Source organism: Agrobacterium sp. NPDC090283, from assembly GCF_044769685.1.
In the GTDB taxonomy this organism is placed as follows: domain Bacteria; phylum Pseudomonadota; class Alphaproteobacteria; order Rhizobiales; family Rhizobiaceae; genus Agrobacterium.
This window is the reverse complement of record NZ_JBIVYG010000004.1, coordinates 1-115,343: the sequence shown is the minus strand read 5'-3', so window position 1 is coordinate 115,343 and position 115,343 is coordinate 1. Positions and strand designations below refer to the sequence as shown.

Below are 115,343 nucleotides of genomic sequence, written 5' to 3'. Positions count from 1 at the left end.
GCGCTCACCACCACCCAGCTTCATGCCCTGACGACGGAACAGGCGGAGGCTTTGACCTCATCTCAGGTGCGCGCCCTCAATGCCACGCAAATCGCCGCCCTGAGCGCGGAAGATATAGCGACATTCTCAACCGCCGATATCGCGGCGATCACGAGCAAGGCCATGCCGGGCCTGAGCACGGAGGTGATCGCAGGGCTGACCCCGGATCAGATCGCGGCGCTGAACACGAGCGCCGTTGCGAGCCTGACAACCGACCAGATCGCGGTCCTGAGCCCGGATCAGGCCGAAGCCCTGTCGCCGGCGCAGATCAAAGTGCTGAGCTCGATGCAACTCGCTGCTCTCGGCACAGACGATATAGCGCCATTCTCGACCGCCGACATCGCGGCGATTACCGTCAAGGCCATGCCGGGCCTCAGCACCGAGGCAATCGCTGCGTTTAGCCCGGATCGGATCGCCGCCCTCAGCGCAAGCACGATTGCCGGTCTGACGATCGACCAGATCGAAACCCTGAGCACCGCCCAGATCGCCGCATTAACGACGGCCCAGATTGCCGCACTCAAGACGACGCACATCGCCGCCTTGAGCACCAGCCAGGTCGAAGCCCTCTCGCCGGAACAGGTGAGGTCGCTGAGCGCGGCACAATTCGTGGCCCTGAGCGCGGAGGACATCGCGACATTCTCAACCGCTGATATCGCGGAGATCACGAGCAAAGCCTTGCCCCGTCTGGGCACGGAGACGATCAACACGCTCACCAAAGAGCAGATCGCCGCATTGACGACGGCCCAGATGAACGCCCTCGGTGTGGCGCAATTCCAGGCCTTGAGCGCCGCTCAGATCGAGGCCCTGTCAACCGCTCAGATTGCTGCCCTCAGCACCGGCGTGGTCGCAAACCTGATAGCCGACCAGATCGAAGCCTTCAGCACGCAGCAGGTCGAGGCCCTGTCCTCGGCACAGGTGAAGTTGCTGAGTTCGACACAGCTTGCGGCCCTGAGCGCGGAGGACATAGCAACATTCTCCACCGCCGATATTGCGGCGATCACGGGTAAAGCCATGTCCGGCCTGAGCGCGGACGCAATCGCGGCGCTGACCACCGCCCAGATCGCCGCCCTGACCACCAGCGCCATTGCCGGCCTGACGGCCGATCAGATCGAGGCTTTAAGCACCGAGCAGGTCGAAGCCCTGTCCCCGGCGCAGGTGAAATCCCTGAGTGCAACGCAGCTCGCAGCCCTTGGAATCGAGGATCTGGCAACATTTTCGACCGCCGATATCGCAGCGATCACGAATAAAGCCATGGCGGGCTTGAACACGGATGTTATCGCAGCCTTGACCACGGCTCAGATCGGCGCCCTGACCACCAGTGCGGTTGCCGGCCTGACTTCCGATCAGATCGAAGCCCTGAGCGGCAATCAGGTCAGCCTTCTGTCCACCGCGCAGATCAAGGCGTTGAGCGCGGCACAGGTTGCCGCCCTGGGCACCGATGTGGCCGCCCTGTCCACCAGCCAAACCGCCATGTTGAGCACATCGGGCATCAAGGGTCTGACCACCGATCAGGTTGCAGCCCTGAGCGTCGATCAATTCGCGGCCCTGACCACGGCCCAGATCGCGGCTTTCGGCTCGGGACAGATTGCGGCATTGAGCACGGACAATATAGCATCGCTTTCCGTGGCCCAGCTTGCGGCAATGAGCACCTCCGGCATACTGGGACTTTCGACCGGCCAGATCGCCACCCTCAGCACCGATCAGGTTTCCAGGCTGTCGACCAAACAGATGGCGCGGTTGAGCTCGGCACAAATCGCCACCTTGGGCACAGACGACATAGCGGCTCTTTCAACACTCCAGATCGCTTCCCTGAGCGCCGCGGGCATTGCGGGACTAAGTTCGCAGCAACTGGCGACCCTCAGCACCAGCCAGGCCGAAGCCCTGACGAGTGCGCAGATCGTCAATCTCGGTTCCACGCAGATTTCGCAGCTGGGGACGGACGATTTAGCGAAATTCACGACCAAGGACATCGCCGCAATCAGTTCGGGCGCGATCCCTGGACTGTCGACAGAGACCATCGCCTCCCTGACGACAGCCCAGATTGCCGCGCTGAATATACAGAGCATCGGTGCCTTGAGCACCGCGCAGATCGCCGCCTTGAGCATCGCCCAGGTCGAAGCCTTGACCACCGCCCAGGTGAGCGCTCTCAGCTCCAAACAGATAGCGGCCTTGAGCGCGGACGACATTGCGACATTCTCCACCAAGGACATCGCCGCGATCAGCTCAAGTGCGATCGCGGGATTGTCCGCACAGACCATCGCCTCCCTGACGACAGCTCAGATTGCCGCACTGAGTACGGCAGGCATTGGGGCGCTGAGCACCGGGCAGGTTGCCGCGTTGAGTACAGCGCAGGTCGAGGCCTTGACCAGCGCCCAGGTCGGCGCCCTCGGCTCGGCACAGGTCGCGGCCTTGGGTTCGGACGATATCGCAACATTCTCGACCAAGGACATTGCCGCACTCGGTGCGAATGCCATCCCGGGCTTGTCCACACAAACCATAGCGTCGCTGACGACAGCGCAGATCGCAGCGCTGAGTACGGCGGGCATTGGGGCACTGAGCACCGGGCAGGTCGCCGCCTTGTCTGGCGATCAGGTGGATGTCCTGACCAATAGCCAGATCGCTGCGCTCACGTCCAAACAGGTTGCGGCTCTCAGTGTGGCTGACATTGCCTCGCTTTCGGCAAGCCAGATAGCCGCCCTCAGCACGGGGGGCATAACGGGCCTGACCACCGACCAGATCGCGGCCCTCGACACCACTCAGGTCGAGGCTTTGACCGATACCCAGGTCGGTGCTCTAAGCTCGAAACAGATTGCGGTCCTGAGTACGGACGATATCGCAACGTTTTCGACCAAGGACATCGCTGCGATCAGTTCCAATGCCATCCCCGGCCTGTCAACGGAAACCATAGCGTCGATGAGCTCGGCTCAGATCGCAGCGTTGAGTTCGTCCGGCATTGGTGGGCTGAACACCGGACAGGTTGCCGTCCTGACCAGCGATCAGGTGGACGCCCTGATCAGTATCCAGGTGGGTGCCCTCACCTCCAAACAGGTTGCGGCTCTCAGCGTGGCCAGTATCGCCTCGCTTTCGGCAAGCCAGATAGCCGCCCTCAGCACAGCGGGCATAGCGGGCCTGACCACCGATCAGATCGCGGCCCTTAACACCGCTCAGGTTGAAGCCTTCACCAGTGCCCAGATCGGTGCTCTCAGCGCAAAACAGATTGCAGCCCTCAATACCGGTGGCCTTGATACATTCACCGCCGCCGAGCTTGCCGCCATCAGCTCGAGTGCGATCTCGGGCCTGTCGACCGCAGCAATCGCGTCGCTGACGACAGCCCAGATCGCCGCCCTGGGCACGGCGGCGCTACCCGGTCTGACCACCGACCAGATCGCGGCCCTCGGCACCGGTCAGATCGAGGCTTTCACCAGCGCCCAGATCGCCGCCCTCACCTCCAGGCAGGTTGCGGTTCTCAGCGTAGCCGGCATCGCGTCGCTCTCCGCAGCCCAGATCGCCGCCCTCAGCACTGTGGGTGCGGCGGGCCTTACCACCGATCAGATCACGTCCCTCAACACCGCTCAGGTCGAGGCTTTCACCAGCGCTCAGATCGGAGCTCTCGGTTCGAAACAGATTGCGGCCCTCGGCGCCGATGATCTCGATACGTTCACCGCCGCCGAGCTGGCTGCCATCAACTCGAACGCGGTCTCTGGCCTGTCGACAGCAACGATCGCTTCGTTGACGACAGCGCAGATCGCCGCCTTGGGTGCAGCCGCAGTACCGGGCCTCACCACTGACCAGATCGCGGCGCTCGGCACCGGTCAGATGAATGCGCTGACCAATGCCCAGATCGGCGCCCTCACCTCCAAACAGGTTGCAGCCCTGGATACGGCCGACATCGCCGCCCTTTCCGTAAGCCAGATAGCGGCCCTGGATGCCAAGGCGGTTGCAGGCCTCGGCAGCGCGCAGGCCAGCGCCCTGAACACGGAACAGGTCCAGGCATTATCCACCCGTCAGATAGCATCGTTGAGTTCGGATGCGCTTAAGGGCCTGTCTGCGGAGATGCTGGAAACCTTCTCGACGGAGGAACTCGCTGCGATTGGCTCAAGCGCGATAAGGGGACTGTCCACGGAGTTTATCGCCGCTCTTTCCACAGCCGAGGTTGCAGCCCTGAGTACGGCTGGCGTCGCCGGATTGACCAGCGACCAGATCAATGCCCTTGGCCAGGACCAGATCGAAACGCTCTCCACCAGCCAGATCGCCGCACTCAGTTCGGCCGGACTTGCGGGGTTGACGAAGGAGGATCTGGAAACATTCTCGACCGGGGAACTCGCTGCCATCAGTTCGACGGCGATCAAGGGACTGTCCACCACCGTCGTGGCATCCCTGTCTTCTCAGGAGATCGCGGCTTTGACGACAAGCCAGGTGGCCTCGCTGAGCTACGGCCAGGTGGCGGCAATGGGCTCTGCACAGATCGGAGCGCTGTCACTATCGCAGGTCAGCGTCCTTACCTCGATACAGGCAGCCGCGCTTGGCGGCGACGACCTTACAACATTCTCCAACGAGCAAATCCTCAGCTTGAGTTCGAGCGCGATCTCGGGATTGAGCACCGGTACGCTCGCTGCCTTGACGACATCCCAGGCTGCGGCTTTCACGCCAGGTCAGGTCGCCGCCATGACATCGGCGCAGGTCACGGCCTTGAATAGCGCCAAGACCACCAACAGCTCTGTCCAGGATATCGCCTCCATCATCTCAACCACCGAGCAGACGGCTTCGACCCAGAACAATGCAGGTGAGACCACCGCATCGGTGGACACTTCAAGTGAGACACAAGAGGCATCCGACGTCGCGGCAACCATCTTGTCCTACCTGGACGTCTAAGTTTCGCTGGTGAGTGGATCGGAAAACCGGTCACGCCCGAACCGGCTTGACGACCATGCCGGCACGTAGAGGGATGGAAATTCCGGTCTCGTATTGCCCGAAAGCAGAACACCGTGATCAGGGTCCAAAACCCCGATCCCGGTGCCAATGTCTCAAGCGATGCTTTCAGCGCCTCAGTCGAGGAAGGCGTAGCAGGGCGAGGATCAAAACTCCTCCCAATTATCCGACGCGGTATTCAACGCGGCATTGCCGGCGAACGCAGCCTTGATCCTGCCGCCCAGAGCGCGGGCGGGAGAAACCGCCGGCCTGTCGGCGGGTGACGCCGAACGCACGGGTGCAGCGGCCTCGCTGAAGGCGCCTTCGGACAGTTTGAACTGGGCGATCAGCCGGTTGAGCGAAGACGCCTCGCGGGCGAGCCCGTGGCTGGCGGCAGTGCTTTCTTCCACCATCGCGGCGTTCTTCTGGGTGTCCTGGTCCATCTGGTTCACGGCCGTATTGATCTGCTGGAGACCGGAGGATTGCTCCTGTGCCGATTCCGCGATGGCGGCAACGTGCCGGTTGATTTCCTGCACCTCCGTCACGATAAGCTCCAGCGCCTTGCCGGTTTCACCAACCAGCTGCACGCCCTGCTGAACCTGACCGTTGGATGTGGTGATCAGGTTCTTGATCTCCTTGGCGGCACCGGCGGAGCGCTGCGCCAGTTCGCGAACCTCCTGCGCGACGACGGCAAAACCCTTGCCCGCCTCACCCGCACGGGCTGCTTCCACGCCTGCATTCAGCGCCAGAAGGTTCGTCTGGAACGCGATCTCGTCAATCACGCCGATAATGTTGGAAATCTCATTGGCGGATGTCGCGATCTGTTCCATTGCGGCGACGGCCTGCTGCACCACCTCTCCGGACTTTTCAGCGCCGACTTTTGCGCGGCCGACGAGGTGGCCCGCTTCCTGCGCCCGTTTCGTGGCGTCTTTTACCGTCGTGGTGATCTCTTCCAGCGCAGCCGCAGTCTCTTCAACGGCCGCCGCCTGCTGCTCCGTGCGCCGCGCCAGATCGTCTGCCGCAGATCTGATCTCATTGGCTCCGGCGTCGATGCCGCGCGCATTCTGCGCCACCTGGCTCAAGGTCGACTGCAACTGTTCCGCAGCCCGGTTGAAATCACCACGGATACCGTCAAGGCTGGAGACGAATGGCTGAACGATCCGGTAAGTAACGTCACCCTGGGCGATCTTCGAAAGGGCCGTGGCAAGATTGTCGACGGCAAACTGTACGTCCGCAGCTTCCCTCGCCTTCTGTTTCTCGCGCTCGATCCGGTCCTTTTCCGACGTCGACCGGTTGGCCTCCGTTTCATTCTCAAGCCGTAGGCGCTCGATTGCGCTTTCACGAAATGCCTGAACCGTGGCGGCCATCTGGCCAACCTCATCCCTGCGATCCATTCCGGCAATTTCGGTGGCCGTATCACCGGCCGCCAGCGATTCCATGCGCGCGCGAAGCCGCGCAATCGGAGTGGTGATACCTCGGGAGGAAATAAGCAGGCCAAGGGCGATCACAGCCAGAGAAACGAGCGCGAGCGTAATCAGGCCCATCCAGATCGTCGTATTGGTGCTGGCTGTCAGGCGTTCTCTCCCCTCATTCATCACCTGGATAAGCTGCTCATTGCCGGCGCTGATCTTCGGCGAGACTTCGGCGATTTTTCGAAGCACGTTCAGCGCCATCTGTTGCGCTTCGGCACGTTGCCCTGCCTGCATGAGGGCGATGACCTGATTGCCGATCTCTTCGACTTCGACAACACCCTTGAGGATATCGCGGGCGGCATCCGTGCGCGCCGGCACCAGCTCCATGATCTTGTTCTGACGTTCCTCGAGTTGCTTCCGGTCGGCTCGGAAGGTTTTGACGGCGGCTTCGAAATCGCCACTGGCCGGGTCGTTAAGGCTGGCGCGAAGCATCTGCATGCCGAGCGCATTGAGGTTCCCGCTGGTTCTGGCGTTCAGAACCGCAGCAAGGGCTTCATGGGCGATGAAATCACTATAGACGTTGTCGGTGTTTTTATATTGCAGGCTGACGTAGCTTATTCCGGAAAGCGACATCAGGCTCATCAGCGAGATGACAAAAACGACCTTCGTTTTTATCTTGGTATTGTTCAGGAAAGACATGAATGGCCCCAAGGCAAGCATTCTCCAGCCCCCCTTGCGGGAGGCCAGGGAAAATATGATGAAACATCGCGGGTAGCTGTTGCCCCTCCTCATAGGGCGACAAGCGGCGCCTTTTTCCAGCCGCCGTCAGGCAGCTCGAGGTGGCTCCGCTTGTTCTACCGGCTCCGCCGATGAAACCTTGGAACCTGCGTATTTTAGATTTCACAAAATCACTAAATGAAGTGTTACCCGGGATATGCAAGTGCTGACAATTTGCTGCACCGCGACGTCTTGGGCGGCTTCGCCTTCGTGCAGACAGGTCGCCTGCTCAGGCCGGCATTCACGCAATCTGAGAAAGCTGTCCCAGACGTTCCACGAATGTCTTCAATAGACGATCAAGACGAGAAGACTCAGCCGGAGCAGGTTGAGTAAAGCTGGCATGCGACGCTCAAAAGGGTGCTGCATTGGCAGAGATTGCGGCACCGCTTCAACCATTCCCGTTTGCGCAAGCCGAGTGAACGTGGGCAAAAAGAAACCCTCCGCGAGGAGAGTTTCTGATTGGCGGCATATCGAAATATGCAACGCTCCCGACCAACAAAAATGATGGCGTCAGAGAGAGCTTTGCCGAACGACGGTGATTTTGCCTAGTTCCACCAGCGGCGTAACGTCAAGCCGTTGCCCCTCGCCCGACACATCGAGACTGTATCGAAAGATTTTTACGAACGGCTGGTCGTCCTCTTCATGGATTTTCTCCGTCCCGACATAGGGACCGGCAGGAATGGGAATGCCCGAAGCCTCACAATCCTCGAGAGCGCGAAAACGTACAGGTGCACCTTCCATTTGTTCCTCCATAGGTTCAATCAAATGAAAACCAATGCAGCGGGTACTGCCGGAAAATAATGCGTTGAAATGAATCGTGAGGCAATCGGCGAAATCTGACGGGGGAGAAACATACCTCAGCGGATTGAAATAGCTGCCGCAAAACGAGGGTAAGGCATGCCATTGCTTTTGATCTCTTTGGCGAATGGCGGGTTGAGATGGCGTCCGGCAACAGGTATCAGGTGCCCAGTTTTCCAGCCGGACCTTCCGCAAGCAACAAGGCGTATCCCGACATGATCCCGGACTTCCTCGTCACCCATTCCGGTGGCTTCCATGCCGACGAACTTCTGTCCAGCGTCGTACTCACCCGGCTGTTCCCGCAGGCGCGTCTCATCCGCAGCAGGGCGCCCGAATGGATCACCCCCGGCGAAGACCGCATCATCTATGATGTGGGCGGCGTCTACGATGCGGCAAAAGGCGCCTTTGACCACCACCAGCGCGGCGCACCGTTGCGGGAGGACGGCCAGCCATACAGTTCGTTCGGCCTGATCTGGAAGCACTTCGGCCGTGACTATCTCGTCGCCTTCGGGGTACCGGAAGATCATATCGAAGTCGTCCATGCTGCTTTCGATACCAGCTTTGTGCTGCCGGTCGACCTGGTCGACAATGGTGCGCTCAGCCCGTCCATCGCCGGCCCGCTTGCCGGGCTGACCCTGCCTGTCTTGCTGGAAACGCTGAAACCTGTTTTCGACGAGACCGATCCCGAAGCGGACAATCGCAGTTTCCATGCGGCGCTGGCCGTTGCCCGCAGCTTCGTCGAAGCAAAGATCGCCAACAGCGCCGCAAAATTGCGGGCCGAAGCGCTGGTGAAGCAGGCTATCGTCGATGCCGGCGAAGGGCATATTCTGGAACTGCCGATGGGCATGCCGTTTCGGCCCGCCATCGTGAAGTCGGGCGCCGACCATCTGCTCTTTGTCGTTCACCCGCGCAACAACGACTGGTGCCTGACCGGTATCCGCCGCGCGGATGAGGGCTTTGAGCTGCGTGCGGACCTGCCGGCGGCCTGGGCCGGCCTGACGGACAAGGATCTGGAGGCGGTGTGTGGCGTCGAAGGCGCGAGCTTCTGCCATAACGGCCGGTTTGTCGCGGCGGCGAGAACCCGCGATGCCGCACTGGCCATGGCGGCTTTGGCGGTAAAGGAGGCGCTCTCCTCGGCAGGGAGGTGATGTCGGCAAAGCCGTGACCTCGCAGCTGATCCTGCCCATTGTTCCCCCGCCTGATGCATTCCGGCCAACCTCAGGGTGGCTTCCGGCATAGAATGGCGATGTTATCCTGCCCCGGCTACAACGAATGCCGGCTGGTGGCAGCGCGATCTCTCCCGAAATCGCTGATTTCGGGAACTGATTTTCTATAAAATTAGTAGATATAGAATGACCGGTCTTCCTTTGCACCGTGGGCAGGCTTTACGATCCGCTTCAGAATAATTTTGAACCGCGTCTACCACCGTCCTCAATTGCCGCCCGCACAGACCGCCAACTAGCCGACGCCCTCCGGAACATCCGCGGCGTAAAAAAAAGACGAGAAACAACAGATGCCACGTTACGTTATCATCGGCGCCGGTGCGGTGGGCGCAAGCCTTGCAGCACAGTTTGCACTTTCCGGCATTGACTATGCGCTTTTCGGACGAGGCGCGCAGATCAGTCATATCAGGCAACATGGCCTTACCTTTCAGCGCCCTTCGGAGACGCGGCAAATCGATCTCAGGGTTTTCGACCTGGCGGATCTTCCTGAATTGACGCGGGATGATATCCTCCTACTCACGGTGAAAGCTCAGGATGCCGTCAGCGCACTTGCCTTCTGGTCCTGGCAGAGTGTCTCGAACACGACGACGCCGGCTGCGACAAACCTTCCCATCGTGACTTTTCAAAATGGACTAGCTACCGAAGCAAATGCGCTGAGAACATTTTCCAGGGTTTATGGTGCAAGCATTCTGACACCGGCGCGGTTCACGGAAACCGGCAAGGTAGTGGTCGGTGGCGAGCCGCAATTGGGCATCGTGACCGTGGGGCGTTTTCCGCGCGGACAGGATGACGTGACCACGCAGGTCACGGCAGACCTGAACAGGGCGGGATATCTGGCCGAGGCGAGCGACGATATCCGCCGGTGGAAATCAGCGAAGCTCCTCCACAACGTTCGCAATGCCCTGGAACTTTTCGACGGGCCGGCGGATCTGAACGACAGGATCAGTGCGGCTTTGGTGGATGAGGCCCGCCATGTGCTGGATGCAGCGGGTTATACGCTTGCCTCACCCTCAGAGCGAACCGTCGACATCTCGAACTGGCACGTTGCGCCAAACAGCGGCATTCACCCGGGCCAGCAATCGACATGGCAAAGCTTCAAACGCGGTGCATCGAGCGAAGTGGATTTCCTCAACGGCGAAATCGTTTTGCTGGGCCGGCTTCACGGCGTTCCGACGCCTTATAACGAAGCCGTTCAAACGCTTGCCGGAAAACTGGCGCATCAGGGCGGGTTTTCAAAGCCGCTGCCACTGGATGCGATCACGTCTCTCCTCGCCACCCCGGACCGGGCGGCACATGCCAATCCTGCCGCCCCTTCATGACCGCAACCCGTGGCAGCTCGATTTATGAAACGACAGTGTGAAAAGATAGAATGAGAGAAGCCATATCAGACCATATTCTCACCGCCGCCGGCACGCTCTTCTATCGCGAAGGCATCCGGGCCGTTGGCATAGATCGGATCATCGAAGAGGCGAATGTTGCAAAGGCGACGCTCTATCGACATTTCCCGTCGAAGGATCATCTCGTTGCGGCCTATCTGGAAGCGCGTCATGAGCGGGTGATCTATTCGCTTCAAAAGGTACTGGATGCGGATATGGCTCCGAAGGAGCATCTCCGGACGATCTTCGATCAGCTCCACGAAAAGGCCGACAGCCCGGATTTTCGCGGCTGCGCCTTCGCTCTTGCGGTCGCGGAACATGGCGAATCCGAGCGCGTCGTGTTCGTCGCACGCGCCCATAAGGCGAAGGTCAGGGATGTGTTTGCCGCTGTCCTCGCAAGGGCCGGCAGCACAGTGGAGATTGCCGCCGCCCATCTTTCGCTTCTCTACGAAGGAGCCCTGGCGACCGTCGCCGTCGGACGGGATCCCAAAGCGGTGCTGATTGCGCGTGACTGTGCTCTCTCCGTCTTCGATACGGCCACTTCCACCAATCAATCCAACTGAAAGCAGCAGACGATGACAAAGACGATCGATTATTTTTTCAGTATCGGCTCTCCCTGGGCCTTTATCGGTCTTGAGCCGTTTGCTGCGCTGGCGAAAGAACAGGGTGCCACGATCCGCCCCCATGTCATTCCGCTGATCGAGGAAAATGGCGGCATTTATTCACGAAACCGGCCGGAGGCCAGACGTGCCTACTGGATCAGGGACTTGAAGCGCTGGGCGGCATTACGCGGAAAAGTGCTCAATTTCGACAATCGCGCCGCTCTCTCGGATCCCGCACCGGCCGGCCTGATGGTTGCCGCGGCGATCGAAGCGGGCGAGGACTGGCTGAAGCTGGCAGTTGCGCTTCAGGAGGCCTTCTGGGTTCGCGGTGAAGACATCGGCAAGGCGGACGTCCGGCGGGCAATTGCGACAGCCGCCGGCTTTGATGCTGCAGCCCTCGATGAGCATGGCCAAAGCGATGCAGTTGCGGCGTTGCAAAAGGCCAGCTTCGAAGCGGCCAGGACAGCCGGTGTGTTCGGGGTGCCGACCTATCGCTATCAGGATGAACTCTACTGGGGGCAGGACAGCCTTCCGTTCCTCGAGCGTCATCTCAGGGGCGAAAAGCTCGCCGCCTGATATCGCCGCCAGACGGCGGAGACAGTTCCGGCGTTTTGCCGGGCGGGGCGCTTCACCTTCAATGTTTGAAATCTGTGGCAGCATTCTGCTGCCAGGTTCCCGTGGAATCTTTTTATGCCTGACCTGTCACCTCCTCTCCTCCAATCCCTGCGGGATCTCCTCGGGGAACGTCTTTCAACGTCACTGACACTGCGCGAGCAGCATGGGCGCGGCGAAGCGCATCATGCTGCCGTGTTTCCCGATGCGGTCGCTTTCGCCGAAACCACGTCCGAAGTGTCCGAGATCGTTCGACTATGTGCGGCGGAAGGCGTGCCCGTCATCGCTTTCGGCGCCGGCACATCGCTTGAGGGGCATTTGACGGCTCTGAATGGCGGGGTCTCGATCGACCTGTCTCGCATGTCGAAGATCGTCCGTATCAGCAGTGATGATCTGGATTGCACGGTTGAGGCCGGCGTAACGCGGGAGCAGTTGAACACATATCTGCGCGACATGGGATTGTTCTTTCCCATCGATCCCGGCGCAAATGCCTCGATTGGCGGCATGGCCGCAACCCGCGCTTCCGGCACCAATGCCGTCCGCTATGGAACGATGCGGGAAAACGTGCTCGGGCTGACCGTGGTACTGCCGACCGGCCAGATCATCAGAACCGGCGGCCGCGCCAGAAAATCTTCCGCCGGATATGACCTGACGCGGCTGTTCGTGGGCTCGGAAGGAACACTGGGGATCATCACCGAAATAACGCTTCGTCTCTACGGAATTCCGGAAACCATCTCGGCGGCGCTCTGCTCTTTCGAGAGCGTCGAACAGGCGGTGGCGGCTGCCATTCAGGTCGTGCAGCTTGGCATCCCCGTCGCTCGCATGGAGCTGATGGACCGTGGCCTGATCAGGGCCGTCAACGCCTATTCCGGGCTGGACCTGAAGATCGAGGACACATTGGCTTTCGAGTTTCATGGCTCGCCCGCCGGCGTTCAGGAGCAGGTCGATATGGTATCCGCCATCGTGGAAGACCATGGCGGCAGGGATTTCGAGTGGGCCAATGCGCCCGAAGAACGCAATCGTCTCTGGAAAGCGAGGCATAACGCGTTTTATGCCGTCGTATCGCAGAGACCAAACGCCAAAGGCTGGTCATCGGATGTCTGTGTTCCGGTCTCGCAGCTCAGCAATTGCATATTGAAGACACGCGAACTTCTGAAAGATTGCAGCGTACCGGCGGCTATCCTCGGCCATGTCGGCGACGGCAATTATCATGTCGTCTTCGCAGTCGATCCCGACAATGCGGAAGAACTCGGCGAAGTGGCGGCCATCAACAAGAAGATGGTGCGATACGCGCTGTCTGTCGGCGGCACTTCGACCGGCGAACACGGCGTCGGCACCGGAAAGATCGCTTATCTGCGCGAGGAACATGGTGACGCGGTCGATCTGATGGCGCTCATCAAACATGCGGTCGATCCCGCCGGCATCATGAATCCGGGGAAAATCCTGCCGAACTAGAATTGCCACTTTGCAGTCGATGATCGTGAGGCCATGCGATGAATTCCTTCAAAACGCACAGTTCCCACTGGGGGGCATTCTCCGGGCGGCTTGCAAATGGGCGACTGGAGATAGCGCCCCATCCCGGTGACCCGTATCCCTCACCGCTGCTGGGCAATCTTCCGGCAATTGCCGACAGCCTCGTTCGCATCAGACGGCCTGCCGTCCGGCGGGGCTGGCTTGACCGCGAGACCGACCACGCGCAGCGACGCGGCGCTGACGAGTACGTCGAGGTCAGCTGGGCCGAAGCGACGAAGCTGGTCGCGGATGAACTTGGACGAGTCTATGGCGATCATGGCCCGAGCGCCGTGTTCGGCGGCTCATACGGCTGGTCGAGTGCCGGCCGGTTTCATCATGCGCAAAGCCAGATTCACCGCTTTTTGAATGTCCTTGGCGGATATGTCCGGTCCGTCAATACTTACAGTTCCGGTGCGGCCATGGTGATAATCCCCCATGTGCTTGGACCGTATGACAGCTTCGACCGCAAGAGCGTGACCTGGGATGCGATCGAACGCAGCAGCGAGCTGGTGCTTGCCTTCGGCGGGATGGCGATCAAGAACGCCGATGTCCATGGTGGAGGGATCAGCACGCACACCGTCCGGCAGAAACTGGCCGGCGCGAGGGCTCGCGGCGCGCATTTCACATTTATCAGCCCGCTGGCAGACGATTTTCCCAGTGATGTGAATGCCGAGTGGCTTTCCATAACTCCCGGCACGGACGTGGCGATGATGCTCGGGCTTGCGCACGTCCTCGTCACGGAAGGGCTGCACGACCGGACGTTTCTGGAGCGTTATACGGTTGGATATGACCGGTTCGAAAACTATCTTCTTGGCAGGGAGGACGGACAGCACAAAAGCCCGGAATGGGCGGCCACGATCTGTAACATCGCCCCGGAGACGATCCGCAAGCTGGCGCGCAGGATGGCCAGTTCGAGAACCCTGATCACGGTCAGCCATTCACTGCAGCGGGCTGACTATGGCGAGCAGCCGGTGTGGATGGGCATTGTCCTTGCCGCCATGCTCGGCCAGATCGGACTGGATGGCGGCGGATTTTCCTACTCCCTCGGCGCGCTGGGCAATATCGGCAAGAACCTTCTCGCCGTTCCCTTGCCAACGCTGCAGCAGTTCAAAAACCCCGTGCCGGACTATATTCCCTGCGCGCGCATCGCCGATATGTTGCTCAATCCCGGCGACGAGTTTCATTACAACGGCCACACGCTTCGCTATCCCGACATCCGGCTCGTCTATTGGGCAGGCGGCAATCCATTCCATCATCATCAGGATATCAACCGGTTGCGGGCCGCTTTCCGGCGCCCCGAAACGGTCATCGTCCACGAATCGGCCTGGACCTCGACTGCGCGACATGCCGATATCGTGCTGCCCGCCACGACCACGCTTGAGCGTGACGACATCGGCGCTGCCGATCGCGATCCCCTGATGATCGCCATGAAGCGGCTGATCGCCCCCGTCGGCGAGGCACGCGACGATTATGAGATATTCGCCGGGATTGCGCGCGAACTTGGCCGGTTCGAGGCCTTTACCGAAAACCGCAGCAGCGGCGAATGGCTCGCCTTCCTGTGCGAAACGACCCGTCAGGCGCTTGCGGCGGGCGACCACGATGCGCCGGACTTTGAAACCTTCTGGGAACGGGGGGAACTGCTTCTTCCCGTCAAGCCCGACAACGGTGGCCCGGCGCGCGCTTTCCTTCGGGACCCCGGGACGAAGCCGCTGCCGACGCCGTCAGGAAAGATCGAAATCTTTTCAGAGACTGTCGAGGGCTTCGGTTACGATGACTGCAAAGGTCATCCACGCTGGTATCCGCCAAGAATGGAGACACCGGATGACGCGCGCCTCCATCCCCTTTATCTCGTCTGCAATCAGCCATATCAACGTCTGCACAGCCAGCTGGACTATGGCGATTTCAGCCGTTCGACCAAGATCAGGGACCGGGAGCCTGTCCGTATCCATCCGGCCGACGCTGCGGCCCGTGGAATATCTGACGGCGACATCGTCAGGCTTTTTAATGCGCGCGGCAGCTGTCTCGCCGGCGCCATCATCAGTGAAGACGTCATGCCGGGCGTGATGCAGCTTGCCACCGGCGCATGGTTCGAACCACAGGATTCTGCGGCGGACAATGCCATCTGCATCCATGGCAATCCCAATATCCTGACCCGCGACATCGGTACTTCGAAACTGTCACAGGGTTCGACCGGCCAGATCGCCAAGGTGGAGATTGAGCTTTTCACCGGCGACTTACCGCCGGTCAGGATTTTCGAAGCCATGACATTTGCGCCGCGTGACACAGTATCTTCGGCACCGGGCCATCTGCAATCAACGGCGCGAGACGGCTATTTAAAGGCGTCTGAAACACCAATCCAAACAGTCGGCAAAATGGCGATAAAATAATTCACTAAATCGATAGAAAAAGAATAACCAGTCTTTCTCCCTCACGCCCGGCTGCTAGTTTATGGGCAAGATAAACACCGCAACGAGGGACCGCGTCATGACTGGAATATGTAGAAGCGGGCGCGCTCTTCAGCCAAGCGAACTCCCAGGAGCCGCTCGCTAACCCTCGCGACGCCCAACCCCAACCACCCAATAAACTCAAGCATTCTCCCGCTCGGCTGAAAAGCCGACGCGGCAACGGTTCGACATGCCTCATGCCAATGAAGGCAGCCGCATGTGCGTCCGCAGGGGATGCCGAAATTGCAACGAAAAAACTTTGAATTTTTCAGGATCATATCATGACAAGACGTTCTTTCTCATTCTCCCTGTCGCGTCGCCGGCTGCTTTTCACGGCCTCGCTTGCGGTTTCGGCCTCGCTGTTTTTATCGACAGCAGCACCTCTGACGGCAATTGCTGCGGACACGCCGCACGATGGCGGTGACATCACATTTCTGATCGATTCGCTGGGCGACACCTGGATTCCCAACAACAGTGCCATCTCCAGTTTCCAGGGCCACATATGGGGTCATGTGACGGACAAGCTGCTTTACGTCGATGCCGAAGGCAAGGTCAGCCCATGGATTGCAGAACGTTGGGAGCAGAACGACACCGCAACGGAATTCACGCTTCACCTCAAAAGCGGCGTGACTTTCTCCGATGGCGAACCGCTTGATGCCAAGGCCGTCGTTGCCAATCTCGACATCTGGTACGCCGGCCGCAAGAGCGAGGGGATCAATCCGATCGGCCTCTTCCCCAAGACCTACGATCACGCCGAAGCGGTCGATGCCACGACGGTCAAGGTATTCTTCAAGAAGCCCACGCTCGGTTTCATTCCAACCCTTGGCTATCACGGCTCCATCCTAATCTCTCCCAAGAGCATCGCCCAGCCCGCCGGCCAGCAGGCTGACCTCAGCAAGACCGCCGGCAGCGGACCTTATGTGGTGGAGTCCTGGAAAGAGGGCGACCATGTCACTCTGGTCAAGCGCAAGGACTATAATTGGGGTCCCGCCGCAGTCGGCCACACCGGCCCCGCCTATCTCGATACCATCACCTACAAGCTGGTTTCGGAGCCATCCCTCCGCGTCGCTTCCGTTCAGTCCGGTCAGGCTGATGTCGCTTACAATGCCTCGCCCCAGGAGCTGAAATCGCTCAAGGAGGAAGGCTTCACCGTCGCGACCCCGCGTTATCTCGGCTTTGTCAACGGCTGGGCGGTCAACACCAAACTTCAACCCTATGATGACGTGAAGGTGCGTCAGGCACTCCAGGCAGGCATCAACCGCCAGGAGATCATCGACACCGTCTATACGCAGGACTGGAAGCTTGCGACCTCGTTCATCCAGAGCAACGTGCCGGGCGCTACGGATCACAGCGATCTTCTCGCCTATAGCCCCGACAAGGCGGAGAAGCTTCTGGACGAAGCCGGATGGGTCAAGGGCGCGGACGGCGTTCGGGTGAAGGATGGCAAGCCGCTGGAGTTGACGATCCACTCCAACCCTTATCTCGCCACCTCGAAATCCGTCGATGAGCTTATTGCCCAGCAGCTTGGCAAACTAGGATGGAAGGTCAATATCAGGGCTTATGATGTCGTGACCTACGGCGAAAAAGTCAAATTCGGTGGCGCCGCCGTTCCCACATATGAAGTCACCCGCAGCTTCATCGACGCCGGCACGGTCGCCAGCATCCTGACCAATGCCAATAATGGCGAGAACTGGTTTGCGCTGGATGAGCGCGATGCAACGCTCAACGATCTGCGCGACAAGATCGCTGGCGCGGGTTCCGTCGAAGACCGAAAGCCTCTTCTGGACAGCCTGCAGAAATACCTGCTGGAACAGGGCTATTTCATACCGCGCACGCAAATCGTTCAGCGCATTTACGTGCAGTCGCCGAAGCTGAAGGGCGAAGTCTATAACGGTGTCGCTTATGCCAGCTATTACACAGCGTTCATTGCCGAATGAGGCCAGCACCCACCGAGTAACGTCAAGGAGGTGACGGCATGAGCAATGCCTACCTAACCTACGCCGCAAAGCGGCTCGGCCAGGCGATCGTCGTCATCCTTCTGGCCTATGTCTTCACCTTCGTGGTCGTCAGCGTTTTGCCCGGCGACCCGATCACCAGCGTTCTGCGCAACCCGCAGAACGGCTTTACGGAACAGGAGATCGCCGAAATCATTGCTGCACAGGGGCTGGACAGGCCGATCATCGTGCAGCTCTGGCACTCCCTGTCGGCATTCCTGACGGGCGATCTCGGCATTTCCATGCGCTCCAATCGACCCGTCGCGACCCTGATCGCCGAGGTACTGCCATCGACGCTGGTTTTGGCCTCCGCCGGGCTGACGGTCGCCTTGATCCTCGCCTTCGCCGTTGCCTATGGCACGCAGGTCGTACCGAAACGATATGGGCAGGGATTGCTGCGGGCCTTCCCCTCGCTGTTCCTGTCGACACCCAATTTCGTCATCGGCCTGTTTCTGATCCATCTCTTCGGTTTTCAGCTCAGGCTGTTCCGGGTCATCGAGCCCGACAGCTTCTGGGCAACGCTGTTTGCCGCGATCACCATCGGCATACCTTTTTCCGCACAGATCGCGGAAGTCCTGATCGCCAATCTCGATCATGAAGCGGAGCAGGATTACGCGGCGGTCGCGCGCAGCCGCGGCATCGGGCCGAAACGGCTTTTCACGACACATCTGCTCAAGCCCGCTTCGTTGCCGGTCGTAACCGTCACCGCCCTGACCGTGGGCGAACTTCTGGGCAATTCGCTGATCACGGAAACGGTGTTCGGCCGTACCGGTATCGGCAGTCTCGTACAGCGCTCCGTCAGCACGCAGGACTTACCCGTCCTGCAGGCCATCGTCTCGCTGGGAGCCGTGGTGTTCGTCGTCGTCAACCTCATCGCCGACCTTCTTTATCCGCTGCTCGATCCGCGGGTAAAAATTATCGTTGGCCGAAAACGCCGCCTGGCAACCATCGACGACACGCCACCTGGCCTTGAAACGGGGGCCAAACCATGAGCCTTATCTCCAGCCCGATCTCCGGCAGCAATCCGTTCGAGAAGCTGAAAGCTCTCAACATCACCGCAACGGTTGCCCTTTCCCTCCTCGTCATCGCCATTGTCGTCGCCTGGTCGATCGCGCCGCAACTGTTCACCAGCCAGAGCCCGATCAACGGCGTTCCGGCCGACAAGCTTCTTACGCCAAGCTTTGCGCACTGGTTCGGCACCGATCATCTCGGGCGCGATCTCTATACACGGGTGGTTTATGGCACAGCCTCATCCGTATCGAGCGCCCTGGTCGCTGTCGTGATCGGCGTCTTGATCGGCGGGGTGATCGGTTTGCTCGCCGGATTTTTCGGTGGCTGGGTGGATATCGTCTTTGCGCGTTTTGTCGATGTGCTGCTCTCCATCCCGAAGTTCCTGCTCGCGGTCATCATCGTCACGGCCATCGGCTTCGAAACGATCAATGCGGCGATTGCGACGGGCATATCGGCGATTGCCTTCTTCGCCCGCGTGGCGCGCTCCGAGGTCATCAAGACCCGTCAGGCGACCTTCGTGGAGGCGTCCTTTCTGCTGGGGGGCTCACGCCGCTACATCGTTTTGAGACACGTCCTTCCAAACGCATCGCGCTCGATGCTGCCACTGGCCGTGCTGCAATTCGGCGAGTCCATTCTGGTGATCGCCAGCCTCGCCTTCCTCGGCTACGGCGACCCTCCGCCTTCTTCCGACTGGGGTCTGCTGATTTCAATCGGCAAGGACTACCTCAAATGGCCCTGGATCGTTTATGCGCCCGCGTTCGTTACGATCGTGACCGTCCTCTCTGTCAACAGGATCAGCCGATGGCTTCGCAAATCGCACTGAAAACAGCGCCAATCCTTCCCGAGATCGTGGCAGCGTCTCCACAACACGCGACGCCCCTCCTCGCGGTCGAAAATCTTGCCGTTGCCTACGGGCGGCAGGAGGTCGTCCATAATGTCGGCTTCGAAATCGGGCGCGGCGAAAGCCTTGCCCTCATCGGAGAATCCGGTTCTGGAAAATCGACAATCGCGAAAGCCGTGCTGAGGCTTCTTCCCAACGGTGCGAACGCCACGGGCCAGGTCGTTTTCGACAGGCAGAACATTCTCGCATTGCCGGAGCGCCGCTTCAGGCCGTTTCGCGGCCGTGAAATCGGCTTCGTGCCGCAGGATCCCGGCAACTCTCTCAATCCCGTGAGAACAATCGGTTCGCAGGCACTGGAGGCCGCAGCGCTGACGGAAGAGACCAATCCTGCGATCCGCAAGACACTTATCCTCGACACATTCGCCAAGGTGGGTCTCGACAATCCGCAACGGGTCTACGATTCCTATCCACACCAGCTCTCTGGCGGGATGCTGCAGCGCGTGCTGATCGCGCTCGCAATATTGCCACGCCCTGCACTGCTGGTGGCGGACGAGCCGACTTCGGCACTCGACGTCACGATCCAGAAGCGCATTCTCGATCTCCTCTCCCGCCTTCGCGACGAGCTGAACATCAGCCTGCTTCTCATTACCCACGATCTCGCAATAGCGGCAGAAAGGGCAAACAATCTCGTCGTTCTGAAGAATGGCGTCGTGCAGGAAGCAGGCAGGACATCGGCCGTTTTTTCCTCCCCTTCCTCACCCTATGCCAAAAAGCTCCATGGCGACGTGCCCGCGCTCAACCCGGAGCGTTATGCCAAGTTTCGTGATCCGGGGTTCAGCCTTCTCGAAAGCGACAAATCGCCAAAGATCGCCGTCAGCGGCGTCACCAAGCGCTTCACCGTCGATGGTAAAACCCTGACGGCGGTGGACGATATTTCCTTTACGGTTCCGGCAGGCACGACCCATGCCCTTGTCGGCGAATCCGGTTCGGGCAAGACCACGACAATCCGTCTGCTGCTGGGGCTCGAAGAGCCGGAAAGCGGTACGATCACGGTTGCCGACGAGACCGTCACAAGCAAAAGCCGAACTTCTCTGCGGTCGGTATGGCGACATCTTCAACTGGTTTACCAGAACCCGTTTACATCACTCGATCCGACGTGGAAGGTGGGGCAGCTTGTGCGTGAACCGCTCGACCGGTTCGAGATCGGGACGCCGAAAGAGCGCTCCGAGCGGGTACGGGAAGCGCTCGCGAATGTCGGCTTGAGCGAGCACCTCTTGGAGCGCAAACCGTCGGCCCTGTCCGGCGGGCAGCGTCAGCGTGTGGCAATCGCCCGTTCGCTGGTCCTCAAACCGGATGTGATCGTGCTGGACGAACCCACATCCGCTCTCGATGTCAGCGTTCAGGCGGATATCGTCGAGGTTCTGCTGTCGCTGCAGGCGAAGCTCGGCCTGACCTATGTTTTCGTTTCGCATGATCTGGCTCTCGTCCGGCAACTTGCGCATAGCGTTTCGGTGATGCAGCGGGGACGCATTGTCGAGCATGGAGCCGTCACCGAGATTTTCGGCAATCCGCGACACGAATATACCGCGTCGCTGCTGAACTCCATCCCGTCGGGCATTGCCGGGACGGTTCGCGTTCCCGCGGTCCGGCACGCTCTGCGCAAGGAGCAACTCGCATGAATATTGCAGCAGCTTCCCGCGACCTTCCCGCGTTGTTTCGGCCGAAGCAGCGGCTTGGCTTCAATACGCGGGTGTCGTTCAACGACGATGACGGTCCGGCACAGGGGCTGCGGCAGGGCATAGAATTGTTCAGGCAGGCGGAAAGGCTGGGTTATCAGTCAGGCTGGGCCTATCAGCGCCACTTCGATCACTACCTTTCTTCCCCGTTACCCTTCTTTGCGGCAGTCGGCCAGCATACGCGGCACATCACCCTTGGCTCCGCCGTCATCCCGATGCGTTATCAGGATCCGATCCTTTTAGCCGAAGCGGCGGGAACGACCGACCTTTTGATCGACGGCCGGCTTGAACTTGCCATTTCGACCGGAGCCAACGGTGCGTTCGATGCCGTTTTCGGAACCGTCGATACCGATGCCCGGACAGAGGCAAAGCGACGCCAATCGCGTTTCCTCGCCGCCATTGCCGGCGATGTTCTGCACATCGTTACGGGGCAGGACACGGGCGCGCCTGCGGGAGCCGAGTTACGGGTAACGCCACATAGCCCCACCCTGCGCAGCCGTATCCGGCAAGGCTCCGCCAGCCTCGATTCAGCGATCCAGGCTGCGGAACTTGGTATCGGCCTGATTTCAGGAACCGTGCTTCACGATCAGGCCGAAGGCGAGACTTTCGGTCAATATCAGGCGCGGATCATCGACGCCTATCGCACCCACTGGCTGCGCATCTGGAAAACGCCGCCGCCGCCGGTCGCCGTTACAGCTTCCGTTCTGGTCGGCACCACCCCGGAGCTGCGGGAGAAATACGCGGCCTACGATCTTGAGCGCCGCACGGCGGGAATTGCCGCCTCACGCCCGAAGGGTGCGCTGGCTCCCGCCGGCCAGCCGGTTGGCGCGCTGATTTCTCCTGTCTTTCAAGGGACGCCGGATGCGGTCATAGAGGCCGTGTTGAGCGACCCGGGACTGGCAGCCGCAGATGAACTCGTCCTGTTTCTGCCTCCCGCTTTCGGACTGTCCGAAAACATAAGATTGCTCACCGATCTTGCGACGACGGTTGCCCCCTCTCTGGGGTGGAGACCTACTCCGCATCACGACGAGCCGGAACAAGCGGCAATGCAGGGTTCTAGACCACCAGCATAGTCAGGCAATATTTTCTACATTTTCCATAGAAATAGAAAGACCTGTCTTCCTCATATGCCATGCCGGCTTTAGCTTTTACCCGACACCAAGAAACACCAAGGAGCTCCCATGGCTGCGGAATTCATCAGCGTCAGCTTTCCCAACGCGTCCAATGATCTGAACCCCATCCCGGATGCTCCGGTCGATCCGCTTTTCCTCGAACGTTATGCGCGTGCGCTGGACGATTACGGGTTCAACTACACGCTCATTCCCTATTCCTCCTCCTCATTCGATCCCTTCACTTTGGGCGCGACGGTGCTTGCGCATACGAAGCACATCAAGATCATCGTCGCGCTCCGGCCCAACACCGTTTATCCGACGGTTGCGGCCAAATCCCTCGCCACGCTCGACCAGTTGAGCGGCGGTCGTGTCGTTGTCCACTTCATCGCGGGCGGCAGCGACGAGGAGCAGGCGCGCGAGGGAGATTTCCTGAACAAGGAAGAGCGTTACGAACGCCAGGAAGAATATATCCGCATTCTCCGCCTTGCCTGGAGTTCGACCGAACCCTTCGACTTTGACGGCAAATATTACCAGTTCAAGCAGTTTCGCAGCGCGGTGCGTCCCACCAACGGCCTGATCCCGATTTCGCTCGGCGGCTCCTCGGATGCCGCCTATCGTATCGGCGGCTCACTGTGCGACATTTTCGGCCTCTGGGGTGAACCGCTGGCTGAAACCAAACAGCAGATCGACCGTATCTATGCCGAGGCCGCAAAGGCAGGCCGAACCGATCGTCCGCGCATCTGGGTTACCTTCCGGCCGATCGTGGCTGAAACGGACGAACTGGCCTGGGATAAGGCGCACAGGGTTCTCGACCGTCTGAACGAGAACCGCCAGAAGGGTCTTTCTCGCGCGCCGGTCAACGCAACGCCCCCCGCCAATATCGGCTCCCAGCGCCTGCTCGATATCGCCAAACGCGGCGATGTCCATGACCGCGCCCTCTGGTATCCGACCGTCACCGCCACCAATGCAAGCGGCGCAACAACCGCTCTGGTCGGGTCACCGCGCACAATCGCCGACTCCATTCTCGACTATATCGATCTCGGCGCCGATCTGATTTCGATCCGTGGATACGACAATTATAACGATGCCGTCGACTACGGACGATATATCCTGCCCCTCGTTCGCGAGGGTATTCGCGAACGCGAAGAGGCAAAGAAGAAGGCAGCCGCCTGATCACGGCAGTCCGGCTACGCCATCGGACCGACCCCACCTCTTCTTTCAAGACCGGGATCATCCACGCCCGTAACGGATGATCCCGCCCGCCGACCTTCAGAAAGCCACTATCCGCATGTCCCATGATCCCATCGCACTTGACGCCGCCGTGCGCGCCGTTTCCGAAGCCGCATCGGATGCGGATCAGACCGGTCAGTTTCCCTGGACCGGTATTCGCGCCGTTCATCAGGCTGGACTTCTCGAGAGCACCGTGGCCACGCGTTACGGCGGCCCGGGGGGAACCTTGAGCACCGCGGCCCATATTCTGGCGTCGCTGGGACGCGGCGATCCCTCTGTGGCGCTCATCAGCGCGATGACGATTTTCACCCATCTGGGACAGGCGACAAAGGACCATTGGCCCGACGGGCTTTACAGGGACCTTCTTTCCAGGGCCAAACACCAGCCACTGCTGCTGAACGCCGCCCGTGTGGAGCCCGAGCTGGGCTCGCCGGCCCGTGGCGGATTGCCGGCCACGCGTGCGCACCGGACGGCGAATGGCTGGTCGATCACGGGCCGCAAGCGCTTCGTAACGGGCGCGCACGGCCTCACGCACTTCCTCGTCTGGGCGCACACCGACGAGGCTCAGGCGCGGGTCGGCACCTTCGTCGTGCCCAACGGCCTGCCCGGCATCAAGATCATAGAGAACTGGAAGAGCCTCGGAATGCGGGCGACGGGTTCGCACGACGTCGAATATACCGAGGTTGAAATCCCGGCAGAAAATGTGCTTGAGCTCGTTGACCCCTCCGTTGCCCAGCAGGATAATCGCGGTCACGCGGCGATGACCCTTGCGCTGACTGCAATTTATCTGGGCGCGGCCGAGGCCGCTCAGGAAGCGTTCATTCGTTTCGCGCATGAACGTGTGCCTGCCAATCTGGGCCATCCCATTGCGCGGACAGAACGTTTTGTCACGCTTTCGGGTGAGATCGACCTTCTGGTTTCCGGCGCCCGGCAGATCATCTTTGGCGCGCTCGCAAACCATATCGGCGATGCCGAACACCTGATAAGGGCCCGGCTTCTCGCCGGCAGGCAAATCCGGGAAGCCGTCCAGATAGCCGTTCGCGGCATCGGCAATCCCGGCCTCAACGCCGATCTCGGCCTTGAGCGGCATTTCCGGGATATCCAGTCGGTTCTTGTCCATGCGCCCCAGGAGGACACCTCCATCGCCATTCTCGGACGTGCCGCATTCGAGCGCTGGAAAACGGGCGAGAACGAGCGATCGGCGCATCCGGCCGGCCTGTCAATCCTGAAGACGGCTTGAGGTGCGTTGGCGCCGCGTTTCCCCAATATCACTCGAAAGAACGTTCAATGAGCAACAATCTGATCGTCGGTTTCTCCGGCAACACATCGCGCCCATCAAGCACGAAACGCTTTGTCGAAGGCATCAGCGAAGCGCTGGCCGGACAACTGGGCCTGCGGCACCAGGTTTTCGACATTGAGGACATAGGGGCATCCCTGAGTTCTGCACGATCCGTAGCCGATCTGGACAAGAACGCGCGGCGGGTTGTTCAGACGATCATCGAGGCCGAAGCTCTGGTGATCGGCTCACCGACCTACAAGGGAAGTTATACGGGCCTCTTTAAACATGTAATCGATCTTCTCGACCCCGCCGACCTCAGAGGTAAACCGATCATCCTGACGGCAACGGGTGGCGGAGACCGGCATTCGCTTGTGGTGGAGCATCAGCTCAGACCGCTATTTGCGTTTTTCGAAGCCTTCGTCACACCGACCGCAATCTACACCTCTGGCCGGGATTACATAGAAGGGCAGCTTTCTCCCGTTATAGACGCGCGGGTAAATCAGGCAATCACAGAAGCCGCCCTGCTCGTCAAAGCTCGTTCTGGAAGCGTAACAATCGCCGCAGAATAATTGGATAAGGGACGCCTTTGCCGCGCCACCGTTGCAACACCGGTCACGGCGAACAGCAGGCTGCGCTTCATTCCCCGGTCGTCTCAATGGGCCAGACTTATTTGAAACTCGATTATTTCAGCGGGGCAAGCTGACTAGCTTTGTGCCAGGTGATTTTGCGCAAAAAATAGCTCCGGGGGTACCCAGAGCTATTTGATATCATTCATGTCCGGTTTCTAGACCGAGCCTCAAGGGCTGATAGCGCCGCCTCACGATTTGCCGTTCGTACCTAAGCGGTGCGCGTCCCGGCCAACTCACCCGAGAGTGAAAACGCCGGAAGCTGCAGATTGGCGCGGAAGTCGTCGCCCACATAATCCGCATCGATTATGGCGCGGCGGCGCAGTTCCGGCAGAAGTCCGTTGACCAGCAGGTCTTCCTGCTCGGGATTGCCAAATCCGTGAAGGGAGAGCACATCGAGAATTCCCGCCCGATAGCGTTCTTCAATCGCGTCGGCGAGTTTTTCAGGTGTACCCGCCACCGACCAGTGCCCCGTTTCCTGGGCCTGAATAATAAGCTCCCGCAATGACAGACCCTGTTTGGCATAGCGGCGGAAAACTTCCACCCGGCCGCGTCGGCGGTTGATGCTTGTCACATCGGGCAGCAGCGTATCCGGCAGAGGCTGATCGAGCGGCAACCCGGACAGGTCGATGTCGCCGCCCAGCATATCTGCGAGTTTGAGGCGACCTTGCTCATAGTCGATGCGCTCGTGTTTCTCCTTCAGCCGGCGCGCGACATCCGCATCCGACTCGCCGATGACCGAATGGAAGGAATTCATGATGAAAGGCAGGCCGCCGGCACGGCCGAAAGCCGTTGCGCGGCGACGCAGTTCTGTCGCGAAGGTGACGGCATCTTCGAAACGCGGCTGCGACGTGTAGACAACCTCGGCGTAACGGGCGCCAACGGTAACCCCCGCTTCCGACTGGCCGGCCTGAAACAGCACGGCTCGGCCCTGTGGCAGCGGCGGTACATTGAGGGGTCCCTGCACGCTGAAATATCGTCCCTTATAGTCGATCGGGTGGAATTTGGCGGGATCCACAGCAACGGCACCGGAGGCTTTGCGCTGGGCCGCATCCCGCTCATTGGCATCATAGAGGCCGTTGACGATTTCGATGAACTCGGCCGCCCGTTCATAGCGTTCCTCCGGGCTCGGCAGTTGCTCACCGAAATTCTCCTCGCCGACCGAAGAGGTAACCGCGTTCCAACCGGCCCGGCCGCCGCTGAGATGGTCCAGCGTGCCGATCTGGCGCGCAAGATTAAAGGGATGGTGGAACGTGGTGGAGATGGTCGCAATCAAACCGATCCGCGACGTCGCCTGACTGAGCGCCGACAAGGTCACGATCGGTTCCTGAATGCCGGCCGTGCCAGCCAGTCCGGCGGGATCGATATGGAGAAGGTCGGCGGTGAACAGCCCGGTGATTTTCTCGGCTTCGGCCTTTTTCGCCAGCTCAACGGCGCGTTTGATACCGGTCGTTGCAGTGGGGTCGTTCGATGCCGCAATCACGCTGCTGGCACCGGTGAGCGTTTTCAGGCGTCGGGGGCGGGTAAGCGCCATGATCGTTTCCTCTTCAATGCTACGTCGTGTTTCTTGCCGGCTGTTGGACAGCCGGCGGAGTTATGCAAGCGCGGGAACGGCATCGATCAGTTTTCGCGTGTAGCCGTGCCGGGGAGCGGAGAATACTTCGCCAACCTCGCCGCTTTCGACAATCCTGCCGTCCTTCATCACCAGCACCCGGTCCGTCAGGTGACGCACGACGCCGAGATCATGGGAGATGAACAGCAGCGACGTGCCGGAGGCCGCCTGGAGTTCCGCGAGAAGATCGAGAACCTGAGCCTGGACGGAAACGTCGAGCGCGCTCACCGGCTCGTCGGCGACCAGAAGGCGCGGGCGCGGGGCGAACGCTCTGGCAATGGCCACACGCTGGCGCTGGCCACCGGAAAGCTCGCGGGGATAACGGGTGAGAAAGTCGCCGCCCAGCCGGACGGCTTCGAGAACCTCCAGCACACGATCCCGGCGCTCGGCACCGCGAAGGCCAGTGACATCGAGGCTCTCGCCAACGATCTTTTCGACCGTATAACGCGGATCAAACGAACTGAAGGCATCCTGGGCAATCAGCTGCATGCTGCTGCGACGGGATTTGCGCAGGCTCTCGGCAATATTGCTCCATGGCTGCCCCTCGATAAAAACCTCGCCATGTTCGGGTTCAACAAGCCCCAGAACCATTTTGGCCACGGTGGTTTTTCCGGAACCGGATTCGCCCACGATACCGAGCGCTTCCCCTGCAGAAAGATCGAAGGATACATCGTTGACGACAGGCGCATTTTCCGGCCCGCCATAGTGCTTGACGAGATTGTGCACGGAAAGCACATGCTTGCCCGGATGAACGGTCCGGGGCGGCAGCGGCACACGTTGCGAAATGGGCGTTTCGCCGCCGTCAACCGGGAGCGGCACCGCTGCCGAAAGCCGATAGCCCTTCGATCCGGCCGATGGCACGGCATCGAGGAGTTGGCGCGTATAGGGGTGTTTCGGCTGGCGCAGCAACTCTTGCGTTGCCCCCTCCTCGACGATACGACCTTCATTCATCACGAGAACCCGGTCGGCAAGGCGCGAAACCACCGCCAGATCATGGCTGATCAACAGCAGGGTGTGCCCGGCTTTCCGGCGTTCGGCCAGGAGGTCGAGTATCTGCTTCTGCACTGTCGCATCGAGCGCGGTGGTCGGCTCATCGGCTATCAGCAGCGACGGGTTTCTGGCGATCGCCGTTGCGATCAGGGCGCGTTGCCGCAATCCGCCCGAGAGCTGATGCGGATATTGACGCAACCGACGGACGGGATCGGGAATGCCGACCGATTGCAACAGCGCGTGACTGTCGAAATTAACCGGAACGCGGGCAAACAATGTCCGGCGACCTGCAGCATCCGAAAGCTGCTGCGAAATACGGCGCAACGGATCGAGCGAGACCAGCGCATCCTGCAGGACGAAGCCAATCTTCCGCCCGCGAAGACGTCGCCAGTCGCCTTCGCGATGGCCAAGCACATTTTCCCCTGCTATCTCGAATCTGTCCGCGGTCACCCTGGCGGTATTTCCGGCAAGCCCGATCAAGGAGCGGGCCGTGACCGATTTTCCCGAACCGGATTCCCCGACAAGCGCGACAGTCTCGCCGCGGTGAATGGTGAGATCGATCCCGTGCACAACGGTATTCTCACCATCCCCGCGCGGAAAACCGATCTTCAGATTGCGCACTTCCACCAGCGGCGTCATGCCTGTCTCCTGCCTTCAAATGCGAGCTGCCAGCGTTTTCCAAGAATGCTGATGGCGATGACGGTGAGCGTGATGGCGAGGCCCGGCCAGATGCCGATCCACCACGCCACACGCAGATAATTGCGCGCCTCCGCCAGCATTGCGCCCCATTCGGGTGTCGGCGGCTGCGGCCCCATGCCCAGAAAGCTGAGTCCCGCCGCCTGAATGATGGTCGAGCCGAGGCCGATCGTCGCCAGGATGGGAACCTGCGCTATCGCGTGTGGCAGAACGTGCCGGGCGACCAGGGTGAAGCGGCTGAGGCCAAAGGTTTTCGCCTGCTCAACATAACCGCTTCTCGCAATGACGAAGGTCTGCGCGCGCACGACCCGGGCAAAACGCGGGACGGAGGCAACGCCGAGCGCGAAGATCAGATTGACGGTTCCCGGCCCGGTAAAGGAGATCAGCACCAGCGCCAGCAGCAGATCCGGAAACGACGATACGACATCGAGAAATCGCGATATGAGTTCGTCGACCGCACCGCGTGCCAGACCGGCGACAAGCCCGAGAAGCGAACCGGCCAGCGCGGCGATGGCGATGGCGCTGACCCCGATCAGGATCGAATAGCGTGCGCCATAGACCACCCGCGAAAAGACATCGCGGCCCAGATGATCCGTCCCGAACCAATGTTCTATCGAAGGCGGCAGTTGCGCCTGCAACGGGTCCGCCAGCAAGGGATCGGCGGCAGTCACAAAATGCGGCCAGATGGTCGCCGTCGCCACAAGAAGCAAGAACAGCGATGGAAGCGTCAGCCCCGGCCTTGCAAGCAGCGCCGATAAGACCAGCCGCAGACGGCCGGTTGCGGAGAGCGGCGCCTCGTAGGAAATGCTCACGACCTCGCCCTCCCGCCCTCATTGCGCAATCTGGGATCGAGCAGCAGATAAAGAATGTCCACCAGGGTGCTCATCGCCACATAGATAAGTGCGGACAGGATGGCGACCGCCAACACGACCGGCATATCGTGCGAAAGAACGGCATCGACCGTGATCCGCCCGAGCCCGGGGCGTCCGAAAACCGCTTCCGTGATGACGGCACCGGAGAGGAGATTACCGACCAGCCAGCCCGCGAGGGTCACGGTCGGCAGCGCGGCATGGCGCAGACCGTGACGCAGCCTGAGGACAAGATTGCTGGCGCCCCAGCTGCGAACGGTCAGCGCGAAAGGTTCCTCAAGCGCGCGCTCCAGACCTTCCCGCAGCACCTGCCCGAGGACGGCCCCAAGCGACAGGCCCAGCGACAGGGCCGGAAGCACCAGCGCCGAAAGGTTTCGGTCTCCGGAGACCGGGAAAATCTTGAACGTAAAAGAAAAAACGTAAAGCAGCAGGATGCCCAGCCAGAATGTCGGCGTGGAGATCAGCGTCAGTTCAAGACCGCCCGCAATGCTGCGCGAGACGCGTTTGCCGGCGGTGAAAACGGCGCTCGCAACCGCAAAGACGATCGCCACCGCAAGAGCCGCGGCGGTCAGCTTCAGGGTCGGCAACATCTGCGTTGCAACGAGGCTCGATATATCGGTCTGCAGGATATAAGAACGCCCGAAATCGCCGTGCAGCAATCGCGTCAGATAAGCGAGATACTGGTCGAAAATGGACTGATCCAGTCCCCACTCTGCACGGATGGCCGCCTCGATTTCGGGTGTGCGGATTTGTTCGCCGATCAGCAGGCTGACAATGTCACCGGGCGCAAGCTGGATGCTGATGAAACTCAACGTCACCGCCGCCCACAGCACGAGTATGCCTGAACCGATGCGCCCGAGAACCTGAAGCGGCAGGCCGCTTCGTCGCCGGAGGCGTCCACGACGGAAAAGGGACGCCGGCACCTGGCCCAGCGATGTCACGTTGTCAGCGGTCATGGCGTCCACCCTCCGTTGTTGTTTCAGCAGCCGGGCAAGTTACTCGCTGCGCCATAGGTCATAGGCATTTTCCGGCAATTGCTTGAACGGCCGGAAGGTGATGCCCTTCACGTAACTTGCGGCGGCGACCTGGTCTTCGGGCTCATAGAGCGGAATGGCATAAGCCTGATCGAGGATCGCAAAACGCTGCAGCTTCGCGTAAATCTCGAAACGTTTTTTCTGGTCGAGGGTCGATGCCGCCTCGTTCAGCCATTGCGCCAGCTCCGGTGCTTCGGCCCGGCTGTAGTTGATGGTGCCGCCCTTCTGAAGCGGCAGGTAATGATATTCGATGTCGATCGCATCCGTCGGCGTGTTGGAATTGGCGATGGACCCGAACTGGCCGGTCTTGCGGCGATCGGTATAGGTCCCGGCATCGACATAGTTGATGGCAAGGTCGATACCAGCCACCTGCCGCGCCTGCGCCTGCAACGCCTGCAGCAGAACGTCGCGCTGGTCGCGCACCGTGGCCTGCGCCTGCACGACATCGATGGTCAGCCGCTTGCCGTCCTTGGTGCGGAAGCCTTCCCCGTCCTTTTCGCTCCAGCCGGCTTCATCCAGCAGCCTGTTGGCCACGGCTGCATCGGCGCCATAGGTCTTCTCTATGCTCTTGTCATAGAATTGCGGATCGATTGGCGAGGTGATGCCCCAGGCGCGCGTGCGTTCGCCGCGATAAACAGCCTGCAGGATCCTGTCGATATCGAGCGAGGCGAGGAGCGCCTTGCGCACCTTCACATCCTGCGTCGGACCCCAGGTGACATTGAGGAAAAGCGAGTATGGCGTGCCGGTATTGAGCGCCGTCCGATAGGTGAAGTCCGCATTGTCCTTGAAGAGAGCGGCGTCGTTGCCCGAAATCCCTTCGATCACGTCAAGCTGTCCGGACGTCAGGGCACCGGTCCTTACCGATGATTCCGGAAGGAACCGGTAGGTTATCTGGTCGAGATAGGCTGGACCCTGATGTTTGGCGGTCTTTGGCGCCCAATTATAAGCCGGGTTCTTTTCGAACTGGATTTCCTGGCCTTTTACATAACGCTTGAGAATGAAAGGACCGGTTCCGGCAACCTCCGGCCCGCCAGACTTGATTTGTGACGACGAAAAAGCAGCCGGCGACAGGATTTCGAGGCCGGCGACATAATCGAGGAAGGGTGCGTATATGTCTTTCAGCGTAAAGGATACGGTATGGCCGTCGACAGCCTTAAGCTCGGCTATGCGTGAAACCGGACCGGCACTGACGCTGGTGGAATAGGCGGGATCCTTGAGTTTTTCGAAATTGGCGATGACCGCCTGCGCGTCGAGTTTCTGGCCATCGGTGAAGGTAACATCGTCGCGCAGCTTGAACGTATAGGTCCTGCCATCTTCGGAAATGCTGTAGCCCGTTGCAAGCCAGGGTACATAGCCACCGTCCGCCGTGCGCGCCAGCAGCGATTCATAGGCATTTCGCAACAAAAGCTTGGTCTTGTCCTGGCCGTTCAGTTGCGGATTGAGGGTTGCGGGTTCAGTCTCCACACCCCAGGTCAATGTGCCGCCACTGACCGGTTTGCCGTCTTCTGCCGAGGAGAAGACCGGGAAGGCCGAGATTGCCAGCAACGCGGTGCCGGCAACGACGAACTGTCTGCGATTGAGCATGCTTAAACTCCATAAAAAAATGAATGACCGACAGATCAGGCGTTCTGCTGAAGCCAGATATCGTAGGCGTTGTCGGGAAGGCGTTTGAAAGGTCTGAAGCCGACGCCCTTGACCGCGACAGCGGCCGCGATCTGGTCATCGGGCACATAAAGCGGCAGGCCGAGCGCCTGTTCCAAAATCGCATAGCGCTGCAATTTCGCGTAGATTTCGAACCGCTTTTGCTGATCGAGAGTGGATGCAGCCTCGTCGAGCCAGGCGGATATTTCCGGTGCTTCGGTGCGGCTGTAATTGATCGAGCCACCCTTGTCGCGCGGGAGATAATGAAAATAGATGGTGACGCCGTTTTCCTGTGTCGTCGTCGAGTTCGGGATAATGCCGTACTGACCGTCTTTCTGGCGGCTGGAATAGGTGCCGGCATCGACATACTGCAAGGCGAGATCGATCCCGGCATGCTGGCGAACCTGCGCCTGCACCGCCTGCAGAAGAATGTCACGCTGGTCCCGCACCGTCGATTGCGACTGCACGACCTCGATCGTCAATCGCTTGCCGTCCTTCACGCGGAAACCATCGCCGTCGCGGGCGGACCAACCGGCTTCGTCGAGCAGGTCGTTGGCAAGCTTCGGGTTGAAACCGTAGGCCTTTTCGATGCTCCTGTCGTAAAAATCGGTATCAGCGGGGGTAAGAATACCCCAGGCGCGCCGGCGCTCGCCGCTATAGACCGCCTGCAGGATCTGGTCCACGTCCACCGCCGCCTGGAACGCCTTGCGGACTTTGAGATCGGCGGTCGGCTGTTGGTTGACGTTCAGATAGAGCGTATAGGGTGTGCCGGTATTGAGGGCAGTCTGATAGGAAAACTCCGGATCATCCCGAAACAGACCGGCATCGTTGCCCGGAATTCCCTCGATCACCTGCACCTGCCCGGAAGACAGAGCGCCGCTGCGCACGGCGGATTCTGGCAGGAAACGATAGATCACCTCGTCCAGATAGGCTGGCCCCTGATGACCGGCGGTCGCCGGCGCCCAGTTATAGCCGGGATTCTTGACGAAGCGGATTTCCTGACCCTTGACGTAGCGGTCGAGAACGAACGGACCGGTGCCGGCGATACCAACGCCGCCAGATTTCAGTTGCGGCGAGGAGAAAGCCCGCGGCGACAGGATTTCAATCCCGGAAGCGCCGTCGAGGAAAGGCGCATAGACCCGCCGGAGCTTAAGGACGACCGTGTATTCGTCCACGGCCAGCGCTTCGGTAACATGGGACAGATGACCGGCGCTGATGCTGCCGGAATAGGTCGGCTCCTTCAGCTTGGTGAAGTTGAACGCCACCGCGGCAGCATTGAGTTTTTCGCCATCGCTGAAGGTCACGTCGTCACGCAGGACGAATGTATACTGCTTGCCATCCTCCGAGATGGAATAGCTTCTGGCCAGCCATGGCGCATAACCACCATCAGGCGTGCGGGCCAGAAGCGATTCATAGGCATTGCGCAGAATGAGCTTTGCCTTTGCCTGCCCGTTGAGATGCGGATTGAGCGTGCTCGGCTCGGTTTCCACAGCCCAGGTCAGCGACCCGCCGCTTGTTGGTTTCTGGGTAGCATCGCCCGCACCGAAAGCGACCCCGCTGCTGGCAAAAATCGCCGCGGCACTCGTTGCCAGAATGAAATGACGTCTGGTTACCATATCCAATCCCCTGTGCCCGACGCCTGCCGTCACGCTGCAAGTGCGCGGTTGGCCGCGGCCAGATATTCGATCGTCTTCAGGCGGTGTGCGCCTTCGGAAACAGGGCACTCCACGATGAACTCGTCGATGCCGTGATGTTGATGAAGCCGAAGCAATTCGGCACGGACCGTGGAAGGGGAGCCGCGAAGGATCAGTGGGCTGCGCTCTTCGATGCGATAATGCGTGGCGCCTGCCTGACGGACATATTCCAGCGCCTGCTCCTCACTTCCGACATTCACACCCTGTCCACCCTCGATCTCGACACGAAAACGGCGACCTTCGACCGCAAGCGCCTCCGCGGCCTGGTCGGTCTCCGCAACCACCACGGCGACCGCCAGAACCGCATATTTGCCGCCCGATTCCCTGAACGCGTTCAGCGCCTCGGAAATCGCGGACTCACTGCCATGGATGTGGCCGGCGTAAACGAAGTTCCATCCCAGCCTGCCGGCAAGCCGGGCACTTTCCGGGCTCGCCCCAAGCAGGAAGCGGTTTGGCGGCGAAGGCGGCAGGGGGTAGGCTGCAAGCTTGCCTTCATCCCCGTTGCCTGCCTTTTCGTCACGGACAAACCGGTCGAGATCCTCGAGCTGCCTTTCGAAGGAGGGCTTGCGCGCCGGATCATAGGCACCCTGAAGGGCACGCGTTGACAGCGGAAGTCCGCCCGGCGCCTTGCCGATGCCTAAATCCACACGGTCGGGCGCAAGAGCGGAAAGCAGCTTGAAGTTTTCGGCGACCTTATAGGCACTGTAGTGTTGCAGCATGACGCCACCGGACCCGATATTGATCCGCTGGGTCTGGGCCAACAGGAAACCGATCAACACCTCGGGAGACGAACTCGCCAGTTTCGGCGAGTTGTGATGCTCGGCAACCCAGAAGCGGACGAAGCCATGCGCTTCGGCTTTTTGGGCAAGCGCCACGGTTCGTCGCAGCGCCGCCGTGGCACTCTCATCCTGATGGATAGGGCTCTTGTCGAGAAAACTCAAACCAAAGGTCATCGATACTCCCTGCGGAACGTCTCATTGATTTGATAAAATCTATATTTTTAGTGTTATAAATAATCGAGCAACGATATTTCCTTATTCAATTGCACAATAAAAGATCATGCCGCGCCAAAGCGGTCTGCCCTGCGCCATGCTTCTGCCCGCGGCTGAGGCCGGTGCAGGCATCCGAAAATCCCGCCTGATAAACACCGTCCGGACAGCCGGCTATCGTGCCCAAGCGAGACGAGCCATGCCCGATGTCATCATCCACTCCACCTTACTTCACCCTTCAACCCAACCCCTCATCGAAGGCCTGATCAGTGAATATGACGGGCGATACGGCACAAGGGATCGCCCCGGTGGCGCGCGCGGCGAGATATTCCGTTATCCGGAAGGGCTCTATTCTCCGCCGCTGGGCGATCTCCTGCTGGTGCAACGGGATGGCAAGACCATCGCCGGCGGCGCTTTCATGAGCCATGACGACGAAACGGCAGAAATAAAGCGGATATGGACAGACCCTTCATTGCGGCGGCAGGGGCTTGCCCGCACCATCATGTCGGCGCTTGAAGAGAGTGCCGCGGCGCTCGGCTATACCCGCACCTATCTCTCCACCGGCTTCCGCCAGCCGGAAGCCGTCGCACTTTACCTGAGCCTCGGATATCGCCCGCTTTTCGACACTGCCGCCGATCCGCAACTCTATCGCTCGCTTCCTTTTGAAAAGCATATCGGCGCCAGGGCCGGGCAGAAAGGAAGCACGCCGGTCTATCCTCCGGCCGCCTCCTTCGAAGAAGCGACGCTGCGCGTGAAGGCATTGAAGGAAGGACAGGAGGCGAAAATCCTCGCGCGGTTTGCCGGACACGGCGCAGCACGGGTTGAGGCCGGCATCGACGGATTATCGTATCAAGATGTGCTTTCCGGCCATAAGACTCAAACTTCAGTAGGGACTGCGATATGACTTTCGGAGCGAATTTTCAGTTAGGCATAGACCTCGGCCTCCCTTCGCAGAATCTGCTTGTGCAGGACAGCCTTCTCCAGCGACTTGATGAAGGTTTCGACCTCATCACCCTCGAAGACGGCTTTGCACTCCCCACGGGTGATGGCCTCGATGCCATATTATTCGCAAACTGGCTCGGCGCCCGCACGAGCCACGCCGGTATCCTTGCAGGCGCGCCGATCAACTTCCTTGAACCCTTCCATGTATCGACCGCCATCGCCACACTCGATTACGTCACGGAAGGTCGCGCCGGGCTCCTTGCGCAGCCGCTCGAGGGCGGCCGGGCGGCAGCGGCAAGACGCGCGACCGGCGAGCTTAACGGCTATCCGGAGGACAACCGGCGGGCGCTCGAACGGGATTTCGACGAAGCGATAGACGTTATCCGCCGGCTCTGGGACAGCTGGGAAGACGGTGCCGTCATCCGCGACCCGGAAAGCCAACGCTTCATCGACGGCGCAAAATTGCGCTATGTCGATTTCCAGGGCGCGAATTTCAACATCCTCGGCCCATCGATCACACCGCGGCCTCCACAGGGCCAGCCCGTCATAGCCGCCCTCGCCGAACCAGAAAACAGCGCCTCTCTGGCTTCCGCCATCGACCTCGCCTTTTTGCGCGCAAGCGACAGCGAGCTTTCATCGCTGGTGAAAGACATCAAATCGAGACATCCGGGACTTCGGCTTTTCGCCGATGTCGGATTTGGAGCCGGCAGGGCTGGAAAAGACACGATCCCGCAATGGACCGCAGACGTAGAGGTCGCGATCACCGCGGCGCGTGCATTGGCAAGCGCTGGTCTGGACGGCATCCGCTTCCTGCCCCACGAACCGGAACGGGACCTTGCCCCCCTGGTGGAACATGTCCTGCCGGCAATTCGGAATGCCGGCCTTGTGCAGGCATCGCAGGGATCGACCCTGCGCGAACGTCTTTCCCTGCCTGCTGCCGCGAACCGCTACGTCGTTGCGGCCGCCTGAACGCCATCGGAAATAACACCATGTCGAAAAAACAAGTCATCATCGGAGCCCAGTTTCCGGGCGTCAATAATTTTACGGTCTGGAGCGATCCGGCGGCCGGCAGCCAGATCGCGTTTTCGTCTTTCAGGCATTTTGCCGAGACGGTCGAAAGGGGTAAGCTGGATTTTGTCTTCCTTGCAGAGGGCCTACGGGTGCGCGAACAAAAAGGTCGCTTCCACGAACTGGATGTCGTGGGACGACCAAACACGCTGGCGATCCTGACGGCACTCGCCGCCGTCACCCGTAATGTTGGCCTGATCGGAACACTCACCACCACCTTTAATGAACCCTATCCGCTCGCCCGTCAGCTTGCCACGCTCGATGTGCTTTCAAACGGCCGGGCCGGCTGGAATGTCGTCACCTCGCCGGGAGCCTTTACGGGCGCGAATTTCCGCAGGGGCGACCATCTGCCGTTTGCCGAACGTTATGAGCGCGCAAAGGAATTCATCGAGGCAGCGCGGACGATCTGGAAAGGTAACGACTTCGCTTTCAAGTCCAAGCACTTCGATATTGCCGGCCGCTCCGATCTGCCGCCCTCACCGCAGGGCGGACCCGTGATTGCGCAGGCCGGAGATTCCGAGACCGGGCGCGAATTAGCGGCCAGCCATGCCGATGTCATCTATTCCCGCCACGGCACGCTTGAGGATGGGCAGGCCTTCTACCGGGATGTCAAGGCGCGGCTTTCCAGATATGGCCGCGCCGCTGACGACCTCAAAATATTGCCGGGCGCGGCTTTCGTTCTCGGTGACAGCCAGGAAGACGCAGAGGAGCGACAACGCGCCATTCGTCTGCAGCAGGTAAGCCCGAAAAACGCGATCGTTTTTCTGGAGCAGGTGTGGAACCGAGATCTGTCCTCTTATGATCCGGACGGCCCCCTGCCGGAGATCGATCCCGAAGTCTCCTCCCCCGCCCTTGCCCAGGGACGCGCAAGCCGCATCGACGACAGGCTCGAAACGGCCCGCGCCTGGCGGGAAATCGCCGAGCGGGAGAAACTGAGCATCCGGCAACTCATCATCAAGGTAACGGCACGCCAGCATTTTATCGGCACAGCGGAAACGGTGGCAAGGCAGATCAACCAATACGTTCAGGAGAATGCCGCCGACGGTTTTGTGTTTGCGCCACATCTCACGCCGACCGGGTTCGATGACTTCGTCGACAAAGTCATTCCCTATCTTCAGGAATGGGGCGTCTATCGCAAAAATTATCAGACACAAACATTGCGGGGAAATCTCGGTCTCGCGGTGCATTGATCTGCTTTTTCGCTCGCGAGAGTATTTCAAATGCGGGTTGTCGGCGCTCATGCCCAGACTTGAGCGCTGCCAGCATCACAAATCTCGGTCCGCGGAAGCGACTTTTTCAGTGGGGGCATCAAAAAGCGAGAGATAACGCTCACCGCTGTCCGGAAATACCACCACAATCGTCTTGGCCCTGTTTTCGACCCGTCGTGCAAGCTCGATTGCGACCGCGACAGCCGCACCTGACGAAGTACCGACAAGGAAACCTTCCTCTCTTGCAACGGTCAGCGCTGCGCGCCGTGCCTGTTCGGTGGTCACGGCAACGATCTCGTCCACCACACCCTTGTTATAGGTCTCCGGCAATGTGTCCTCCTCCACATCCGTGACCTTGTGGACACCTTCAATCGTGGGGGCATCAGGCTTTTCAGGGGAAGGAACGGACTCGGGCGTCGGCTCAGCAACAACGATCCTTATCTCCGGTTTTTGCGCCTTCAGGAAACGCCCCGCGCCGGAAAGAGTGCCGCCCGTACCCACCGTGCCGACCAGAATATCGATATCGCCGTCGGTATCGCGCCATATTTCCGGTCCGGTCGTGTCAAAATGCACCTGCGGATTGGCGTCATTGGATCGCTGCCCGGTATAAAAGGCGCCAGGATTTTCAGCCTTGATCCGGTCGATGATACGATGGATCGCATCGGGCTGGAACAATTCCTCGTTTCCGATCAATTCGATTTCCGATCCGAATTGCCGCAGAATATTGATCTTGTCCTCGCTGATCGTATTGCGAAGGTAAAATTTCGTACGGTATCCCCGCGCGGACGCGACCGCCGCAATTCCAATGCCCGTATTGCCGCTGGTGAGATCGAAAAGAAGATCGCCCGGCTTCAGTCTACCGGTTTTCTCCGCCTCCCGGATGATGCCCCATGCCGTCCGGTCCTTTACGCTGCCGGCGGGATTGAGATACTCGATCTTGGCAAGAATTCTCGATGGAAGATCATATTTCTGGCGAATTCTGGCGAGTTCCACCAACGGCGTATTGCCGACAAGCTCTGTCAGATCACGATAAATCCTGCCCAATTTCACTATCCTGTTTTGCGCTGAGTGGATGCGGGAATACCGGCCATACTGCGCATCGCCTGCCGTGCCGCCCGGTTTGATCACGCGTCGGCCTGCTCCTTCTCCGTCCGCGATATTATGCCCACACCTCCATGCGGCGTTGGTGAGATGCCGTTCACCGCGAAATCTCCGACGATACGATCGTGATAGATGCGGGGATTGTGCGAAGTGATGGTGCGGGCGTTTCGCCAATGGCGATCGAGACCATGGCTGCGTTTTGCCGCAGAGGCGCCAAGCGCGTCGAAGAGGACCGTGGATGCTTCGAGGATCAGATTGCTGACTACCGTAACCGACTGGCTGACTTCGAGGTCCGCATTGCGGTTTGCCAGCGCAATGCCTTCCTCATCGCCGGAAAGATTGGCTTCATAGGCAGCCTGTAACGCCTCTGCCGCCTTTAACACGATGACGCCGGCACTATAGACCGCCCCCCGCACCCGGCCCACGACCTGGAGAACCTGTGGATCTTCGGCAAAACGCGAAGCGTTACTGCGCTGATAGACCCGCTTGCGCTCCGCCACATGACGGGCGATTTCCGCGGCGGCCGCACGACCAATGCCGGCAAGCGAGGCCAGATGGACAAGCTGGAAAAAGCCGCCCGAATAGCTAAAGCGAAGGGCGCTGGGTTTGATGAGATCTTCGGAAATCGCCACATCCGTAAAACGCGCCGTGCCGCTGGCCGTCAACGCCTGACCAAAACCGTCCCAGTCATTGAGAATCTCGACGCCTTCGGCCTTCGTGGGAACAAGCGCGCCAATCGGCGCGCCGTCACCATCCACGGCGCCCAGCGTTATCCAGTCCGCATAGAGCGAGCCAGTCGTATAATATTTCTCGCCGTTCAGCCGCCAGCCGCTGCCATCGCGGGTAAGCTGGGTGGAATAAGTTCCGAGCCGGGCATCTCCCAGCTCGGAAAACCCGCTGCCGATGGTTTCGCCCTGCCCGATTCGCCTCAACCATGCATCCCGCCATGGCGAAGGTGTTGCGTTAAGCAGATCCTCCGTGAAGCCCAGATGGCTGCGGTAAGCATTGGTGAGATTGGGATCCGCTTCCGCCAGTTCGATGATCAGGCCGAAAAGTTCGGGCAATGTCAGGCCAAGACCACCAAATTTTTCCGGCAGGCGCAGCCTGGAAAAGCCGGCCTTTTTCAAAACATCATAGTCATTGAAACGAAGCTCGCGGCCAAGATCATGTCGTATGGCGTCTCTGCCGATATCGGAAAAAATCCCCCGAAATCTTTCAGCTATCGTGTCGAAGCGTTTGCTGGGCGCGGAACCCCAGGCCTGGCTGGCATTGGTCATTACAAATCCCTGTCTATAGAGCGGCCTGGTGAAATTCGAGCCGCGCTTATGCCGCGGCAGCTTCGACACCCTGTTCGAAATCATGCAGATGAACAGCGATTTCAAAACCCCGCCGTTTCAACCAATGCGCCACGACGCGGGCGCGGGCGCCCAGCAGGTCATCCACGAGAATGATCCGGGCGCCGCGCACGGCAACGGTGCGATAGGCGACACCGAGAAGCTGCCCGCCCTCCGAAGAAACAGAACCTTCAAGATGCGAAGCCGCGAATTCTTCCGGCGTTCTCACATCAAGAAAATAGGTCGTTCGCGCCTTGTCCCGCAGCCATGTTTCGGCCGTCGGACGGTCGATGAACAGCAGATCGTCGTCACGGGAAAATGTTTCGAGCCGCACCTTCGCAATGTCTTTGGCATCGTCACTGGCGGGCGGATATGTCTGTGACCGCCCCGTTTCCAGTCCAAACCCGTCATCCGTCCAGCCGCGCGTCCCCTCGTGCAGATAGCTGACTGCATTTTCGACACCGGCATCGATCAATGTCTGCGCACCCAGAATTGCGCGGGGCAAACCCGCGCAGGAAACGACGACCCTCGTTTTGGGTGATGGCACGACATCGGTGAAACGCAGCAGAAGTTCCGCACCCGGCACGCCGATGGCGCCCGGCACATGTGCCTTTTCATATTCCGCGATTGTGCGGGTATCGATGACGACGACATCCTCGCCGGCGTCCTTCCAGGCCTTGAGTTCCCGCGCGAAAACGACCGGCGTATCCTTTTCCCGCTGCACCTTCTGGACGAACGGAACGCCGGGAACATCGAATGTCGGCAGGTTATCGACGCCGCCCTCGATCCATGCCGGAATTCCACCAAGCAGAAAATGAATGTCGCTCCAGCCGTTTGCGGCAAGCCGTCCCGCGGCCTGTTCCGCGCTTCCTTTTCCATCGTCCACCAGAACGGTCCGTACGGCAGGGCGCGGGATGAAGCGGTCTATTTCCGCCTCCAGCCGTTCTGCCGGAAGATTGGTCGCAAATAGCGGCGATGCATATCCCACCTCTTCAGTGGGGCGTATATCGAGAACGGCAAGCTCCCTGCCATCTCCCAGCCATTCGATGAAACGATCCTTGGTTAGCGCCTGTACAGACATCGCATTTCCTCCTGAAAGATTGGTTTTACGTGAAGGTTCAGGCCGTCGGGTCGAGCCAGAGATCACCGAAACTCCAGTTGAGCCCCTGCGCGCCGGTGACGTAATTCTTGACCCGCTTGTGCGCCACGATCTGGCTGCCCGCCGCCACGAGATCGACCGAGGCGACGTCGTCATGGATGAGGCGCTGGAACCTGCTCCAGATCACCCAGCGTTTCTTCGGATCGGACTCGATGGCCGCCGCCTCCAGAAGCGCATCCGCCTCCGGATTGGCGTAGTTGGCCGCGTTGGAGAAAGGCAGCCCGATCTTGAAATTCTTGCTCCAATAGGCGCGCTGGATGCCGAGCGACGGATCGAAGGTGTTGGAAAGGGATTCCACCACCAGATCGAAGGCGCGGTCCGTATAAACCGTCTTCAGATAGGTCGGCAGATCGTATTTCCGGATTTCGACCGCGATGCCGATCTTTTCAAGCTGGCTGCGAAGAACATCGGCATAGCCGGGCGTCAGATAGGAATTATAGGTCAACCGCACTGGAAAACGCTTGCCGCCATCCTTGCGCGGATATCCCGCCGCATCGAGCAGCCTTTCCGCCTCCTTCGGGTCATAGGCATGAGCCTTGACCGACGCGTCGTACCAGTTCGGCAGGGCCGTGCTGACGGGGCTTGGCGATATCTGCGCATAACCGAAGAGCGCCACATTGACGATTTCATCGAGATTGATCGCCTTTGCAACGGCGAGGCGGACATCTTTCTTGCGGAAGATCTCGTTATCGTAATTGAAGAACAACTGCTGCTGCGGCCCCGCATAGGCATAGGTGTTGGTGTCCAGAACGAGATCGGGGTTCTGCTTCAGCCGCTCGAGATCCGCCAGCGGAACCGGATTGTCGCCGATATCCACTTCCCCCGTTTCCAGAGCCACCGCCCGCGCGGCGGGGTCGGTGATGATGCGCAGGATGATGCGGTCGAGATAGGGTTTGCCCGCATCCCAGTAATCGGGATTTCTTTCGAAGATCAGGTGGCTGCCCGGCGTCCATTCCGTCAGTTTGAAGGGACCGGTGCCGATCGCGGTCTGCAGCGTCTGGCCATCGGCGGGCTTCAGTTTTTCGAAAATGTGCTTCGGCACAATCGGCGATTCCGAACTCGATTGCGCGGCGATCAAGAACGGCGCCGGTTTGGACAGAACGATGATGGCGGTGAGGGAATCCGGCGTTTCCACCGCCTCGACGTTCTGATAGGTGATGCGGCCGCGTGGATGGGCCTCCTTCAGGCGGAAAATCGAAAAAGCGACATCTTCCGACGTGAAATCCCGACCGTCGTGCCATTTCACATTCGGGCGGAGCTTGAACGTATAGCGAAGATGGTCGTCGGAAACGGACCATTCCGTGGCCAGCAGAGGCTGCGGATTGAGGTCGAAATCGAATGTCAGAAGACCTTCCACGATCTTCGGGCCGATCGCCTGCCCCGTGCCCGAGGATGTGTTGATGGCGAAAAGCGCGTTGCCGGGATCGACACGATAGAGCAGCTTGAGCGTGCCGCCGGAGACGGGCCGGCTCGCGTCGCCACTCGCTGCGAATAGCGAACCCGGCAGGGCCGTTCCTGCCGTTGCCAGAAGAAGCATCTTGTTGAACTGGCGGCGTCCTATCGTCATGAAAATCCCCGTTGGAAAACGTCGTTTCGATGATGAAAGCATCGGGGCAAAGCGGCGCGTTCTTAAGAAGAAAATTCTTCTCGCACATCAAAGAAAACATTTCTTGCAGAATTTTATTCCAATACGTACGTGGCTATCCGCCAAAATTTGTGCTGAATCGTCTATTTTCTCCAAATCCCCGTTGCGTCCCGGCGACCGATCGCGAATGAGAGGAAATCTCACTGGCGTTCTGTTTTTGGACTCCGCTGGAAATGTTGTTTCACTGAAAAATCGAGATTGAGTAGGACATTGCTCGGCAGATGGGCTGGGGAAGCATATCAAATGATACGCCTTGCACGGCCTTCCAATCCCCGCCGCAGGTCTCGCGGTTCATCGCCAATATTACGGAGCTTCACACAATGAGCCTGTCTAGTCCGATCACCAAACTGGAAATCCCGCAGCAGCGTGTTGAAGCCCGCTACGGAGCACAGGCCGATTTTTCTCCGCCTTTCTGGAATGACACCATAGACGCATTGCTGAACCATCGCACCGCCCGCGCCTATCTGCCGAAAGCTTTGCCGGAGGGTAGCTTGGAACTTCTGGTCGCAGCCGCACAATCTGCGCCCACATCCTCCAATCTTCAGGCGTGGAGCGTGGTGGCGGTGCAGGACAAGGACCGCAAGACACGTCTGGCGGGCTTCACGGGCGGCAACGCCCATATAAAGGACGCACCTGTTTTCCTCATTTGGCTTATCGACCTGAAGCGGCTGCGCACGGTCGCTTCAAACCAAGGGAACAAGGGAGAAGGACTGAATTATCTGGAAAGCTTCCTGATCGGCGCCATCGACGCGGCGCTGGCAGCGCAGAATGCTGTTGCCGCAATTGATTCACTCGGGCTTGGCTCCTGCTACGTGGGCGGTATTCGCAACAGACCGGAGGACGTGTCCCGCGAACTGAATCTTCCCCCCGAGACGGTGGCCGTCTTTGGCCTCACGGTCGGCTATCCCGACCCGGCGGTGAAAACCGACGTCAAACCGCGCCTGCCGCAATCATCCGTTCTGTTTCATGAAACTTATTCGGAACCGGCACGCAATGATCTCAATTCTTATGATGAGGTCTTGAAGGTGTTTCAGGAAAAACAGGGCCTGCCGCAAAATGGCTGGACAGCGCCCATTGCCCAGCGTGTGGAGGACGCCGCCGCGCTGAAGGGGCGCGCGGAGCTGAGCCAGACATTGCGCCGCCTCGGTTTCGGTATCAAATAAGGTTTGTTGTGGATGCCGGGACCAACGAAGCGGCTGATCTGAGCATTACAAATCCAATCGGCGACACCGCTGTCAGCAGAGGCTCAAAGTGTTTCAGAAGAGGTCGATACGCCCTCAATGGATTTCCATTTTCCCATGACATGTTGACACTTCCACATGATGGACATGCAGGGAAACAGGCATCATAGTGCCGAAAAAGAGGTGCGCCCCAGAGCGGTGTGCCCAATAGTGTTACAGGCAAATCCGGCGAGGATCCGGTACCGATCAAAACTGCGTGGCAGGGCAAATCGCGCAGTGCGTCTGCGAGCAGATCAGCCTGAAACAAAGTCGCAAGTCAATCGAAGAGACCTGCCCGCTGGCTCAGTAGCGTGCCTTTATGGAGGATAAGGCGAATGGAAATGAGATTTCGCGGTGAGGCTGTTCTCGCCTTATTGCTTTCCACCGCAATCGCCTCCGCCCAGCAGGCCTCCGATACGGTTGCACCGGAGAAAGCGGCGGGTGTTACGACTGCGAGACGCGTCGAGGCAAGCAGCTTCATGGTCGCGGCGGCCAATCCGCTGGCGGCCGAGGCGGGACGCGACGTGATCGCCGCGGGCGGTAACGCCATAGATGCGATGGTAGCGGTGCAGACCGTGCTGGGCCTCGTTGAGCCGCAGAGTTCTGGTCTCGGCGGCGGCGCCTTCCTCGTTTATTACCACGCCAAAAGCGGCAAGCTGACGACGTTTGACGGCCGGGAGACGGCGCCGATGGAGGCCACGCCCAAGCTCTTCCTGGATGACAAAGGTCAGCCGCTAAAATTCATGGATGCAGTGGTCGGCGGCCGTTCCGTTGGCACGCCGGGAACAGTGCGACTTCTGGAGGAAGTCCACAAACGCTATGGAAAGGCGGAATGGGCAAGCCTGCTGAAACCGGCGGAAAAGCTGGCGACCGAGGGTTTCAAAGTGTCGCCGCGTCTTGCCGCCCTCATCGCGTCCGAGGGCGACCGGCTGAAAAAATATCCAGAAGCCCGCTCCTATTTCTTTGACGCCTCCGGGGCCGCCCTGCAGACCGGCGCCCTGTTGAAGAACCCGGCCTATGCTGAGACGCTTGCAGCGCTCGCCAAAGGTGGCGCAGACGCCTTTTACGAGGGCAGAATTGCCGAGGCGATCGTCAAGACTGTGCGCGAAGCGGCCGACAATCCCGGCGTGCTTTCTCTGACGGATCTTTCCAACTATCGCGTCATCGAGCGCGAGCCGGTCTGTTTTATCTATCGTGCTCTTGACGTTTGCGGCATGGGGCCACCGTCGTCGGGCGGCATCGCCATCGGCCAGATGCTCGGCATGGCGGAGAATTTCGATCTCAAATCCCTGGGGCCCAAAAAAAACGTCGAGAGCTGGCGCATTATCGGCGATGCGCAGCGTCTCGCCTTCGCCGATCGCGAGCGTTACGTCGCCGATACCGATTTCGTGCCGCTACCGATCAAGGGCCTGCTGGACAAGACCTATCTGGGCGAAAGGGCAAAGCTGCTCGATGGCGACAGGGCGTTGGCCAAAGACGCCGTCAAGGCCGGCGAACCGGAATGGGACCACGCCCAACTTTTCGGCCGGGATGCCGCGCTCGAGTTGCCCTCCACAAGCCATTTTGTCATTGTCGACAAGGATGGCAACGTGGTCTCGATGACGACGACGATCGAAAACGGCTTCGGCTCGCGTCTGATGACGAATGGCTTCCTGCTCAACAACGAGTTGACGGACTTTTCCTTCAAGACCCATGATGGCGGCCTGCCGATCGCCAACCGTGTCGAGCCCGGTAAACGACCGCGCTCATCTATGGCCCCGACCATCGTGATGAAGGATGGCAAGCCACTGCTCGCCATTGGTTCACCGGGCGGCAGCCAGATCATCGGCTACCTGGCACAGGCGTTGATCGCCTATATTGACTGGGGCCTGCCGGTTGAGACGATCGTCGCCCAGCCACATCTCATCAACCGGTTCGGCACCTACGACATCGAGGCCGGCACCAGCGCGGAAGATCTGGTCGGGCCGCTGAAGGCGCTGGGTTACGAGGTGAAACCGGGTGAGATGAATTCCGGTTTGCATGCTATCGAGATGACCGCGCGAGGCTTGGCCGGCAGCGCCGATCCACGACGCGAGGGAGCAGTTGTAGGGGAGTGAACGCTCCGACCGCTGAAAGGCATGAGCGCAGCGCCAGTGCGAAAGGTGTGTTCCGCCATTGGAAATTGATCATGCCTTGAAAAGACGCGAGTCAGGCCAATCGAGCGTATGGTGCTTGTCAGGACCAACGACTCCTAGTTTATATGCGGAGCCGACATCAGCGATCAGATTCTGATCGCGATCCCCGACACGTCGCAGGTCCAGCACGATGCCGAGGCTCAGCGCCTTCTCACGAGAGCATCTGTGGCGTCATCGGGAAGAGATATGCATTCGGCGTTGGCGCTTTCGGCCGATAGAGGATCGCCGTTGACCTACTGCCACGTTGCATGCTCGTCGGACACGCGCTTCATGCGCGCGAACGTGTGCTCACTGCTCTGCACCTATGGGTTTCGGATTTTGTGTTTTATGTCGGGGATTTAGCCTGCTTGATCGTAGCTGTTTAGCGTACTGGATCGTAGTTTTGGGCTATTGCGGGATATTGTAGCGTAGGATTTGGTTGCGGGGGGCCTGGATTGCACGGAGATTTGTAAATCCAACTAGATGGGTCCCCTATCCGCTCCAGCAGCCGACGCACCTGGCGCGTGCTCAGGTCAAGCACATGAGCCGCTGACACTGTGGTCATCCAGCCGGCGATCACTTTCGATAAAATCTCGATCCGCTGCAGATCCGCTCGCTCATCGCCATCAATCCCATCTGCAATCTCCCAGGCATCGCTCAGACCTGGGGGAGCGTGACATTCCAACTTTGCGGGCACGCGCTTATGGTGCCTTCACATAGGCTATAGATAGAATAGCGAGATTCGACGTTATAAAACGCACTGACTTGCGCCATTTTGACCTCCGCCAGAAAGCTGAAGGGAGGCGCATATGCTCATGATCAATTCGCAGGAAACAGCCGGTCTTTTGCCGTTTGACGGGCTCATCAAAGCGCTTGCCTCCGCCTTCGCGGAAGGTTGCGAGATGCCGGTCCGGCACCACCACACGATCGATGTGCCAGATGAGGTCGCCGCGACACTGCTATTGATGCCCGCCTGGCATGGCTCCCAGCGGTCCTCGCGTTATCTGGGGATCAAGATCGTCACCGTTTTTCCCGGAAACGCCGACAGAAACCTGCCGGGACTGACCTCGACCTATATGCTTTACGACGCCGGGACAGGCATCCAACTGGCCACGCTGGACGGCAATGTCATTACCGGCCGCCGGACTGTTGCGGCGTCGGCGCTTGCAGCGGATTATCTGGCGCGCAAGAATGCCAGCCGGCTTTTGGTGCTGGGTGCCGGCCGTGTCGCGAGCCTCATTCCCGACGCATACCGGGCCATCAGACCACTTGAACAGGTGGCCGTGTGGGATATCGATCGTGGCAATGCCGAGCGGCTGGCGCAAAGTATCGAGGTGTCGGGCCTTGCGGCCACGGTGGTCGATGATCTGGAAAGGGCGGTTGCCGAGGCTGATATCGTCAGCGCCGCGACGCTCGCCACCACGCCGCTCATCCGGGGCGCGTGGCTGCGCCCCGGCACGCATGTCGATCTCATCGGCGGCTTCACGCCCGGCATGCGCGAGGCAGATGACGAGGCCATAGGCCGCGCCTCGGTCTTTATCGATACGGAAGAAGCGCTGCACGAAGCGGGTGATCTCGTTCAGCCGATCAAAGCCGGCCTGTTTTCGCAGGAGAGCGTCAGGTCGACGCTTGCCGGACTTTGCAGGGCAAACCGGTTTGCGCGCAGTGGCGATGATGAGATCACGCTCTATAAAGCCGTCGGAACCGCGCTCGCCGATCTTGCGGCAGCCACCATGGTCTATGAAGCCGCGACGCTGAACGGAAAAGGATGACAGACATGGCCAAACGCGAAATCCTTGAAGTGCCGGTGGTTTCAGAGGCGATCCGCCGGCTGGGAGCGCCGACCTCGGCGCTTGTCCGCTCCGGCAACATCATCGCCACCTGCGGCATGCCGCCCGTCGATCTTGAAACGGGCGACATCGTCAAGGGTGATATCGCCGCTCAGACCCGGGCCTCGCTGGAAGCCCTGCGGGTGACACTGGCCACAGCGGGCGCCACCTTCGAAGATGTGATCAAGACCACCATTTATGTCACCGATGCAGCGCTGATGGGCACAGTGAACGACATATACCGCGAATATTTCGCAGCCGGGTTCCCGGCGCGCACCTCGGCAACCATCAAACCCTGGTCCTTGCCTTTCGATATCGAAATCGAGTGCCTCGCTGTCCTCTGAGGGCAGTCAGCATGAAACAGGGCGCGTCGGCCGGAGCGGCTGACGCGCCCATATGCATTTCCCGGGGTGCGAGATTGCATGCCGGCTTTACGTGGAATGCTCCAGCGGTGAAAGTCCATAAACCCCCACGATATCTTCCCCCTTTTCGAGCCTTGCAATGATGCCGGGCTCCTTTTCCTGAATGGTGAGAGCCTGCCGTGCCGTTGCCAATGCTTCCTCGGGTGGCAAAATGCAGACGCCGTTTTCGTCGGCCAGCACGATATCGCCGTTCTGAACCTCGACCCTGCCGCAGACGACCGGCCCCGCGACATTTCCCCGGCCTCTGAGCTTCGTGGTGATGGGCGAGCGTCCCCGGCACCAGACCGGCAGGCCGGCGCTGCGGATCGAACCTATATCGGTGACGTAACCATCGAGGATGATGGCGGTGACACCGCGCGCGAGCGCTGCGGCGGTCATGACCGCACCCCAGCAGGCGTGCCGGTCGTCGATCAGTCGCTCGATGACGAGGATATCGCCCGGCATGGCGCGGGAAAGAGCATGCGGAAGCGCCGTTCCGTCGTCTCCCGGCAGGCTGACGGTCAGCGCGCGACCGGCGATGCGGACGCCGTCGATCACGCATTGCATCGCCGGATCCATGAATCCTTCCGATCTGAAATGACCGATCGTGGCCGTCTCGACGCCCCGGAGCAGTTCGAGCGCCTCGTTGATTGTGTCGGGACTTTCCATTGACTTCTCCAAAAGAAAGACGCCGGCGCGAGGGCCGGCGTCTGTGATATTGCAAATATGGATCAGTTGGTCTTGGCCAGATCGCGTTTCACGGTCTCGGTCAGCGCCAGCAGGGCAACGGCCGAAAGCAGGGCGGAGCCGATCATGTACCAGGCGACGGAAGCGCCGCTGCCGGTGGCGGAAAGCAGCCATGTGGTGATGACAGGAGTAAGCGCGCTGCCCAGAACACCCGAGAGCATATAGGCGATGGACAGGCCGGAATAGCGAACCTTGGTGCCGAAAAGTTCGGCGAGGAAGGTGGCGATCGGGCCGTAATTGGCGGCAAAGGCCGTCATCATCAGCAGGTAGCCCGCAAGTGCGCCGGCAAAGGTGGCGGTATCCATCAACCAGAACATCGGGAAAGCGACGAGCGCTTCGGCGAGAATGCCGCCGAGAATGACCGGCCGGCGGCCGACCTTGTCGGAAAGCAGGCCGAAGAGCGGCAACAGGAAAATACACGCCATGCAGGAAATCAGCACGATCACCAGCATCTCGTTGCGGGAGATGTTGAGCGCCTGCGTACCATAGCTCAGACCGAAGGCGACGATGAGGTTGAAGGACGAGCCGGTCGACATGGTGGCGATGCCGCCGAGAAGAACCGTCTTCCAGGATTTGGAAAGCAGTTCGAAGAAGGGCACGCGCACGGTCGCCTCTTCGGTCTTCACCTTGGCGAAGGACGGCGTTTCGGCGGTGTTGAGCCGAACATAGGCGCCGACAGCGACGAGAAGAATGCTGACGAGGAACGGAATGCGCCAGCCCCAGGAAATCAGGTCCTCGGGCGCCATCGTGAAACCGATGGCGAGGAAAGCGAGGTTCGCGATCAATGTGCCGGCCGGAACACCGATCTGCACCCAGGAGCCATAAAGGCCGCGTCGGTTCTGCGGCGCGTGCTCGACCGCCATCAGCACCGCACCGCCCCATTCGCCGCCCAGCGCCAGCCCCTGCACGACGCGCAGCGCCAGAAGCAGAATGGGCGCCCAGACGCCGATCTGCTCGTAATTCGGCAGAAGGCCGATGGCGAAGGTCGCAACACCCATCATGACCAGGGAAACAAGCAGCATCGACTTGCGGCCGATCCTGTCACCGAAATGGCCGAAAAGCGCTGCCCCGACGATGCGGGCGAGATAGGCCGAGGCGAAGGTGCCGAAGGCCAGAAGCGTACCGACGATTGCGTCGAAGCTTGGAAAGAAGACCTTGTTGAAGACCAGTGCCGAAGCGGTGGCGAAGACGAAAAGATCGTACCATTCGACGGTGGTACCGATGACGCTTGCGACGGCGATCCGCCGAACGCCGACCGGCTGTTTTTCGACGGAGCCCACGAGTGCGGTTTCCCCTTGCATGAACATTCCCCTTTATGTTGCCGTGAAGGAAAACGGGGAAACGACGAAGCGGAGCGGCCGCATGCCGAAGGCATGAGATGCCGATAGCCTTTTCCGGCGGAGCAACCGTTTTTCGGTTCTCTCCGTCAGTCCGACATGCTGCGATGTTCCCCTGTTTTGCGCAATGATGGGAAAGCAGGAGGCTCCCGACAAATAGATAATGCAGATTTCTTCCATAGGGCGGCGCTATAGACCAAATCCTGAGCATTTTCGGGCATCTCGGCGCCGATTGTAAATTTTGAAATAGATAATAAAATCATGGCAATATCGCAGGCACTGTTTTTCTTTGCCGCTCGGCTGCGCAGCCCCTGCCTGTCTTTTGACCGGCTGAAATTTCTTTTTCGACCGGAAAAAACGCCACTCTTATTCTAAGTATCGAATCTATCTATTTTTGAATTTTCCGGTTTGGTCTTATCCCCTTTGTCACTCCATGGACTGAAAAGAGGTCGCCTGCGGGCTGCCGGTTACGCCGGGGCATTGCAGCAGCGAGACCATAACAGGGGACCGAAATGAAGAGATTGAGCAATATCCGGCCAGACATGTCACGCCTTTGGGCAACGCTGATGCGTTCCGCCGAAATCGGCGCGACCGAAAAGGGCGGCCTGAAGCGGCTGGCGCTTTCCGACGTGGATGCGGCGATGCGTCACCAGTTCATTCACTGGTGCGAGGAGGCGGGCCTGACGGTCAGGATCGACGCCGTCGGCAATATCTTCGCCGAACGGCCAGGAACCGATGCGGATGCGAAGCCCGTACTGGTCGGCAGCCACCTCGACACGCAGGTTCATGGCGGCCGCTTCGACGGTATTCTTGGCGTGCTGGCCGGGCTGGAACTGGTGCGCACGCTGAACGACCATGCGATCGCCACACGCCGGCCGATCACCCTTGTGAATTGGACCAATGAGGAAGGCGCGCGTTTCGAACCGCCGATGATCGGCTCGGCGGTTTTTACCGGCGCCAAGGCGGCGGAATTCGCCTATTCCCGCAAAGATCGCGATGGCTTTACGCTTGGCGGCGAGTTGGAGCGCATCGGTTTCAAGGGTAAAGACGCGATTTCGGCGGAGGCTTTCGACAGTCTGTTCGAGCTGCATATCGAACAGGGGCCGCGTCTGGAGGCAGCGGGCAAGCAACTCGGCATCGTCACCGGCGCTTTCGGCGTGCGTGGTTTCGTGGTGGAAGTGCACGGCGAAACCGGCCATGTCGGCCCGACGCCAATGCCGGCGCGCAAGAACGCGCTGGTGGGCGCCGCTGAGGTGACGCTGGCAATCAACGAGATCGGCTGGGCCAATCACGAGACCGGCGGCAAGTCCACGACAATGCGCATCAGGGCGGAACCCAATCTCCTTGGCGCGCTGCCGAATTTCGTGGAAATGACCTGCGACATGCGCCACCCCGACGATGCGGTGGTCAGCACCATGTTTGATGCCTTCAAGGCGAGACTTCCCGAACTGGAAGAGCGGTCCCGCTGCAGGATCGTCGTCAAGGAAGGCTGGGCCTACGGCGGCATGCATTTTGACGCCGGCTGCATCGAACTCATCCGCAATGCCACCGGCGCTTTCGGTTATTCCTCGATGGACCTTCTCACCGAGGCCGGGCATGACGCCATGCATGTCGCCGAATATCTGCCGACGGCGATGATCTTCACACCGTGCGAGGGCGGTCTTTCCCATAACGAGGCGGAAAATGTCACGGTTGCTGACATCGAACCCGGTGTGAATGTTCTCGTTCAGGCCGTGCTGGAACGCGCAAACCGGGCGGACTGATGCTGGAGCGCTTTCGCTTTGCTGTGAAGCGCTGAAGGGCTCCAATACTCTGTTTTAGCGTATTCCCGGCCGGCAATGCCGGGTCCGGTTTTGCTGGAAAATACTTTAAATGGAACGGCGAAAAGTATGATCGCTTTTCGCCGTTTTCCTATTCGCTCCCCGTTTCCACAAGGGCCGCCGCGGCCTGGGCGTCGAAAAGCTCGTTTTCGAAAATCGTCAGAAATGCCTGCTCGGCGCCGCCGAGTTCCATATCGGGGTTGCGGAGGAAATAGGCGTCGGCTCCGAGCGAATCCTGAAGCAGCGGGATCTGCCAAAGCTCGTCTTCCTCAAAGCCGCGCGCCGCATCCAGTGGCAGAATTCCGACGCCGATGCCGGCGATGATCATTCGCCGTACTTCTTCCATGTGGGGGCTGGAGCCGACGGTCCATTTACCGAGCCTCACACCATCGCGAAGGGCAATCATCGGTTCCAGCGCGCCGCCTTCCTGGCTGCAGGTGAAGGCGACAAAGGCTTCCTGCCGCAATTCCTCCATGGTGATGTCGCCACGGCCGTAAAAGGGATGGGAAGCACCGCAATAAATCCCGAATGTTTCCCTGAGCAGGAATTTGCAGTCCATTCCGGCAAGCGGTTTCGGCAGCAGGCAAATGCCGAATGGGGCCTGTTTCTGGCCGATGGCGCGAACGATATCCTGCGTATTGGCGACATCGATGCGGACGGTGACGGATGGATGGCGCCGCCGCAATTGACGAAGAGCCTGATCGAGCTGTGGAAGCACGAGATTGGTGACGATGAGGACACGCACCTGACCCGTCAGATCGTCCGCCTCGGTCGACAGTTTTTCGCCAATGCGCTCGACACGCAGGAAAATTTCGGCACATTCCTGACGAAGCATTTCGCCCTGGACCGTCAACACGAAACGGCGACTGTCGCGCTGGATCAACTGGCACCCCAGCGTTTCCTCCAGCTTTTGCAGCGCGGCGGTTACCGAGGGCTGGCGCACGAAAAGCCGGTTGGCCGCCCGCGTGATGCTGCCTTCCTCAACGATGACCAGAAAGGTCCGCAGCAGGTTCCAGTTCAAATGCTGGATGCGGGGCGTGTTGTTTGGCAACTATCGATCCTCAAAAACAGCGTTGGCGGTTTCGCTATAGTTTATTCCTGAACCAATAGCGATTCTTCATCGGAGAGTTCGACAACCCAGCTTGCGAAATGGCGGCGTCAACTTGTGAATAGCCTTGAGATTTGTAGACACCTTCTTTCCTGATTTTGGGGCAGGAAGAGCATCCGCGTAAATCGAATTTCAGCGAAGAGTTTAAGCGTGACGCGGTGCGCCAGATCACGGAGCGAGGCTATCCGGTTGCGGCGGACGATGTGCCGCCTTCTGTTGGTTCATCCCGGTGGATTTTACATCTGGCTGAAGAACCCGCTGAGCAAGAGGGCCAACGAGGACAAGCGACAGACCGATCGCCCCTGAAGGCGTGGGAAGAAAGCCGTGACCGGCGCAACTGCTCGAGTTCGCAAACCAACACCTTGCGCAAATGTTGATGAAACAACGTGACGTCGCTTCGATTTCATTTGAGACATTCAGCTCACTGGTTCTTTGGGTGAGGCTGACATTCGGCAGTTCCCATGAATGAAGCGCGATCCGCAACAATCCAGCACGAACGCCCTGCCGAAGGCGGCTCTTCCATTCGCCGCCATCGATCAGAGGTATGCCGGTTGGCAAAGCTCGAGTTCAAAGTGATTGCCTGATGAAAAATCGCCGGGCAAGACCCGCATCCCCGGCGATTTCAGGTTATTCAACCTTAGTGTTCTCAATGCTCAACCCTGACTGAAAGGTCAGGAAGCCGGGCATGTTAGTGAAACCTGTCACGCCTTTTTTGATGGCATAGTTCTGCTCACGCCACATGAAATAAACGAGAGGCGACAGCTCCAGCGCACGGTCCACGAATTTGTCGTAGATTTTTTCCCGTTCCGCCTTGTCGACGGTTGCCCGACCCGTATCAAGCAGTTCATTGATCTGCTGATCATTAAAATAAGGCGAGTTGTTCGTTCGAACCAGCTTGTCACCGCCATAATAATAATTGCTCAGCCAGTCGGCATCGGTGATTTCACCGAGACTTCCAAGCACGGTAAAATCATAGTCGGCTGCCGATGCCTTCGCCATTCGGCTGGCCCAGTCCGGCAGATCAAGCGTGACCTTGATGCCGATCTTGGCCAGTTCGGACTGGATCGCGACGGCTGTATTCTGGTGGAAACTATATTGCGATGACGCAAGCAGCCGCACCTCGAAGCCGTTCGGGTATCCCGCCTTGGTCAGCAACTCTTTTGCCTTCGCCACATCGTGCTTGAAGTAATTCGCTTTGGCGTCAGAATAGCCCATGTAACCCTTGGGAATGGCGATGCCGTAGATCGGGCTTCCCAGGCCGTTGAAGGCGGTATTGATGATAGTGCTCCGATCCACCGCATAGGCGATGGCCTGCCTGACTTCCGGCTTCGAGAACGGCTCGAACTTTGTATTGAATTGCAGCCCCATGAACGGACCGGTATTTCTCAGAAGCTGCGTCTCCGGGCCTTTTTCCAGGTCCGCGGCATCCTTGGCGGGAACGTAATCGATAATATCGACATCCCCTGACTTCAGCGCATTCACACGCGTGTTTTCGTCGCTGTAGAAAACATAATGCACCTCATCGAGATCTGGCTTTCCCTGCTTGTAATAGCCATCGAATTTTTCGACGACGATTTCGCGTCCGCGTGTCCAGGTCGCGAATTTGAACGGTCCGGCGCCGATCGGCGTCGCCGTCGGATTGTTTGCGTTCTTCGCCAGCCATGCGGCGGGCACGATCACCGATTCCGGCAATGCGAGATAATCGACGAGAGCGACCGATGGTTTGGAAAGCGTCAGCTTCACCGTCTTCTGATCCGGTGTTTCAATCTTCGAAATGATTGAAAGCTCGTTGCGAAAAGCAGCCTTGCCGGCCGGATCGAGCATGTGCTCAAGCGACGCCTTCACATCTGCAGCAGTCACGTCCGATCCGTCATGAAACTTTGCGGCGCGAAGGTGAAACGTGAACTCCTTCGCGTCCGGGCTGACATCGTAGCTTTCGGCGAGTTCCGGCGAAATCTTGCCATCGATACCGTAATTAACGAGCCCGCGATGAATCGCGAGTTTCACAGTGCGTCCGGAGGTGCCCGGCTGCACAACCGTATCGAGCGTTGACGGCTCGCCGGACAGGCCGAAATACAGTGTGCCATCAGCCAGAACCGCCGTGGCGGTCAAGCCAAGGAAACTGCTGGCCAGAGCCAATCGGAGAAATCTCTGCATAATTGTTCCCTTTCTTTGTTGTTTATCAGTTTTCGCGAAGTCTGGGATCAAGGTGATCGCGCAGCGCATCACCGAGAATGTTGATGGCAAGAACCGTGAAGGCGAGGCAGACCGATGGCCAGACGACATACATCGGGTTCTGATTGAGATAGCCGCGAGCCGTGCCGATCATCTGTCCCCAGGAGGGTTCAGGCGGCACGATGCCCAACCCCAGGAAGCTCAGGCCCGATTCCAGCAGGATCGCCGCGGCAATCGTCAGTGTCCCCTGAACCACCAGCGGCGAAAGAATGTTCGGCAAGATCGCCCTGAACACGACACGAAGGTAACTGGCACCCATGGCATGCTCCGCTTCAATGAATTCCTGACGGATGACCTGCAGGGTCGCGGACTGCGCCACGCGGGCAAATTGCGGGATGAAGATGATGCCGATAACGACGCTGAGGCTGACGACGCCGCTACGCCAGAAGCCGACGGCGAGGAGTGCAAGCAGGATCGCCGGAAAACTCAGCATGATATCGACCGCGCGCATGACAAAAAAAGCAGGAACCGGCCGGCTATAAGCGCCGATGATACCGAATGCCGTTCCGCCAATTGCCGCGATGACAGTCGAGATGACGGCAACGACCATGGTTGGTCGGATACCGATGAGCAGACGGGAGAGAATGTCGCGGCCGAATTCGTCGGTTCCCAGCAGATACTGGACGGAACTCGTCTGGTTCACGGCGTTCTGGTTGATGAGCAGCGGATCGTGCGGTGCAATCATCGGCCCCATCAGCGCCACAGCGAGAACGGCGAGGACAACCAGCAGGCTGGCGAGGACAAGCGGACGGCGAAAAAGAACAGACGTCATCATGCGCGCTTCCGGCGGATGCGTGGGTCGAGCAGGCTGTACAGAAGATCGACGCACAGGTTGATGAGAATGAAAAGAGCCGCGATCGTCATGATGCTACCCTGTACGAGAGGGTAATTTCTGTTGGAGACCGCCGTTACCAGAAGCGTACTGAGGCCGGGCCAGTTGAACAGAGCCTCGACCAGAACCGTTCCGCCCATCAGATTGCCGAGCTGCAGACCGACGATGGTAACGATCGGGATGGCGGCGTTGCGCAGAACATGCAGCCAGATCACTCTGCGCTCACGCATGCCGCGCGCCCGTAGCGAGCGGACGAAGTCGCGACCGAGGATTTCGAGCATTGATGATCGGGTCATGCGTGCAATCGACGCAGCCAGTCCAAGGCCAAGCGTGAGCGCGGGCAATACGAGCTTCTGAAAGTGCAGGAAGGCATTGCGGGAAATATCGGTGTACCCGCTGGACGGCAGCCAGCCGAGTTTCAGGCTGAGCAACAGGATCAATAGCGATCCAAGAATGTAAACCGGCACAGAAATACCAAGCGTGGCAAGCGAGGTGAGCAGGCCATCGAGAAAACTGCCCCGTCGCAGGGCCGCGGCAATGCCGACGGGAACACCGATAAGCGCTGCGACCATGATGGCGGCCAGGGCCAGTTCCATGGTCTTTGGCAGGCTGGCGGTCACATATTCGATCACCGGATAACCGTCGAGCGACTTGCCGAGATCGCCTGTCACGGCCCCACCGAGCCATTTGACATATTGCGACATGACCGGCTGATCGAGCCCAAGCTGCTGGCGCATGGCTGCAACGGTTTCCGGCGACGGGTTGCTCTCCGGACCGAGCAGCAGCAGAACCGGATCGCCGGGCATGATGTACATGATCGAGAACACCAGGGTCGCGATCACCCAAAGCTGGATGAGGGCCGTGACCAGCCGGGAGCCGAGGACAATGATGAATGATGAGAGAGCTTGCATCGTCAGACCTCCGCAAGGGCTGATTGCGCCCGACCGATCTTCGGCACCGCACTGAGGAGCGTGCGTGTATATTCCGCCTTCGGATTGTCGAAGACGTCGCGTGCGGGGCCGGTTTCGACGATTTTTCCCTTCTGCATGACGGCAATCGTATCGCTCACATGGCGAACGACGGACATATCATGGGAAATGAAAAGATAGGTCAGATCGAATTCGCCCTGGAGTTCCTGCAGGAGGTTGAGAACCTGTGCCTGAACGGAGACATCCAATGCGGAAACTGCCTCATCGCAGATCAGCAGCTTCGGATTGAGCGCCAGCGCGCGGGCAATCACGATGCGCTGGCGCTGCCCGCCGGAAAACTCATGGGGAAAGCGGCTGAGCGCCGTGCGTGGCAGACCGACCGCATCTATCAGCTTCGTGACGGTAGCCACCCGATCCCGACCGCCAAGATGAATGTCGATCGGCGCGGCCACGAGATCCAGAACGGTCTGCCGGGGATTGAGCGAACCGTAAGGGTTCTGGAACACCAGCGCGATATCACGACGCGCAGCACGCATCGCCTCTCGACCAAGCGAAACGAGATCGCGACCGCCAAACAGGATCGAGCCGCTATCGGGCTCGATCAGCCGCATCACCAGCCTTGAAAGGGTCGACTTGCCGCAGCCGGATTCGCCGACAAGTCCAAGCGTCGAACGCGGCGCTATGGACAGGCTGACATTGTCGACCGCACGAAACGCATGCGGTGTCGCAAGCGCGCTTTCCCGCACCCAATAGGTCTTTATCAGATCGCGCACGTCCAGAAGCGGGACATGCGGCGCATCAGTTGGGACGGTGCGTTTCACCGGAGTTGCGGCAACGGTGATGGAAATGACACCGTCTTTACCGCGCACAATGATCGGAAGCTGCGTTTTCGGCTCCGATATCGACGGCATGGATGCAATCAGCGCCCTTGTATAGTCACTCCTGGGGTTCGAAAACAGATCGGCGGTGGTTGCCTCCTCCATCAGGTCGCCGTGATAGATAACCGCCACACGGTCTGCGACTTCATAGATCACACCGAGATCGTGCGTGATGAGCAGCACCGCCGCTCCGATTTCGCGATTGAGGCCGCGCAACAGGGTCAAAACCTGTTTCTGGACCGTTACATCCAGTGCCGTCGTCGGCTCGTCGGCAATGATGACCTCCGGCTTGCAGGCAACCGCCATGGCGATCATCACGCGCTGACACTGGCCACCGGAAAGCTCGTGCGGATAGGAACGCATGCAGCGCGCAGGATCGTGTATGCCAACCTTTTCCAGCAGCTGAAACGCAAGCTTTCCCGCCTCCCGGCGCGAAACATCTTCATGCAGAAGAATGGCCTCGACAATCTGCTGGCCGCAGGTGAAGACGGGATCGAGAGATGCCATCGGATCCTGAAAGATCATCGAAATCCGCTTGCCGCGAAGCTTGCGCAGCACATCTGGCCGTGCAGTCAGAAGATCGACCCCGGCGAATTCGACGCTTCCGCCCGTGACGACCGCGTTGTGGGGCAAGAGCCCCATAGCCGCCAGCGACATGATGGTCTTGCCGCTTCCGCTCTCGCCGACGAGGCCGAGGATTTCGCCCGACACCAGCGAAAGAGAAACGCCTTTCACCGCGGGACGCAGCTCAGAGCCCGACCTGAACGCCACGGAAAGATTATCTATTTTCAGAATTTCCCTGCCCGGCATACCGCGATCCGATCTGCGATGGGCTCCTGAAGGACAGGAGCAGGTTCCCGTTTTTTGAACGCTTGTGGCGCTTATTTATAAACATTAGGCACAAAGCTTCAAACTACGTCAAGCATACGTTTGCATTTTTGATGCTTCTTTTCATTTTTGGTAGTTTTTGGAGCTTTTTTAAAATTTCTCCCAAAAAGTATCTTGTCATATCTCGAAACCGCGCCTACCGTTCATGCAAACGAATGCATGGCCACTGGCCAGACCGGAGAAACGATAATGACTGCTGGAAATTCTGGCCGCGTGGCACTGGTTACGGGCGCTGGCCGGGGCATTGGACTGGCAATCGCCCGCGAACTTGCAGAACATGGCTATCGGCTAAGCCTCGGCGCGCGGGATACGGCGGCGCTTGAGGCCGCCTTCGGGCCGGAGGGCGGGCAATTTCACTATGCACACTTCGATGCCTACGAACCGGAGAGCGCCCAAGCATGGGTGACCGGCGCGGTGGCAAGGTTTGGAAGAATTGATGCGCTCATCAACAATGCAGGCCTCGGCGAGCGCGTTTCGCTGATGGATGACAATGACGAGGCACTCGACCGGCTGTTCGCCGTCAACGTCAAGGCGCCCCTGAGAATGACGCGTCTTTGCCTGCCTCATCTGGAACAGACCGGCACCGGCAGGGTCATCAACATCGTCTCGATGTCCGGAAAGCGCGTCAGGAACGCCTTTGTCGGCTACAACATGACGAAATTCGCGGTCATGGGCCTAACCCACACCACCCGGCACGTTGCCTGGGAAAAAGGTGTACGCGCAACAGCCATTTGTCCGAGTTTCGTCCGCACGGAAATGAGCGCCTATACAAACACGGTCACGCCCGAGGAGATGATCCAGCCGGAGACGCTGGCGTCGCTGGTCCGCACGGCGATTGAATTGCCCAATACCGCAGCCATGGCCGAGATGCTGGTGAATTGCCGCCTCGAAGACATGCTTTGAACAATCTACCGAGGTCGACACCATGAGCCGCATCATTCCGGACGCCGTTCCATCCAGCGCCTCCCTGCCGGACAAGGTCGATGTCGTGATCATAGGAGGTGGCATCGTCGGTGTCTCGACCGCCCTGGAGCTTGCCGAAAGGGGCGTCTCCGTCGCGCTCTGCGAAAAAGGCCTGATCGGCGGCGAACAATCCGGCCGTAACTGGGGCTGGGTTCGCCAGATGGGCCGTGATCCTGCCGAAATTCCACTGGCCCTGGAGAGCCTGGCGCTCTGGAAGGGAATGAACGCCCGCATTGGCGAAGAAACCGGATTTCGCCAGACGGGTATCGTCTATCTGTGCCGCAACGCCCGCCAGGAAGCCGAATATGAAGCCTGGCTGGTGCATGCACAGCAGTTCGGGCTGGATTCGAGGCTGCTGCGCAGTGCAGAGCTGCGCCAGCATTTGCCTGGCATGACCGGGGGCTTCACGGCTGCAATGCATACATCGAGCGACGGCCGCGCCGAACCTCTGAAGGCGGCGCCCGCCATGGCCCGCGGCGCCCTGCGCGCCGGTGCGCATATCCTTACCGGATGCGCGGTCCGTTCGATCGAGCGTTCGGCGGGCCGGGTCAGCGGCGTCGTGACCGAACGCGGACCTATTGCCTGCTCCTCCGTCATCCTCGCAGGCGGCGCCTGGTCACGGCTCTTTGCCGGCAACATGGGCATCGATTTCCCGCAATTGAAGATCCTCGGAACAGTCGCCCGCGCAACGACGGTAGACGGCGTCCCGGATCTTCCGGTCGGGGCCGACAATTTCTCGTTCCGCCGGCGCCTGGATGGAAGTTTTTCGATTGCCATGCGCAATGCCAACATCGCGCCGATCGTTCCCGACAGCTTCCGCCTGTTTGGCGATTTCATGCCCACCCTGATCAAGAGCTGGCGCGAGCTGAAACTGCGTGTGGGTAACCGCTTTCTCGAAGAGTGGCGGACACCGCGCTCGTGGTCGGCAGACAATATATCGCCCTTCGAACAGGTCCGGATTCTCGACCCGGTCCCCTTCGAACGCTTCAATCGCGAAGGGCTTGAGCACCTGATCAAGGCGTTTCCGGTGTTTGCAGACAGCCGCATCACCCAAAGCTGGGGCGGCTTGATCGATGTTACCCCGGATGCCGTGCCGGTCATCGGCCCGGCAGGCAATATTCCGGGTTTCTTCATTGCCAGCGGCTTTTCCGGGCACGGCTTCGGCATCGGGCCGGGTTCCGGGCGTCTGATGGCAGATCTGGTGACCGGCGCGGCCCCATGCGTCGATCCCGCTCCTTTCCGCTTTGATCGTTTCAAGAAGACCAAGGCAGCCTGATCCGCTTCCTAACAACCTTGGCCAAAGAGGGTAACGTAATGGCATTGAGAATTGGCGTGGATTCCGGCGGTACTTTCACCGATGTCTGCCTCTTCGATGAGGCAACAGGCAAGCTTGACATCTGGAAGGTGCCCTCAACCCCCGACGATCCTTCTCGCGGGATAACAAACGGCGTGGCCGAAGGCCTCGCAACCGTCGGCAGCACGGCGGAGCATGTCGCTTTTCTCGGGCATGGCACGACGGTCGCCACCAATGCCCTGATAGAACTCAAGGGTGTCGCAACCGGCCTGATCACCACCGACGGCTTTCGCGACCTGCTTGAAATCGGGCGTCAGAAACGGCCAAGTCTTTATGACATGAACGCGGAAAAGCCTGAAACGCTCGTCAGCCGCGACCATCGCCATGAAGTTCCGGAACGGCTGAAAAGCGATGGCTCCGCCGACCTTGCCCTCGATGAGGCAAAACTGCGCGCTGCCGTCCGCGAACTGGCTCATGAAGACATCAAGGCAATCGCGATATGCTTCCTCTACGGCTTTCTGAACACCGCGCATGAGTGCCGCGTTGTCGAGGTGATCCGCGAAGAAATGCCGGATGTTTTTATCAGCGCATCGCACGAAGTCGCCCCGGAATTTCGTGAATACGAGCGTATGTCGACCACGGTCGTGAATGCTTACCTCGGCCCGGTCATGCAGCGTTACATCGAGCGCCTCAAGCAGAGGCTGACGGAACTCGGCGTACCGGTCGCACCGCAACTGACACAGTCAAACGGTGGCGTCATCGGATTCGACACCGCCGCACAGCTTCCCGTGCGCACCGTCCTGTCCGGTCCAAGCACCGGCGTCGTCGCGGCGCAAGCCGTTGGACGAATGGCAGGTTTCGACAACATCATCACCTTCGATGTCGGGGGGACGTCCAGCGATGTGGCACTTCTGCAAGGCGGTATCTGCAAACTGACCGGCGAAGCAAACGTGCATGGATACCCGATCAAGGCGCCCATGCTCGACATTCATACAGTCGGCGCCGGCGGCGGATCGATTGCCTTCGTTGACTCCGGCGGCCTCCTCAAGGTGGGCCCACGTTCTGCGGGTGCCGACCCCGGACCCGTCTGCTATGGACGAGGCAATACGGAAGCCACCGTCACCGATGCCAATATCGTCTTGCAGACACTCAATCCGGTCGAGATTCTTGGCGGACGCATGAAAGTCCGACGTGATCTCGCAGTCGAGGCCATACAGCGGCTGGCGGATCAGCTTGGCCTGGGGCTCATGGAAACCGCGCAAGGCATCATTTCCGTGGTGACGGCCAATATGGCGAAGGCCATTCGCCTGATCAGCGTGCAGCGGGGCCATGATCCGCGCGATTACGCGCTCATGGCATTCGGCGGCGCTGGCCCGCTTCATGCCGCGCGCCTCGCCAGAGAGCTGGACATGAACCGCATCATCGTGCCGCTCACACCGGGAACGCTTTGCGCTCTTGGCCTGCTCCTGACCGATCTGCGGTCCGATTTCGCGATATCGCGCCTGATGAAAGTCGACCTGAACGCAGTCGAACCGATGATCAGCGGCTTTGCCACACTCGAAGGGCAGGCAGCCACATGGTTTGACCAGGAAGACATCGAGCCGGACAATCAGGTGGTCAACCGCACCGCTGACATGCGGTATGTCGGCCAGAACTACGAATTGCAGGTTCAGGTTCCGGCAGGCCCGGTCGGCAGCGATACGCTTGACGCGCTGGTGAAGGGTTTCGAACAGGCGCATCTGCAGCGTTTCGGCTTCATCGCCGAAGGTGAAGCCATCCAGATCGTGACCCTGCGCCTTGAAGCGGCAGGCATCGTCAACAAGGCTCAGTTCACGCCACAACCGGATGCGGGGCCATCCTGCGACACCGCCATCATCGGCACGCGTGACGTCTACATGGACGAAGTCAGGGATTTCGTATCCTGCCCCGTTTATGCGCGTGAAAAGCTCAAGTCAGGCAACCGGATCTCCGGCCCTGCCATCGTCGAGCAGATGGATACCACGACGGTGATCCTGCCGGACATGCAAGGCATTGTCGATCCTTACCTCAACCTCATTCTGGAGATGCCGGCATGACCAAGATCGACCCGATTACTGTCGAAGTCATTGGCAGTGCGTTGACCTCGATCGTCGAGGAAATGGGAGAGGCGCTGGTCCGCGCAAGCTACTCTACCAACATCAAGGAACGTCGTGATTGCTCGACGGCACTGTTCGACCGGCACGGCAATACCCTGTGCCAGGCGGAACACATCCCCATGCACCTCGGCAGTTTCATCGGCATCATTCCGCATATCAACAAACGCTATGTCGCCGACGATATCAAACCCGGTGACGTCTTCATCGGCAACGACGCCTATGAGGGTGGCGCAACCCACCTGCCCGACATTGTTCTGGCAGAACCTGTCTTCCATGGCGAAACCATGGTTGGCTGGGCTGTAAACACCGCCCACCACGCGGATTTCGCCGATCGGGGTCACGCCCACATCTATCAGGAAGGCATCCGCATTCCTCCGGTGCGCCTGTACCGCGAAGGCGTTTTGCAAAAGGATCTTCAAGATCTATTCCTGCTAAACTGCCAGGTTCCGCATGAACGGCTTTCCGATTTGCGGGCACAAATGTCGGCGAACCGGCTGTGTGTAAGGCGTATGCAGGACCTCTGCACCAAATACGGAGCAGACAAGGTTCTGGCGGCAGGGGACGCGCTGCAGGATTACGCCGAGCGTAAGATGCGAGCCGGCATCGCCGCCATTCCAGACGGAACCTACTCATTTACCGACTATTTCGACAGCAACCAGTTTTCCGCCGTGATGGAATTCAAGGTTGATATCACTGTCACGGGCGATTCAATGCATCTGGCATTTGACGCGCCGCCCCAGGTGGCGGCCGGTCTCAACGTCATCTACACGGCCCTGCTCGCAACCTGCTATTATGCCGTCAAGGCCGTAATCGATCCAACCATACTGCCAAATGCCGGCCTGTCGCGACCGATCACGGTGGAAGCACCTTACGGATCGCTGCTCAACTGCAAGCACCCGGCCGCAGTCGATGGCCGCATCGCCGCATGCCAGCGTGTCGCCGATCTCGTGCAGGGCGCTCTTGCCAAGGCCTTGCCCGGCAAGGTTACGGCGGCAGGAAACGGCGCCTGCACCGGCGCCCTTTTCACCGGCACCCGTGAGGACGGTTCACTCTGGGTCTATCTCGAAACAATCGGCGGCGGGGGCGGTGCGCGCCCGACCGCAGATGGCCTGAGCGGCGTCCATGTTCATATGACCAACACCTCCAACCTGCCGGTCGAGGCGCTGGAACTGGAATATCCGCTCACACTGCTTCGATACGAACTGGTCAACGGATCCGCCGGCGCCGGCAGATGGCGCGGCGGAATGGGTCTGCGCCGTGTCTATCGCATCGAGGCCGATTGCCGCTTCAGCGTTGAGGGCGGCCGGATCGCCGTCTACCCATGGGGTCTCAACGGCGGCCTGCAGGCGGCCGGCTCCCGGTTCGATTTCGGAAACGGCCAGAAGAATCTGCCGGGCACCGTGCAGCTCAAGGCCGGTCAGATCGTCGAATTGGTCACGCCCGGTGGCGGCGGTTACGGCCTGCCGTCCGGACGCGCGGCTGGCGATATCGAACGGGACCTGCGTGAAGACCGCATCACGCCCGAATTCGCCGAACGCATCTACGGGTACCGGCCCCTGCCGGAAACACATCGGGCAGCGACTGCCTGATCATCAATCACCACTCAGAAATGGAAGGAATTCAAACGTGGTCAAGGTAACGAAAGTCAAGTCGGGCAGCCTTTACGAAGAAAAGGAAAGCTATTCACGCGTCGTGGCAGTGGACAACTGGGTGTTCGTCTCCAACACGGCCGGCCGCAATTACAAGACCCGTGAAATGTCGACCGATCCGGTCGAGCAGGCCAAGCAGTGCTTCCACAACATCGAAGGCGCGCTGGCGGCCGTGGGAGCAACGCTCGCCGACGTTGTCCGTTCGCGCGTCGTTATCCCCCACGTCGAAGACGCGCCATCCGTGATGGCCTATGTCGGCGAGAAGTTTCGCGGCATCGATCCCTGCAGCACCGTCACCTGCCCTCCACTTGGCGGTCCGGACTTCCGCGTCGAGATCGAAGTCACCGCCTACAAGGGCGTTGGTGCCGCTGGTTCGGAATATATCAACGTCAGCCTGTGAAAAAAGCACCCGGCCAGACCAGAAATGGAGTGGCCGGGGCGCCCCAGCATCCTTGAGTTTGGCCATCAGCTTTCAGTTTTCTCACCCTGTCTGTAAGATGTGCCGAAACCGATAAATTCGAGGACTTATTTTTTGGCCGATACCAATCCCATTCAGATGGACGACTTCCTGCCGGCGGAACGGCGTGAAAAAATCATGGAATGGTTCGCCACCAACCAGGTTGCGTCCAGTCAGGAACTTGCCAAGCGCCTCAACACATCTATATCCACAATTCGCCGGGATCTGGATTATCTGGCTTCGCAAGGCATCGTCCGCCGCACCCATGGCGGTGCGGTGCGTGTCCGACGCAATACGACATATGAGCCGCTTGTCGAGGAAGCGCGCCAGACATCCGTGGAGGAAAAACGGGCGATTGCCGCAGCCGCCGCAAAGCTGCTGCAGCCCGAACAGAGCATCCTGATTGATTCGCGCTCGACGCTCCATCAATTTGCCCATGCTGTTGCCGATCTTGCGATACCGCTGACCGTGGTGACAAATGACGTCCACGTGGCTTACATCCTGGCCAACAAGCCGCACATCAAGCTGGTGGTTCCCGGCGGCATCTGTCGCCACGGTGCTTATTCGCTTCTGGGGGAAACAGGCATCAATTTTGTGCGCGAATTGCGATGCGACCACTTTTTCCTCTCCTCCCAGGCGGTCGACACCGAATGTGTCAGCGACACCTCGCTTGAGCTGGTCCAACTGCAAAAAGCAATGATTGGGGCGGCCGCGGAGACCACGTTGCTTGTAGACAGCAGCAAGTTTGGCAGCCGGACCATCTATCGCACGGCACCAATCGAGAGTGTTACACGGATCATTACCGATGAGGGTCTCGACCCCGAGGAACGCGCCAAATACTCCCAGCTTGTACCGCAGTTCGTGATAGCGCCTTACGTGGACGAGTTGCAGGAGGAAACGGAATGAGCACGGCATCCTGCAACGCCTGGATGGATCAATCGTGACCGACACGGATTTTCAGGCGGAACAGCCGGCGACAAGATCGGCAATCACCATTGTCGATATTGCCCGGCTTGCTGGTGTTAATCCGTCAACGGTAAGCCGCGCATTGGCCGGTTCCCGGGCAGTGACGGAAGAAACTCGCAGGCGGATCGGCGAAATCGCCCGCGCGAACGGCTACGTTGCCAACCATAGCGCGCGACGCCTGAGATCGCGCAAGGCCGGGCAGGTCCTGGTGATGTTACCCAATATCGCCGCGTTTTCGCATCCTCAGATCATTTCCGGCATTGAGGACGCTCTGGAAGAACATGGCATCGGGGTAATCGTTGGAAGCACGAAAGGAAATGCTGAACGCGAAACCGCGCTTGCGGAACAACTTGTCGCCGGAGCAGCAGACGGTGTCATTATCCTCACCGGAAAAATCCCCGAGAGCCTTTCAGCTTCACCGCACTACCGGCATCGCATCATCGCAATCTCGCGTCCAGTCGATATTCCGGATGTAGCCTTTGTTGGCATAGATGACAGAAGGGCAGCCCATGACGCCACCCGGCACCTGCTTTCACTGGGGAAATCCGAAATCGTTCATTTGAGCGGGCCAAGCGACAGCCCCATTTTCACAGCCCGGGCCAGAGGATATGCGGATGCCATGACGGAGGCGGGGTTGGCCGACAGAATAGAGGTTATCCATCTCCCAGCCTTCACAATTGACGCCGGACGCGCGGCGATGCAGCAACTTCGCTCCAGGCAAGCGCGGCTGAGCGCGATTTTATGCGCAAGTGATGAGCTCGCTTTCGGGGCAATTCAGGTGGCGAAGGAATTGGGTATGAGGGTACCAGAGGATGTCGCATTTGTCGGCTTCGACGATCATCCGGTCAGCGGCGCATTCACGCCAACTCTGACAACGATTAAAATACCCCGTCACCTGCTTGGCTACACTGGGGCAAAGGCACTGGTTCAACACCTGGAAAACGGCAGGGTTTCATTGATGACCGAATATCTTCCGCACACACTCTGCGTAAGAGAAAGCTGCGGATCGAAACAATGACGCCATGACTGATCGCATCGTCTCAGAATCCGGCGAGGCACCATATCCTGCACGGTCTCCTAGAACTGGTCGAGAGGGATTCTTTTGGGGCTTGAGCTAATACGGACAGTATTTAAGAAGCAGCCCCATCCGGTCCGTGTCATCCGACTCGACCGCATCCCCGGCAGCCTCACCGAGATCGTTAAATCCGGCAATCGCGAATGCCACAGTACTTTTAAGCTATGGATATTACTTCTGACCTCGGTGTCCCCTCCACCCTGGCGCATTTGTTTGTACCGGAGACTGGGCAGAGCTATTTCGGCTCTGGAGCTTCCTGAGCAGAGCATACTCGGTTGAGCGAGCGGTCCTAGAGGCTGTTCCGGGATTTCACGTTTACAACCATATTATGGTTCGGCCGACTATTCAGAACTGCAAGCCTTCAGCCCATGCAGCGTCAGATGCGGGTTCTGACCAAGCCGCTCGGCAATGAAATCACGATAGGGCTCCAGAATGCGTTTGCGATGGCCACCCATCTTGCCGGGACGAACCGATCTGGTCGCGCGATGGCGCTGGGACCACTTCACCACCGAAGAGACGGCAATTTCGAAACGGGCGACCACTGCCCTGACACTTTCGCCGCTCAACACCGCAGCGACAACACGTTCACGAAGGTCATTCGATAATGGTGCGGTCATTTATGCCGGCCTCCATCCAGCCAGCATCACTGAATCACAACAAATCTCATTTGGGAATCCCAGCCGATTCAGAAAATGACGGAAATGCTCTAGGGACCAACCCGGCGTATCTTTATCGACGACGATGTCACCCCTCCATCGGCGTCGCTATTTCCCCACGTCTCTCTTGCAGCTATGTCATTGAAGTCTGAAAACGGCTATGCAAAGAAATCGAAGGGCCGCGATGCCTCATTCTTTTGCCAGGCGAGACCACTTTCGCCAGACTTCGCGCCGAACACCACCATGTCCTGGCGAATGAGGGCGAGCAGCCCGCCGCTATCGGTCGTCGCCACTCCCGCAGCTGGACTTGGACCTGGTTTCTGAAGAGCATCCTCCATTGCGCGCATACCGCCGAGTTCACCCTCCTTGGCCCGGGCAAGGCCGCCCTGAAGCCAGGTCGAGACACCGTCTTCTCCCGGCCAGACCGATGCCGCAAGCGGATTGAAAGTGGGTCTGGCAAGCTCTGCGAGAAGGGACGCGATCTGCTTCGTTGTGCCTGCTGCCGTCTCGTCCAATGCGTGTGCCACATGAGGCGAACTCGCTTTCTGCGTCGCCACCTCTGTCGAAGACAGCGCAGCATCGATGAACTCCATCACCATTCCGTCGGTTCTGGTGTAGAATCCGCGATTGACGATAACGGTCTCGCCAAACTGCCAGCTTCCCTCGACAGCCGACGCGCCAAGATTGATGGACATGATCTGCGCGTCCGCGAGTATCCGGATTTCTCCATCCTGCGCGCGGCCGTCCCCGTTTCGGTCTCGCCAGGTTCGGAAATCCTTAAAGCGCAGATCGCTCGAAGAGAGCAATCCATCCCCGTCGCTGTCGAAGGCATGCAGGCCCTCGAGATCGCTCAGGGCTCCCTGCAGATCATCGACAAAGGACATTTCACCGATGCCGCTGATCGTCCCGTCGCCGTCCCGATCCAGGAAGAGGAAGGCCTCGGTCTCGCCGATCCAGCTCGTGTCGTCGGCGATCCCGTCGCCATCGATATCGAACGCAGCGGACGATTGGGCGGCGGAGACGGTTTGAATCCCTGCCCCGTCGAGATCGAGGATGATCGGGGCCGCCAACGCGATGGATTCGTTGTTGCGGAAGATCAGGCGCTCGATACTGGACATTCTGTCGGTACCGTCATCGCCGTTCACGCCGGGCTGGTTGTCGGTGACCTTGACGGCGCCTGCGCTTGTCGTGATCGAATAGCTTGAGCGCAGCCCGTTGAAATAAACCGTATCGGTACCGTTGCCGCCATAGACAAAGTCGTTTCCGGCCATGCCCCAGAATTCGTCGTCTCCGTCGCCTCCGTACAGGAGATCATGGCCGACGCCGCCGGCCAGCCGATCGGTCTTGTCGCCGCCGCTGATGACGTCGTTGCCACCGCCTCCATAGATGCTGTTCGACACTCCAGCGACGCCGGTAAGGGCGTCGGCGCCGGTCGTGCCTTGCGCCCAACCTTCGAAGGCCCGTACAATCGAAAGCTGTACCGTTCCGGTCACGGTGCCGAAACCATCGCTGGCGAGATAGGTGAAGCTGTCCGTACCCTCGTAGCCAAAATCGGGAGTATAGCGGATGTAGCCCGCGTCGAGAACCACCCTGCCCTTGGCGGGCACGCCGAGCGAAGTCAGAGTCAAAAGGTCGTCATCGACATCACTGTCGTTGGCAAGCAACGCAGCTTGGGCGACCGTCAACGTCTCGCCGCGGGCGACGATAAACGGACCGTCGTTTGCCGCGACGGGATTGTCGTTGACGGGCGTGATCTTCAGGATGAACTGGTCGTTCGCGGTGAGCGAGCCATCGCTGGCGGTCAGCGTGATCTCAAGACTGCCATTGAAGTTCGCAGGCGGAGTTCCCGCAAACCTGCTGCCGTTGAAATTGAGCCATGTCGGTAACGGCCTGCCGTCCGCGAGCCGCGCCGAATAGGTAAGGGTCTTGCCGTCGACATCCGCGAAAGTGCCGGCCGGGATCATTACCAGGATCGCCTTGTCTTCCGGTGAGGACACATCCGACAAAGGCTTTGCCAGCACCGGCGCATCGTTTACGGGAGAGATCGTCAGGCGGAAGATATCCGATACCGAAAGGGTCCCGTCGCTCGCGGTCACCCTGATGTCGATCGACCCATTGTAGTTTGCCGGCGGCGTGCCCGTGAAGCGCGTGCCGTCAAAGCTGAGCCAGGATGGGAGCGCGCTCCCGTTGGAAAGCGTCGCAGCGTAGGCGAGCACGTCCCCATCGACATCGGAGAAGCTGCCGGTCGGGATCGAGATCGAGACCGGCATATCCTCCGGCGAAGCGACGTCTCGCAGCGGGACCGACAGAACGGGCCGATCGCCGCGCGGATCGATCGTCAGACGGAAGATGTCGCTGACGGACGCCTTTCCATCACTTGCCGTGATCATGATATCGAAAGCGCCGCTGAAGTTCGCAGGCGGTGTCCCGATAAGGCGCGTACCCGTCAGTTTCAGCCAGCCGGGCAGCATGGTGCCGTCGGCCAGTTTTGCGCTGTAGATGAGCGTATCGGCGTCGACATCCTTGAAGCTGCCGGTCGGTATGCTAAGCGAAATCGCCGTGTCTTCGGCAATTACTGCGTCGCGGAGCGGAACAGCGAGCACAGGGGCGTCGTTGACCGGCGTGATGGTTAGCCGGAAGACGTCGTTCGCGGTCAGAACACCGTCGCTGGCCGTGACGCGGATGTCGACGAAGCCGTTGAAGTTCGCTGGTGGCGTCCCCCTAAAGGTCGTGCCGTCGAAAGAGAGCCACGCCGGCAACGCCGAGCCGCTCGATAGCTTCGCCGAGTAGGTCAGCGCATTGCCGTTCGGATCGGAGAAGCTGCCAGCCGGAATGGCGAATACGAGGGCCGTGTCTTCGGCAGACGCGATGTCAGGCAACGCCAGCGCTACGATGGGCGCATTGTTGACCGTCGGGATCGTGAGCCGGAAGACGCCAGTCGCCGCGAGCGGGCCATCGCTCGCCGTCACGACAATGTCGATCGCACCGGCGTAGCTGGCCGGAGGCGTGCCGGTGAAGCGAGCGCCGTCGAAGCTCAGCCAGGACGGGAGCGGTTTTCCATCCGCGAGCTTGACGGAGAGGGAAAGAACATCGCCATCGACGTCCACGAATGTGCCGGCCGGCACCGCGAACGAGAGCCGTACGCCCTTTGGCGAGGCAACATCGACAAGCCGCGACGAAAGAACGGGCGCATCGTTGGCGGGCGTGATGGTCAGCCGGAAAATGTCGCTGGTCGTGAGCGCCCCGTCGTTTGCCGTGACCTTGAGGTCAATCACCCCACTGAAGTTGACCGGCGGCGTGCCCATGAACCGTGCACCATCGAAGTGCAGCCATTCCGGAAGTGTCGACCCGTCGACCTGCGCCGCCGTCAGGGTCAGAAGATCACTGTCGGCATCTGTGAAATGACCGGCCGGGATCGCGATCGATATGGGAGTATCTTCCGGCGAGGTGATATCGGGAAGCGCCAGCGTGACGATCGGCGCATCGTCCACCGGTTCTATGGATATCCGGAAGACATCGGCGGCGGAGAGCTTGCCGTCACTCGCAGCGACGCGCACGTCGAAGGCGCCGTGGAAATTCGCCGGCGGCGTCCCGACGAAGCGGCTGCCGTCGAAGGACAGCCACGCCGGGAGAGGATCGCCCGAGGCCAGCGTCGCCGAGACGGTCAGAGAATCACCGTCCGGATCGGCGAACGTGCCAGCCGGGATCGGGATGTCTAGAGGTTCGTCCTCCCGCGAGGACACGTCGGCGAGCGGCGCCGTGAGAATGGGAGCCGCATTGACCGAGACGATCGAGAACCGGAACGCGCCAGTCGCCGCCTGTGAGCCATCACTCGAGGTAACGGCCAGGTCGAGCACACCGACGAAGGCTTGCGGTGGTGTGCCCGTGAACCGGGCGCCATCGAAATGGAGCCAATCGGGAAGCGGATCGCCGTTCGCAAGTCGCGCCGAGAAAACGAGAACGTCCTGGTCGATATCTGCGAACGCGCTCGCGTCAATCATGAGGTCGATCGGATCGCCCTGCCGGCTCGTCTGGTCCGCCAGCGCATGAGCGAGAGAGGGTGCGTCGTTGACCGGCCGCACGACGAGGGCCAGATGAGCGGTCGTGGCAAGCTCGCCATCGCTCGCGGTGAACGTAATCGCGAGGGAGCCGGTGAAGTCCTGCGGCGGCGTGCCGGACAGGACATTTTCCGAAACGGAGAGCCAACTCGGCAGGGGCGTACCATCGGCGAGCGTGACCGTGAAAGTCAGGTGATCGCCGTCGGGGTCCGCGAACGCATCGGTCGGAAGCATCACAGAGAAGGGTTGATCTTCGTTGACCTCGATATCGGTGAGTTGACGGGTGATCAACGGGGCGTCGGGAACCGGTGCGATCGAGACCAGAAGCTCGCGAATGACCTGGGCCGTGCCGTCGAAGGCGGCGATTTCGAGCCGGAACGCGCCGTTGAAATTCGTCGGCGGATCGCCGGAAAGCATGCGTGTAGCAGGATCATAGGCAAGCCATGCGGGCAGCGGAGCGCCGTCCTTACCCCGGATTTCGACCAGTAGCGCGTCACCATCGGCGTCGGTCACGAAGCCGGTCGGGAGCGTGGCACTGAAGTGCTGATCCTCAGTACCCTTCAGGACAGGGATTGCAGCGATCACGGGAGCATCGTTTACAGGCGAGACCGTGATGCTGACGCGTGTCGTCGCGGTCAGGCCGGTACTATCCTGGATCTCGTAGTCGAACCAGGCCGGCCCGCTGAAATCGGCATCGGGGGTGATGCGGAGCTGACCAAAGCCGAGATCGGCGACAGATACACCGTGCGCGTTCATGACTCGCGTCAAGATGAAGGCCTGCAGGTCCGCATCGCTGTCATTAGCCAGAAGTCCGCTTGCGAACAAGGTCAGCGGAACGTCTTCAGCCATATCGAGCGTATCGGGCCGCGCGACAGGCGCATCGGCGACGGGGAGCACCTTGACGGTCAGGGTCGTTGAGACGGGGAAGTCCTGCTCGTTCTTGATCCGATAGCGCAAGACGAGCTCGCCATTGAAATCGGCCGCGGGTGTAACCCGATACTTGCCATTGGCAAGAGGCTCCGCGCCTTCGATTCCAACGAAGGTCAGGGTCGAGCCTTCCGGCGCATGGTCGTTCGCCATCAGCGCCGCTGGATCGATGTCGATGAAACCATCCTCGAGCATTTCGAAGCCCGCATCCGACACGGGGATCGGTAACGGCACATCCGGGGCGACAAGCAGGGTCGCGTAGCCGGTGCTGGACGCGCCATGGCTATCGACCACGCGGTAATGGAAACCGGCATCGCCGACATAATCTGGATCCGGGGTGAAGACGGCGGTCGAGCCTACACGCACGACATTGCCCTGATCGCCGTCGAAGATCTCGACGATGTCGAAGTTATGGCCTTCGACGTCCCGGTCGTTGACCAGGAGGGCGGCGAAATCGATCACCAACACCTGGTTGCGGATCGTGCTGAAAACGCCCCGCGGATCGTTGGTGGTGCCCGCTCCGTCAGGATTCGCTATGGGCGCATCGTTGACGGGCGTGATGTCGAACCTGATCGTCCCGGTCGAAGTCTTGCGACCATCACTGATCGTGTAGCTGAAGCTGACCGAGCCGTTAACGTTTTCGTCCGGCACGAACTGCCAGCGCCCACCGGGCAGCTCTGTGATGCGGCCACCAGCGGCGGCACGCGACAGCGACTGAAAGGTGATGCGGTCCCCGTCTGGATCGCTGTCGTTGACGAGGAGCTGCGCCGCTGTGAACTCGAAGCGCGTATCCTCGTCCATCACGAAGACATCTGTCGCGGCGTTCGGCGCGCGGTTCGTCGATGCTATGTTGACGGCTACCTTGCCAGTGCTCGAACCGTGCCGGTCGTCGGTCACGACATACTCAAACGAGGCTCCACCCTCGAAATTATGGTTGGGCGTGAAGACGATCCGGGTGCCGTCGAAGCTCACCGTGCCATGAGCCGCGTTGGCGACGCCGACGAAACGGATGGGATCGCCGTCGACGTCGAAATCGTTAGCAAGAAGCGTCAGAGGCTCGATGACGAGCGGCGTGTCCTCCGCACCGAAGACCTTGTCGGCGACAGCGCTCGGCGGATCGTAGAGGGCCGCGACATGGACCACGGTCGAACCCGTCGATGGACCTTCGCGGTCGTCGGTGACGACATAGGAGAAGCCATCGTCGCCCGAGAACGAGCCGTTCGGGGTGTAGATAGCGTAGGCTCCGGCATTTCCGTCGAAGCGCCGGGTGAGCGTGGCGCTGTCGCCGTCGACGACGCGTGTGAAGCGAATGTCGAGGCTCGACGCGAAGGCGAGCGGAATGTCGCCCGAGAGCGTTCCGGTCGTGGGATCGACCGCAAGCCAGACCGGGAGCGCCGATCCGTCAGCCAGGGTGACGCTCCAGATCGCGCCGGCGCGCTGGTCGAGCCCTGTCGGCGCGGCAATAACGACATGGGCAAGCTCGATCGCGAGCGTGCCGTTCTGCGGTTGCCCGAACGAGAGAATCCGCAAGGGATCGCGATCGCGGTCAAAATCGTTGCGCAGAAGATCGGTAACGGCGAAGCGCGTCGCCTCGCCCTCTCGTCCGGCAAGTTCGTCGCTGGCCGTGTCGGGCCGCTCCCGCATCGGCTTGATGTCGTAGAAGATGAAGGCCGGCTTGGTGGAGGTCCCGCCCTTCTCGTCGGTCGCGTCGTATCCGAGCACGACGGTACCGTTGAAGTCGGGAGGGACCAGGAGCCGGAGCTGCTCTGCCGACAGGATCGTCGAGGCGGAAATCCGCCCAATCTTGAAGGTGTCGTCGACGACGGCTTCGGTGATAACAGACATGGCCGCATGTCCAGCGCCGGCGGCTATGTCGAGCCGGACAGGAACCGCGCCGATCCAGGCTGGCGGCGGCGAACCGGAGAAGCGCATGCTGCCCGCATCGAAGGAGAGCCAGTCCGGAAGCGGAGCGCCACTCTCGCGCGCGGCCGAAATCGGACCCGCGCCCTTCAGATCGAGGGCGAAGAGGCCCTGTTCGGCGAAATAGGCCTCGCCTTCGAGAGCCCGGTTGATCGAAGCGAGCTGGGCGGCCAGGTCCGCATACGGGTCAATCACGAATTCCAAGGTGAAGCCCCGGTTGCTCGAAGCATAGACATCGGTCGGCAGATCGCGTGCTGCCGGCGTGAACACGACCTGCAAACGGGCTGACTGCGCGTCGCCGTCCGGTGCGAAGCCGGAGAGGCTCACGCTGCGGGTCACGGCGTCGAAGGAGAGCCAATCGGGCAGCGGTCGGCCGCCGACAATTGCAGCCGCCACCGTGCCACCGCGCATGTCGAAGAGCGCAAGCGAACTGTCATAGGCGACGCCGGCTGCGAGCGACGCCGGGTCGATCGTCATCTTGTCGGTGAAGACCGACGGCGTCTCGGCGCCCTCAGGCTGTCGCGTGAACGTCAGTACGATTTCGAGCGGCGCCGTCACGCCTTCAGGCGGCGTGCCAGTGAAGCGGAGCGCCTCGGCATCGAAAACCAACCATGACGGCAAGGCCGAGTTATCGACGAGCTTGGCGGACACCTTCGTGTGCTGGTCGAGATCACGGGCGCCGAATTCGAAATCGACCGCGAAGGCAGAGCGGATTTCATAACCGCCGAACACGACGGAACGCGCATCGAAGCCTTCCGAAATCTTGCCGGCCGCAAGCTCCATTCGGGAATTGAAGACGCGGCCGTTGGCGGGGTCGGTGACCCAGACATCCACGGAGACAGTCCTGGTGCCCGCGGGCGGCGTGCCGATGAAGCGCATCGTCGTCGCATCGAAATGCAGCCAGGACGGCAGCGCTGACCCATCCGCCATCGCCGCATCGACCTTATAGCCTGCCGAGAGGTAGCGGTGGTCGACCACGCCGACCACGTCGGCGCGCTTGAAGAACGGGACGTCGCCATCGGGCTCGACGTCATTGCCGAAGGCCTCAGCAGGAATGACCAGCAGCGGTCCATCCTCATAGCCGTTCACGAGGTCGTTACGAAGGATCGGGCCTTCGTTTCGCGGCAGAACCGTGATCGCGATATAGGCGCTCGAAGTGCCCCCACGCCCGTCACTGATGGTGTATCGGAAGCCAGCCGCACCGTTGTAGTCGGCGATCGGGCGGAATTCGATCATGCCATCCGCGCGCAGGCGGGCCTTTCCACCATCGGCGAAGCGCGCGATATTCTCGAGTACGAGAACGTCACCGTTCTCGTCGGTGTCGTTGGCCAGCAAGGATACCGGGTCGATCACGAGAACCTGATCCTCAAGCGTCCTGAAACCGTAATCGTTATAGGCCCTGGGCGGATCGTTGAGCGGCCTGACCTTGAAGTCATAAGTGAGCGTCGCCGCCGCGCCGCGCGCGTCGACAACATCGTATTCGATGCTGCCCGGGCCAAGCGCCCGGGGCGTGAAGGTTATGACGCCGCCTGGCTGATCGAAGAAGACGCTGCCGTTATTGCCCGGATTGCCATCCAGACCACCATGCAGGCCGACGAAGGTGAAGCTGTCGCCTTCGATGTCGTGGGTATTGGCCATCAAATCGGCGACGGTAACGGTCGTGTCCCGTCCCAGGCGGATCCAGTGATAGGTATCGCGGTCGCGCGGCGCGTCGTTGACAGGCGCGACCGATATCTCGACCTTTGCGGTCGAGGTCGCGCCATTTCCGTCCGAGAGCGTGTAGATGAAGCCAGCCGGGCCGAAATAATCGGGTCGCAGCTTGAACTCGATGTAGTCGCCGCGGATTTTGGCCGTGGCGTTGGTCGCCGCGAAGGGGTGATCGCTGTCCTTGTACTTGTCGATGTCCTCGCCGGCCGTGTTGGTCAGTGGTGCTATCGCGACGATCCGCAATTCCTCCACGGCAGCATCGCCGTCGACGTCGAAGTCATTCGCGAGCAGTGTGTCGATGCGGATGCGCAGAATCCGATCCTCGACCGCATAGACCAATGGGTCGTTCACCGCGATCGGCGCGTCGTTCACCGCCGCCAGATCAACCTCGACCCCGGCCGAGGACTCCCGGCCGAACTGATCGCGGACGGTGTAGGAGAAGAAGGCGTCGCCATTGAAATCCTGAACACCCAGGAACTCGATCTTGCCGTCCTGACGGATGCGGACGGTGCCGTTGACCGGCTTCTCGACCCCGATGAGCGTCAATTCGAGGCTTCCGAGATCGCCATCATTGGCAAACAGCGTCGCAGGATCGATGACGACGGGTTCGTCCTCGCGGCCGAGCCGCGCGATGTCGTCTGCGGCGTTGAAGCCACCGAGGCGTTGCAGCTCGTCGATGCGCTCGCGCGTCCAGACGATGCCGTTGGAGAAGACGACCTCTTCAATGCCGGTCTCGCGCCCAAGGAAGTGGTCTGTCACGCGGACCGTGTCGACGAGGAAACCGTCCTGGCGCTCGAATTCGAGCAGCAGATCATTGCCCTCGCGAACGACCGAGATATCCTTCGGTACGATCGGAGACGCCAGAACGAGGCGGTCGATATCGCTCGCTGTGCCCTTTTCTCTGATGACGTCGCGTCCGTCGTCGAAGCCGAAGAGATAGGTATCGGAACCGGCGGCGCCGGTGAGAATGTCGTCACCGCGAAGTCCCTGGAACCAATCGTTGCCGCTGCTACCGATGAATTCGTCAGCCCGGAGCGAACCGACCAGCATTCCGATCGAGATCAGCCGGTCGCCGGCCGCCTCGCCACCCGTGCCGAGCCCGGTCGCCAGATTGACCACCACCCCTTCGTCCGCCCGGCTGTAGTCGGCAATGTCGAGACCGCCGCGACCGTCAATGATATCGGCTCCGCGTCCACCGCGAATACGGTTGTTCCCGTCATCGCCCCGGATGATGTCATCGTGATAGGATCCCTGGACGATCTCGATCCCGGAGAAGCTGTCGCCGCGTGCGTCGCCGCCGCCGGCCGCGCCGTTCTCCATGTCGACGATCACGCCGTCGGCCGACATCGTATAGTCGGCCGTATCGCCGCCGTCACCACCAATGAGCTGATCCGCGCCACGGCCGCCGATCAGGATATCGTCGCCGGCGCCACCGATGAGACTGTCATCGCCGCGCCCGCCCGACAGAATGTTCGCGCCCGCGTCGCCCTCAAGAACATCATTGGCGTCGGTGCCCGTGAGGTTCTCGATGTTCCTAGTGACATCGCCTTCCGCGTCGCCACCATGCGCGGTGCCGGCGACCAGCGAGACGGAGATTCCGACCGAGCCGAGACTGTAATCGGCCGTGTCGTTGCCCTCTCCGCCATCGAGGATATCCGCGCCGCCGCCGCCGATGAGGATGTCGTCACCATCGCCGCCCAGAAGCGTGTCGTTACCCCCCCTGCCCTCCAGAATGTCATGACCCGCACGGCCCTCGAGCCGATTATCACTGACATCTCCGCCGAGCCGGTCATCGAAAGCCGATCCGATCAGCGACTCGATGCCGATATAGGTGTCGCCCTGGGCGTAACCGCCCTGCCCGATGCGGGATTCGGTGTCCGCGCGGACGCCGAAATCGGATGTCTCGAAGCTGACGGTGTCGAATCCGTCGCTGCCAGTGATGTGATCGATACCGTCGCCGCCGTCGATCCAGTCGTCTCCCGCGCCAGCGTCTATATGATCGTCGCCGGCACCTGCGCGAATGATGTCTTTCCCATCGCTCGCCAAGATGAAGTCATTGCCGGCACCGGCCTCAATCCTGTCCACGCCGAGGGTTCCGGCGAGGTAATCCGCCTTCGGGGTGCCGAGGAGCTGGCCGTCATAACTGCTGGCAACGGTCGCCATGGCGAAGCCCGTATCGGTCGCGCCATCGGCATCGGCGATACGATATTCGACGGCCACGTTGCCGCTGAAGCCGGACGCAAAACGCACCAGGATGAATTTCTCGCCGTTCCAGTCGACGATTTCGGCATCGCCGCGCGGAACCCGCTGACCAAGAGCAAGGGCATCAGCGTCATAGACACCGTCGACGCCGACGAAGATGGGGCGCGGCCGATTTGGATTGTCGAGATCGACATCAATCCGTCCATCGCCGTCGTGGTCGGCCTGCTCGATATCGTAGTCGTTCTTGAGAAGATCGCTGACGCGTAGAACGAGCGGCGCGTCGAGTGAGGTCACGAAACCCTCATCCTGGCCAACCGTCGGGTCGTCGTTGGTCGGCACGACGACAATATCGACATAACCCTCGCTCTGCCCATCGGCGCCATCGCTGACGCTGTAGACGAAGCCGCTGCTCATGCTGGCGTCACGGTGGGGCGTGAAGACGAGGTTGCCATTCCCGTCATATTCGATTGTGCCGTTGATCTTCTGCCCCGCGTCGGTGCCGAATGTGAGCGCATCGAGCATGTTCGTATAACGCCAGCTGACCAGCCGAAGCGGATCACGGTCGATATCCGTATCATTTGCCAGGAGCTGGTCGACCGGAATGACAACCGGAATATCTTCGTTGACATAGATGGCGTCGCGGTGAGCGACGGGAGGCGCGTCACCGACATTCTCGAACCAGAGCCTCACTGTCTCGCCGTCAACCGCACCCTCATTATCGGAAGCAACGTAGCTGAAGGTCGCTTCGCCCCAGAAGTCCGCGTCGGGCCGGAAGATAATAGTGCCGCGATCCGTGATCTCGATGTCGCCGTGGATGGCGTTGCCGGCGCTTTCGAACCGGACCGAGAAGCCTTCGGGATCGGAATCATTCTTCAGGAGCTCGATGATCGGAATCTCGATCGCCTGATCTTCGAAACCACGCAGCATCGGAAGCGCGGGGTTCCTGTAGCTGTCTTCGCGGGCCACCGGCAGGTCGTTGACCGCCTGATAAACGAGGGTCGCGCGCGCCCAGGCAATTCCGCCGTGGCCGTCATCCACCTGGTAGTCGAATCGAGCCTCGCCGTTGAAATCGGGCGTGGGCGTGAAGAGAACGGTTCCGTTCTCAAGCAGCGTCGCAACGCCGCCATGGCTGTTGCGAATGGCCGTCACCGTCATGGTCTCGCCATCATGCTCGACGTCGTTGGCGAGCAACCGGTCGACGCCGATAACGATCGGGTTGTCCTCGCGGATGGGATCGCCTGAGTCCGTCGTCTCGAACCGATCGCTATGGGCTTCCGGCGCGTCATTGACCGGGTTCACGTTGAAGCGGACGCGGCCTGTCGCGGTCGCTCCGCTCGGATCGGAGACACTATAGTCGAACCAGGCGTCGCCCCAGTAATACGCACGAGCGGCGACATGGATGAGACCGTCCTCGCCGATCGACACAGCGACATTGGCGCTCGAAGCCACCGACTTGACCGAAAGCAAGTCGACGTCGGCGTCGGTGTCGTTGGCAAGCAGAGTGCGCGGATCCAGCGTAAAGGACGCGCCTTCGGCGATTGCGCTGGCCTTGTCGTCATGGGCAACAGGCGCATCGTTGACCGGCGTCACCTGAATGAGGACTTTCGCCTCCGCGCGGCCGCCCTCGGGCGTGTTCGCGACATAGGTGAATTCGGCCTCGCCGTTGAAGTCGGCGTTCGGGGTAAAGGTGATGTTGCCGTCACTGGCGAGCGCAACGGCGCCGTTCACGGCACCATAAACCTGACCGACGATCATGCGGTCGCCATCGAGGTCGTTGGAGAGAAGGCGCTCGACTCTGATGACGAGCGAATTGTCTTCAGCAACCGAGAACCCGCTGTCCGGATAAGCGGTAGCGACGGGGCGCACGCGCAGATCGATTCCGGCCGTGGCGAAGCCGTTATGGCGATCCGAAATGGTGTAGGTGATCGTGGCCGGCCCGTAATAGCCGTTCAAGGCCTTGTACCGGATGTTACCTTGCGCATCGAGAGCGGCGACACCGGTGTCGCCTGCGCTGACATCGACGATGGTGAGGCTGTCGCCGTCCGCGTCGAAGTCATTGCGCAGGATGTCGGACGCCTTGATGACGATCTCGACCCCGGTCGTGACCGAGAAGAAGCCGTCGCCGAGCGCAGTCGGCGCGCGATTGCCGAGCAGCTGCCGGAGGGTGTCCTTCGTCCAGGTCACCCCGTCGGCGAAGCCATAGCTCTCTATACCCTTGGCGCTATTGGACAGGGCATCAAAGACGGTCAGGCTGTCGGCGGAATTGCCGGTGAAGCGGATGACGATCGCCTCGGAGCCGCGATAAAGCTGCTCGACGCTCGCGTCGGTCGAGGCGAAATCCAGGATCTTTATCTTGTCGGTTCCAGAGGAGCCGGAATCGACGATGGTGTCGTTTCCAGATCTACGGCCAAAAACATAGAGATCTCCGTCCTCGCCGCCCGCGAGCAGGTCGTTGCCCGCCCGCGCGCCGAATGTATCGGCGCCGTCAAAACCATAAATATTGTCGTTGCCAGCGCCGTCGATATCCGAGAGCGCCCGCGTCCTCATGGCGTCGCGGCTCCAGATCGTCCCTTCGGCGAAACGGATATTGACGGTGCCGAACCAACCATTGGACGATGCGAGCGCATCCACCAGAACGACGCGATCTCCGGCGCCCGCGAAGGTGACGACGAGGTCGTTGCTGTCCGGACCGGCACGCACGGCCGAAACGATGTCTGCGGGATTATAGTCGACAAGGCTCAGGACATCCGCGCCACCGCCGAGGCCGACGATCCGGTCGTCGCCGTCACCGCGCCGATAGAGGTAGGCGTCATCGCCGCGCCCACCCTGGAGCAGGTCGTTGCCCTTGCCGCCGGTGAGGCTATCGGCGCTGTCGGTACCGATGACGATGTCGTTGCCGTCCGTGGTCAAGCTCGCCAGAATGGCGCTGCGGATATCGGCGGCAGCGAACCGGGATCCATCGGCCAGCGTGATCGTCTCGATACCGGCATTGCTCGCCCCGAGGGCGTTAACCATGACAATCTGGTCGGTCGTGCCCGAGAAGCGGATCGCGACATCGTTGCCGTCCGCCGCGAGGCGATGAAAGCTGATCTCGGTCGCGGTATAGCCGCTGATTTCGAGCCGATCGGCTGCCGATGATGCCCGATCATCGATGACGTCGCTGCCGTCACCGCGCGCAAAGCGGTAGATATCGTTGCCGCCACCGCCGGACAGGTGGTCATTGCCGAGACCGCCAGCCATGACATTGGCGTCGCCATTACCGTTCAACACATCATCGTCGAAGCTCGGCGCGCGCTCGATCAGATCGGCGATGCCCCAGACCGTGCCGTCGGCAAAGCGGATCTGTTCCACGGCACCCGCCGCGAAGGCGTCGGCGATCGTGATCCGCGCTCCGCTCGCCTTGACGATCAGCGTGAAATCGGTGCCATCGCGGCTCTGTGCGACGGTAATGCCGTCAGGCGCAATTCCTGGCGCGAGCTGAAGCGTGTCGTTGCCGCCCGCATCGACGATGCGATCATGACCATTATCCGCCGCGAAGAGGTAGGTGTCGTTGCCGAGACCGCCTTCGAGGCGATCGTTCCCCTGCCCGCCGTCGAGCCTGTCCGCTCCGCCTTTACCGATCAGGATGTCGTCGCCGGCTCCGCCGGCGAGCACATTGTCGAACTCGTCGCCGTAAATGACGTCGTCGCCATCGCTCGCGGCTCGGGCGAGCGCGATCAGCGTCGCTTCGTTCCAGATCGTGCCGTCGGCGAAAGTCACCCGCGACACGCCCATGCCCGGCACGGCGGGCGAACCGAGATCGATGCGATCGCCGGTACCGATGATTTCGAGGACGAGATTGGACGCGCCGCGCACGGCGCGAATTTCAGAGGAGAGAATGCCGGCGGCGAAGTTTAGGCTGTTGACGCCAGCCGCATCCCGGATGACATCCTGGCCGTCACCCCGGGCGAAGACGTATGTGTCGTCACCAAGGCCACCCATGAGCGTGTCGTTACCTGAGCCCCCGATGAGCACATCGACGCCGGAGGAGCCCTGCAGGATGTCGTTTCCGGCCTTGCCGTTCAGAATGTGGCCCGCCGTGAAAGCGGTCGGAATTGCAAGCATATCGTCGCCCGAAGAGCCCTCGAGAGATTGCAGAAGGACATCGTTCCAGGACCAGATCGTTCCATCGGCGAAGGCGACGGTCTCGATCACGCTCGTACCGTCCAGTGCACCGACGAGACGAATACGTCCGCCCTCACCGGAGATGCGCAGTTCGAGATCGCGGCCGATCTGCCCGACCGTCACATCGGCCGCGCTGACGCCGGCTGCAAATTCGATCCGGTCGTTGCCGCCGAGGTCGGTGATGACGTCGCGGCCGTCGCCGCGCGCAAACCGGTAGATGTCCCTGCCGCCGCCGGAGAGCCGGTCGTCTCCTTCGCCGCCTTCGAAAACATCGAGGTCGGTGTCGAAGCTGCCGTCGCCGTAGCCTATCAGGACGTCGTCGCCGGTCCCGCCTGAAAGCACGTCATTGCCGCCGCCGCCGATGAGGCGGTCCGCGCCCTCCTGGCCGGCGATCAGATCATCTCCCAGACCACCTTCGATATCGTCGTCGTCTGCGCCGCCGGAGAGGCGGTCGTTGCCGGCGTATCCATGGATGGTGTCATTGCCACCGTTACCGAAGATGCGGTCGTCGAGCGCGCTGCCGTGCAGGGCGCGACCCGTATTGTCATCGCTGATCCGGACGGAATTATCGATCGCGATCGGGACACCGTCGAAATTGGCGGAGGTCAGCGTATCGGCCTGCACGCCAAGGAGACGCACCAGCGCCTGGTCGGGGCCGTCAATGCCCCGCATCATCACGAGCGTATCGTTGCCAGCCTGGGCGAGCCAGATGGCCCCGCCCTCGAACGGGTTCGGATTGCTGACCAGCAGGCGGATTACGTCGCCACCGGCACCGGCCTGGAAGTCCATAATCTCGTCGGCGACGATCGGGTCGGAGCCCCGGCGGACAGACAGGAAGTAGTAGGTATCGCGGCCATTGCCGCCAGTCAGGGTGTCGACGAAGGCATCGGCCGAGAGGTCGGCGAAATTGTCGTCTCCGTCGCCGCCCGTCAGGATGTCGGCACCATCGCCGCCGCGGATATAGTCGTTGCCTGCCCCGCCCACGAGCGTATCGGCTCCGGCGCCACCAACGAGCCACTGGCCGGTCACGGGGACATCGTCAACGAGGCGCGCTCGCACATCTGCGAGTGTCAGGGTGACGCCGTCGAGTGCGATCTCGAACAGCTCGATCCCGTCTGGCGAGACTGCCGCGAGGCCATTGCGCACGACAATGCGGTCGGCGCTGTTGGCGAAGCGGACGATAAGATCGCCGCCGAGAGCGCCGAAGCGAATGTCCCCGAGCCCGTAGCCCTCGATTCGCAACGTATCCGTGCCGGAGCCGCCCTGGTCGATGATCGTGTCGTCACCGTCACCGGACGCGAAGGCATAGGTGTCGCTACCGGCGTCGCCGGTCAGCGTATCCGTGCCCGTGCCGCCGACGAGGCGGTCGTTTCCGCGACCTCCGTCGAGGCGATCGTCGCCAGCACCGCCGAACAAGATGTCGTCGCCGTCTAGCCCTGTGATTATGTCGTTGCCCGCACGGCCATCGATGCGATCGGAATCACCCGTGCCGATGATCGTGTCCGCCCCGGACCCGCCTGTCAGGGACTGGTTCCTAAGTTCGCGCACCGCCCAGACCGTGCCGTCAGCGAAGGCGATGCTCTCGATCGCCTGACTTGTCGACGACAGGACGCCGACGAGCTTCAACTCTTCGCCGGTGTCGCGGATGCGCAGGACGAGGCTGGCCGCATCGATCGCGGCGACAGTGAGGTCGTCCGGCGTAAGTCCAACGCCAAGCTCGATCCGGTCCCTGCCGCCTGTTTCGGTCAGCGTATCGTTGCCGTCGCCACGTCCCCAGCGATAGACGTCGTCGCCGAGACCGCCCTGCAGCGAGTCGCTGCCCGCCCCGCCGATCAGAATATCCGTACCGTCCGACCCGGTCAGGACGTCGTCGCCGGCATCGCCATAGAGCGTGTCGGTTCCGCCCGATGCGTAGAGCCGGTCATTGGCGGCACCGCCATGCAGCGTCTCACTCTCGCCCGTACCGATGATGAGATCGGCACCGGACGTCGGAGTTTTCCAGCGCGCGGCGATGTCCGCAAAGCTCCAGACCGTGCCGTCCGCGAAGGCGAAGCTCTCGATCGCCCGGCCATCCGTCGCGGTACCGTTGACGATGGTGATTCGGTCGTCACTGTTGCGGAAGGCGACTGCAAGGGTCCCGGTATCTCCAAGGAGGCGGACGACCACGTCGGCCGGATCGATCCCAGCGCCGAATTCGATCCGGTCCACGCCGGACGCGTCCGTGAGGGTGTCCTGACCGTCGCCCGCCGCGAAGCGATAGATATCGTTGCCAGCGCCGCCGGCGAGCTTGTCCAAGCCGGTACCGCCGATGACAATGTCGTCGCCTTCATCCCCGGCGACGGTGTCGTTGCCGCCCTGTCCATAAAGCGCATCGTTCCCGCGCCCACCCGAGATCGCATCGTCGCCTGCACCGCCCCAAATGATATCGTCGCCATCGAGACCCGATAGCTGATCATCACCAATCATTTTCGACGGCACACTTACGACGCGCGAAAGGACGACGTTGTCCAGAGCAGCACCGTAATCGTCCGGGTATCCGGTTCCCCTGAACTCCAGACGATTTTTTCCGTTTTGCGCCGAAAGCAGGATCGACGATCGCTCCATGGTGCGTTGGGCGCGGTTTATTGTCGAAACGACATTTCCATTCCATAGCACGTCAAAAGAGCCGTCAGAGAAAGTGTTCCCTCGCGAAGCGTCGAAGCTTACAGCCAGTGTCTCTCCGGACTGAAGATCGAACACGTCCTGGGCAATGTGAAGGTTGCTGCGCGGATCACCGTCGCGAACACCATCATCCTTCCCATCCAGATCCAGCCAGTAACCACCATCGTGTGTCACGACGTCTGCGTACGGCGATGCCTTGATCTCGACCCCCAGCGAGTTATCAGGCTCAGTTCCTGACAGACGAATCCAGCCGGGAAGCGTTGCCGCCCTGTACCCACCTTTACCTGGAACCGCATTGGAAGCCCATTGCTCGAAACTGCCGTTGACGAGCAAATTGTCGCCAACAGGTTTCCATTCTATCGCGGATTGGCCAACGATCTCATCGGGACCGGAGGTTCCGGTCAAGACGTCGCTGCCAGCCGTGCCGATCATATGAGCACCGCTCAGCGAACTCGTTATCGTCGGTCTCTGCAGATAGGTCAGGCGAGCTTCGACATCGGCTGCGGTCCAGGTGGTGCCATCGGCGAAGCGAATTTCGGCGATGACCGCATCGCGTCCGGAGCGCTCGATCCAGATGCGATCCTCACTCCCGGCGATAGTGAGATAATAGGTCCCGGATAAATCCTTGTTGCCGGTGAAAACCGACAATTCTGCCGGGTCGACGGTGGCGTCGAATTCGATAATGTTGGGCGCGCCATCCTGGGCGGAATCCTTGATGCGATCCTCGCCATCGCCGCGCGAGAAGCGATACATATCGCCACCTCCGCCACCGGCGAGCCGATCGTTACCCGTGCCTCCGATGAGGACGTCAGCACCATCGTCTCCCTCCAGGCTGTCATTGCCGGCGCGTCCCTCGAGGTGATCGCCTTCGGAGCTACCGCTGATATCGTCGGCGGTGGCATCACCGACTATCGGCGTACCGAGTGGATCACCAAAGATTCCGATCTGATCTACATTAACCCAACGTGCTTCAACGTCGTCTTTGTTCCAGATCGTCCCGTCGGCGAAGCGGATATCGTAGCCTCCCCAATTGAGACCACTCGCCAGCGTGACCCGGTCGCCGCTTCCTTTTATGCGAAGGATCACATCTTCCTGCACACTCGATCGGAGATGGTGTTCTATGATGATATCGTCTGGATTGATTCCGGTCGCGAACTCGATGTGGTTGACGTCGGTGTCGCCTCGTTGCGCAGTAACGAGATCGCGACCGAAGCCCGCCGCAAACCGGAAAGTGTTGGAACCTGAACCACCGTCGAGCGTGTCGTTACCTGCCCCGCCGTCGAGAATATCGTTGCCAGACGCGCCGAAAAGTTCATCGTTATCGGCCTGTCCTTCAAGCAAGGTATCGACACCGTCATTGGCTCGAAGCGTGTCGCGGCCACCGGTGCCGACAACCTCGGTCCCGAGGTCGCCCCACACGCGCGTCTCCTTTGCCGCCTCGGTTCGGGCATCGATGTCGTCATAGGTCCAAATCGTCCCGTCGGCGAAGCGGATCTGGTCATAGCGGTCAAGAATCGACAGAAGGAGCTTGTCGTTGCTGCCGGTGATCGTCAACAGCCTTTTATAATACTCCCCGTCACTGTGCGCGAAGGAGATATGAACGTCACCTGTGGCGATGGTCGCGTCGAAAGCGATCACGTCGTAGTCCCAGGCCCACCTGTCGGAAACCTCGATGCGGTCGAAGCCAAAGCCAGCCGAGAATTGATAGATGTCGTCGCCATTGCCCCCCGAAAGCGTGTCGTCGCCGGCGCCGCCGATCAGAACGTCGTTGCCCCATCCGCCGTCGATCACGTCGTTTCCGGCTCCGCCGGACAGCGTTTCGCTACCGTCGCCTCCTTGAATAAGGTCATCGAATTCCGTTCCCGACAGGCTTCCGTCAGCCGCATCCCCGGTGACGATGCCGCCGGTGGGCAAGGCCGCCGCAGCAACGAGTTGGTCACGTGCCCACACCGCTCCATCGGCGAAACGAACCTCGTCGACACCGGCCGCGCTGTCGGCATGGGCACCGGCGATAACGATGGCGTCTCCTGTCGACGTCGAACGCAAGATCAGATCCTGGCGATCGAGCGAGTGAAAAATGGCAATGCCGGTGGAAGCGACGGTCGCGTCGAAGACGATCGCATTCGTCGCGCCCGCTTCGCGGCTGTCAATGATGCGGTCATTGCCGAATCCGGAGGAGAAGCGATAGATGTCGCCGCCGGCGCCTCCATTGAGGACATCGCGGCCGGAACCACCGTCCAGACTGTCGGCACCGTTCCCGCCCAGGAGGATGTCATCGCCGGCGCCGGCAATGAGCGTGTCGTTGCCGGCACGGCCATCCATGACATCGCTGCCTGAGGTTCCGACAAGCGTATCGTTCGAGGGCACGCCCTGGCTGTCAACCCCGCCGGTTTCGACCGCAGCGGCGATGAGGTCCGCAAAGCTTCTGGTGGACCCGTCTGCGAAACGGATACCCCCGAAGGCTAACTCTGTCTCCATCGGCCGCATGTCGGATGCGTTCATCGCAACCTGTAGAGCAGCCGAAGCGACATTGATGGTAATGACGTCGTCAGTACCGGCTATCTTCAGCAGCAGGCCTTCTCCTGAGGTGTTACCGTCGCGTCGCGCAGCAACACCACGCTCGATGACCAGATCGCCGAGCGTGATCGTGTCGTCGAATTCGATCCAGTCTACCCCACGGCCCCGGAACCTCACCGTGTCGCGCCCGAAACCGCGAGAGAAGCGGAAGATGTCGGCACCGTCTCCGCCGTCGAGGACATCATCGCCGGGGCCACCGACCAGAACATCGTCGCCGTCGCCACCCTCCAGCACATCATCGCCAGCGCCGCCAATGAGCGTATCGTTGCCGCCACGACCGTCGATATACTCGTCGAAGCCTGTCCCGACGAGCCGGTCGGAAGAGGTCGCGTTCCAATAATAAAGATTCCGGTCAAAGGTTTTGTAGGTGACGGCGCGATCGGCGATCTGCCGGCGACTGAGCACAGTGCCATCTCCGAAACGGATTTCGGAGACCACGTCGAGACTGGTAAACTCGATGCGGTCGTCTGTCCCGGCAAAGCGCAAGCGTCCCTCGCCGAGATTAATCGAGCCGTCGCCTCTGCTTTCGCCAGAAGCCTCGATGATGAGATCATTCACCGAAAGTGATCCATCGAACTCAATGACGTTCTCGCTGCCGTCCCGAATCGATTCCTGCACGAAGTCCTGTCCGAAGCCGGATAAGAACCGATAGATATCGGCTCCGGCACCGCCGGCGAGCGTGTCGTTACCAACTCCGCCGATGAGAATGTCCGCAAATTTGCTGCCAACGAGCGCGTCGTAGCCTCCACGTCCATTCAAGGTCGTGCCAACCGCATAGGCTGACGCGTCGAGCACCTCATCTACGGCTGTACCAGCAATCCCGCTTCCGACCGCAATCTCGCCGACGCTGACAATGCCAGTGAGATTGTTCGCGGCTACGCGGGCCTGCATGCCGGCGAAGGTCTCAACACTTCCATCCGCGAAGCGGAATTCCTCGATCCGGTTGTAGTTGGTGCTAAGCCCACGCTCTATGGTGATACGGTCGGAGGTTCCAGCAATCGCGATGAGCATATGGGTGTGGCCGTCGCGGCTGATCTGTGTGACGATGAGGTCGCTTGGGGCAATCCCGACGCCGAACTGGATCGCGTCCGCCCCCTCCTCCCAGTCGCTGATGATATCCTGGCCGTCGCCGCGATTGAAGACGTAAGTGTCGTTGCCGGCTCCACCGCGCAGCCAGTCGTTGCCGGTGCCGCCAGTCAGCGTGTCGTTGCCCGCACCCGCATCAAGCGCATCGTTGCCGGCTCCGCCGGAAAGAATATTGGCGCGCTCGTCACCATAGGAGATATCGTCGCCTGCAGTCGCAACCGTCGCGCGATCGAAGAGCTGCGCATAGGACAGGCTGCTGCCGTCCGTGAAACGGACTTCTTCGATTCGGTTGTAGGTCCTGCTGATGGCGCGCTCGATGGTGAGCTGATCGGTGGTTCCGGCGATCGCGATGACCATATGCGTGTGGTCGTTACGGTTGAAGTGCGACACGATGAGATCGCTGGCGGAGATACCCGGCCCGAACTGAATCGCGTCGGCGCCTTCGTTCCAGTCGCTGATGGTATCCTGACCGTCGCCGCGGTTGAAAACGTAAGTGTCGTTGCCCGCCCCGCCGCGCAGCCAGTCGTTGCCGGTGCCGCCAGTCAGAGTGTCGTTGCCTTCGCCCGCATCGAGCGCATCGTTGCCGGTTCCGCCGGAAAGAATATTGGCGCGCTCGTCGCCATAGAAGATATCGTCGCCTGCAGTCGCAACCGTCGCGCGATCGAAGAGCTGCACGTAGGACAGGCTGCTGCCGTCCGTGAAACGGACTTCTTCGATTCGGTTATAGGTCCTGCTGATGGCGCGCTCGATGGTGAGCTGATCGATGGTTCCGGCGATCGCGATGACCATATGCGTGTGGTCGTTACGGTTGAAGTGCGACACGATGAGATCGCTGGCGGAGATGCCCGGCCCGAACTGAATCGCGTCGGCGCCTTCGTCCCAGTCGCTGATGGTATCCTGACCGTCGCCGCGGTTGAAAACGTAAGTGTCGTTGCCCGCCCCGCCGCGCAGCCAGTCGTTGCCGGTGCCGCCAGTCAGCGTGTCGTTGCCCGCACCCGCATCAAGCGCGTCGTTGCCGGCGCCGCCGGACAGCGCATTGGCAACGCCATCGCCGATGAGATTGTCCTCACCCCAGCCGCCATCGATGGTCGCGCCGCCGTTCCTGGTCTGGTTCACAACAACCGTGAAGGCGGAACCACCGAGATTGACCGAAGTTAGCGCGGCCGGCGCGACATTCTCCAACCGCAGGAGAAGACGCGTCTCGGCGAAACTGGTCGCACCTTGCGGCGCGAAGTAAACGAGGGTGTCGGCGCCGTCGGCGCGCACCATCAAGCTGCCGGGCAAGCCCTCGGCCACGGCGATGTTGAGGCTGTCGCCGACATCCCCGGCCTTGAAGTTCTTGATGATGTCTACGCCCACACCCCAGCGCGTGAGCGGCACAAAGACGTCATAGATGTTGCGCGACGCGGAACCGGCGAGTTCGCGTGCGAAGAGGCCGGAACCGATACGATCGATCGTGCCGATCGTTGTGGGATCCGCACCCACATATTCTCGGGTTTCAATCCTGACGATTTCGACGCTCTGCTCGTTCGAGGAGCTGGGGGTGGCCGCACCGAAGCCATACCAGACCGTACTGTCGCCGCCGAATAGCTTCGCAACGACATCATAGGTCTTCGTGCCGATGATATCACCGTCTATCGAATAGCTGAAGGTCTTGCGCGCTGCATCCCAGGTCACGACGACGTCGTGCCAGGCTGCATCTTCGAGCTGGGCAAACTCATAGGGGCGATCGAAATCGTCTGCGACCTTCCCGTTGAGCACGAACCGGCTTATGTCCGGCGTCTGGCCCCAAGTATCGAACAGGATGCCGAAGGAACCCGGCAGGAGAGCCGCCATTGTCGCCGTCGAGTTTTCTATCGCCGAAGCACCAGTGTTCTGGAGTGAGAAAGAGAGGCCATCCGCTCCGTTTTCGCGCCCGCCGAAGAACATCCGGGTCGTCCAGACGGTGTTCTTCGAAAGATCCACTGTTCCCCAGACGGCGCCTGCCTTGCCGCTCTGGTCGGGCGTCAGCCGATAGACGCTCCCGCCGAGCGCGGTCGCTGAACCAACGGTCGCGAGAGTTTCGGCCGGAAGGGAGGTCGTCTCGAATTTGGCAAGCCCGATGGTCGGAACGCCCGCAGCGGTTCCGCCGCCCGAGCCTGAACCGCTGCCCGCGAAAACCGGACCCGCGAACGGATCGGTCGCCGGGCTTGTCGGGTGCAGCATCCGTTCCGCCGCTTGAGGAGCCATCGCGCGGCTGAGGAGGCCAGCGGCATCCCACTGCGTACCGTCCTGGAAGCGAACCACGTCGATCGGCGGCTGGCCCTCATTGGCCTGACCGACGATAGTCAGCCTGTCGTCGGAGCCGGCAAGGCGCAGGATGATGTCGTTGCCCGAACGAACAACCACGACGTCGGCCGGGGCGATCCCGGCCGCCAGGCGCAGCGTGTCGAACGAGCCCGTCCAGTCGCGGCCCTCGCGGATGGTGTCACGCCCATAGCCGCGTCCGAAGACATAGGTCGTATCGCCGACGCCGCCGGCGAGAACATCATCGCCGGTCCCACCGTCGAGCGTTGCCGTGATGTCGACCTGCGTGCCAAAATCGATTACATCGGCCCCGGCGCCTGTGGAGGCTGCCGCGCGCGAATAAATGTCGGAGAGCTGCCAGACCGTGCCGTCCGCGAACACGAACTGCTCGACACCGTAGTCGGGATTGGCATTGCCGCCGCTGAACAGGTCTTTCAGCGTGATACGGTCATCGCCGCCGACGAAGCCGATGACGAGATCGGCGGGGCCTACCGAAAGGAAGCGGATGTCGCCTGGCAGAATCCCGGCGGCGAAGCGCAGCTTGTTGATCTTCGCGACGTCGTTCGTCTCGACGTCGATGACGACATCCTGTCCGTCGCCGCGCGCGAAGAAATAGGTGTCGGCACCGCTTCCGCCTTCGAGGATATCGTCGCCCTTGCCGCCGGCAAGAACGTCGGCGCCGCGGCCGCCTTCGAGATGATCGTTGCCGGGGCCCCCATAAATCTCCGAGCCAGTGGCGGGATTGGCAATATCCGATGGCACCATGATCCGGTCGTCCCGGTCCGTCGCTGGAATCGAGCTCGCCAGCGCACGGTAGTTGATCGAGCGGCCGTCCGCGAAGAGGATCTTCGCAATCACCGCATCGAAATCACCGGCGGGATCGACCAAGGTGACCCGATCGTCTGTTCCACGAATAGACAGGACCATATTGCCGTCGCGATCACGGGTTACAATAACATCTTCCAGCGCGATGTCCGCGCCGAAGACGAGCGTACCCTTGCCGACGGCCGAGCCATCGCTCTCGATGCGGTCCTGCCCGTCACCTCGGCCGAAGCGATAGATGTCTTCTCCGCCCCGGCCGATCAGGACGTCGTCGCCAGGACCGCCCTGGAAGGTTTCGTTGCGACCGGAGCCGACGATCCGGTCATCCTGCCGGGTGCCCGTCATCACCGCAAGATCGCGCAGCTGGTCGAGAGAAAGCGCCGTTCCGTTGCTAAAGCGGACGGTATCGACACCGCTCCAGCTCGAATCGTAGCGGAGGATGATCTGGTCGGTCGAGTCGACGAAGGACAGGAGGAGGTCGTTGCGCAACGGGTCGATGCGCGAGACCCGAAGCTCGTCCGGCCGGAAGCCGGAGATCGTGAGCGTGTCGTTGCCGGAGGAATCGTCGACAACGTCGCGGCCGTCGCCACGGGTGAAGCTGTAGCTGTCGTTCCCATTGCCGCCGCTTAGCATGTCGTCGCCCTTGCCGCCGGTGAGGGCGTCGGAGCGACTACTGCCGACGACCACGTCGTTTCCAGCGCTCGCCTGCGCGGAGACCGCCGCCTGCACAAGGGCAGCCGCGTTCCAGACGACGCCGTTGGCGAATTCGAGGGTGGGCACGCCGCCATTGCCAAGCGCGTCGCGCACGACGAGCTGGCTTCCAGAGGAGAAGGACACAACGAGGTCGGTCGAGCCGACGGCGGCAAGCCGGACCACGGCATCGCTCGAGGTAAAGGAATCGAAGACTACGGTCGCGTCAGTGACGCCCCAAGGCATTTCGACGCTGTCGATGCCTTCCTGCGCGCCGATCCTCACGCGCGAGCCTTGGGCGAGGATCAGCCGATCGTTGCCAGCGCCAGGCGCCAGTGTGCTGTCGGAAGGGAGCTCGCGCAGGTCAACCCGGTCCTGGCTCGAATTCGACATGCCATCGCGGATGATGCCGCGCACCGCATCGATCGAAAGCGTGGCGCCGTCGGAGAAGACAAAACTTTCGACCGGTCGGGCGCTGTAGCCGGACAGGATGGCGAGACGGTCATCGCCGCCGCCAATCGAGATCAGCAAGGTGCCGTCGATATTCCGAAACTGGACGAGATCGGGGGTTATACCGCCTCCGAAGACGACCTTGTCGATGCCGCCGGCATCGTAGATCGAGTCGCTGCCATCGCCGATGCCAAACTTGTAGGTGTCGTTGCCATAGCCGCCTTCGAGCGCGTCGGAGCCGGCCCGGCCAGACAGCGTGTCGTTGCGGTTGTCGAATCCAATCAGATGATCGTCGCCGCCCGAGCCCGTCAGCATGCGGTCTATGACGGATTCAACGGACAGACTCCGTCCGTCGGCGAATTCGAACTGCTCGACGCGGTTCGTCGAAAGCCCGTCGATAATCGTCAGCACGTCCTGGCCGCTGCCAAGGTCGACGATAAGATCGTTTCCGTTCCGCCTCGCAAAGATGTCCTCGAAGCGCACCGACGCGCCGAAGACGACGCGGTCGATGACGCCGGAAGCATCCGGCCGCTCGATGATGCGATCGAAGCCGTATCCGGCCGAGAAGCCATAAGTATCGGCGCGCCTGCCGCCGTAGAGCGTGTCGTCGCCTTGGCGCCCGTCGAGCACGTTCTCCTGATCCGGCAGACCGTTGATAATGTTGTCGCCGCGATTGCCGCCAGCGATCTGAAGCAGTTCCTCGACATCGGAGATGCGAATGGTAGAGCCGTCGTAGAACCGGAACAGCTCGATGCCGTCCTCCGTGTCACGGAACTGGTTGCGGATGCGTAGGGTGTCGGTGCGGCCCCTGATCGAGATCAGGAGGTCATTGCCGTCCTTGGTGAAGACGACATTGTCGCGGGTGATCCCGCCGCCGAAGAGAACAATATCGTCGACCGGAATGCGCGCACGGTGCCGATCGCTCCAGCTCGCTCGAACGCGTCGATCAATGATAACGTCCTGGCCATAACCCGCGTCGAACTTGTAGGTGTCGCCGCCATCGCCGCCAGTGAGCGTATCGTTGCCGCCGCGCCCGTCCAGCGCCTCGCCGAAATTCGAACCGGTAATGACGTCGTCGCCGTTGGTTCCTACGAGGTCGATGTCCTCGGGATTAACGTCGAGGAACGAGACGGTGCGATCGTTGAAGACGAGATTTTCGACCGCATAGGTCTGGCCGTTGTCTCGCACATACTGGTTTTCCAGCACAAAGCGCTGGCCTGTCGCCCGGATCGTGATGATCAGATCGAGCGCAGTGCGCGAGAACTCGACATCGGTCGAGGCTATGCCGTCGAGGATGACCTGGTCGTTTCCAGCGCTGTCCAGGATTGTGTCGTTCCCTCCACCCGCGCGGAGTATATAGACGTCGTTGCCGCCAAAGCCGATCAGGCGGTCGTCGCCGGCACCACCGTCGATCGAGTCCGAAAGCTCATCATACCCGTATATGGTGTCATTGCCGACCGTCTTGGCGATGTCAATATAATGCTGCGCCAGCTTGAAGCCGGTCCAGGTCGTACCGTCGCCGAACTGAATATCCTCGATGATGTTGATGAAGCCGAAAATCGGGACGATATCGAGAAAGTCCTGCAGGACAACCTCGTCGTTGGTCCCCTTGAGGCGCATACGCAACGTATCGCTCGGCCCGTCGCGCAGGAAATCGAGGTCGATCCAGCGGATCTCGTCGATGAATTTCAGCTTGTCGTGCTGCGGCGGCTCGAAGAGACCCGGAATGGCATTGTCGATGATGACGTCACGACCATAGCCACGGCCAAAGATATAGGCGTCGTCGCCTTCCCTGCCAGATAGGAAGTCGTTTCCGGCACCACCATCGAGGATGTTGTTGTTGAGCATGCCGAAGATCGCGTCATCAGCGGCGGTCTTCGCATTCTTGAGGACCTGCTCGACGATCTGCCCGAAATCGAGGCTCGATCCGTCATCGAAGATGAAGCGCTCGATCAGGTTCGGAGCGACGTAATCCAGCCCCTCGCCGCTCCCCATGAGCTCGGAGAACATGCCGAGCCCGGGGCGCACGCCGCCCAACTGACCGACGATCTCGATCGTGTCGGCGGTTGCGTTGCCTTCATCATCACGGATGATGATCTTGAGATTGGGGCTTTCACCGTCGCGGATCAGCCTCAAATGCTCGGCTTTGATGCCACCCTTGAAGCTGAGAATGTCGATGCCGGCCTTGACCGGCCCGAAGGAGAAAGTGCCGAGGTCGTCGATGACATCCTGGCCATCGCCGCGCTGGAAGACGTAGATATCGCCGCCGGCACCGCCAGACATATAGTCGTTGCCCTTGCCGCCCCAGAGGACGTCTGCCGAGCCGGAACCCATGAGGGAATCGTTGAACTGGCCGGCGGCACGCTCCTTGTCGACCACCTCCATCGACATGCGGAAGCGGTCCCAGACGACGCCATCGGCAAAGACGATCGAGGCGACCCCCGAATCCATCCGCTTGCCATTCGACAGCATCTCGTTGAGTTCGCCACGGAACTGGTCGGTCAGCCTGACGGCGTTGGCGCGGCCGTTGATCTGCAGGATCAGGTCTTCACCGTCACGGACCGCCTTCACGTCGGTCGACAGGACATCGGTGAAACGCAACTCATCCGAGGACCCGAAATCCTTGTCGTCGATAAGATCGTTGCCGGAATTGCGCCCCACGAAATAGAAGTCGGCGCCACTGCCGCCGCGGAGCGTCTGGTTACCCTCGGTCAGGTAAAAATAATCGGTGCCGTCGGTGCCATCGACAATCGTGTCGCTGGTGCTTTGGGTGACGATGCGCTTCTCGTCGACGCCGAGCGCATACGCGACGCCCCTGATATCGAGATCCACGCTGACCTTCTCGAAGGCGGCGACGAGCATCTGCATGATGAAGGCCTGATCGACCTTGAGCGTGCTTCCGGCGAGGTTGCCTTCGCCCGACGGGCGGTAGTCGGGATAGACCTGGCTTAGGATCGCATGCCAGTTGGTCAGGTAATCGAGGACGGCGTCATCGGCGTTGCTTGCCGGCGCACCGCGGAAGATCGCCTCGAACATCGGCGCGAGTTCGCGGTTTGTCGTCGGCTTGTACGTGTCCGTGCCGGCGTCATAGGTCACGCCGGCGAAGAAGTCCTTCAGCCCGCCCTGAGCGGCAAGTCTGACCGCCATGCGCCGCGATGTTGTGATATACTGCTCCATCACCGGCTGGAGCATGCCGATCATCATCGCAATGCCGGAAACATATTGGGCCGGATCGGTCGACAGGTTCGCGTTGCCGGTCGGCCCGACTGCGTGGCTGATATGGCCGGTCGCGTTGTCGAGTTGCGCGGTCAGCATTTCCGGGCGGAAATCGATCCCTCCGAGCGAAACCGCGAAATGGAACTGCGCCGGCGTCAGCATCTCGACACGATAGGTGGAATCGTCGGTCGAGTTCACCTCGTCGAGAGTAGCGAAATCGATCGCATAGTTACGCAGGTTGAATTCACGGCTGTCGCCGGTCTTCCATTCGAGCTGGATCGCGCGGTCGAGATTGAGCGCCCAGACGTAGAACGTGCCGTCCTGATCGGTGACCTTGACCGTGTAGTCGACGGCGATGCCGTCGGTGAAGCGCACGCCGATCCGGTCGACCGGAAGGTCAGCATAACGATTGAAGCCAAGCTCCTCCGTCCGCCACTCCGTGCCGGCGGCGTGGGCGAGCGCCAGAATATCGGCTTTGGTCGCATGGGTCGTCGTGGCGTTCGACGCCAGCTTCCACGTCCCGTCCGCTTGTCTTATGCCGTAGTCGAGGATCACGGCGCGGCCGTTCACAACGCTCATGAGGTAGGGAGCGGCCTCGCGGTTGGTCAGTGCGTGCGAGCGATCCGAAGGCGACCAGGTCTGCTCGAGACGCCAGCCCGCGCCCGCTGCTGCGGCCTGTGCCAGAACATCCTGCATCGTCGGGCGGCCGATGGCGTTGCCATGCGCGTCGAGGATCGGCTCGGCCGAGGCAAGCCTCCAGTAGCCGCCCTTAGCGTCCTCCACATAGACGCCGCGGTCGAGCAGGACCGGTTTGCCGGCGCCATCGACGCCGACGAGCACAGGCGTCAGCTCGCGCGTCTGCTCCAGAGTTGCGCCCCAGGCGCCGAGCACGTCGCCGATCTGGGCGACAAGCGTGCGGAATCCGGGCGAGGTCATCGCACCCGCGGTCGCCGAAACCAGGTTGCTGAAGCCGATATCGTTGGCCGTCGCGACCGAAAGATCGGTGATCCGCCCGAAGCCTTTCATGTCGAGCACTGCGGCCGGCTGCCAGACAGCGTGGCCGGCCTCGCCCGCAAATTTCGTGTCGGTGTCGTTTGACATCAGAATGGCATCGAACATGCGGCGGACAGCGCCGCTTTCAAATGTCACGTCTCCAGTGCCTGTGAGCCTTGCGCCCTGCGGCGTTCTTATGTCGATCGCCCGCGCGCCGAGGTCGAGCGACACGATGCCGAGCTGATCGAGCGTCTTCAGTTCGCCTGCATCGGTCACGCCGTCGCGATTATAATCCTGCCAGACGCGCAGTTCCGACCAGAGGATGTCGGCGCGGGTGATTTTTCCATCGCCATTGGCATCGAGTTCAGCCAGCTGCGCATATCCGGAACGGCCGACACCGCCGAACATCTCCGAGATGTCGTCAATTCGGCTATTGCCGTTGAGATCGCGGACAAGGAACCCGTCGTCGCCCTTCAACCAGCCGGTGCGTTCGGCAAAAAGGTCACCGTCGACATCAAAATAGACGTTACTGGTCGCGATCCCGGTCGTCTCGATGCCATCGCCGTCAAGATCGATGATCAGTGGGTCCGTACCCTCGGCCCATTTCAGGCCCTTGGCGAAGCGCGATACCGCCGCCGCCAGCGTCAGCGCCTGGTCCACGGCGGAAAGCCCTCCGAGCCCGGCTATCGCCGCAAAGCCGATGGCCCCGACCAACGGGCTGACGATCGCCAGCAGGTTGGCCAGCGGATTGGGCGCCTTGAACACCATGTTGAAGGTGCCTGCAGCGTTGGAACGGAACTGTTGCTGGCCGAGGAAACTGTAGGGAATGTCGATGTTGCGGATTTTCATCCAGCCTTTAAGGATGCCCTCGGCATCCAGTTGCTGCTGTGCCTTGTAGGCCTCGCCGCGCGTTTGGCCGGAAAGCGCCAGAAACAAAATATCGAACTGGTTGGTGATATACATATCCACCTGTCCGTCTTTTTCCCGACGGAAGCCATAGCTCATCCATGGCAGCAGGTGGTCGGTATAGATCGAGCGGGCAGCGTCGTATTTGCCGTTTTCGTCCAGGGAATTGTAGAAGTTGGCGAGCCCGATGGCGCCGCCCACGGCACCAAAGCCCATAAGGCCACCGAGACCGCCTTCGGCATTGCCACCCGTCATCGGCAGGCCATAAAATTTCAGCACGTCGTGCTTCTGGGCATCCATCATCACGGTGTTGGCGGAAAACCAGATGTTGTCGCTGTTCTCTTTGCTGTCCTCGACCTTTACCGGGATCGTCCTAGGCGTACCGTCCGGCTTGAAAACGGGCTTACCCGCCGCGTCGAGGACCGGCTTTTCATAATAGCCGCTTTCGGTATCGCCATAGATTACACCGCCGTTGGAAATGTTCCAGATCCAATCGCGGCCCAAGCCGCCGATGGTCGTGGCTTTCTCGCCGCCAATGGCGACCACCCAGTCGTTGCCGGAGCCGCCGTCCAGTTTCATCGACAGGTCTTTCGGGGCGGTTGGCTCGCCGCCATTCGCGAACAACGAAGCTCCCACGTCTCTTTTTTCTGCCTGCCAGCCTAGCAGGATGTCATTGCCCTTGCCGCCGTTAGCCTCGCCCCAACCACTGTGGACGAGCATGTCGTCGGTGTCTTTCCCATCGAGGATGGCGTCGAAGCCGTCATAGGTCCAGACGCCCTGGTTCATCAGGAGCGAGTTTTTCTGGAGGAAAGACTTGGCGAACTGCAGCGGGCCGCCTTCACCGAACAGCGGGCCATCGAGCCCGAACAGGCCCTTGCGGCTGAACACCGAGTCGGACATGTCGGCAAAGACATCCGATACGAAATTGACGATCACCTCAGCGAAATCGACCAGTTGCTCGCCCACCACGGAAAACAACGGCACCAGCTTTTCAGCGACCGCATTCGCCACCTCCGGGAAAGTGTTGTAGAAGAGGGTGCCGAGCGACTTTCCGAATTCCTCCGCCTTGTTGGAAACGATGATTGCCGCCGGGACGGCAAGAGCTCCCATGCTGACGAGCCCCGCCAGCGCCCCGGCCAGCAGGCCGCCGAGTTCGCCAACGACTGTCCCCACGAGTTCGGAAATGAAGTTCCGGTTGGCTTCGTCTGGTTTGGTGGAATCGTAGTTTTCCGCCGCCTGGGCTTTTTCCGCCGGAACCGCCAGCATGAAAGCGCCGATCAGGGCCGTGCCCGCCCCGAGCTTGGCAATATTCTGGGCGATGGTGGAGAGGACCTTTGAAGGTATCTTGCCGATCGATCCGATTTTCCTGCCGTCGGGCAACTCCTTATTCAGAAACGCCTTGGCCTCTTCGTAGCCGGCCTTACGGCCGTTGACGGTTACAGCGCCGTTCTCCACAGCTTTGATGCCGTTTCTGGTGGCCCAGTCCTTCGAGAATTCCGCCGAGCTAATGGTCTTGAACGTATCGATCTTATCCCAGGCTTTGGAAAAGAAGCTGCCATTGTTCAGCGTGCCGTCATAGCGAAGCTTGCCGTTCACCAGCTGGGGCTTCAGCGCTTCGATCTCCTTGCCGGCGGGCGTTGCCGCGATCTTGCTCCAATCGAGATGGGTCTTGTTGTAATCGCGTAGATGGGCCGTATTCTCATGATAGCCCATTTTGTCGATCAGGTACGGGTCCGTCCTGCTGGTAAAGGCGACATAACCGCCCGTTTTGCCGGCGGGATCGAAGTTGTCGAGATTCTGCGCCTCGGTCAGGAAATTCACCAGCTGGGCAAGGCGGAGGGTCCTCAGCTCTGCTTTAATTTTCGTCTCGAAGTCTTCAAGCATCTCATTCAGCGTCTCGTTGATCCACGGATGGGACCCCGAATGCAGCAGCCTTTTCAGCTGGACCGCCGCCATCTGCGTTGAGGGCGAGGCGCTGTAATTGTATTCACCGGTTAGTTGGTAACCGGGAAGGTATCGCGTGAATAATTTTTCGTTTTTTTTCCACACCGCCTGTGGAACGATATCCATTCCCTGAATCCCTTGAGATCCCTGCTTTCCCTTCGCGCTCATCGTCAAATCGCCTTCAGCTTGTGGTGCTTGGGAAAGCGCAGAGCGCGCCGCTCGACATCAGCCATCAAATCATCGGAGAATAAAATTTTAGGCTGGCGAAGCCAGCGCTCGCGCCAAAGATGGCAACCGGCGGCGACGCTCTCGGCAACGCAGAGGCAGGCGTATCCCTTTTTTGTGTAGCTGTTTGCGTAATAAGTCTTGATGTCTGGCGGCGATCGGTAATCCTCGCTCTGCTCTGGCAGGAAGCTGTCCAGAAACCGTCCGATGCGTAGGCCATAATAAGGCGTTGGATATTCCTTGCCCTTGGGCATGGTGATCCTGATCGGCCAGAATTGATGCACGCCCGGCTCCAGCGCCTCGATAATGTCCTTGAGCGGTTCGCTAACGGCTAGGAGACGGTTGTTCAACTCAATCAGCGCCCCGAGTGACTGGTACGTCTTTATAAGCCTGTACTCGTTCGGACGCTCATGCGGCTCAAGTGGCCCCATGTCCTCGTTGAACTTGCGAGCGACTTCCGATCTGTAACTGACATCCCAATGGTCGAACGCGGCCCTTTGTTCGGTCGTCATTTCCTCATCGAAATAACGCTTGATCGCCTCCTCCCAGCCAACATAGTCGCCGTCCGGAAAGTAATCGCCAAAACTGCTCGATTCCACCAATCCCCAAACCATTCCCAACCCCCTAGCCGCCCTGCGCAGCATCCTTCACCGCAAGCGCCACCTCGGGCGCGAGCGATATTCCGCAAAAGTTGATTTCTTACGCGGCTTTCGCCAGCCTCTCCTGCCAGACGGCGTGGCCGGCCTCGCCTGCGAATTTCGTGTCGGTGTCGTTTGACATCAGAATGGCATCGAACATGCGGCGGACAGCGCCGCTTTCAAATGTCACGTCTCCAGTGCCTGTGAGCCTTGCGCCCTGCGGCGTTCTTATGTCGATCGCCCGCGCGCCGAGGTCGAGCGACACGATGCCGAGCTGATCGAGCGTCTTCAGTTCGCCTGCATCGGTCACGCCGTCGCGATTATAATCCTGCCAGACGCGCAGTTCCGACCAGAGGATGTCGGCGCGGGTGATTTTTCCATCGCCATTGGCATCGAGTTCGGCCAGCTGCGCATATCCGGACCGGCCGACACCGCCGAACATCTCCGAGATGTCGTCAATTCGGCTATTGCCGTTGAGATCGCGGACAAGGAACCCGTCGTCGCCCTTCAACCAGCCGGTGCGTTCGGCAAAAAGGTCACCGTCTACATCGAAATAGACATTGCCGGTCGCGATCTCGGTCGTCTCGATGCCATCGCCGTCCAGATCGATGATCAGCGGGTCCGTGCCCTCGGCCCATTTCAGGCCCTTGGCGAAGCGCGATACCGCAGCCGCCAGCGTCAGCGCCTGGTCCACGGCGGAAAGCCCGCCGAGCCTGGCTATCGCCGTATAACCGATGGCCCCGACCAACGGGCTGACGATCGCCAGCAGGTTGGCCAGCGGATTGGGCGCCTTGAACACCATGTTGAAGGTGCCTGCAGCGTTGGAACGGAACTGTTGCTGGCCGAGGAAACTGTAGGGAATGTCGATGTTGCGGATTTTCATCCAGCCTTTGAGGATGCCCTCGGCATCCAGCTGCTGCTGCGCCTTGTAGGCCTCGCCGCGCGTCTGTCCGGAAAGCGCCAGAAACAAAATATCGAACTGGTTGGTGATATACATATCCACCTGCCCGTCTTTTTCCCGACGGAAGCCATAGCTCATCCATGGCAGCAGATGGTCGGTATAGATCGAGCGGGCAGCGTCGTATTTGCCGTTTTCGTCCAGGGAACTGAGGAGATTGGCAAGCCCAATGGCGCCGCCCACGGCACCGAAGCCCGTGATGAGGCCACCGAGACCGCCTTCGGCATTGCCACCCGTCATCGGCAGGCCATAAAATTTCAGCACATCGTGCTTCTGGGCATCCATCATCACGGTGTTGGCGGAAAACCAGATGTTGTCGCTGTTCTCTTTGCTGTCCTCAACCCTCAGCCCGGTGGCCGGATCGATGCCGTCGATAGTGTCGCCGTAGATCACGCCGCCGTTGGACCTGTTCCAGATCCAGTCACGGCCTGTGCCGCCGATGGTCGTCGCACGCTCCCCGCCAATCGCGATCACCCAGTCGTTGCCGGAGCCGCCGTCAAGGGTAAGGCTGAGGTCATTTTTGGCATGCTCACTGTCGGGGTTCTTGGGATCGACCGGCTGATTTTTCGCTACGAATTCCGGTGTCCATCCGATCAGGATGTCGTCGCCTGCACCGGCTTTACGCTCTCCCCAGGAGGAAGCCCACATGATGTCGGAGCGCTCCGTGCCCTCGGCGGGATCGAGCGTGAAGCCGAAACCGCCCGTGATGGCGTTGAAGACGGCTTCATAGATGGAAAGCCCTTCCTTGCCCGCCTCGTCGGCCTTTTGGTAGATATTGTCGAATATCGGATCGAAGCTTTCGGGGGAGGCCTTGTAGACGGCGCTGCCCAGCGGCGCACCCGCCAGCGAGCCCACCACGCCGCCAAGCAGGGCGCTGGCGATGATTGGGATGGGGCCTCCAAGGCCCTTCAACCCTGCTCCGGCCGCGAGAACGCCCAGCATCGCACCGGCAGCGCCGCCGCCAGTTTCGAAGATATAGCGCATCCAAAGCTCGTTGGATTCCGCGTTCTTACCCTGCTCGCGCAATTCCGCCGCCTGGGTCGCCGTCATGCTGAAGGTGACAACATCACCGATAAGGCCGAACTTGTGCGCCAGCCCGATAGCCCCGGCCAGAATACCACCCTTGATGGCCATATGCGGATCGGCCGCCCCGGACTGGTAGGTGAGGAAGGAGGAGATTTCCCTGTAGGTTCCTTTGGAGATAGCCTCCAGTTGGCTCTGGTTGAGCCAGCTGTTCTTCAGGTCGTAGTGCTTGTTTTGCACGCTATCGAGGAAGCCGCCGGACAGGTTTCGGCCGGAGCTTTCGAAATTGGTCTTGATCTCCAGATAGTCCTTCGGCGTGATCCTGCCGGAAATCGCCTCGGCGTTCCAGAATTCCACCGTGCCCGCATAGGGCAGCGCGTAGTGGCCTGCCGGAGCCAGTTTCGAAGGAGTATATATGCCCTTGTCGGAAATCAGTTTCTTGACGAAATTCATATCGTCGGTGAGAAGACGGAACTTCGCGTCCGCTCCGATCCCCGCCGCCCGCCGCGCCGCCATCGCGTCGGCATCCTGTCCTTCGATGAAGTTTCTAATGAATTGGTCGCCTACGCCACGCTTGAGGACGCGTTTGGCCTCATCGCGATAAACAAGGTCGCCATCTGCCGCATTATATGGGACGTGGATAGCCCCGCGTGCTTTCGTATTATCCGCGTCGAGCCAGGATTTGAATTGTTTATCGAGGTTGACGGGGATTTTGGCACCACCCTCAATGGCCTTTCTAACTGCGTTCTCCATTTCCTCGACCATAATATCGAGGACAACGACGCGCTTGTTGGTGTTGAACAGCGCATCCCAACCCGCTTGACCGCGCTGCGCGAAGAGATTGATGATGGACGTCGTGTCGATGATCAATAAATTTTCGCTCACAGCGTAATTCCTTTAATGAAAACAGAACCTTCCACAAGATTTACAGCTTCTATGACCGCCTCGATGTCCTCGGGGCTTTTATCGGCACGCCGCAAAATGCCCGCCACCGAGACGACCGTTGCCGGTGGAATGAGCCCGTATTTGCGGAACAGCCTTGCGTTTTCCAGGTCAAGCGGCCCCCACATATCACCCGTCGTCTCCTCCCAGTCGTCGTCGCTATCTTCTGGGTGCACATAGTTGCGAATCTGCTCTCGGATCGTCTCGACGATCCCGGTTTCCTTCTCCCAGGCCATGTATTCCTTGAGTACGGTATGGAACTCCTCGAAACTCATCCGCTGGTCGCGAATGCGATTGTATGACTTTCCATCCGCAAAGCCGCTGACCAAGGTACGCTCGAGAACATAGCTCTTTGCCTGTTCGCTCAATGCGCTTTCGAACACACCCGCCGCGACACGGCGCGCCAACGCCTGCGCGACGGCCTGATAATCCAAACGAACCATAGCGTTGACATCCTCGAAACTATCCGCAAGCCCATGCTGCTCGTAAATCAGCGCCTGTTCCTCGGGCGTGAATTCGCCGCCGATCCCAACGCGGCGAAACGCCGCCGCACAGGCCGGATCGTCCAGCAAACGCTGCGCCCAATCCTGGATTTGCCCGGTCCGCAGCAGGCGCTCGGCCATTTCCTCTTCCGTGGGTTCACCAAGGCCGCTATTCGTCAATCCCATCTCTTTACCTCCGAACAGCCTGCTGAAAATGCGCCTCAGATCACGCGGCATGCATGCAGGAAAAACCCCTTGTCAGCCTTCGCACTCTTGAGTGCTCTGCCCAAGGCGTCGCTGAAGAAGATCGCGTCTCCCATCTGGGGATCAATCCAGAGGTCGGGACCCGAAGACGCCTCCTGGGAAACCGCTATGTCGTTGTCCTTGAGGGTCGCCTTGAGGAACCAACCCTTTTCTCCGTGGCGAATGTAATCTTCGCGCAAAGGAACGGATTCGGCCACCAAAAGCGCTTCTTTGCGATTCCCGAAATTGATGCAGAACCAGTCTCCGCCCACCGGCGTCGCTCGATCCTTCTTCAGCACCTTGACCGGATAAAGCCCGCCGCCGCCAAGATCAAATTGCCGCAGCACATCCGCCGCCGCCTTCGAAACGACCCAGAAACTGCCGGCAAAAAACAGGTGTGGAAGTTTGTAATCAGCTTCTTTGGCATTCAGAGCGCCGTAGATTTCCGAAGGAAAGCATTCAGCTCCCAAAGATTGTCCATCCCGATTTTGACTTCCCCAATTCATAGCCTGCTGTCGCATCTCAGTGTCACTGAAGGAGTGCGTCAAAGGCCGCAGATTGCTGGCGTCTCCTGGTGCTATGCTGATCCAAACGGTGTCGCTCATCATCCAATTCCTTTTCTCTGAATTCATCACAGTTGCGCAACCGCCACCCGAGAGAGCGCTGCACAACAAAAGATCACGATCGCTACCATTGTCGAAAGCCTGCGTGAACGAGCCGTTATACGACACCTGCACCGCAACTGAATACAATATTTAATCTATTGTAAATCGTAAATCGCATGTAATAATAGTAAAAATGAGATTAATTATAATAAATAAATTATTGTATAATAATATATATACCGAGTGCAAAAGTAAATATTTCTAATATACTTGTGAATTCGATGCAGGAAATATCGACCGGCCTAACGTCGAGATAACAGTGCGAACTCAGGCTTGCCCGTCATGATCCCCAATGATGCGCGTCGGCATGACTTGTGACCAAGCGTCCGTCGCACCGCGCCTTTCTGGAATGTCACATTGGCGGTTGCCGTCAGCCTTGCCCCCTGCGGCGTTCGTATGTCGATCGCGCGCGCCGCCATCGCGCCGGCATCCTGTCCTTCGATGAAACTCTTGATGAACTGGTCGCCGGCATCGCGTTTTAGGGCGCGCTCGGGTCCATCGCGGTAAATCGAGTTCCTTGCGGCATTGTATTGTACGTGGATGGCCCCGCGTGCTTTTGTACTCTCTGCTCCGAGCCAGGATTTGAACTGCTCATCTAGGTCAGCAGGAATCCGGGCCTTGTCTTTCTCAATTGAGCTACCGACAGCGCTTTCCAACTCCTCGACCATGATATCGAGCACGACAACGCGCTTATTGGTGTTGAACAGCGCATCCCAGCCCGCCACCCCACGCTGCGCGAAGAGATTGATGATTGCAGCCGTGTCAATGATCAATAAATTTTCGCTCACAGCGTAATTCCTTCAATGAAAACGCTACTATTTTTAAGTTCTATCGCTGCCATCACGGCCGGAATATCGTCGGCACTTTTGTTCGCCCGCCGTAAAATGCCCGCCACAGACACAACTTTTGCAGGGTTGATCAGACCATATTTGCGGAATAGCCGCGCGCTTTCTCGGTAGAGCGGCCGCCACATATCACCCGTCGCCTCTTCCTCGTCGTCGTCGCTGTCTTCAGGGTGCACATAGTTGCGAATTTGCTCAAGGATCGCCTCGACGATCCCGGTTTCCTTCTCCCAAGCCATGTATTCCTTGAGTACGGTATGGAACTCCTCGAAGCTCATCCGCTGATCGTTGATGCGATCGTATAATTTGCCATCCGCAAAGGTGCGCTGGAAGACGTAGTTTTTCGCATTTTCATCGAACGCGCTGTCGAACACACCCGCCGCGACGCGGCGCGCCAACGCCTGCGCGACAGCCTGATAATCCAAACGAAGAATAAGGTTGACGTCCTCGAAACTATCCGCAAGCCCATGCTGTTCGTAAATCAGCGCCTGTTCCTCGGGCGTAAACTCACCGCCGATCCCAACGCGGCGAAACGCCGCCGCACAGGCTGGATCGTCCAGCAAACGCTGCGCCCAATCCTGGATTTGCCCGGTCCGCAGCAGGCGCTCGGCCATTTCCTCTTCCGTGGGTTCACCAAGGCCGCTATTCGTCAATCCCATCTCTTTACCTCCGAACAGCCTGCTGAAAATACGCTTTTATCAAAAAGCTTATTGCGTTGATGAGGGCATCGATGCCCGCTTCAATCGGATGTGCGAGCGGTTTCCTGCTGCGTGGAGACACGCATGCGGTCAAGAACTTCCGGGTCGACGAGTTGTGCGACGATCGGGTGAATCCGCACCGGTCTGTCCTTCACAACCTGCTTGAAATTCGCCAGCACCGCAGTCGCCACCTTCTGCGAAGGTGCGATGACGTCGAGCAGCCAGTGAATGTCGCCGCTGTTCCAGTCCTCGCCTTTCAGCCGCACTGGAAATAGGCGCGCCTGAATCTGCTCCCGGATCTTCGCATCAACCTCGTCTGAAACGCTGGCCCAGATCGCAATGCCGGCGGTTTCCTCAATCTTTCCTTCGCCGCCGGAGCGCGCAATCGCGATGCGGTCCCGGGTCAGAGGCTCGACGACGAGATGCGTCAGGTCCGCAAGGGACTGATGGCGATAGCGGGGCAGATTCAGCATGGCCAGAACCACCTCGCCAAAGCTCGCTTGAATCCTGGTTCGGAATTCCGAGACCTGCGCGATCATGGCAGGATCGAGCGCTCGTTCCTGAGACGGAACGTCACCGCCTGTCTCATTCTCGTCGGGTTCATTTGTCTTGTACAATTCTGCTGCGGTCGCGTTTGCCTTGTCCGATTCACTCATGGTCGCCCCTTCAATGCTGTGGCGGTCGAAGCGCAAATAAGCGGCTTCGACCAACGGATCAAAGACCGATCCGGACTGACATCGAGCCGCATTTGCTGGCTCAAACTGCCAAGGAAATGGCCTTTTGACACTCGGTTCGGGGCATCCAATGATATTCGACGCGCCCGCTCAAGTGTAAATCGAAGACCGGGCGAATATTGTTGCGCGATCTGTCCAGCGGCTTCGCGATCGGTCCGTCCACCGAGTCATTATAGACTTTATTCTTGGCAATATTGGAGGATATCAGGACGGCCGCTCGCTCCCAGTCATCGCCAAGTTGCACCTGCGAAATCGACAGCATGAGTGACGATGCGCTGCTCGCCGATGCCAGACGCATGCGGCGTCGGGTTACCTCGCACCGCGGTGATGTTACCTCTCCCTGCCAGCCTCATCCAGTGACTGGGTGATCGGGGACAGCAGGTACTGGATGATGCGCCGCTCGCCAGTCTTGATCTCCGCCTGCACCGAAAGGCCAGGCCCCAGGGCCTGCTCCACGCCGCGAACACGGATGCTGTTTTGCAAGAGCCGGATACGCGCCGAATAGACGAGGCCGGCCTGGATCGGCCTGCCTTTCTCGTCCCGCTGCGGAGCACCCGATTGCGAGAGGTCGATCGCGTCGCGGCTGATGCTCTCGACGACGCCCGGGATGATGCCGTAATCGGTGAACGGAAACGCCTCCAGCTTGACACGGACCGGCTGCCCTTCGCGCACGAAGCCGGCATCCTTGTTCTGGACTTGCGCCTCGACCTCGATCTCGACGCCGTCAGGCACGATGATCATGAGCGGTTGGGCCGGTTGGACGACCCCGCCGATCGTCGCGACGGCGAGTTGCTGCACCGTGCCGGAGACCGGAGCGCGCAGTTGCAGAAGTTCCCGACGCCGCATGGCCTTGCGCAATTCCTCCGCAGCGAGTTCGGCCTTGTCGCGTCCCTGAACGAGATCCGTCACAGCGGCCTTGCTGAAGCTCTCGCGTAGCTTGCTGATTTCGGCCTCAAGCGCGGACATCGCCGCCCGCGCCTTGGTGGCGTTGGCAAGTTGGACCTCGATGTTCTGGAGATGCTCGATCCGCAACTGCTCGTATTCGAGGAGCTTCAGCTTCGTAAAATTCCCCTGTTGCGTGAGGAACCGGCGCGCCTGGAGCTGCTCGTCCACCAGAGGGAGCGTCTGGCGCAGTTTCGTGATTTCCGCCTCGGCCGAAGTCAACTCGGCTGCTCGCTGCGCGATCTGCTGGCGCAGGCTTGCAATCTGCGCCTCATATTCGGCGATGCTCGCGCGCACAAACTGCGTTTCGACGGAAACCGTCACGGGCGGCGTGCCCTCGGGAGCGACGAAGCCGGCCGGATTGCCGTCAATATAGCTCAAGAGAGCAGCATTGCGCGCTTGGACGATGCGCGAGATCAGGAGGCTCTGGCGCGCCTGGGCCTCGTCGGCTGTCGCGAGTGTCGGATCGAGCTCGACCAGAAGGTCACCCTCACCGACATGCTGCCCGTTCGCGACATGGATCGCGCGTACCGAGCCGATCTCCAGCGGCTGAATGGTCTTCACCTTGCTGGACGGGATGATCTTGCCACTGGCGACGGAAACGACGTCGATCGTGCCAATGATCGACCACACCACTGCGGCCGAGAAGAAGGCGCAGGTCATGAGAAGGAGCATGCGCAGACCCGGGCTCGGCGGCTTCTCCATGATTTCGAGCGCAGCCGGCAGGAATTCGTGATCGGAGATCGGCTGCCGGTTGCGGTCGGCCTCGTTCTGAAGGCCCCAGGATGTGCGCAGGACGGCCCAATGCCGGGCGATCACCGGAAAGCGATCGGCGACCCAGGTGCTCATGCTCCACGCCCCATCTGCTTGTTGTAGAGTTGCGCATAGCGGCCGCCCGAGGCGAGCAGCGTGCCGTGATCGCCGGTTTCCGTGATTTCGCCGGCCTCAACGGTGACGATACGCTTGCATTGGCGCACGGCGGAAAGCCGATGGGCGATGATCATGACGGTGCGGCCGTGCGCGATGCCGGCGAGGTTATGCTGGATAACCTCCTCGCTCTCTGCGTCGAGAGCGCTGGTCGCCTCGTCGAGGATCAGGATACGGGGATTACCGATCAGCGCGCGGGCTATGGCAATGCGCTGGCGCTGCCCGCCCGACAGGTTGCTTCCGCGCTCGTCGATGATGGTGTCGTAGCCGTGCGAGAGCGCGAGGATGAAGTCATGGGCGCCGGCGAGCTGGGCGGCGGCGATGACGCGCTCCATCGGCATCGTCGGATCGGCGAGCGCGATGTTTTCGCGGACGGATCGGTTGAAAAGGATGTTCTCCTGCAGGACCACCCCGATCTGCCGACGCAGCCAGGCGGGATCGACGAGGGCGAGATCGACACCATCGACCATAACCCTTCCCTGCTCGGGCACATAGAGACGCTGCACGAGTTTGGTGAGCGTGGACTTCCCCGACCCTGACGGACCGACGATGCCAATCATCTCGCCGGGCTCGATTGCGAGCGAGACGCCGCGCAGCGCCTCCGGTGCGTCCGGTCGATAACGAAAGCGGACACGGTCAAAGGTGACAGCGCCAAGGATCGGAGGCAGGCTCGCGCGGTTCGGATTATGGTCGGGCTCGGCGGGCGCGTTCAGGACATCGCCGAGCCGATCGACCGAAATACGCACCTGCTGAAAATCCTGCCAAAGCTGCGAGAGCCGCAGGATCGGTTGCGCGACGCGACCGGACAGCATGTTGAAGGCGACGAGCGATCCGACCGAGAGATCGCCGCCTATGACGGCCTTGGCGCCAAAATACAGGATCGCAACGGTTGTCAGCTTCGATACAAGCTGGATGAGGTGGCTGCCCCAGTTTGCGAGCGTCGCGACCTGGAATCCTGTCGTGGTGTACCCGGCGAATTGCCGCTCCCATTTCGCGCGCATCTGCGGCTCGACAGCCATCGCCTTCAGCGTGCCGATGCCTGTGACGCTCTCGACCAGAAAGGACTGGTTTTCGGCGCCGCGTCGGAACTGCTCGTCGAGGCGCGCGCGCAAGGTCGGCGTGATCAGGACCGAGATCGCGACATAGAGCGGGATAGACAGTGTGACAATCAGGGTGAGAAGCGGGCTATAGACATACATCACCGCGAAGAAGATGATCGTGAAAAACAGGTCGATCACGACCGTCACCGCGTTCGAGGTAAGAAACTCCCGGATGCGCTCGAGCTCACGCACGCGGGCGACGCTGTCGCCGACCCGGCGCGCCTCGAAGTAGGAGAGCGGCAGGTTGAGCAGATGACGGAACAGCCGGGCCGAAAGCTCGCTGTCGACGCGATTGGTCGTGTGTGCGAAAAGCCAGTTGCGCAGCGCCGAGAGGCCCGTCTCGAAGGCGAGCACAGCGGCAAGGCCGATCGCGAGCACGTCCAGCGTCGTGAGCGACTGATGGACCAGCACCTTGTCGATGACAAGCTGGAAGAAGATTGGCGATACCAGGCCCATGAGCTGCAAGAAAAAAGAGCCGATCAGGACGTCGCGCAGCGGTCCGCGATACTTCACAAGGGCGGGAATGAACCAGCTAATGTCGAAGGGACGCGCGGCGCCGGCCATCAGCTCGCGCGTCGTCATCAGCAGCAGACGACCGCCATAGCGCTGGCCGAATTCTGCGGCGGACCAGACTTCGGGACGAGAGCCGCTGCCGCGCTGAAGGAGATAGCGCGTTCCCTCGGGCTGCCGATCGACCTTCAGAAGGATGACGAGGTCGCCGTCGATGAGTTCGGCGAGCGCCGGCAGCGGAATTTTATGCAGCTGGGCGAGACTTTCGCGCTTGATCCGCGCGACGATCTTCAGGCGTTTGGCGATGCGCGCCAGGTCTTCGAGCCGATAGCCCTCGCCCGGTTCACCGTGATCGTGGGCGATCTGGGCCGGATCGGCGGGAACGCCGAGGAACTTCGCGACGAGGACAAATGCGAGGAGCGGCTCCGTATCTGTCACAGGAGCTTCCGGCGCGTCGAGAACTGCTGTCATCATGATCGAACGGCCCTACCCAGCCACATTAACCCGGGTCCGGACGAACGGTCGTTTGTGTCGGCCCCGCCCCTCATTGGCGAGATGCAGCCACGAATGCAACAACGACAATTGCCGATCCGCATGGTCGAGTTCATTCGGTTGCGCGAACTGTCCATTGACTGCACATTCTGTCCAGTCGCACTGGATGAAGAAGCCTGCCACAGGTTCGATGTGGCAAGACGCGGACTCCGCGATGGACGATCAGAACCTGACGTCAACATGATTTCGGCCCTTTCCGTTCGACAGAAAGCGGACTGATACCGTAAGCCTCGCGGAAATAGCGGCTGAAACGCCCGGCATTGGAGAAGCCCCATTTGCGGGCGATATCGATGATCGGAATGGCTGGATCCTCCAGGAGATCCTTGCGCGCGTTCTCCAGCCTGATTTGACGCTGGTAGGCGATGATCGACATCCCCGCGAAGCGACGGAAGCCAGCCTGAAGCGAGCGCAGACTGACGCCGGACATTACAGCGAGTTCTGCCCCGCTCGTCGCCGTGTTCGGATTGGCCATAATGAAATCACAAACCAGCTTGACGTGCCGTGGCGCGATTGAGGCGATCGGGTCATGCAGGGCTTTCGAATAGCTGTGCGGCCATACCTCGAGAACCATGTCGAGCAGCATTTCGTGGAGACGCCGGGCCGTGAGTGCGCCGCCACGCAGCGCCCTGCCGAACTCAGCTCCCGTCGCGCAATCGATCAGCGCCTGAAGCATTTGCAGTCCAGGACTGTCGATGTCGACGATGGGCTCAAAAATCGGTTTTTTAACAATGGGATGCCCAAGCAGCGCAGACAATCGTTCGGTGAGTAGCTGCCTCGAGATCGCGGCCGCGCGCCTGGCGAAGTCGCCGGCGAAGGTCATCGAGCGGCAAGCTATACCGTCTACGGCGACAGCCGATTTCGTTGTGCCGTGGATCTGCCCGTTACCCTGATCAAGGATAAGATACCCGTTGGTTGGAAAATAGAAGCAGACGCCGTCGTAGTGCTGCGTCGGGATAAGGGTCCAGTCGCCGGTAAAGCAGGTGCGGCTGAAATCAATTCCAGCGTAGGTGCCGTAGGTTCCGGAGGCGGTTGCGGTTGCGGAATATCGGGAGCCGACGGCAAGGACCTGTACGGGAGGGAAACGCCGCGATAGCTGTGTGGCATAGTCTTCAGCACTCAGGAGATCGAATTTGACCAGGACCAACGCGGAGGCTGGGCAGGCCGAGCCGCAGGGTGCTTGCACTGCCGTCGCGGACACATGGGCGGCGCTCATCGGGTGCATGTGGAGGGATATCGTGTTTCGATCCGTAGGCATGAGAATGGGCATACTCAAAAAAAAAGCGGTTCTAACTGCTTTGACCGCCCACTTCGGGCGGCGGAAATATTGGCCGCCGGCTGAGGAAGCCCACCGGGTGGAGTGGCGGAAAAGCGCCGTTGTGCGGCTCGCGGACAGTCTGTTTGACCGCAAGCGCGCTTGATGAGCGTTAGCCGTACGGCCACAGAATGGGATGGCCAGTGTTCATCTGTCCGACGTCACCAGAATACATCGCTGGCCCGCGACGTTGTGCTGGTGACGTTTTGAGGCAAACTGCGTCGGTTGGATCTAACTGGTCGTACTCTCGCCCATGGATGCCCTTCAGAGCACACCATTGATGATAACCGGAACTGTCTTATCTCAGGCGATGGTACTGCTCAGTCTCGGCAAGCGGCCTCTTTTGTTTCCGTTATTTTATGTATTATCGGGATAATACTTAAATTATTTTCAATCTTTACCATATAAAGAAGGTGATATTTTTCACTAAAGCTTTATTATGCATAAATATTTCTTTCGAAACTTCCGGTCTCATCAGGCTTTAAAAGCGCCGTCCCTTCCAAACACTCTGGTAAATCCGTACTCATTTATAATAAAAATATAAATTAGGCATCATCTTCAAAAGATATTTTACAATTATAATCAATACGACAAATAACTCGAGAACTCAATAGGATTATAGAATATAATATTTTCTTTTACTTTAGATATTCTGTATTGCACCGAAAATTTTATACAGCCGCTATAACAGTCTCGCAGTGCGGAAGCCTAAAATTTAACCGACCCGAACCACTGAGCTTCCTACAGATTTGGTAAAATATGAATAGCCCCGAGTTTCGTAGACACCCTCGGGTTAGATTTTCTGCTGCTTCTCGAACTCGACGGGCGACAGCATCCCGTTCCTGACGTGTTTGC

Annotated in this window: 62 protein-coding genes and 3 pseudogenes (1 of these 65 running past the window's edge); 31 read left to right on the top strand and 34 right to left on the bottom strand. The window is 60.2% G+C overall.

Annotated features, from left to right (window positions below):
- On the top strand, positions 1-4,911 hold the 3' portion of the coding sequence (locus ACIQUH_RS07895; RefSeq protein WP_400813535.1) for a beta strand repeat-containing protein. The gene continues 282 nt to the left of window position 1, outside the view; 4,911 of the gene's 5,193 nt are visible here — the last part of the coding sequence; its start codon lies off the left edge, out of view; it ends in the stop codon at positions 4,909-4,911.
- A 203-nt stretch (positions 4,912-5,114) separates the two neighbouring features.
- Here ACIQUH_RS07895 and ACIQUH_RS07890 read toward each other — a convergent pair whose 3' ends face one another.
- Both ACIQUH_RS07890 and ACIQUH_RS07885 read right to left on the bottom strand, forming a co-directional pair.
- Positions 5,115-7,058 (bottom strand): methyl-accepting chemotaxis protein, encoded by a 1,944-nt coding sequence (locus tag ACIQUH_RS07890; RefSeq protein WP_400813533.1) that lies wholly within the window; start codon positions 7,056-7,058, stop codon positions 5,115-5,117.
- 588 nt (positions 7,059-7,646) lie between these two features.
- Positions 7,647-8,129: a hypothetical protein gene (locus tag ACIQUH_RS07885; RefSeq protein ID WP_400813532.1), complete on the bottom strand. Its 483-nt coding sequence runs from the start codon at positions 8,127-8,129 to the stop codon at positions 7,647-7,649.
- A gap of 20 nt (positions 8,130-8,149) precedes the next feature.
- Here ACIQUH_RS07885 and ACIQUH_RS07880 point away from each other — a divergent pair, with 20 nt between their 5' ends.
- From ACIQUH_RS07880 to ACIQUH_RS07815, 14 genes are all read left to right on the top strand, one after another.
- Positions 8,150-9,082 (top strand): MYG1 family protein, encoded by a 933-nt coding sequence (locus ACIQUH_RS07880; protein ID WP_400813531.1) that lies wholly within the window; start codon positions 8,150-8,152, stop codon positions 9,080-9,082.
- Between the two features lie 365 nt (positions 9,083-9,447).
- Entirely contained in the window at positions 9,448-10,476 is a 1,029-nt protein-coding gene (locus ACIQUH_RS07875) for a ketopantoate reductase family protein (protein ID WP_400813530.1), read from the top strand.
- Between the two features lie 50 nt (positions 10,477-10,526).
- The gene (locus tag ACIQUH_RS07870; protein WP_400813529.1) at positions 10,527-11,096 is read left to right on the top strand and encodes a TetR/AcrR family transcriptional regulator; all 570 of its coding nucleotides are present in this window, start codon (positions 10,527-10,529) and stop codon (positions 11,094-11,096) included.
- Between the two features lie 12 nt (positions 11,097-11,108).
- Positions 11,109-11,711, top strand: coding sequence for a 2-hydroxychromene-2-carboxylate isomerase (locus ACIQUH_RS07865; RefSeq protein ID WP_400813528.1), 603 nt, complete (start codon positions 11,109-11,111; stop codon positions 11,709-11,711).
- A gap of 114 nt (positions 11,712-11,825) precedes the next feature.
- Positions 11,826-13,202, top strand: a complete 1,377-nt coding sequence (locus ACIQUH_RS07860) for an FAD-binding oxidoreductase (RefSeq protein ID WP_400813527.1) — start codon at positions 11,826-11,828, stop codon at positions 13,200-13,202.
- Positions 13,203-13,240: 38 nt separating this feature from the next.
- Entirely contained in the window at positions 13,241-15,646 is a 2,406-nt protein-coding gene (locus ACIQUH_RS07855; protein WP_400813525.1) for a molybdopterin guanine dinucleotide-containing S/N-oxide reductase, read from the top strand.
- 338 nt (positions 15,647-15,984) lie between these two features.
- Positions 15,985-17,640 carry an ABC transporter substrate-binding protein gene (locus ACIQUH_RS07850; RefSeq protein WP_400813523.1) on the top strand — a complete coding sequence of 552 codons (1,656 nt, stop codon included), beginning with the start codon at positions 15,985-15,987 and terminating at the stop codon, positions 17,638-17,640.
- A 38-nt stretch (positions 17,641-17,678) separates the two neighbouring features.
- Positions 17,679-18,689 (top strand): ABC transporter permease, encoded by a 1,011-nt coding sequence (locus tag ACIQUH_RS07845; protein WP_400813522.1) that lies wholly within the window; start codon positions 17,679-17,681, stop codon positions 18,687-18,689.
- Positions 18,686-19,531, top strand: a complete 846-nt coding sequence (locus tag ACIQUH_RS07840; RefSeq protein ID WP_400813520.1) for an ABC transporter permease — start codon at positions 18,686-18,688, stop codon at positions 19,529-19,531. The genes ACIQUH_RS07845 and ACIQUH_RS07840 overlap by 4 nt, the downstream gene beginning before the upstream one ends.
- A complete protein-coding gene (locus ACIQUH_RS07835; protein ID WP_400813518.1) occupies positions 19,510-21,228 on the top strand; it encodes a dipeptide ABC transporter ATP-binding protein in 1,719 nt (572 codons plus the stop codon). Before ACIQUH_RS07840 ends, ACIQUH_RS07835 begins: the two co-directional genes overlap by 22 nt.
- Positions 21,225-22,358, top strand: coding sequence for an LLM class flavin-dependent oxidoreductase (locus ACIQUH_RS07830; protein WP_400813517.1), 1,134 nt, complete (start codon positions 21,225-21,227; stop codon positions 22,356-22,358). Before ACIQUH_RS07835 ends, ACIQUH_RS07830 begins: the two co-directional genes overlap by 4 nt.
- A gap of 108 nt (positions 22,359-22,466) precedes the next feature.
- The gene (locus tag ACIQUH_RS07825) at positions 22,467-23,570 is read left to right on the top strand and encodes an LLM class flavin-dependent oxidoreductase (protein ID WP_400813516.1); all 1,104 of its coding nucleotides are present in this window, start codon (positions 22,467-22,469) and stop codon (positions 23,568-23,570) included.
- Between the two features lie 115 nt (positions 23,571-23,685).
- On the top strand, positions 23,686-24,867 hold the full coding sequence (locus ACIQUH_RS07820; RefSeq protein ID WP_400813515.1) for an acyl-CoA dehydrogenase family protein: 1,182 nt from the start codon (positions 23,686-23,688) through the stop codon (positions 24,865-24,867).
- Positions 24,868-24,914: 47 nt separating this feature from the next.
- On the top strand, positions 24,915-25,475 hold the full coding sequence (locus ACIQUH_RS07815) for an NAD(P)H-dependent oxidoreductase (protein WP_400813514.1): 561 nt from the start codon (positions 24,915-24,917) through the stop codon (positions 25,473-25,475).
- A 268-nt stretch (positions 25,476-25,743) separates the two neighbouring features.
- Here ACIQUH_RS07815 and ACIQUH_RS07810 read toward each other — a convergent pair whose 3' ends face one another.
- The 7 genes from ACIQUH_RS07810 to ACIQUH_RS07780 are packed head-to-tail and all read right to left on the bottom strand — an operon-like array spanning position 25,744 to position 35,021.
- On the bottom strand, positions 25,744-27,066 hold the full coding sequence (locus ACIQUH_RS07810) for an NtaA/DmoA family FMN-dependent monooxygenase (protein WP_400813512.1): 1,323 nt from the start codon (positions 27,064-27,066) through the stop codon (positions 25,744-25,746).
- 60 nt (positions 27,067-27,126) lie between these two features.
- Positions 27,127-28,773 (bottom strand): dipeptide ABC transporter ATP-binding protein, encoded by a 1,647-nt coding sequence (locus ACIQUH_RS07805; RefSeq protein ID WP_400813511.1) that lies wholly within the window; start codon positions 28,771-28,773, stop codon positions 27,127-27,129.
- Complete coding sequence (locus tag ACIQUH_RS07800) at positions 28,770-29,642, bottom strand: ABC transporter permease (RefSeq protein ID WP_400813510.1); 873 nt, start codon at positions 29,640-29,642, stop codon at positions 28,770-28,772. The genes ACIQUH_RS07805 and ACIQUH_RS07800 overlap by 4 nt, the downstream gene beginning before the upstream one ends.
- Complete coding sequence (locus ACIQUH_RS07795) at positions 29,639-30,655, bottom strand: ABC transporter permease (RefSeq protein WP_174024512.1); 1,017 nt, start codon at positions 30,653-30,655, stop codon at positions 29,639-29,641. Before ACIQUH_RS07795 ends, ACIQUH_RS07800 begins: the two co-directional genes overlap by 4 nt.
- Before the next feature lie 39 nt (positions 30,656-30,694).
- Positions 30,695-32,317: an ABC transporter substrate-binding protein gene (locus ACIQUH_RS07790; protein ID WP_400813508.1), complete on the bottom strand. Its 1,623-nt coding sequence runs from the start codon at positions 32,315-32,317 to the stop codon at positions 30,695-30,697.
- Positions 32,318-32,352: 35 nt separating this feature from the next.
- Positions 32,353-33,990, bottom strand: coding sequence for an ABC transporter substrate-binding protein (locus ACIQUH_RS07785; protein ID WP_400813507.1), 1,638 nt, complete (start codon positions 33,988-33,990; stop codon positions 32,353-32,355).
- Between the two features lie 29 nt (positions 33,991-34,019).
- A complete protein-coding gene (locus ACIQUH_RS07780) occupies positions 34,020-35,021 on the bottom strand; it encodes an MsnO8 family LLM class oxidoreductase (RefSeq protein ID WP_400813506.1) in 1,002 nt (333 codons plus the stop codon).
- 235 nt (positions 35,022-35,256) lie between these two features.
- On the opposite strand from ACIQUH_RS07780, the gene ACIQUH_RS07775 reads away from it, so the two are divergent.
- Genes ACIQUH_RS07775 through ACIQUH_RS07765 form a run of 3 tightly spaced genes read left to right on the top strand, consistent with a single transcriptional unit; the run spans position 35,257 to position 38,257 of the window.
- Complete coding sequence (locus ACIQUH_RS07775; RefSeq protein WP_400813505.1) at positions 35,257-35,961, top strand: GNAT family N-acetyltransferase; 705 nt, start codon at positions 35,257-35,259, stop codon at positions 35,959-35,961.
- Entirely contained in the window at positions 35,958-36,968 is a 1,011-nt protein-coding gene (locus ACIQUH_RS07770; RefSeq protein ID WP_400813504.1) for an LLM class flavin-dependent oxidoreductase, read from the top strand. Before ACIQUH_RS07775 ends, ACIQUH_RS07770 begins: the two co-directional genes overlap by 4 nt.
- Positions 36,969-36,988: 20 nt before the next feature.
- A complete protein-coding gene (locus ACIQUH_RS07765) occupies positions 36,989-38,257 on the top strand; it encodes an LLM class flavin-dependent oxidoreductase (protein WP_400813503.1) in 1,269 nt (422 codons plus the stop codon).
- Positions 38,258-38,332: 75 nt separating this feature from the next.
- Here ACIQUH_RS07765 and ACIQUH_RS07760 read toward each other — a convergent pair whose 3' ends face one another.
- From ACIQUH_RS07760 to ACIQUH_RS07745, 4 genes are all read right to left on the bottom strand, one after another.
- Complete coding sequence (locus tag ACIQUH_RS07760) at positions 38,333-39,325, bottom strand: PLP-dependent cysteine synthase family protein (RefSeq protein WP_400813997.1); 993 nt, start codon at positions 39,323-39,325, stop codon at positions 38,333-38,335.
- A 74-nt stretch (positions 39,326-39,399) separates the two neighbouring features.
- On the bottom strand, positions 39,400-40,653 hold the full coding sequence (locus tag ACIQUH_RS07755) for an acyl-CoA dehydrogenase family protein (RefSeq protein ID WP_400813502.1): 1,254 nt from the start codon (positions 40,651-40,653) through the stop codon (positions 39,400-39,402).
- Between the two features lie 46 nt (positions 40,654-40,699).
- Positions 40,700-41,791, bottom strand: coding sequence for a rhodanese-like domain-containing protein (locus ACIQUH_RS07750; RefSeq protein ID WP_400813500.1), 1,092 nt, complete (start codon positions 41,789-41,791; stop codon positions 40,700-40,702).
- Between the two features lie 37 nt (positions 41,792-41,828).
- The gene (locus ACIQUH_RS07745; protein ID WP_400813499.1) at positions 41,829-43,436 is read right to left on the bottom strand and encodes an ABC transporter substrate-binding protein; all 1,608 of its coding nucleotides are present in this window, start codon (positions 43,434-43,436) and stop codon (positions 41,829-41,831) included.
- 398 nt (positions 43,437-43,834) lie between these two features.
- Between ACIQUH_RS07745 and ACIQUH_RS07740 the strand changes: the two genes are divergently transcribed.
- Both ACIQUH_RS07740 and ggt read left to right on the top strand, forming a co-directional pair.
- A complete protein-coding gene (locus ACIQUH_RS07740) occupies positions 43,835-44,677 on the top strand; it encodes an NADPH-dependent oxidoreductase (protein WP_400813497.1) in 843 nt (280 codons plus the stop codon).
- Between the two features lie 392 nt (positions 44,678-45,069).
- Positions 45,070-46,830 (top strand): gamma-glutamyltransferase, encoded by a 1,761-nt coding sequence (ggt, locus tag ACIQUH_RS07735; protein ID WP_400813495.1) that lies wholly within the window; start codon positions 45,070-45,072, stop codon positions 46,828-46,830.
- A 550-nt stretch (positions 46,831-47,380) separates the two neighbouring features.
- Here the strand turns inward: ggt and ACIQUH_RS07730 are convergent.
- A pseudogene (locus tag ACIQUH_RS07730) lies at positions 47,381-47,523 on the bottom strand (helix-turn-helix domain-containing protein); the annotation flags it as partial.
- A gap of 173 nt (positions 47,524-47,696) precedes the next feature.
- Here ACIQUH_RS07730 and ACIQUH_RS07725 point away from each other — a divergent pair.
- Positions 47,697-48,659 (top strand): ornithine cyclodeaminase family protein, encoded by a 963-nt coding sequence (locus tag ACIQUH_RS07725; protein ID WP_400813494.1) that lies wholly within the window; start codon positions 47,697-47,699, stop codon positions 48,657-48,659.
- Entirely contained in the window at positions 48,656-49,060 is a 405-nt protein-coding gene (locus ACIQUH_RS07720) for a RidA family protein (RefSeq protein ID WP_400813492.1), read from the top strand. Before ACIQUH_RS07725 ends, ACIQUH_RS07720 begins: the two co-directional genes overlap by 4 nt.
- 87 nt (positions 49,061-49,147) lie before the next feature.
- Here the strand turns inward: ACIQUH_RS07720 and ACIQUH_RS07715 are convergent, their stop codons facing one another.
- Together ACIQUH_RS07715 and ACIQUH_RS07710 are read right to left on the bottom strand one after the other, a co-directional pair.
- Positions 49,148-49,786: an RraA family protein gene (locus ACIQUH_RS07715; RefSeq protein ID WP_400813491.1), complete on the bottom strand. Its 639-nt coding sequence runs from the start codon at positions 49,784-49,786 to the stop codon at positions 49,148-49,150.
- 62 nt (positions 49,787-49,848) lie between these two features.
- On the bottom strand, positions 49,849-51,165 hold the full coding sequence (locus ACIQUH_RS07710) for an MFS transporter (RefSeq protein ID WP_400813490.1): 1,317 nt from the start codon (positions 51,163-51,165) through the stop codon (positions 49,849-49,851).
- A 548-nt stretch (positions 51,166-51,713) separates the two neighbouring features.
- Between ACIQUH_RS07710 and ACIQUH_RS07705 the strand changes: the two genes are divergently transcribed.
- Positions 51,714-52,964 carry a Zn-dependent hydrolase gene (locus tag ACIQUH_RS07705; protein WP_400813488.1) on the top strand — a complete coding sequence of 417 codons (1,251 nt, stop codon included), beginning with the start codon at positions 51,714-51,716 and terminating at the stop codon, positions 52,962-52,964.
- A gap of 148 nt (positions 52,965-53,112) precedes the next feature.
- Here the strand turns inward: ACIQUH_RS07705 and ACIQUH_RS07700 are convergent, their stop codons facing one another.
- Positions 53,113-54,072 (bottom strand): LysR family transcriptional regulator, encoded by a 960-nt coding sequence (locus ACIQUH_RS07700; protein WP_400813487.1) that lies wholly within the window; start codon positions 54,070-54,072, stop codon positions 53,113-53,115.
- Between the two features lie 155 nt (positions 54,073-54,227).
- On the opposite strand from ACIQUH_RS07700, the pseudogene ACIQUH_RS07695 reads away from it, so the two are divergent.
- Positions 54,228-54,426: pseudogene (locus ACIQUH_RS07695) on the top strand (transposase); the annotation flags it as partial.
- 330 nt (positions 54,427-54,756) lie between these two features.
- Here the strand turns inward: ACIQUH_RS07695 and ACIQUH_RS07690 are convergent.
- Genes ACIQUH_RS07690 through ACIQUH_RS07675 form a run of 4 tightly spaced genes read right to left on the bottom strand, consistent with a single transcriptional unit; the run spans position 54,757 to position 59,774 of the window.
- Positions 54,757-56,286, bottom strand: coding sequence for an ABC transporter substrate-binding protein (locus ACIQUH_RS07690; RefSeq protein ID WP_400813486.1), 1,530 nt, complete (start codon positions 56,284-56,286; stop codon positions 54,757-54,759).
- Positions 56,287-56,311: 25 nt separating this feature from the next.
- On the bottom strand, positions 56,312-57,139 hold the full coding sequence (locus tag ACIQUH_RS07685) for an ABC transporter permease (RefSeq protein WP_174032474.1): 828 nt from the start codon (positions 57,137-57,139) through the stop codon (positions 56,312-56,314).
- Positions 57,136-58,107 carry an ABC transporter permease gene (locus tag ACIQUH_RS07680; RefSeq protein WP_400813485.1) on the bottom strand — a complete coding sequence of 324 codons (972 nt, stop codon included), beginning with the start codon at positions 58,105-58,107 and terminating at the stop codon, positions 57,136-57,138. The genes ACIQUH_RS07685 and ACIQUH_RS07680 overlap by 4 nt, the downstream gene beginning before the upstream one ends.
- Positions 58,108-58,109: 2 nt before the next feature.
- Entirely contained in the window at positions 58,110-59,774 is a 1,665-nt protein-coding gene (locus ACIQUH_RS07675) for an ABC transporter ATP-binding protein (protein WP_400813483.1), read from the bottom strand.
- Between the two features lie 306 nt (positions 59,775-60,080).
- On the opposite strand from ACIQUH_RS07675, the gene ACIQUH_RS07670 reads away from it, so the two are divergent.
- From ACIQUH_RS07670 to ACIQUH_RS07640, 7 genes are all read left to right on the top strand, one after another.
- Positions 60,081-60,794: an SDR family NAD(P)-dependent oxidoreductase gene (locus ACIQUH_RS07670; protein WP_400813482.1), complete on the top strand. Its 714-nt coding sequence runs from the start codon at positions 60,081-60,083 to the stop codon at positions 60,792-60,794.
- Between the two features lie 22 nt (positions 60,795-60,816).
- The gene (locus ACIQUH_RS07665; protein WP_400813481.1) at positions 60,817-62,130 is read left to right on the top strand and encodes an NAD(P)/FAD-dependent oxidoreductase; all 1,314 of its coding nucleotides are present in this window, start codon (positions 60,817-60,819) and stop codon (positions 62,128-62,130) included.
- A 38-nt stretch (positions 62,131-62,168) separates the two neighbouring features.
- Positions 62,169-64,223, top strand: coding sequence for a hydantoinase/oxoprolinase family protein (locus ACIQUH_RS07660; protein ID WP_400813480.1), 2,055 nt, complete (start codon positions 62,169-62,171; stop codon positions 64,221-64,223).
- Positions 64,220-65,872, top strand: a complete 1,653-nt coding sequence (locus tag ACIQUH_RS07655; RefSeq protein ID WP_400813479.1) for a hydantoinase B/oxoprolinase family protein — start codon at positions 64,220-64,222, stop codon at positions 65,870-65,872. The genes ACIQUH_RS07660 and ACIQUH_RS07655 overlap by 4 nt, the downstream gene beginning before the upstream one ends.
- Before the next feature lie 37 nt (positions 65,873-65,909).
- Positions 65,910-66,332 (top strand): RidA family protein, encoded by a 423-nt coding sequence (locus ACIQUH_RS07650; protein ID WP_174032454.1) that lies wholly within the window; start codon positions 65,910-65,912, stop codon positions 66,330-66,332.
- Between the two features lie 132 nt (positions 66,333-66,464).
- Entirely contained in the window at positions 66,465-67,295 is an 831-nt protein-coding gene (locus tag ACIQUH_RS07645) for a DeoR/GlpR family DNA-binding transcription regulator (RefSeq protein ID WP_400813477.1), read from the top strand.
- A 34-nt stretch (positions 67,296-67,329) separates the two neighbouring features.
- On the top strand, positions 67,330-68,373 hold the full coding sequence (locus ACIQUH_RS07640; protein ID WP_400813476.1) for a LacI family DNA-binding transcriptional regulator: 1,044 nt from the start codon (positions 67,330-67,332) through the stop codon (positions 68,371-68,373).
- 416 nt (positions 68,374-68,789) lie between these two features.
- Here ACIQUH_RS07640 and ACIQUH_RS07635 read toward each other — a convergent pair.
- The 13 genes and pseudogenes from ACIQUH_RS07635 to ACIQUH_RS07575 form a co-directional block, all read right to left on the bottom strand.
- Positions 68,790-69,047 (bottom strand): annotated as a pseudogene (locus tag ACIQUH_RS07635) (IS630 family transposase); the annotation flags it as partial.
- A gap of 197 nt (positions 69,048-69,244) precedes the next feature.
- Positions 69,245-101,821, bottom strand: coding sequence for a tandem-95 repeat protein (locus ACIQUH_RS07630; protein WP_400813474.1), 32,577 nt, complete (start codon positions 101,819-101,821; stop codon positions 69,245-69,247).
- A gap of 44 nt (positions 101,822-101,865) precedes the next feature.
- Positions 101,866-102,534 carry an imm11 family protein gene (locus ACIQUH_RS07625; protein ID WP_400813472.1) on the bottom strand — a complete coding sequence of 223 codons (669 nt, stop codon included), beginning with the start codon at positions 102,532-102,534 and terminating at the stop codon, positions 101,866-101,868.
- Positions 102,535-102,619: 85 nt separating this feature from the next.
- A complete protein-coding gene (locus ACIQUH_RS07620) occupies positions 102,620-105,424 on the bottom strand; it encodes a hypothetical protein (RefSeq protein ID WP_400813471.1) in 2,805 nt (934 codons plus the stop codon).
- Positions 105,421-106,149: a hypothetical protein gene (locus tag ACIQUH_RS07615; protein WP_400813470.1), complete on the bottom strand. Its 729-nt coding sequence runs from the start codon at positions 106,147-106,149 to the stop codon at positions 105,421-105,423. The genes ACIQUH_RS07620 and ACIQUH_RS07615 overlap by 4 nt, the downstream gene beginning before the upstream one ends.
- A 35-nt stretch (positions 106,150-106,184) precedes the next feature.
- Positions 106,185-106,811: an imm11 family protein gene (locus ACIQUH_RS07610; protein ID WP_400813468.1), complete on the bottom strand. Its 627-nt coding sequence runs from the start codon at positions 106,809-106,811 to the stop codon at positions 106,185-106,187.
- Positions 106,812-107,113: 302 nt separating this feature from the next.
- Positions 107,114-107,659: a hypothetical protein gene (locus ACIQUH_RS07605; protein WP_400813467.1), complete on the bottom strand. Its 546-nt coding sequence runs from the start codon at positions 107,657-107,659 to the stop codon at positions 107,114-107,116.
- Positions 107,656-108,372, bottom strand: coding sequence for a hypothetical protein (locus ACIQUH_RS07600; protein ID WP_400813465.1), 717 nt, complete (start codon positions 108,370-108,372; stop codon positions 107,656-107,658). Before ACIQUH_RS07600 ends, ACIQUH_RS07605 begins: the two co-directional genes overlap by 4 nt.
- Positions 108,373-108,452: 80 nt before the next feature.
- Positions 108,453-109,103 (bottom strand): toxin-activating lysine-acyltransferase, encoded by a 651-nt coding sequence (locus ACIQUH_RS07595; protein ID WP_400813464.1) that lies wholly within the window; start codon positions 109,101-109,103, stop codon positions 108,453-108,455.
- 64 nt (positions 109,104-109,167) lie between these two features.
- A complete protein-coding gene (locus tag ACIQUH_RS07590) occupies positions 109,168-109,443 on the bottom strand; it encodes a hypothetical protein (protein WP_400813463.1) in 276 nt (91 codons plus the stop codon).
- A 32-nt stretch (positions 109,444-109,475) separates the two neighbouring features.
- Complete coding sequence (locus ACIQUH_RS07585; protein WP_400813462.1) at positions 109,476-110,936, bottom strand: HlyD family type I secretion periplasmic adaptor subunit; 1,461 nt, start codon at positions 110,934-110,936, stop codon at positions 109,476-109,478.
- On the bottom strand, positions 110,933-113,098 hold the full coding sequence (locus tag ACIQUH_RS07580; protein ID WP_400813461.1) for a type I secretion system permease/ATPase: 2,166 nt from the start codon (positions 113,096-113,098) through the stop codon (positions 110,933-110,935). Before ACIQUH_RS07580 ends, ACIQUH_RS07585 begins: the two co-directional genes overlap by 4 nt.
- A gap of 253 nt (positions 113,099-113,351) precedes the next feature.
- Positions 113,352-114,398: an AraC family transcriptional regulator gene (locus ACIQUH_RS07575; protein ID WP_400813460.1), complete on the bottom strand. Its 1,047-nt coding sequence runs from the start codon at positions 114,396-114,398 to the stop codon at positions 113,352-113,354.
- Positions 114,399-115,343: the final 945 nt, after the last annotated feature.

What these genes read in the sequence shown, in the direction of transcription:
- ACIQUH_RS07890 (WP_400813533.1), bottom strand. Translation starts at nt 7,058, where the DNA reads ATGTCTTTCCTGAACAATACCAAGATAAAAACGAAGGTCGTTTTTGTC.
- ACIQUH_RS07880 (WP_400813531.1), top strand. Translation starts at nt 8,150, where the DNA reads ATGATCCCGGACTTCCTCGTCACCCATTCCGGTGGCTTCCATGCCGAC.
- ACIQUH_RS07875 (WP_400813530.1), top strand. Translation starts at nt 9,448, where the DNA reads ATGCCACGTTACGTTATCATCGGCGCCGGTGCGGTGGGCGCAAGCCTT.
- ACIQUH_RS07870 (WP_400813529.1), top strand. Translation starts at nt 10,527, where the DNA reads ATGAGAGAAGCCATATCAGACCATATTCTCACCGCCGCCGGCACGCTC.
- ACIQUH_RS07865 (WP_400813528.1), top strand. Translation starts at nt 11,109, where the DNA reads ATGACAAAGACGATCGATTATTTTTTCAGTATCGGCTCTCCCTGGGCC.
- ACIQUH_RS07860 (WP_400813527.1), top strand. Translation starts at nt 11,826, where the DNA reads ATGCCTGACCTGTCACCTCCTCTCCTCCAATCCCTGCGGGATCTCCTC.
- ACIQUH_RS07855 (WP_400813525.1), top strand. Translation starts at nt 13,241, where the DNA reads ATGAATTCCTTCAAAACGCACAGTTCCCACTGGGGGGCATTCTCCGGG.
- ACIQUH_RS07850 (WP_400813523.1), top strand. Translation starts at nt 15,985, where the DNA reads ATGACAAGACGTTCTTTCTCATTCTCCCTGTCGCGTCGCCGGCTGCTT.
- ACIQUH_RS07845 (WP_400813522.1), top strand. Translation starts at nt 17,679, where the DNA reads ATGAGCAATGCCTACCTAACCTACGCCGCAAAGCGGCTCGGCCAGGCG.
- ACIQUH_RS07840 (WP_400813520.1), top strand. Translation starts at nt 18,686, where the DNA reads ATGAGCCTTATCTCCAGCCCGATCTCCGGCAGCAATCCGTTCGAGAAG.
- ACIQUH_RS07835 (WP_400813518.1), top strand. Translation starts at nt 19,510, where the DNA reads ATGGCTTCGCAAATCGCACTGAAAACAGCGCCAATCCTTCCCGAGATC.
- ACIQUH_RS07830 (WP_400813517.1), top strand. Translation starts at nt 21,225, where the DNA reads ATGAATATTGCAGCAGCTTCCCGCGACCTTCCCGCGTTGTTTCGGCCG.
- ACIQUH_RS07825 (WP_400813516.1), top strand. Translation starts at nt 22,467, where the DNA reads ATGGCTGCGGAATTCATCAGCGTCAGCTTTCCCAACGCGTCCAATGAT.
- ACIQUH_RS07820 (WP_400813515.1), top strand. Translation starts at nt 23,686, where the DNA reads ATGTCCCATGATCCCATCGCACTTGACGCCGCCGTGCGCGCCGTTTCC.
- ACIQUH_RS07815 (WP_400813514.1), top strand. Translation starts at nt 24,915, where the DNA reads ATGAGCAACAATCTGATCGTCGGTTTCTCCGGCAACACATCGCGCCCA.
- ACIQUH_RS07810 (WP_400813512.1), bottom strand. Translation starts at nt 27,066, where the DNA reads ATGGCGCTTACCCGCCCCCGACGCCTGAAAACGCTCACCGGTGCCAGC.
- ACIQUH_RS07805 (WP_400813511.1), bottom strand. Translation starts at nt 28,773, where the DNA reads ATGACGCCGCTGGTGGAAGTGCGCAATCTGAAGATCGGTTTTCCGCGC.
- ACIQUH_RS07795 (WP_174024512.1), bottom strand. Translation starts at nt 30,655, where the DNA reads ATGACCGCTGACAACGTGACATCGCTGGGCCAGGTGCCGGCGTCCCTT.
- ACIQUH_RS07790 (WP_400813508.1), bottom strand. Translation starts at nt 32,317, where the DNA reads ATGCTCAATCGCAGACAGTTCGTCGTTGCCGGCACCGCGTTGCTGGCA.
- ACIQUH_RS07785 (WP_400813507.1), bottom strand. Translation starts at nt 33,990, where the DNA reads ATGGTAACCAGACGTCATTTCATTCTGGCAACGAGTGCCGCGGCGATT.
- ACIQUH_RS07780 (WP_400813506.1), bottom strand. Translation starts at nt 35,021, where the DNA reads ATGACCTTTGGTTTGAGTTTTCTCGACAAGAGCCCTATCCATCAGGAT.
- ACIQUH_RS07775 (WP_400813505.1), top strand. Translation starts at nt 35,257, where the DNA reads ATGCCCGATGTCATCATCCACTCCACCTTACTTCACCCTTCAACCCAA.
- ACIQUH_RS07770 (WP_400813504.1), top strand. Translation starts at nt 35,958, where the DNA reads ATGACTTTCGGAGCGAATTTTCAGTTAGGCATAGACCTCGGCCTCCCT.
- ACIQUH_RS07765 (WP_400813503.1), top strand. Translation starts at nt 36,989, where the DNA reads ATGTCGAAAAAACAAGTCATCATCGGAGCCCAGTTTCCGGGCGTCAAT.
- ACIQUH_RS07755 (WP_400813502.1), bottom strand. Translation starts at nt 40,653, where the DNA reads ATGACCAATGCCAGCCAGGCCTGGGGTTCCGCGCCCAGCAAACGCTTC.
- ACIQUH_RS07750 (WP_400813500.1), bottom strand. Translation starts at nt 41,791, where the DNA reads ATGTCTGTACAGGCGCTAACCAAGGATCGTTTCATCGAATGGCTGGGA.
- ACIQUH_RS07745 (WP_400813499.1), bottom strand. Translation starts at nt 43,436, where the DNA reads ATGACGATAGGACGCCGCCAGTTCAACAAGATGCTTCTTCTGGCAACG.
- ACIQUH_RS07740 (WP_400813497.1), top strand. Translation starts at nt 43,835, where the DNA reads ATGAGCCTGTCTAGTCCGATCACCAAACTGGAAATCCCGCAGCAGCGT.
- ggt (WP_400813495.1), top strand. Translation starts at nt 45,070, where the DNA reads ATGGAAATGAGATTTCGCGGTGAGGCTGTTCTCGCCTTATTGCTTTCC.
- ACIQUH_RS07725 (WP_400813494.1), top strand. Translation starts at nt 47,697, where the DNA reads ATGCTCATGATCAATTCGCAGGAAACAGCCGGTCTTTTGCCGTTTGAC.
- ACIQUH_RS07720 (WP_400813492.1), top strand. Translation starts at nt 48,656, where the DNA reads ATGACAGACATGGCCAAACGCGAAATCCTTGAAGTGCCGGTGGTTTCA.
- ACIQUH_RS07715 (WP_400813491.1), bottom strand. Translation starts at nt 49,786, where the DNA reads ATGGAAAGTCCCGACACAATCAACGAGGCGCTCGAACTGCTCCGGGGC.
- ACIQUH_RS07710 (WP_400813490.1), bottom strand. Translation starts at nt 51,165, where the DNA reads ATGCAAGGGGAAACCGCACTCGTGGGCTCCGTCGAAAAACAGCCGGTC.
- ACIQUH_RS07705 (WP_400813488.1), top strand. Translation starts at nt 51,714, where the DNA reads ATGAAGAGATTGAGCAATATCCGGCCAGACATGTCACGCCTTTGGGCA.
- ACIQUH_RS07690 (WP_400813486.1), bottom strand. Translation starts at nt 56,286, where the DNA reads ATGCAGAGATTTCTCCGATTGGCTCTGGCCAGCAGTTTCCTTGGCTTG.
- ACIQUH_RS07685 (WP_174032474.1), bottom strand. Translation starts at nt 57,139, where the DNA reads ATGATGACGTCTGTTCTTTTTCGCCGTCCGCTTGTCCTCGCCAGCCTG.
- ACIQUH_RS07680 (WP_400813485.1), bottom strand. Translation starts at nt 58,107, where the DNA reads ATGCAAGCTCTCTCATCATTCATCATTGTCCTCGGCTCCCGGCTGGTC.
- ACIQUH_RS07670 (WP_400813482.1), top strand. Translation starts at nt 60,081, where the DNA reads ATGACTGCTGGAAATTCTGGCCGCGTGGCACTGGTTACGGGCGCTGGC.
- ACIQUH_RS07665 (WP_400813481.1), top strand. Translation starts at nt 60,817, where the DNA reads ATGAGCCGCATCATTCCGGACGCCGTTCCATCCAGCGCCTCCCTGCCG.
- ACIQUH_RS07660 (WP_400813480.1), top strand. Translation starts at nt 62,169, where the DNA reads ATGGCATTGAGAATTGGCGTGGATTCCGGCGGTACTTTCACCGATGTC.
- ACIQUH_RS07655 (WP_400813479.1), top strand. Translation starts at nt 64,220, where the DNA reads ATGACCAAGATCGACCCGATTACTGTCGAAGTCATTGGCAGTGCGTTG.
- ACIQUH_RS07630 (WP_400813474.1), bottom strand. Translation starts at nt 101,821, where the DNA reads ATGGATATCGTTCCACAGGCGGTGTGGAAAAAAAACGAAAAATTATTC.
- ACIQUH_RS07625 (WP_400813472.1), bottom strand. Translation starts at nt 102,534, where the DNA reads ATGGTTTGGGGATTGGTGGAATCGAGCAGTTTTGGCGATTACTTTCCG.
- ACIQUH_RS07615 (WP_400813470.1), bottom strand. Translation starts at nt 106,149, where the DNA reads ATGGGATTGACGAATAGCGGCCTTGGTGAACCCACGGAAGAGGAAATG.
- ACIQUH_RS07610 (WP_400813468.1), bottom strand. Translation starts at nt 106,811, where the DNA reads ATGAGCGACACCGTTTGGATCAGCATAGCACCAGGAGACGCCAGCAAT.
- ACIQUH_RS07600 (WP_400813465.1), bottom strand. Translation starts at nt 108,372, where the DNA reads ATGGGATTGACGAATAGCGGCCTTGGTGAACCCACGGAAGAGGAAATG.
- ACIQUH_RS07590 (WP_400813463.1), bottom strand. Translation starts at nt 109,443, where the DNA reads ATGCGTCTGGCATCGGCGAGCAGCGCATCGTCACTCATGCTGTCGATT.
- ACIQUH_RS07585 (WP_400813462.1), bottom strand. Translation starts at nt 110,936, where the DNA reads ATGAGCACCTGGGTCGCCGATCGCTTTCCGGTGATCGCCCGGCATTGG.
- ACIQUH_RS07580 (WP_400813461.1), bottom strand. Translation starts at nt 113,098, where the DNA reads ATGATGACAGCAGTTCTCGACGCGCCGGAAGCTCCTGTGACAGATACG.
- ACIQUH_RS07575 (WP_400813460.1), bottom strand. Translation starts at nt 114,398, where the DNA reads ATGCACCCGATGAGCGCCGCCCATGTGTCCGCGACGGCAGTGCAAGCA.